Below are 94,813 nucleotides of genomic sequence, written 5' to 3'. Positions count from 1 at the left end.
TTGTAGGAGCCAGCTTGCTGGCGAATGGCGTAGGTGAGGTTCGCGAGCAAGCTCGCTCCTACAGGGGCATGCGGGGCTCGGTTGTAGGAGCCAGCTTGCTGGCGAATGGCGTAGGTGAGGTTCGCGAGCAAGCTCGCTCCTACAACCAGATTGCGTCCCAGAACGGATAGTCCGCCAACTTCTCCACCAGACCAGCACGCAAGGGATTGGCAACGACGTAGCGGGCCACGGTCCGCACGTCTTCCTCTCTGCGAAGGGCATGGTCATGAAAACCCTTCTGCCACACACGCCCGCTACTTTTCTTCATTGAATTCAAGGCAATCGCCGAGCGGGACTTCAGTCGCCTGACGTGCTGTTCCAGGGTTCCGGACTGCAGCTGGACGAGCCAATGTAGATGGTCAGGCATCAATACCCAGGCGAGGGTTTCCAGCGAGTGTCCATTCCGCATGGCATAAATCTCCCGGGCGACCAGGCAGCCGGAACTCTAATGTGCGAACACGGGCGTTCGCTCATGAGTGACGGTTGTCAGCAGGTAGATTCGGCCGGGCTCGGAGAAGCGGCCTTTGCGCAGGTTCCTTCCTTGATAGCGCATCCATTGCGCTCCCTACGAAGAAAACACGGAGGTTTGCTCAGGGCTTCAAGAGGGGCAAGGGAGCCCGATGTAGGAGCCAGCTTGCTGGCGAAAGGGATGTTCCGATTCGCCAACAAGCTGGCTCCCACAGGTTTACGTCTTCAGTGGTGCTCGCGGGTGGCGCGGAATTTCACGTCCGGCCAGCGCTCTTCCATCAGGCTGAGGTTCACGCGGGTCGGGGCCAGGTAAGTGAGGTGGCCGCCGCCGTCCACGGCAAGGTTTTCGAAGGCCTTGTCCTGGAACTCCTTGAGCTTCTTCTCGTCCTTGCATTCGATCCAGCGTGCCGACCAGACGTTGATCGCCTCGTAGGCACACTCGACCTTGTATTCCTCCTTCAGGCGACTGGCGACCACATCGAACTGCAGCACGCCCACGGCGCCGAGGATGATGTCGTTGTTGCGCTCGGGGAAGAACACCTGGGTGGCACCTTCCTCAGCCAGCTCCTGCAGGCCCTGGCGAAGCTGCTTGGACTTCAGCGGGTCTTTCAGGCGTACGCGGCGGAAGAGTTCCGGGGCGAAGTGCGGGATGCCGGTGAAACCGAGCGCTTCGCCTTCGGTGAAGGTGTCGCCGATCTGGATGGTGCCGTGGTTGTGCAGGCCGATGATGTCGCCGGCAAAAGCCTCCTCCAGTTGCTCGCGCTCGCTGGAGAAGAAGGTCAGGGCGTCGCCGATCTTCACGTCTTTGCCCAGGCGCACGTGGCGCATCTTCATGCCCTTCTCGTACTTGCCCGAGCAGATGCGCATGAAGGCGATACGGTCGCGGTGTTTCGGGTCCATGTTTGCCTGGATCTTGAACACGAAACCGGAGAATTTCTCTTCGGTGGGTTCGACGCTGCGCTCATGGGTGGCACGGGACAGCGGTTTCGGCGCCCAGTCGACGATGCAGTCGAGCACCTGATCGACGCCGAAGTTGCCCAGGGCGGTACCGAAGAACACTGGGGTCATATGACCCTGGAGGAAAGCTTCCTTGTCGAACTCGTGGCAGGCGCCCTGCACCAGTTCCAGCTCCTCGACGAAATTGTCGTAGAGGTCGCCCAGATGGGCGCGGGCCTCGTCGGAGTCGAGCTTGTCGATCACCTTGATCTCGGTGCGCTCGTGGCCATGGCCCGGGGTGTAGACGATGACCTTGTCCTGGGCCAGGTGGTACACGCCCTTGAAGTCCTTGTAGCAACCGATCGGCCAGGTGATCGGCGCGGCCTTGATCTTCAGCACCGCTTCGATCTCGTCCAGCAGCTCGATAGGGTCGCGGATGTCACGGTCCAGCTTGTTGATGAAGCTGACGATGGGCGTGTCGCGCAGGCGGCAGACTTCCATCAGGGCGATGGTGCGCGGCTCAACGCCCTTACCGCCGTCGAGGACCATCAGTGCCGAGTCCACCGCGGTCAGGGTGCGGTAGGTGTCTTCGGAGAAGTCTTCGTGGCCGGGGGTGTCGAGCAGGTTGATCATGTGCTCGCGGTAAGGGAACTGCATCACCGAGGTGGTGATGGAGATGCCGCGCTGCTTTTCCATCTCCATCCAGTCGGAGGTGGCGTGCCGGTCGGATTTACGCGACTTCACGGTACCGGCTACGGCGATGGCCTTGCCCATCAGCAGCAGCTTTTCGGTAATGGTGGTCTTACCGGCGTCGGGGTGGGAGATGATCGCGAACGTGCGGCGTTTCGCGACTTCTGCGGCCTGGATGGTCATTGAGATGGAATCCGTCGACGAGTAGTCGGTCTGTCAAAAAAGGCGGCGATTATACCGGTATTCACGGTCTTCGCGGCGCCCATCGGGCGAGAGGAAAATGCGGGTCTGTGCAGCATTCCATGACGTTTTGTTGAGGATTCGAAACAGTCAACTGGTGATGCGACAAAGGGATGCAAGAAAGCGGCAATTTTTGATTGATCTGCGCTTCCTGTGGTCCTAAAGTTCGCGCCCGAACGTCCATGCTGGCAACGATCCATCCGGCTCAAGTACTGACGACGAGAGGTTTGATGTCGGAAACGACTGAAGATCCTCGGCGACATGCCTTGGGAAGTAGGCGAACCAAAGTGGGGAAACTGATCAGACGTTCAGGCCTGTTGTCCAACGCAACACTGGCCACCCCTAACAACTTTCGTTTGTTTTGCCATATGGAGTCCCTCGCATGTCGATCAAGGTCGAAGACTATTTCTCGCCCGAAACTTTCCAGCGCATGAAGGCATTCGCCGACAAGCAAGAAACCCCGTTCGTGGTGATCGACAAGCAGACCATTTCTGATTCCTACGATCAGTTGGTCAGCTGCTTCCCCTTCGCCAAGGTCTACTACGCGGTGAAGGCCAACCCGGCCACCGAGATTACCGAACTGCTGCGCGACAAGGGTTCCAACTTCGACATCGCCTCCATCTATGAGCTGGACAAGGTGATGAAGACCGGCGTTGGCCCGGAACGCATCAGCTACGGCAACACCATCAAGAAAGCCCGCGACATCCGTTACTTCTATGAGAAGGGTGTGCGCCTGTTTGCCACCGACTCCGAAGCTGACCTGCGCAACATCGCCAAGGCCGCTCCGGGCGCCAAGGTCTATGTCCGTATCCTCACCGAGGGCTCCACCTCGGCCGACTGGCCGCTGTCGCGCAAATTCGGTTGCAACCCGGACATGGCCCTCGACCTGCTGATCCTCGCCAAGCAACTGGGCCTGGTGCCTTACGGCGTGTCCTTCCACGTTGGCTCGCAGCAGCGCGATATCGACGTCTGGGACGCCGCCATCGCCAAGGTCAAGGTGATCTTCGAGCGCCTGAAGGAAGAAGACGGCATCACCCTGCAGATGATCAACATGGGTGGTGGCTTCCCGGCCAACTACATCCAGCGCACCAACAGCCTGGAAACCTACGCCGAGGAAATCATCCGCTTCCTCAAGGAAGACTTCGGCGACGAACTGCCGGAAATCATCCTGGAGCCGGGCCGTTCCCTGATCGCCAACGCCGGCATCCTGGTCAGCGAAGTCGTGCTGGTGGCGCGCAAGTCGCGTACCGCGGTCGAGCGCTGGATCTACACCGACGTGGGCAAGTTCTCCGGCCTGATCGAAACCATGGACGAAGCCATCAAGTTCCCGATCTGGGTCGAGAAGAAAGGCGAGATGGAAGAAGTGGTGATCGCCGGCCCAACCTGCGACAGCGCGGACATCATGTACGAGAACTACAAGTACGGCCTGCCGCTGAACCTGGCCGCCGAAGACCGCCTCTACTGGCTGTCCACCGGTGCCTACACCACCAGTTACAGCGCGGTGGAATTCAACGGCTTCCCGCCGCTGAAGGCCTTCTACCTGTAAGCCATCGAGCGCTTCATACAAGGCCCGCCTTCATGGCGGGCCTTGTCGTTTCTGCGCCCTGGCCGTATGGCTCCGTTCCTCGGGGTAACCCATGGCAGTAAGATAGGCGCCACTTTCAATTGCAAACGAGTATCAGTCGGCTCGTTCCGAGCCTGGAGTGCCTGCCGCCATGACTGCCCAGATTCCCGCCGATATTGCTGCTGTCTCCGACTACGAGGCGTTCGCCCGCGAGCGCATGACGCCTTCGGCCTGGGCCTACCTCAGTGGTGGTGCGGCGGATGAGCTTACCCTGGCCGACAACCAGGCCGCCTTTCAGCGTGTGCGTTTGCTCAATCGCGTGCTGGGCGATCTTCGCGGCGGGCATACAAGACTCCAGCTCTGTGGTCTCGACCTCGACTATCCGATCCTGCTCGCCCCGGTGGCCTACCAGAAGCTGGCTCACGCCGATGGTGAACTGGCCAGTGCGCTCGGCGCCTCGGCCATGGGCGCGGCGCTGGTGGTCAGTACCCAGGCCAGTGTCAGCCTGGAAGACATCGCCCGGGCGGCGCAAACACCGCTCTGGTTCCAGCTCTATATCCAGCCGGACCGCGAGTTCACCCGTGAGCTGGTGTGGCGAGCTGAAACTGTTGGTTATAGAGCCCTGGTGGTGACAGTGGACGCACCGGTGAACGGCATGCGCAACCGCGAGCAGCGAGCCGCGTTCGCGCTTCCCGATGGTGTCGAGGCGGTCAACCTGAGGGGGATGCGCAGTCTGCCACCAAGCGTCGCCCAGCCGGGGTCCAGCCCATTGTTCGGCACCCCGCTGCTGGCCAGCGCGCCGACCTGGAAGGACCTTGAGTGGCTGCAATCGATTACTCGGCTCCCGGTGCTGGTCAAGGGCGTGATGAACCCTCTGGATGCCGTGCGAGCAGTGGAGCATGGCGTGGCCGGCGTGGTGGTATCCAACCACGGCGGTCGCACCCTGGATGGCCTGCCCGCGACCCTCGACGTGCTACCGGCCATCGCGCAGGCGGTGCAGGGAAGGGTGCCGTTGCTGCTGGATGGTGGCGTACGCCGCGGTACGGATGTGTTCAAGGCGCTTGCCCTGGGGGCCACTGCAGTGATGATCGGGCGACCCTACGTTCACGGGCTGGCTACGGCGGGTGCCGCCGGTGTCGCCCATGTGCTTCATCTGCTGCGCACCGAGCTGGAGGTAGCCATGGCACTTACCGGCTGCTCCACGCTGACTGATATCAACGCCTCACTCGTTTGGCGCTGAATCGTCCCTGCGGTACACGACAGCCCTGAAACAGACCGTGATCTTGGCTGATACCGATCAAGGCGTTGGTCGGTTCATGTATCAAGGCTGAAAAGTGACTGATCAGTCGAAATTGCTTTGGCGCAGATTATCGATTCTGATGGATCGAGTTTTTTAGCATTTATTGCTTTCTATAGCGCCATGATTGAGGTTTTTTGCGGTAGATAAGCTTGCTTCGTGATCCCGTTCCAGGTCTCGAGAAATGTAAAGAGTATGTAAAGTCAGCACAAAAAACTTTACTGATAAACGTTCGCAAATAGAATCGCGCCTCAAATTCACTGGGGAGTGATTCTTATGATCAAAAAGAATAACCTGCCGCAACGTGCTCTTCTTGCTTCCGCGATCGGTATCGCCACTGCCTCGACCGCCGGCCTGGCTCTGGCTGCGGAGCAAAACAAGGCCCTCGAACTTGGCACCGTTAACGTCGACGGTAAGGCGGCCAAGAAAACCTACAAGGTCGAGCAATCCTCCTCTGCGAAGTACACCGCCCCTCTGCTGGATACTCCGCAGACCATCACGGTCGTGCCCAAGGAAGTGATCCAGGAGCAGCAGGCTCTTAGCCTGCGCCAGGTGCTGTCCAACGTATCCGGCATCACCTTCAACGCCGGTGAGGGCGGCGGTGGTTCCGGCGACAGCATCAACATTCGCGGCTTCTCCGCGAACAACAACATCCAGATCGATGGCCTGCGTGACAGCGCACAGACCAGCCGTACCGATACTTTCAACATCGAGCAGGTCGAGGTCATCAAAGGCCCGAACTCGGTGTTCGGCGGCGCTGGTACTACCGGCGGCAGCATCAACATCATCAGCAAGCAGCCGATGGACCGCGCCTTTACCACCCTGGGTGGGGGCCTCGGCACCGACAACTACCATCGCCTCACCCTGGACGCCAACCAACCTCTGGAAGGCGTGGGCAGCAACAGCGCCTTCCGCGTGAACCTGATGGCCCATGAAAACGACGTGCCCGGCCGCGACGAGATTGACCGCGAGCGTTGGGGTGTTGCCCCGTCCCTGCGTCTGGGCCTCAACGACGCTACCCGCCTGACCCTGAGTGCCTTCCATCAGACCGATGACAACCTGCCCGACTACGGCGTACCGGCCCTGAATGGCAAGAAGCTCGCTGGCGTCAGCCGCGAGGATTACTTCGGCTGGGATAACCTGGACAAGGATGAAATCGAGCAGAGTGCATTCACCGCGAACTTCGAGCACGATTTCAGCGACAGCCTGCGTCTGCAGAACCTGACCCGCTACAGCCGTATCGACCGCAACACCATCGTCTCCGCCTCCCACGTGAACCTCACCGGTGTGCCGGCGGGCCGGTATCGTCCAGCGGGCCCTCAGGCTTCCGGCCGCGACACCACGACTGAAATGTGGATCAACCAGACCAACCTGCGCGCGAGCTTCGACACCTTCGGCCTTGGCCACGAGCTGGTAACCGGAGCGGAGATCTCCCGCGAGGACTTCGATCTCAAGAGCTACAACCATGGTCTCGGCAACCCCGTCTTCCCGGCCAATGGCTACGATCTGAGCAATCCGCCCGGTCATTGGGTTGGCCCGGTCAACAAGACCACCACCGGTTTCACCGAGAACCAGTTGGACGACAAGGCGCTGTACGTCTTCGACACCATCGCCCTGAGCGAACAGTGGGACTTCAACGTCGGCCTGCGCTACGACTGGTTCAAAGGGCACAGCGACACCTTCTCGGCGACCAACGTGCAGAACGGCAGCTTTACCTCCAAGGACGAAAAGCTCAGCAGCCGTGCAGGCCTGGTCTACAAACCGGTTGAGAATGGCCGCTTCTACGTGGCCTGGGGCAACTCCTTCAACCCCACGGCCGAAGGCATCGCCTCCAACGGTGGCGGCCTGACCGCTGCAACCGAGAACCTCGATCCGGAAAAGAACGAAACCTGGGAACTGGGCACCAAATGGGAACTGCTGCGTGGCCGCCTGGAGGTCGATGGCGCACTGTTCCGCGTCGAGAAGACCAATGCGCGTGAAACCATGCTCGATGGCTCCACCCAACTGGCGGGCAAACAGCGCGTAGAGGGTGTGGAACTGGGGCTGACCGGTCACATCACCGAGCAGTGGGATGTGTTCGCCAACTACACCTTCCAGTCCAGTGAGACCCTCGAGGCCGCCGACACCGCTGCCGGTATCGCTCGAGAAGGCCAGGCTCTGGGCAACACCCCGCCGCGCTCGTTCAACCTGTGGACGACCTACGAGTTGCCGGAAGGCTGGACCCTGGGGTACGGCGCCCGCTACATCAGCGAGCGTAACGTCAGCTCAAGCACGACCGCCAAGCTTGATGCCTACTGGCTGCACAACGCTATGGTCGGCTACAAGGTCAACAAGGAGCTGGACCTGCAGCTGAACGTGAACAACCTGTTCGACAAGGACTATGTAGAGCGCGTGCGCCAGCAGAACGGCACCGACGCGCGTTCCTCTGCCATCGAATATGGCGATGCCCGAGCAGCGATCCTGACCGCTACCTACTCGTTCTGACGGACGAGTCGTGGGCCCTGCCTTGTGCAGGGCCCGTGTCGCTGTAAATAAAAGGTAAAACCTTCTTTTCCTGATTTAATGCATCCCGTTCTCAAATAAAATCGCAGCCCGGTCAGGCATGGGGCCTGCCGCGAACCAGCGATTTGACGCACCGCCAGGTGCGTATCCGAGGGATATCACGTGTTGAAGAAGACCCTGTTCCAGCTGCACTGGCTGTTCGGTATCAGTGCCGGTCTGGTCTTGGCTTTGATGGGCATCACCGGGGCTGCCTACAGCTTCCAGGAAGAAATCCTGCGTTTGCTCAATCCAGAGACCCTGACGGTCGAGGTGCGCGATGGCGGCGTGCTGCCGCCCGCCGAACTGGTGAGCAAGATCGAGGCTGCCGAAGGCAAGAAGGTGTCCGGCCTCTGGGTCGAAACCAACAACGACCATGCCGCCCGTGTATTTTTCGCGCCGCCTCCCGGGGAGCGTCGTGGCCCTTGGCGTTACTTCGATCCCTACACCGGTGAGCTGCTGGGCGAGCCCGCCGGCCAGCAGTTCTTCGGCCTGATGCTGCAACTGCACCGTTTCCTCGCCATGGGCGAGTTCGGCAAGCAGATCACCGCCGCCTGCACCCTGATCCTCATCTTCTTCTGCCTTTCCGGCCTTTACCTCCGCTGGCCGCGCAAGGCTGGCAGCTGGCGTGCCTGGCTGACCCTGGACTGGTCGCGCAAGGGGCGCAGCTTCAACTGGGACCTGCATGCCGTGGCGGGTACCTGGTGCCTGGCGTTCTATCTCCTGGCCGCCCTGACTGGCCTGTTCTGGTCCTACGAGTGGTACCGCGAAGGCCTTAATCGGCTGCTGTCCGATGCCCCCGCTGGCCAGCAAGGCAAACCAGGTGAGCGCCGCGGCGAAGGCCCAGGCCGCCAGGGGGGGCAGGCACCTTCGGGACCGCCGCTGGTGGTCGACTATGACGCCGTATGGAAGAGCATCCGCGAAACAGCTGGCCCGAGCATGAGCGTCTACAACCTGCGCCTGCCGCCGGTGGGCGGCCGGCCGGCCCAGGTGTTTTACCTGCTGGAAGATGCCGCGCACCCGCGCGCCCTCAACCAGATCGCCCTTGATCCGGTCAGCGGCAAAGTGATCCGTAGTGAGCGCTACACCGACAAGAGCTTCAAGGCACAGTTGCTGACCAGCATCTATGCGCTGCACGTGGGTGAATATTTCGGCCTGACGGGGCGCATCCTGGTGATGCTGGCGAGCCTGACCATGCCGCTATTCTTCGTCACCGGCTGGCTGCTCTATCTCGACCGTCGACGCAAGAAGCGTGCAGTCAAGGCGGCCCGTGGCGGCTTGGCCGAGAGCGGTGGCAAGGATTCCTGGCTGATCGGCTTCGCCAGCCAGAGCGGATTCGCCGAGCAATTGGCCTGGCAGAGCGCGGGGCAGCTGCAGGCTGCCGGACTGCCAGTGCGCGTCGAGCCGCTCGCCACCCTGGATGGTGCGACCCTGGCCCAAGCCAGCAATGCACTCTTCGTGGTCAGCACCTTCGGCGACGGCGAAGCGCCTGACAACGCCCGCGGCTTCGAACGCAAGGTGATCGGTCAGGCTTCCCAGCTTGCCGGCCTGCGTTTTGCCGTGCTGGCCCTGGGTGATCGCCAGTACGAACAGTTCTGCGGCTTCGGCCGTCGCCTGCAGGCCTGGCTGAAAGGGCAGGGCGCGAGTCAACTGTTCGAGCCGGTGGAAGTGGACAACGGTGATAGTGGCGCACTGCACCATTGGCAGCAGCAACTGGCCCAGGTATCGGGTGGAAGCGTGCTCTCCCCCTGGAGCGGCCCAGGCTTCGAAAGCTGGACACTGGAAAAACGTGAACACCTGAATCCGGGCAGCCAGGGTGAATCCACCTGGCTTCTACGACTGCGCGCCCCGGCGGGCAGCCAGGTGGACTGGCAGGCCGGCGACCTGGTTGAAATCCTCCCGAGTCAGGCCGAACCGGTCGTCGAGGCCTGGCTTGCCAGGCACCACCTCGACGGCGACGCGCCGGTGGAGCTGGACGGCCTGCGCCAGTCGCTGCGCCAGGCACTGGCCGGTCGCCTGTTGCCGGGCTCGTTCGAGCATCTGGTGGGCCTGCAGCCACAAGCCGTGGTGCAGGCGCTGATCGGCCTTTCCGTTCGCCAGTACTCCATCGCCTCGCTGGCCAGTGACGGTGCACTGGAGCTGATCGTACGCCAGGAGCAGCACGTTGATGGCAGCCTGGGTATCGCTTCCGGGTGGCTGACCCACTACCTGCCGCAAGGCGCCGTCATGCCGCTGCGCCTTCGCCGCAATAGCCGCTTCCATCTGATCGACGAAGACCGCCCGCTGATCTTCATCGGCAACGGCACTGGCCTCGCCGGCCTGCGCAGCCTGCTCAAGGCGGCCATCTCCGCCGGGCGCAATCGCAACTGGCTGCTGTTCGGCGAGCGCAACCAGGCTCACGACTTCTACTGTCGCGAAGAAATCGAAGGCTGGCTGGCCAAGGGTGAGCTGCAACGCCTGGACCTCGCTTTCTCCCGCGACCAGGCCGAGAAAATCTACGTACAGGATCGCCTGCGCGAAGCTGCCGGCGAGCTGCGTGCCTGGATCGACGAAGGTGCGGTGATCTACGTCTGCGGCAGCCTGCAAGGCATGGCTGAAGGCGTTGACCGCGCTCTGCGCGACATCCTCGGTGATGAGGTGCTGCAGCAATTGAATGACGAAGGCCGCTACCGACGCGACGTGTATTGACGGCGCGAAGCGCCGAACCGAGTGATCCCTGCTCCTGGGGAATGTTCGCCCCGCCTTGTGCGGGGCGTTTTTTTGCGGCGGGAGGGGGATCGTTCAAGGGCAGACCTTCGGCCTGCTTGACGACTGAATTCGCTCCTACAGGAAAAATGAAGAACAGTTCGAGGGCACGGACAGCCCCCTCTCCCGCTTGCAGGAGAGGGCGGGGGTGAGGGCAACGTCAGGCCTGCTCGGTGCCAATCCTTTTCGCGAATAAATTCGCTCCTACAAGAGCGCCGGCTTTTAGCCATAATCCGCTTCATGAACAGACGAATCCTGCTGAACTGCGACATGGGGGAAAGCTTCGGTGCCTGGCGCATGGGTGACGACGAGCTCGCCATGCCGCTGGTGGACCAGGCGAACCTGGCCTGCGGTTTCCATGCCGCCGATCCCCTGACCATGCAACGCACCGTCGAGCTGGCGCTGCGTCACAACGTGCGCATCGGCGCCCATCCGGCCTACCCGGACCTTGCCGGTTTCGGGCGGCGCCACATGGCTTGTACGCCGGAGGAAGTGCGCGCCCAGGTGCTTTACCAGATCGGTGCACTGGAAGCGTTCTGCCGAACGGTCGGTACCCAGGTGGCCTACGTGAAGCCGCACGGCGCGCTGTACAACGACCTGGTGCGTGATGACGCTCTGTTTGAAGCGGTCCTCGATGCCTGCGCCAGCTATCGCAAGGGGCTGCCGCTGATGGTGCTGGCGCTGGCCGACAACAGCCGCGAGCTGCAACTGGCCGATGCCGCCGATGTGCCGCTGATGTTCGAGGCCTTCGCCGACCGTGCCTATCTCTCCGATGGCCAACTGGCGCCCCGGCGCATGGCCGGAGCCGTGCACCACGATGCCGAACGCATCCTCGACCAGGCATTGGCCATCGCCGTTGGCGAGCCCTTCCCGGACATCGATGGCAAACCCCTGCGGCTGGTGGCGGACAGCCTCTGCGTGCATGGTGACAACCCCGAATCCCTGGCCGTGTTGCGCCGTTTGCGAGGCAAGCTGGACGCCCTATGATCCGCCTCGAGCCCGCTGGCGCTGAAGCATTGCTGTTGGTGCTGGCTGACGAACCGGATGCCTGGCTACCGCAGCGCATCGCTACGCTGGCCGGCGTCCTGCGGCGCGAGCTGGGGCACCTGCTTCTCGACCTGGTGCCTGGCTGGACCACCCTGCTGTTGCACTATGACCTGACCCGTACCGACCACCTCGCCCTGGCCGAACGTATCGAGCCGCTGCTGGAAGCCTGGCTGACCGCGCCGGCCGTGGCTGAAACCGGCCAGTTGCATGAAATCCCCATCTGGTACTGCGGTGAGGACCTGGCCTGGGTGGCCGAGTCCTGTGGCCTCTCGATCGGCGAACTGGTGGATATCCACAGCGGTGCCGAGTACCGGGTCGGTGCCATCGGTTTCTCGCCTGGCTTCGCTTACCTCGGTGGCCTCGATCCGCGTCTGGCCCTGCCGCGTCGCAGCAGCCCACGCATACGCGTACCGGCCGGCAGCCTGGCTATCGCCGAGCGGCAGACGGCGATTTATCCCCAGGCATCCCCGGGCGGTTGGCATCTACTGGGACTGTGTCCCTGGACGCTCTTCGATGCGCACCGCGAGCCGCCTTGCCCGCTTGCCCTGGGGGACCGCGTGCGATTTTTCGCCATCGACGAGGCCCGCTATCGCGCCGAAGGCGGAGGCGATTCATGAGTGGCTTGCGCGTGATCAAGCCCGGCCCCCTGAGCCTGTTGCAAGACGCCGGCCGTCATGGCTGGCAGCATCTTGGCGTTTCTCCGGCCGGTCCCATGGACCCGCTGGCAGCAGCTTGGGCCAATCGTCTGTTGGGCAACGCACGCAGTTGCGCGGTTGTGGAAATCTCCCTGGGGGGCCTGGAGCTGGAGGCAGAGGAGGCGCTCTGGGTCGCGCTGGCGGGTGCCGATATGCCGCTGAGCGTAGATGGCGAACCTCGCCTCAACTGGTCGCGCTTTCGTCTTGAACCTGGCCAGCGCCTGCAGATCGGCTTCGCCCGCAGTGGCCAGCGCAGCTACCTGGCGCTGGTAGGCGGCATTCGCGCCGAGCCGGTACTGGGCAGCGTCGCGTGCCAGATGCGAGAAGGCCTGGGCGGGTTGGATGGCGAGGGCGTTCGTCTTGCAAGGGGGGATCTGCTTGCCGGTAGCCGAGGCGAATTTCCCCGCGGCGCCAGCGTGCCCTGGCCGTGGCAGCCGGACTACATGTCAGCACAGCTGCTGCGGGTGATGATTGGCGGCGATGCTGTCAGCTTCGATGAGCAGCAGGTGCAAGCCTTCTTCGAAGGGGCCTGGCTGCTCAGCCCGCAATCCGACCGCATGGGCGCGCGCCTGGAAGGCAAGGCCATGGTCGCGCCGCAACGGCAGTGGTCCCAGGGCGTGGTCATCGGCGCTGTCCAGGTGCCGCCGGATGGCCGGCCGATCATTCTCACCGCGGACCGGCAGACCATGGGGGGATACCCGGTGCTCGGCTGGGTCCACCCCCTGGACCTCGGGCTCCTGGCCCAGTGTCCGGCCAACCAGGTGCTGCGTTTCACGGCCGTCAGCCTGGCAGATACCCAGGATGAGTTGCGGGAGTTCTATCGGTTCTTTGGACGTTAGGTCCATTGCACTGTGTGGGGGGGAATGAATTCGCCCCCACAGAGAAGCAGCCCGTTCGCGCGGCAGGTCATTTCGGCAGGTGGTTCAACGGTAGCGGCGAGGGCGCCTTCACGGTCTGTATGGCGAAATTGCTGCGGATATCGCTGACGCCGGGCAGCCTCAGCAGGGTGCCTGTGAGGAACTGCTCGTAGGCGCGCAGGTCTGGCACGACTACTTGCAGCAGGAAGTCCGATTCGCCCGATACCAGGTGCACCGAGATCACTTCGGGCAGGCTGATCACCGCTTCGCGGAAGGCGTCGGCCTGTTCCTGGCCGTGGCGTTCCACCTTGATCCCCACGAATACCGTCAAACCCAGCCCCACTTCGTCGCGGTCGAGGTTGGCGTGGTATCCGCGAATCACCCCAGCCTCTTCCAGCAATCGCACCCGGCGCAGGCACGGTGAGGCGGACAGGCCAATCTCGTCTGCCAGTTGCACGTTGGACAGGCGGCCGTCGCGCTGCAGCGCGGCGAGGATGCGGTGGTCAAGAGCATCAAGTTTAAGTTTTGGCATAATCGCTCGTAGTATGGTTCTTGATTGGCAGGAAATTTCATGAATCATGGCTTTTGCAGTCAAATACGCAAGCACCTGCCCTGGCGTTCGGCCCTAGAATTTTTCCTCCATACCTCGACCTGGAGCGAAGAAATGACTGCTTTCCTGATAGCCCTGGCAGTGGTCTACCTGTTGCCCGGTCCCGACATGATCCTCCTGCTGCAAACCGGCGCCCGCCAGGGCCGCGCCATGGCCCTGGCCACCGCACTTGGGCTGGCGCTGGCGCGCAGTTGCCATGTGGCGCTCGCCGGCCTCGGGCTGGCGGTGCTGTTCCGCTCCGCGCCCTGGACTTTCGACCTCGTGCGCCTGGCTGGTGCTGCCTACCTGCTCTGGCTGGGGGTAAAGCTGTTCCAGGCGGAGACTTCGGCATTGGTGGTGGAAGGCGCGCGTCAGTCCTCGCGGGCGTATGGGCAGGCGCTGCGGCGAGGTCTGTTGACCAATCTGCTCAATCCCAAGGCGCTGGTTTTCTGTTCCGTGCTGTTGCCGCAGTTTGTCAGCCCGGCTGATGGACCATTGGGGCTGCAGTTCGCGCTACTCGGCGTGGTGCTGGTGGCGGCGGGACTGGTTTTCGATTCGGCCTATGCGCTGGCCGGGGAAGGACTGGGCCGCTGGCTGGGGCGCCGCCCGCTGGTACAGCGGGTGCAGCAGTGGCTGTTCGGTGGAGTGCTGGTGGGGTTTGGGGTGAGGTTGGCGGTGCTGCGGGATCTGTAGGGGCGAATTCAATCGCCCCTACAAGGGTTTCCTGATCAACCCCTTAACCGTTGATGCTCTCCGCGTTGTGGCAGGCCACCTGGCGAGCGTCGAGCAGGCGCAGCTCCGGTACTTCCACCTTGCAGCGCTCGGTCGCGTAAGGGCAGCGCTTGTGGAAGGCGCAGCCGGACGGCGGGTTTAGCGGGTTGGGCAGTTCGCCGGCGATCTTGATCTTCGGCTTGCTCGGGTCCGGATGAATCGCCGGTGTGGCCGAGAGCAGGGCCTTGGTGTAAGGGTGCAGCGGACGCTCGTAGATCAGATCGCTGGGGCCCATTTCCGCCGGGCGGCCGAGGTACATCACCAGCACATCGTTGGCGACGTGGCGCACCACCGCGAGGTTGTGGGAGATGAACACGTAGCCGGTGTTGTAGCGTTCCTGCAGGTCCATGAAGAGGTTGAGTACCTGGGCCTGGATCGACACGTCGAGCGCCGAGGTGGGCTCGTCCGCCACAAGCACCTTGGGATTGAGCATCATGGCCCGGGCCAGTGCGATGCGCTGGCGCTGGCCGCCGGAGAACATGTGCGGGTAGCGCTGGTAATGCTCAGGGCGCAAGCCCACCTGCTGCATCATCGCCTGCACCTGCTCGCGGCGTTCCACGCGGGACAGGCCGGAGTTGATGACCAGCGGTTCTGCCAGCTGATCGCCGATCTTCTGCCGCGGGTTGAGCGACGCGTAGGGATTCTGGAAGACCATCTGCACATCGCGGCGCAGTTGTTTGCGTTCGTCCTTGCTGGCCCCCGCCACTTCACGGCCGGCGATCTGCAGCGAGCCGGAGGAGGGTTCTTCGATCAAGGTCAGGGCACGGGCCAGGGTTGATTTGCCGCAGCCGGATTCGCCGACCACGGCCAGCGTACGGCCGGCCTGCAGTTCGAAGGACACACCGTTGAGGGCGCGCACCAGGGCATGGGGCTTGAACAGGCCCCGCGAGACTTCGTAGTGGCGGGTCAGTTCGCGGGCGGTCAATACGGCACTCATCGCGCCACCTCGATCAGGTTAAGGGGGTAGAAGCAGCGCACGGCACCATGGGCGTGCGGGTCCAGGCTCGGACGCTGGGCCACGCAGTTGGGCTGGCTGTAAGGGCAGCGCGGCGACAGCAGGCAGCCGTGTGGCCGGTCATAGCGTCCGGGGACGATGCCAGGCAGCGTCGACAGGCGGTGGGCGCCCAGGCTGTGCTCGGGAATCGCCTTGAGCAGGGCTTCGGTATAGGGGTGGGTGGGCTCGTCGAACAGGCGCGGCACCTCGCCGATTTCCACGGCCTGACCGGCGTACATCACGCAGACGCGGTCAGCGGTTTCGGCCACCACCGCCAGGTCATGGGTGATCAGCACCAGGGCCATGCCCTGGTCACGTTGCAGGTCCAGCAGCAGGTCCATGATCTGCGCCTGGATGGTCACGTCGAGTGCCGTCGTGGGTTCGTCGGCGATCAGCAGCTTGGGCTCGGCAGCGATGGCCATGGCAATGGCCACGCGCTGACTCATGCCGCCGGAAAGCTGGTGCGGGTAAGCATCGAGGCGGCTGGCGGCGCCGGGGATTTCCACCCGTTCCAGCAACTCCAGGGCGCGCTGGCGAGCAGCCTTGCCCTTCAGCCCGAGGTGCTGGCGCAGCACTTCCTCGATCTGGAAGCCTACGGTGTAGCTGGGATTGAGGGCGGTCATCGGGTCCTGGAAGACCATCGCCAGGTCCTTGCCGACGATATGGCGACGCTGCCGACCCTTGAGCTTGAGCATGTCGTGACCGTCGAAGCGCAGGCTGTCGGCGGTGATACGACCGGGGGCATCGATCAGCCCCATCAGGGCCATCATGGTGACCGACTTACCCGAGCCGGACTCGCCGACGATGGCCAGCACCTCGCCCTTGTTCACCGAGATGTCGAGGCCATCCACCACCGGGACGGCGTTGGCGTCGCCGAAGCGCACGCTGAGGTTCTTGATTTCAAGGAGGCTCATACGGCGGTCTCCAGGCAATGCGCAACGCTTGAACGCGACGTTGTAGGAGCGAGCTTGCTCGCGAAGGGGGGCTGCAGGTTCGCCAGCAAGCTGGCGCCTACGAGAAGCCGGCGCGGAACGGAGATTCTCATGGCGGGCTCCTCAGACTGCATTCTTGAGTTTCGGGTCCAGCGCATCGCGCAGGCCGTCGCCCATCAGGTTGATCGCCAGCACGCTGAGCAGGATGGTCAGGCCAGGCAGCGAAACCACCCACCAGGCGCGTTCGATGTAGTCGCGCGCGGAGGCCAGCATGGTGCCCCACTCGGGAGTGGGCGGCTGCACGCCAAGGCCGAGGAAGCCCAGGGCGGCGGCGTCGAGGATGGCCGAGGAGAAGCTCAGGGTGGCCTGGACGATCAGCGGCGCCATGCAGTTGGGCAGCACGGTGACGAACATCAGGCGCAGCAGGCCGGCACCGGCCAGACGCGACGCGGTGACGTAGTCGCGGTTCAGCTCGCCCATCACCGAGGCGCGGGTCAGGCGCACATAGGAGGGCAGGGAGACGATGGCGATGGCGATCACGGTGTTGATCAGGCCTGGGCCGAGGATGGCGACGATGGCCACGGCCAGCAGCAGCGACGGCAGGGCCAGCATGATGTCCATCACGCGCATGATCGATGGACCCAGCAGGCGCGGGAAGAAGCCTGCGAGCAGGCCGAACAGGATGCCCGGGATCAGTGACATCACCACCGAGGCCAGGCCGATCAGCAGGGACAGACGGGCCCCAAAGATCAGGCGCGAGAGCAGGTCGCGGCCGAGTTCGTCGGTGCCGAGCAGGAACTGCGCCTGTCCGCCTTCCAGCCAGACCGGTGGGGTCAGCAGGAAGTCGCGGAACTGCTCGCTCGGGTCATGGGGTGCGACCCAGGGGGCGAACAGGGCGCAGAAGACGATCAGGATCATGAAGGCGAGGCCGCCGACGGCGCCCTTGTTGTGGGCGAAGGCCTTCCAGAACTCCTTCAGCGGGGAAGGGTAGAGGATGCTCGGGTCGACCTGGGGTTGCATTGTGGTCACGTCAGGTCTCCTTAACGCTGATGACGGATGCGTGGATTAACCAGGCCGTAGAGGATGTCCACGACAAAGTTCACCACGATCACCAGGCAGGCGATCAGCAGGATGCCGTTCTGCACCACCGGGTAGTCGCGGGCACCGATGGCTTCGATCAGCCATTTACCAATGCCGGGCCAGGAGAAGATGGTTTCAGTCAGCACCGCACCCGCAAGCAGGGTGCCTACCTGCAGGCCGAAAACGGTGAGTACCGGGATCAGCGCGTTGCGCAGGCCGTGGACGAAGACCACGCGAGCCGGCGACAGGCCTTTGGCACGAGCGGTACGCACGTAGTCCTCGCGCAGCACTTCGAGCATCGCCGAACGGGTCATGCGGGCGATCACCGCCAGGGGGATGGTGCCCAGTACGATGGCGGGCAGGATCAGGTGGCGCAGGGCGTCGACGAAGGCACCTTCCTCTTCGGAATACAGGGTGTCGATGAGCATGAAGCCGGTTCTCGGCTCGATGTCGTAGAGCAGGTCGATGCGCCCTGATACTGGCGTCCAGCCCAGCCACACGGAGAAGAACATGATCAGCAGCAGGCCCCACCAGAAGATCGGCATCGAGTAGCCCGCCAGGGAAATGCCCATCACCCCGTGGTCGAATAGCGAGCCTCGCTTCAAGGCGGCGATCACGCCTGCAAGCACGCCGAGGGTGCCGGAGAAGATCAGCGCAGCGATGGCCAGTTCCAGGGTAGCGGGGAACAGCGTGAGGAACTCGTTCCAGACGCCTTCGCGAGTACGCAGCGATTCACCCAGGTCGCCCTGCGCCAGCTTGCCGATGTAGTCCAGGTACTGTTCCGGCAACGGTTTGTTGAGACCGAGGCGTTCCATGGCCTGGGCGTGCATTTCCGGGTCGACCCGACGTTCACCCATCATCACTTCCACCGGGTCGCCGGGAATCAGGCGGATCAGGGCGAAGGTGAGCAAGGTGACGCCGAAGAAGGTGGGGATCAGAAGTCCCAGTCGGCGTGCAATGAAACTCAGCATTTGGGCGAATCACTCCTCATCTTTGTAATGCTGGTCAGCGTCCTGACCATTCCCTGCAGTTTAGGCCGCATAGGTAAAGGCGCCGGTCCGATGGGAACGGGAAGGCGGCGCTTTGCGTTTGTGGTGGCAGGTGAGATTGGCCTCGGCCGGTCTACTCGCCGACTTGAGGTTGCGAAGGAGGCCGGTTCCCCGGCCTCGATCACTCAGCGTCCGTTGGAAACGCCATAGAAGCTGTTGCGTCCGAAGGGGCTGATCAGGAAGTCCTTCACGCTGGCGCGCATCGGTTGATAGACCGTGGAGTGCGCGATGGGGGTGATCGGTACCTGTTGCTGCAGGACGTGCTGGGCCTGCTTGTAGAGTTCGGTACGTTTCTCGACGTCGGCGGTGGCCTTGGCCGCTTTTACCAGCTTGTCGTAGCGGGCGTCGCACCATTTGGAGAAGTTGTTGCCGTCCACCGAGTCGCAGCCATAGAGCGTGCCCAGCCAGTTGTCCGGGTCACCGTTGTCGCCGGTCCAGCCGATCAGCATGGCGTCGTGCTCGCCGGCATGGGCGCGCTTGATGTACTCGCCCCATTCGTAGCTGACGATGCGCGCCTTGATGCCGATCTTCGCCCAGTCGGCCTGGAGCATTTCGGCCATCAGCTTGGCGTTGGGGTTGTACGGACGCTGAACCGGCATCGCCCAGAGGGTGATCTCGGTGCCTTCGGCAACGCCGGCGGCTTTCAGCAGTTCCTTGGCCTTTTCCGGGTTGAAGTCGCGGTCCTTGATGGATTCGTCATAGGACCACTGGGTCGGCGGCATGCCGTTCACGGCCAGTTGCCCAGCGCCCTGGTAGACGGCGTCGATGATGGCTTTCTTGTTCACCGCCATGTCCAGCGCCTGGCGCACTTCGAGTTTGTCGAAGGGCGCGCGGGTGACGTTGTAGGCGATGTAGCCGAGATTGAAACCGGGCTCGCTCGGCACCTGCAGGTTTGGGTCCTTCTTCAGGGCCTCGATATCAGCAGGACGCGGGTTGAGGGTGACCTGGCATTCGCCGGCCTTGAGCTTCTGGGCACGCACCGAGGCATCGGTATTGATGGCGAAGATCAGGTTGTCGATCTTCACGTCTTGCGGTTTCCAGTAGTCCTTGTTGCCGGTGAAGCGGATCTGCGCGTCTTTCTGGTAGCGCTTGAGCACGAAGGGGCCGGTGCCGATGGGCTTCTGGTTGATGTCGGCGGCCTTGCCGGCCTTGAGCAACTGGTCGGCATATTCGGCGGACTGGATCGCGGCGAAGTTCATCGCCAGGTTCTGGATGAAGGCAGCGTCCACGTCGTTCAGGGTGAAGGCCACGGTCATGTCGTCGACCTTCTCCACCTTGGCGATGTTCTTGTCCAGACCCATGTCGGTGAAGTAGGGGAACTCGGTGGGGTACGCCTTGCGGAACGGGTGGTCCTTGTCGAGCATGCGCTGGAAGGTGAAGAGCACGTCGTCGGCGTTGAACTCGCGGGTCGGCTTGAAGTAGTCGGTGGTGTGGAACTTCACGCCGGGGCGCAAGTGGAAGACGTAGCGCTTGCCGTCTTCACTGATGTCCCAACTGCTGGCCAGGGTCGGTTCGACCTTGGTGCTGCCGCGCTGGAACTGGGCCAGGCGGTTGAAGATGGTTTCCGAGGTCGCATCGAAGTCGGTGCCGGTGGTGTATTGGCCCGGATCGAAGCCGGCGGGGCTGCCTTCGGAGCAGAAGACCAGGTTGCTGGCGGCGTGGGTGAAGCCGGAGCCGAGGAGCAGACCGGCGGCGATCATGGTCTTGAACTTGGTTTTCTGACGCATGCGAACCTCGTTGTTGTTGTTCTGAGGGCGGCGTTTCAGGTGGTCGAAGCCTGTGGTGTCCGTTGCACCTGACCCTGCGGCTTCGTGGGCCGCAGGCTGCCCGTCATTCGCGAGCCGAGGGGCCGGATGCCGGCGTACCCGGGCGGGCGATGGCGGCGAATGGGAAAGGGATGCTTGCGCCTCCGCCGGCCGAGGCCGAACTTAAGTGATGCTGAAATTAAGGTCAACTTAAATTCAGTGCTGCTTACTTCCGGGAACTGGCCGGTCAGGGCGTGGGATGGTCGTCGAAAAGACCCATGGTGGTGACGGTCAGAACCTCGGCGACTTCGTCGCCGGAATTGGCGAGGAAATGCGGCTTGGCGGCATCGAAATGGACCGAATCGCCTGGGCCGAGCGGGTAGTTGCGACCTTCGATGGTGTACACGATCTGTCCGGTCAGCACATAGGCGAACTCGGAGCCTTCGTGGGAAATGAGTTCGGACTGGTAACCCACCGGCATGCTCATCTTCACTGCATTGATGAGGTTGCCGGGGAAGTTGCTGGACAGGCGCTCGTAGGCCAGCGGCTGGCCGCCGATGGTGTAGCGCACGCGCTGACCGTGGTGGGAATCGGGCTGGTGCTGGACGGGCTGGTCGAACAGGGCGTTGAGTGGAATCCCCAGCGATCTGGCGATGTTCGCCAGGGAGGAGATCGACACACCGGTGAGGTTGCGTTCCGCCTGGGACAGGAAACTGGCCGTGAGACCCGACTCGGCGGCGACTTGGTTCAGGGTCTTGTTGGCGGCGCGGCGATAGCGGCGCAACCGTTCGCCGATCTGTTCTACGGTCATTGGCGTGGCTCTTGTTCTGAAGGGCGCCAGTATAACGGGCGGCGCATTGTAGAAAAGGCTTGTCGCCTTATTGAAATTAAGTGGGACTGAAAATTGGCGTTGACGATAATTTAAGTGGAACTTAAATTCGGCGCACTGCAACACGACTCGGGAGAACAACATGACAGTAGGTGTAGGCGGCAAGACTTCGGAACAGGCACTGGCTGGCCTGTCGAGCATGGTCGCGGGAATGGGCCCGATCGGCCTCGGCGAGTACCAGGCACGCATTGCCAAGGCCCAGGGCCTGATGCGTGACCAGGGCATCGCGGCCATCTACCTGAATGCCGGCAGCAACCTGCGCTACTTCACCGGGGTTAAGTGGAGCCCGAGCGAACGCATGGTCGGCGCCGTGCTCCCTGCCAATGGCCAACTGGCCTATATCGCCCCAGCGTTCGAGGAGGGCACCATTCGCGATTTTCGCGAGGTGGACGGTGTTATCCACACCTGGCAGGAACACGAGAGCCCCTATCGCCTGCTGCTGGAGATGCTGGTCGGCATGGGCATCGCTGCCGACGCCAAGGTTGGTCTGTGTCCGTCGCTGGCCTTCTTCATGTACGACGGTATCCGCCGCCTCGACTCGGGCTTCGATTTCATCGATGCAGCCTGTGTGATCAACCCCTGCCGCTTCCACAAATCCGCGACCGAGCTGGCGCTGATGCAGCGCGCCAAGGACATGACCCTGGAAGTGCACAAAGCTGCCGCGAGCATCCTGCGCGAGGGCATCAGCACCACCGAAGTTGCCGAGTTCATCCACCAGGCGCACCGCAAGGTGGGCGCGCCGGGTTCGACGTTCTGCATCGTGCTGTTCGGTGAGGCCAGCGCGTTTCCACACGGCGTGAAGCATGCGCAGGTACTCAAGGACGGCGACATGGTGCTGATCGACACCGGTTGCCAGCTCCATGGCTATCAATCGGATATCACTCGCAGCTACGTGTTCGGGACACCGAGCGAACGCCAGCGCGCCCTGTGGAACACCGAGAAGGCCGCACAGCAGGCCGCCTTCGACGCCGCACGTCTGGGTGAGCCCTGCGCGGTGGTGGACGCTGCGGCCCGCCGCAGCCTGGAGGCTGCCGGTCTGGGCCCGGACTACCAACTGCCCGGCCTGCCCCATCGCACTGGTCACGGTATCGGAATGGATATCCATGAAGGTCCCTACCTGGTACGCGGCGACACGACGCTGCTGGCCGAGGGCATGTGCTTCTCCAACGAGCCGATGATCTGCGTGCCGGGCGAGTTCGGTATTCGCCTGGAGGACCACTTCTACATGACCGCGTCCGGGCCACGCTGGTTTACCCAGCCGAGCCATTCCATCGACGATCCGTTCGGGTTGGAGGCCTGAGGGCAGGTCTTCGACCTGCTTTCGCGACTGAGGTCGCTCCCACGGGGACAGTGCAAGGCTGAGCGCCGGCACGGACGCCCTCCTCGCCCTCTGGGAGAGGGCTGGGGTGAGGGAGGTCGAGGTCCGCTCTGACTCTGAAGGGCAGGCCTGTGGTCTGCTTGGCGAATGAATTCGCCTCTACAGGGAAACGGTCTACGGGTTCACCTTAACCCGCGCGAAATTGTTCGATCCCATCGGGTTCAGCTGGAACCCCTCCACGCCTTTGCGCACAGCAGCGAACTGCTTGGGATGCGCGAGGGGAATCCACGGCGCCTGTTCGTGGAAGATCGCCAGGGCCTGGCGATAGAGCTCTGCGCGCCGGGTCGGATCGGTGATGGCGCGGGCCTCGCGGATCAGGCCGTCGAATTCCTGGTTGCACCAGCCGGCCTGGTTCTCACCGGACTTCGCCGCTGCGCAGGACAGGTTCGGCGTGAGGAAGTTGTCCGGGTCGCCGTTGTCGCCAGCCCAGCCCATGAACACCAGGTCGTGTTCACCGTTCTTGGCGCGCTTGATCAGCTCGCCCCATTCATACACACGAATCTCCGCCTTGATGCCGATCGCGGCCAGATCGGCTTGGAGCATCTGTGCGCCAATGCCGGGATTGGGGTTGGTCGGGCCACCGCCGGGGCGGGTCCAGATGGCGAGTTTGAAGCCATCCTTGTGACCGGCCTCAGCCATTAGCTGCCGCGCCTTCGCCGGGTCGTGGGGCCACGGCACGATCTTGTCGTTGAAGCCCAGCAGGGTGGCCGGGTACGGCGCAACGGAGAGGCTCGCGTTGCCCTCGCCGAACTGTGCGCGCAAGTAAGCACGAGTGTCGAAGGCCAGGTTGATGGCCTGGCGCACACGGACGTCATCCAGCGGGGGATGGCGGGTGTTGATGCCGACGTAGGCAGTGAGCAGGGAGTCCAGCTCAAGCACTTGCAGCTCCGGCTCCTGGCGCAGGCCGGCGATGTCCGTGGGGCGTGGGTAGACCGCTATATGACAGGCGTCGGCCTTGAGCTGCTGTACGCGTACATTGGGATCGGGGGTGATGGCGAACAGCAGTTTCTCCACCGCTGGCTTGCCTGCCCAGTACGTCGGGTTGGCATGGAAACGGATCTGCGCATCCTTTCGGTAGCGCTCGAAGACGAAGGGGCCAGTCCCTACCGGCTCGCGGTTGAGCTGGTCCGTCTTGCCGGCTTTCAGCAACTGGTCGGCGTATTCGGCGGAATAGATGGAGGTGAAGCCCATGGCCAGGTCGGCCAGGAAGGGCGCCTCGGGGTGTTTCAGGGTGAAGCGTACGCGGTGCTCGCCGAGTTTCTCGATGCGCTCGATCAACTGGGCGAAGGCCATGGATTCGGCATAGGGGAATCCGCGCGGGGACAGCTTGTGCCAGGGATGCCTGGGGTCCAGTTGGCGCTGGAAGCTCCAGAGCACGTCGTCGGCGTTGAACTCGCGGCTGGGGGTGAACCAGGGCGTGCTGTGGAAGGTGACTCCCTTGCGCAGCTCGAACTCGTAGGCCAGGCCGTCCGGGCTGATGCTCCAGCTTTCCGCCAGGCCCGGTTGCAGCCGGGTGCTGCCGGGAGCGAACTGCACCAGGCGGTCGAAGACGGTTTCGGCGGAGGCATCGGCCGTGGTGGCGGCGGTGTACTGGACGATATCGAAGCCCTCGGGGCTGGCTTCGGTGCAGACCACCAGGGACTGGCTGGCCATTGAATAGAGGGGAAGGCACAGAGCGAGGGACAACAGGCTTCGGCGCATCGGACTTCCTTGATGGGGTAAACGAAACGGAGCCCGAACAGGCGGTGTGAAAATTGCTGCGCTTGGTGATGCTGCGTTGAAGACCGCCTCAAAATGCTCATTTACAACTCGTAAACTGTGCTTTTTCGGCGGTCTTCGCTTTGCCTGACCTTCGCTCGCGACGTTTTCACATAGCCTGTGAAGGCCCCGTTTGCCGGCTTACTTGCCGACGCTCACGCCATAGAAGGAGTTGAGCGCGAACGGGCTGATCTTGAAGTCCTGCACGTTCTTGCGCATCGGTTGGTAGACCGTGGAGTGGGCGATCGGGGTGATCGGCACGTTGTCCTTGAGGATGTGCTGGGCCTGCTTGTACATCTCGGTACGCTTGGCCTGATCCGGAGTGGCCTTGGCTTGCTTGATCAGCTTGTCGTAGCTGGCGTCGCACCACTTGGAGAAGTTGTTGCCGTCGACAGCGTCGCAACCGTAGAGGGTACCCAGCCAGTTGTCCGGGTCACCGTTGTCGCCGCTCCAGCCGATCAGCATGGCGTCGTGCTCGCCGCCCTTGGCGCGCTTGATGTACTCGCCCCATTCGTAGGTGACGATCTTGGCCTTGATGCCTACCTTGGCCCAGTCGGACTGAAGCATTTCGGCCATCAGCTTGGCGTTAGGGTTGTACGGACGCTGAACCGGCATGGCCCAGAGGGTGATTTCGGTGCCTTCGGCAACGCCGGCGGCTTTCAGCAGTTCCTTGGCCTTCTCCGGGTTGTAGCCGGCGTCCTTGATGGACTCGTCGTAGGACCACTGGGTCGGCGGCATGCCGTTCACGGCCAGTTGGCCAGCGCCCTGGTAGACGGCGTCGATGATGGCTTTCTTGTTTACTGCCATGTCCAGCGCCTGGCGCACTTCAAGCTTGTCGAACGGCTTGTGGGTGACGTTGTAGGCGATGTAGCCGAGGTTGAAGCCCGGCTGCGACGGCATGTTCAGGTTGGCGTCTTTCTTCAGCGAATCCAGGTCGGCCGGACGCGGGAAGAGGGTGACCTGGCATTCGCCAGCCTTGAGCTTCTGCATGCGCACCGAGGCGTCGGTGTTGATGGCGAAGATCAGGTTGTCGATCTTCACCTCGCCCGGCAGCCAGTAGTCCTTGTTGCCCTTGAAGCGAATCTGCGCGTCTTTCTGGTAACGGCTGAACACGAACGGGCCGGTGCCGATGGGCTTCTGGTTGATGTCGGCGGCCTTGCCGGCCTTCAACAACTGGTCGGCGTATTCGGCGGACTGGATGGAGGCGAAGCTCATGGCCAGGTTCTGGATAAAGGCTGCATCCACGCCATTGAGGGTGAACTTGACGGTGTTGTCGTCGACCTTCTCCACCTTGGCGATGTTGGCGTCCATGCCCATGTCGGTGAAGTAGGGGAATTCGGTGGGGTACGCCTTGCGGAACGGGTGGTCCTTGTCGAGCATGCGCTGGAAGGTGAAGAGCACGTCGTCGGCGTTGAATTCGCGGGTCGGCTTGAAGTAGTCGGTGGTGTGGAACTTCACGCCCTTGCGCAGGTGGAAGGTGTAGCTGAGGCCATCGGGGGATACGTCCCACTTCTCGGCCAGGCCCGGGATAACCGCGGTACCGCCACGCTCGAACTGGGTCAGGCGGTTGAATACGGTTTCAGCGGCGGCGTCGAAGTCGGTGCCGGTGGTGTATTGGCCCGGGTCGAAACCGGCGGGGCTGCCTTCGGAGCAGAACACCAGGTTGCTTGCAGCACTGGCGAAAGGTGCGCTGGCGATCAGCCCAGCGGCGACAAGTGCCTGGATGACGGCGTTTTTACGCATGTTGACCTCATGTTTATTCTGTTTGTCATCTTGAGGGGCCCTTTGTGAGGGCCTTGCGAGAAGCTATGCAGGGCATATGCCCGACGCAATAGCTGGACCGGAAAGAGTGTAGTAGGTGGAATAAAGCTGTAAGGCCTTGTCGCAATTCTGCAAATCCAGGCCGCGGGCGAGGGGAGGGCGCTGCCCCGCAAACGGCAGCGCCCAGCGCCTGATCAGGGCATCTGCACTTCGATGGTGCCGTCTGCACTGACGCTGACGCGGCTGGTGCCGGCTTCGATCTCGGGGGCGGCGGCGCCATCGGCGTAACCCTTGGCAGCCATGGCACGCATCATGATCGGCTGTGGCGGCTGGAAGCCGGCGCTGTTCAGGCTCAGGTTGACCAGCTTGTAGCCCTTGCCGCCGAGGGCGTCGGTAGCCAGTTGTGCGCGGGCTTTAAAGGCGTCCACGGCCTGTTTGATCAGATCGTCTTCGTGGGTCTTGCGGGTCTTCTCGGCGATGCTGAAGTTCATCCCCGCCATCTTCAGGTCACCCAGCATATCGGCGCTGAGCTGGGACAGGGTGGCGAAGTCGGCACTCTCCAGGCGAAGTTCCGCGCGCTCGCGCCAGGCGGTGATCTTCTGGCCTTTCTCGTCGTACACCGGGTAGCTGTTGCGGCTGCCCAGGCTGACGGTCACGCCCTTGGCCTTGCGGGCCTTTTCCACGGCGGCGTTGAGGGTGCGGGTGATCTCGTCGGCGAGCTTGGCCGGGTCGGTGTTCTGCGACTCGCTATAAAGAGTGACGTGCATCAGGTCATGGGCCACTTCCTGGCTGACCTCGGCACGTACGGCTACCTGGTTGTAGTGCACATCGTCGGCCGCCTGGGCCGAGAGGCTGCCAAGGCTGGCGGCGCAAAGGGCAAGGGCGGCGGCGAGGCGAGTGAACTTGGGCATGACGACTCCTTGTGGGACAGGTTTCCGCGCGGGTTGCGCGGTGTTTCTCCGTATTGGACGAGGGTAAACGGCCATTCGGGTTAACGGCGACGCAAATTGACCAGAAATCGGGACGGTTGTTCCAGCCAATGCTGGCTTTCTGATTGTGGGGGAGTTCATTCGCCAGGCAGGCCGCAGGTCTGCCCTGGGAAGTCGAGGGGGCAGCTGCGCCTTCCTTGGCGAATGGGTTCGCTCCTACAGAAGTTCCATTGCCGCCCCGGCGTGGACTCACTGCGGCGAGTTGCCGCACAGAGGCGGGCCGAGGTGTGCCTTGGTTATACTCCGGCGATTCCTGGGAGTGCACATGCTAGAACCCGTACAACTTCTGTCTGCCAGCCGCCAGAACCTACTGCGGCTGACCCTGATTCGCATCCTCGTCCTGGCCGCCCAGGCCGGTTCGGTAGGACTTGCCTACAAGGCCCAGCTGCTGCAATTGCCCTGGATCGCTCTGAGCCTGACTCTCGGGGTCTCGCTGGTACTTTGCGTCGGCACGGCCTTGCGTCTGCGCGGCCCCTGGCCGGTGACGGAGCTGGAGTACTCCGTCCAACTCGGCTTCGACCTGGTTATCCACAGTGTGCTGCTGTACTTCTCGGGGGGCTCCACCAACCCCTTCGTTTCCTATTACCTGGTGCCGCTGACCATCGCCGCGGCGACCCTGCCCTGGCTCTACACCCTGACCCTCTCCGGTCTCGCGTTGGCGGCGTACACCCTGCTGCTGGTGTTGTTCCATCCGTTGGAGATGCCTACTGGCCAGCGTGAGTCCCTGCTGATTTACGGCATGTGGCTGAGCTTTGCCCTGGCGGCGGCGCTGATCACCTTCTTCGTCGCCCGCATGGCCGACGAACTGCGTCGACAGGACCAGTTGCAGGCGGTGCGCCGTGAAGAAAGCATGCGCGACCAGCAGTTGCTGGCCGTGGCCACCCAGGCCGCTGGCGCTGCCCACGAGCTGGGCACCCCGCTGGCGACCATGAGCGTGCTACTCAAGGAGCTGCGCCAGGAGCATGGCGACAAGCCCAGCCTGCAGGACGACCTGGCCCTGTTGCAGGAGCAGGTGATGCTATGCAAGGACACCTTGCAGCACTTGGTGCGTGCTGCCGAAGCTGATCGTCGCCAGGCGGTGGTGGAACAGTCGGTGATCGAGTGGCTGGAAGTCACCCTCAACCGCTGGCACCTGATGCGTCCGGAAGCCACCTACCGCTACCAGTGCATGGGACTTGGCGTGGCGCCCCGGTTGAAACCGCCGGCAGACCTGTCCCAGGCATTGCTGAACCTGCTAAACAACGCCGCCGATGCCTGCCCGGAAAAGCTCGACATTCGCGTCAACTGGGACCACCAGTGGATGGTACTGACCATCCGCGACCATGGCGCCGGCGTCCCCCTGGCTATTGCCGAGCAACTGGGGCGGCCATTCTTTACCACCAAGGGCAAGGGTTTCGGTCTTGGTCTGTTCCTGAGCCAGGCCAGCGTTACCCGTGCCGGCGGTACGGTTAAACTTTATAACCATGAAGAAGGCGGCACCCTGACTGAGTTGCGCCTGCCGCGCAGTTACGGCGTCGCCTGAGTGCCTTGACGAAGAGGAAGCGAGATGACTGACGAACCCCTGATCGAAGGCGAAGAACAACCCCATCTGCTGCTGGTGGACGATGATGCCACCTTCACCCGCGTGATGGCCCGGGCCATGGCCCGCCGCGGGCTGCGCGTAACGGTCGCGGGCTCCGCCGAAGAAGGCCTGCTGCTGGCCAAGGACGACCTGCCCGACTACGCCGTGCTGGACCTGAAGATGGACGGCGATTCCGGCCTGGTGCTGCTGCCCAAGCTGCTCGAGCTGGATGCGGAGATGCGCGTGGTGATCCTCACCGGCTATTCGAGCATCGCCACCGCTGTGGAAGCCATCAAGCGCGGTGCCACCAACTACCTGTGCAAGCCTGCCGACGCCGACGACGTTCTGACCGCGCTGCTCTCCGAGCATGCCGACCTGGACAGCCTGGTGCCGGAAAACCCGATGTCGGTGGACCGCCTGCAGTGGGAGCACATCCAGCGTGTGCTGGCCGAGCATGATGGCAACATCTCCGCCACCGCCCGTGCCTTGGGCATGCACCGCCGGACCTTGCAGCGCAAGCTGCAGAAGCGTCCCGTGCGCCGCTGACCCTTCATTGCTCGCTCTTTGTGGGGGTGAGTGAATTCGCCCCCACAAGGTAATTTCCTTTCCGCCCTTGGTATCCTTAGCCGCCTAACTATTCCCTCCGCCAAGGTTCGCCATGCTCGCCGTCGTTCAGCAGACCCTCAGCATCACCGCTCCGGTGTTCTCCATGCTGTTCCTGGGCGTGGGTCTCAAGCGCCTCGGCTGGATCGACGATTCCTTCGTCAACACTGCATCGTCACTGGTGTTCAAGGGCACGATGCCGACGCTGCTGTTCCTCGGGATCGTCCAGGCGGACCTGCGCACGGCGTTGCAGCCGGCGCTCATCGCCTATTTCGTTGCGGCGACCATCGTCTGTTTCCTGATCGGCTGGGGCTGGGCGATCCTGCGCTGCCCGGCAGAGGATCGCGGCATCTACACGCAGGGCGCCTTCCGCGGCAACAACGGCATCATCGGCCTGGCCCTGGCCACCAGCATGTACGGCGACTACGGCCTGTCGGTGGGTAGCATCCTCGGCGCGGTAGTGATCCTCAGCTACAACACGCTCTCTTCGATCGTACTGGCGATCTACAGTCCGAATGCCAAGAGCGACCCGCTGAGCCTTGCCAGAAGCATCATCAGCAACCCTCTGATCATCGGTGTGCTGGCAGCCGTTCCGGTCGCCTACTGGCAATTGCCGCTGCCGAAATGGCTGATGACGTCGGGCGAGTACTTCGCACAGATGACCCTGCCGCTGGCGCTGATCTGCATCGGCGGCACCCTGTCGCTGGCTTCCCTGCGTTCCAGCGGCAAGATCGCGGTCAGCGCCAGTCTGATGAAGATGGTCTGGCTGCCGATCCTGGCGACCTGCGGCGCCTGGCTGTGCGGGTTCCGCGAGGCGGACCTGGCGATCCTGTTCCTCTACTTCGCCAGCCCGACCGCTGCGGCAAGCTTCGTCATGGCCCGCGCGGTGAACGCAAACCACGAACTGGCAGCGGCCATCATCGTGATGACTACCCTGGCGGCAGTGGTAACCACCAATATCGGGCTGTTCGTGTTGCAGTGGACGGGCTGGATCTGAGAGCCAGTTTGGAGGTGGTCCGGATGAAAACCTCGAAGCGGGCGAGGGGGGATCAAGCCTTCTGGTAGTCGTCGATGACTTCCTGGGCAGCGCGGAAGGCGTCGATAGCGGCGGGAACGCCGGCGTAGACGGCGCAGTGCAGCAGCGCTTCGCGAATTTCCTCGACCGTGCAGCCATTGTTCAGTGCGCCCCGCACGTGGCCTTTCAGTTCTTGCGGGCACTTCAGTGCGGTGAGGGCAGCAAGGGTAATCAGGCTGCGGGTCTTGCGCGGCAGCCCTTCGCGGTTCCATACGCCGCCCCAGGCATGCTCATTGACGAAGTCCTGCAGCGGTTGGGTGAACTCGGTGGCATTGCCCAGGGCGCGGTCGACGAAGGCGTCGCCCATGACTTCCCGGCGCACCTGCAGGCCGGATTTGCGTTCTTCGCTCATTGTGATTCTCCAGTCAGTCGAGGGATTCCACGCGCACGGGTGCCACGCCGGCCCGCAGCATGCCCAGCCGTTCGGCAGCCTCGCGCGACAGGTCGATGATCCGGCCACGGACATGTGGGCCGCGATCGTTGATGCGAACCACCACCGTGCGGTCGTTGTTCAGGTTGGTCACCTTGACCCGGCTACCGAAAGGCAAGGTGCGGTGAGCGGCAGTGAGGGCGTGTTGGTCGAAGCGCTCGCCGCTTGCAGTGCGCTTGCCATGGTGCCGGGAACCGTAATAGGACGCCTTGCCTTCGGCGCGATAGCCATGGCCGCTTTCTCCATTGCCACTACCGAAAGGGCTCGTGCTGCAGCCAGCAAGCACAAGAGCGAACGTGGGAACCCAGAGCAGGGATCGAAACATCGTGCATGCCTCGGACAAGAAAACGCCGGGCATGCCCGGCGTCCTCAAAGGGTGTTTCAACCTTCGAGCTTCTTCTTGAGCAAATCGTTCACCTGGCCAGGGTTGGCCTTGCCCTTGGACGCCTTCATGGCCTGGCCGACGAAGAAGCCGAACATCTTCGCGCGCTTGGCTTCGTCGCTGGCGCGGTACTGTTCGACCTGAGCAGCGTTGGCGGCCAACACTTCGTCCAGCATGGATTCGATGGCGCCGCTGTCGGTGACCTGCTTCAGGCCTTTCTTCTCGATGATCTCGTCGGCGGAACCTTCGCCTGCGGCCATGGCTTCGAAGACCATCTTGGCGATCTTGCCGGAGATGGTGTTGTCCTTGATGCGCAGGATCATGCCGCCCAACTGCTCGGCGGAAACCGGCGACTGCTCGATCTCCAGGCCTTCCTTGTTGAGCAGGCTGGCCAGTTCGACCATTACCCAGTTCGCGGCGAGCTTGGCGTCACCGCAGGCCTTGAATACGGCCTCGAAGTAATCGGCCATTTCACGGCTTGCGGAGAGCACACTGGCGTCGTAGGCAGACAGGCCGAACTCGCTCTGGAAACGCTCGCGCTTCTGATTCGGGAGCTCCGGCAGCTGGCTGCGGACTTCATCGAGGAAGCTCTGCTCGATCATCACCGGCAGCAGGTCGGGGCAGGGGAAGTAACGGTAGTCGTTCGCTTCTTCCTTGCCGCGCATGGAGCGGGTTTCGTCCTTGTTCGGGTCGTACAGGCGAGTTTCCTGTATCACCTTGCCACCATCCTCGATCAGCTCGATCTGACGCTGGATCTCGTGGTTGATGGCCTTTTCGATGAAGCGGAACGAGTTGACGTTCTTGATCTCGGCGCGAGTGCCGAACGCAGCCTGGCCTTTCGGGCGAACCGACACGTTGCAGTCGCAGCGCAGGGAGCCTTCGGCCATGTTGCCGTCACAGATGCCCAGGTAGCGAACCAGGGCGTGGATGGCCTTGACGTAGGCCACCGCTTCCTTGGCACTGCGGATATCCGGCTCGGAAACGATTTCCAGCAGCGGCGTGCCGGCACGGTTCAGGTCGATGCCGCTCATGCCGTGGAAGTCTTCATGCAGGCTCTTGCCGGCGTCTTCTTCCAGGTGCGCGCGGGTAATACCGATGCGCTTGACGGTGCCGTCTTCCAGCGTGATGTCGAGGAAGCCCTTGCCGACAATCGGCAGGTCCATCTGGCTGGTCTGGTAGCCCTTGGGCAGATCCGGATAGAAGTAGTTCTTGCGGGCGAAGACGTTCTTCTCGGCGATTTCGGCGTCGATGGCCAGGCCGAACTTGCAGGCCATGCGAACCGCTTCCGCGTTCAGCACCGGCAGGGTGCCGGGCATGCCGAGGTCAACCAGGCTGGCCTGGGTGTTTGGCTCGGCGCCGAAGGTGGTGGCGCTGCCGGAGAAAATCTTCGATTGGGTGCTGAGCTGGGCATGAATTTCCAGCCCGATGACGGTTTCCCATTGCATTTGTGGTGTTCCTCAATCCTGCTGTGCCTGAGCAGTCCCTCTCCCGCCCCTTCGGGCCACCCTCTCCCTGGAGGGAGAGGGGAAAAGGACGCATGGCGTTGCCATGGCTTAGAAGCCGGCCGGAGCGCGTTTGTGCCAGTCAGTCGCTTGCTGGTACTGGTGGGCGACGTTGAGCAGGCGGCTTTCCTGGAAGTAGGGCGCCAGCAGCTGCACGCCGACCGGCAGGCCATCGATGAAGCCGGCAGGCATGGAGAGTCCCGGCACGCCCGCCAGGTTGGCGGTGATGGTGTAGATATCTTCCAGGTACTGTGCGACCGGGTCGTTGTTTTTCTCGCCGAGTTTCCAGGCCGGGTTCGGCGTAGTCGGGCCGAGGATCACGTCGACCTCATTGAAGGCGCTGATGAAGTCATTCTTGATCAGGCGGCGGATCTTCTGTGCCTTCAGGTAGTAGGCGTCGTAGTAGCCGGCCGACAGGGCGTAGGTGCCGACCATGATGCGACGCTTCACTTCGGCGCCAAAGCCTTCGGCGCGGGAGCGCTTGTACAGGTCTTCCAGGTTCTGCGGGTTCTCGCAGCGATAGCCGAAGCGCACGCCGTCGAAACGCGACAGGTTGGAGGAGGCTTCCGCCGGGGCGATCACGTAGTAGGCCGGGATGGCGTGCTGCATGTTCGGCAGGCTGATTTCCTTGACGGTGGCACCGAGCTTCTTCAGCTCTTCGACCACGGCCATCACCGCGTCGGCGATGCGACTGTCGAGGCCGGCACCGAAATACTCCTTCGGCAGGCCGATGCGCAGGCCGGCCAGCGGCTGGTTCAGGCCCGCCAGGTAGTCATCCACCGGCTGGTCGACGCTGGTGGAGTCCTTCGGATCGAAGCCGGCGATGGCGCCCAGCATCAGCGCGCAGTCCTCGGCGGTACGGGCCAGCGGTCCGCCCTGATCGAGGCTGGAGGCGTAGGCGATCATGCCCCAGCGGGAAACCCGGCCGTAGGTGGGCTTGATGCCGGTGAGGTTGGTGAAGGCGGCCGGCTGGCGAATCGAACCGCCAGTGTCGGTGCCGGTGGCAGCGGGCACCAGGCGCGCGGCGACAGCCGCGGCGGAGCCACCAGAGGAGCCGCCGGGAACGCGGTCCAGCGCCCAGGGGTTCTTCACCGCGCCGTAGTGGCTGGATTCGTTGGAGGAGCCCATGGCGAACTCGTCCATGTTCAGCTTGCCGAGGCTGACCGCGCCGGCGGCCTTGAGGCGGGCGACCACGGTGGCGTCGTAGGGAGCCTTGAAGCCGCTGAGAATCTTCGAGGCGCAGCTGGTCAGCACGCCTTCGGTGCAAAACAGGTCCTTGTGGGCGATCGGCGCGCCGAGCAGGGCGCCTTGCTCACCGGCGGAGCGCCGTGCGTCGGCTGCCTTCGCCTGTTCGATGGCCGGTTCGTCGGTGATGCTGATGAAGCTGTTCAATTGCGGATCGAGCTGGTGGATGCGCGCGAGCAGGCCGCGGGTCAGCTCTTCAGCGGAGAATTCCTTGGCGGCAAGGCCGCGGGCGATCTCGGCGAGGGTCAGTTGATGCATGGGAAACCCTTTCCTTATTCGATGACTTTGGGCACGAGGTACAGACCGTTCTCGACGGCCGGCGCAATGGCTTGGTAGGCATCGCGACGATTTTCCTCGGTGACGCTATCGGCGCGCAGGCGCTGGGTGGCGTCGAGGGGGTGGGCCATGGGTTCGATACCGTCGGTATCAACCGCTTGCATGGCGTCGATCAGGCCGAGGATGTTGTTCAGGGTCTCGGTGGTACGCGGGATATCGGCCTCGTTCAGGCCCAGTCGGGCGAGATGGGCGATTTTTTCCACGTCGGAGCGTTCAAGCGCCATCGGGGGTCTCCAACTAGAAGCGGCCTGCGTGGGCAGTCGACCGTGCGGGAATCGAGCGGGGAACGGTGCTGCGAACGGGCGGTCAAAGGCCGCGATGATGGGCCTTGCTGGCCCGGAAAAACAGGCAATTTAACATATCGGCGCCTTGCCCAAAATCCCTGTCATTGTTAGAGTTTGCCGCACTTTTTTACCCACGCGTTGCCTAGGGTCCCTCTCCCATGTTCAAGAAACTGCGTGGCATGTTTTCCAGTGATCTGTCGATCGACCTGGGCACTGCCAATACCCTTATTTACGTGCGTGAGCGCGGTATCGTCCTCAACGAGCCCTCCGTGGTCGCCATCCGTAACCACGGCAACCAGAAGAGCGTGGTAGCCGTAGGTACCGACGCCAAGCGCATGCTGGGCCGTACTCCTGGCAACATTTCCGCCATCCGTCCGATGAAGGACGGTGTGATCGCCGACTTCAGCGTCTGCGAAAAGATGCTGCAGTACTTCATCAACAAGGTTCACGAGAACAGCTTCCTGCAGCCGAGCCCGCGCGTCCTGATCTGCGTGCCGTGCAAGTCCACCCAGGTGGAACGCCGCGCCATCCGTGAATCCGCCCTGGGCGCAGGCGCCCGCGAAGTCTTCCTGATCGAAGAGCCCATGGCCGCCGCCATCGGTGCTGGCCTGCCGGTTGAAGAAGCCCGCGGCTCCATGGTCGTGGACATCGGTGGTGGTACTACTGAAATCGCCCTGATCTCCCTGAATGGCGTGGTTTACGCCGAATCGGTACGTGTGGGCGGCGACCGCTTCGATGAATCCATCGTCACCTATGTGCGCCGCAACTACGGCAGCCTGATCGGCGAATCCACCGCCGAGCGCATCAAGCAGGAAATCGGCACCGCCTTCCCGGGTGGCGAGACCCGCGAGATCGACGTTCGTGGCCGTAACCTGGCCGAAGGCGTACCGCGCAGCTTCACTCTGAACTCCAACGAAGTGCTGGAAGCCCTGCAGGAGTCCCTGGCGACCATCGTCCAGGCAGTGAAGAGCGCCCTGGAACAATCTCCGCCGGAACTCGCTTCCGACATCGCCGAGCGCGGCCTCGTACTGACCGGTGGTGGCGCGCTGCTGCGTGATCTGGACAAACTGCTTGCCCAGGAAACCGGCCTGCCGGTGATCGTCGCTGAAGACCCGCTGACCTGCGTCGCCCGTGGTGGCGGCCGTGCCCTGGAGATGATGGATCGCCACGCGATGGACCTGCTCTCCACCGAATAAGGTTGGAGAGCGCTTAGCCATAGGAGCGGGCCATCAAGCCGCTATTCACCAAGGGACCTTCGCTCGGCGTACGCCTTCTGGTGTTCGCCGTGCTCTCGGCTGCGCTGATGGTGGTCGATGCCCGTTTCGACACCCTCAAGCCCATGCGCAGCCAGATGGGGCTGGTCCTCACGCCTTTCTATTGGTTGGCTGACCTGCCGGTGCGTGCCTGGGATGGCGTCAGCGACCAGTTCACCAGTCGCAGCACGCTGATTGCCGAGAACGAGAAACTCAAGGCCGAAGCCCTGTTGATGCAGCGTCGCCTACAGAAACTGGCGACCCTCACCGAACAGAACGTGCGCCTGCGCGAGTTGCTCAACTCCTCCGCCCTGGTGGACGAAAAGGTTCTGGTCGGTGAGTTGATCGGCGTAGACCCCAATCCCTTCACCCACCGCATCCTGATCGACAAGGGCGAGAAGGACGGTGTTTTCCTCGGCCAGCCGGTGCTCGATGCCCGCGGGCTGATGGGGCAGGTGGTCGAGGTGATGCCGTATACCGCTCGCGTACTGCTGCTGACCGATATCACCCACAGCATTCCGGTACAGGTGAACCGCAACGGCCTGCGCGCCATCGCCAGCGGCACCGGAAACCCCGAACGTCTCGAGCTGCGCCATGTGGCGGACACGGCCGATATCAAGGAGGGTGACCTGTTGGTGAGCTCCGGTCTCGGGCAGCGCTTCCCGGCCGGCTATCCGGTAGCCACGGTCAAGGAAGTCATCCATGACTCCGGCCAGCCTTTCGCTATCGTTCGTGCCGTCCCGACTGCCGCACTGAACCGCAGTCGCTACATGCTGCTGGTGTTCACCGATACCCGCAGCCCTGAGGAGCGCGCCAACGCGGCCGCCAAGGCCCAGGAGGCCGCCGACCGCGAAGCCGCGGGGCAACCTGCCCAGGGCGGCACGCCTGCCCCGGCCGCTCCGGCAGCCCAGGCACCAGCGGTCACCAGCCCCCCCGCAGCGCCTGCCGCTCCCGCCGCTACGCCCTCGCCAGCAGTGCCGAACCAGCCGCCTGCCGCGCAGAACGCCCAGGAGAGTCACTGATGGTCGGCCAGCGCTCCAACAACGGCTGGGTCATCTGGGTCAGCCTGATCCTGGCCCTGGTGCTCAGCGTCGGTCCTATCCCCAGCTTCATGGAGATCGGCCGCCCGCTCTGGCTGGCGCTCTTCCTCACTTACTGGACCCTCGCCCTGCCGCACCGCGTGGGCATGACCACAGCCTGGCTGCTGGGGCTGGCGGAGGACGTGCTCTACGGCACGCTGCTTGGGCAGAACGCCCTTATCCTCGCGCTGATCACTTTCCTGGTGCTGACGCTGCACCAGCGCTTGCGCATGTTCCCCATGTGGCAGCAGTGCCTCGTGCTGCTCGTTGTCTTCGGTCTGGCCCAGCTGGTGCAGCTGTGGCTCAATGCCCTCACCGGTAATCGTCCCCCGACCCTGGTCTTCCTGCTGCCCGCACTGGTCAGCGCGTTGCTCTGGCCCTGGGTATATGCCGCCCTGCGCGGTACGAGTCGCCGCCTCAACGTCAACTGATCGGCTTGCGGCCATGTCGCAAGCCTCTGTCCTCGACAGGGAGAAGTCCGCATGGCCACGCTGTATCTGGCTTCGGGGTCGCCGCGCCGGCGTGAATTGCTGGCGCAGATCGGCGTTCCCCATATCACCCTGATCGCCTCCATCGACGAAACCGCACAGCCTGACGAGGCTGCTTCGGCCTATGTCGAGCGCCTGGCCCGCGAGAAAGCGCTGGCCGGTCTCGCCAGCCTGTCCGTGCCGGGCGACGCCTGCGTGTTGGGAGCGGACACCGCCGTTGTGCTGGATGGCCACATCCTCGGCAAACCGGTGGATCGAGACGACGCCCTGGCGACTCTCGAGCTGCTATCCGGCCGCGAGCACGAGGTGCTCACCGCTATCGCCCTGGCCGATGCGAACCGCTGCGAAGCGCGCGTTGTTGCGAGCCGGGTGCGCTTCCGTCCCATCGCGCGCGCCGAGCTGGAAACCTATTGGGCCAGCGGTGAACCCGCCGACAAGGCCGGCAGCTACGCTATTCAGGGGCTGGGTGCGGTATTCGTCAGTCGCGTTGAAGGCAGTTATTCAGCGGTAGTGGGATTGCCGCTGCTGGAAACGGCAGAGTTGCTAGCCGATTTCGGCATTCCTTGTTGGCAGCACCTGGGATAGGTCAACGGCATGAGCGAAGAGATTCTGATCAACATCACCCCAATGGAGTCGCGTGTGGCGGTGGTGGAGAACGGCGTGTTGCAGGAGGTGCATGTCGAGCGCACCCTGCGCAGGGGCATCGTCGGCAACATCTACAAGGGCAAGGTAGTGCGGGTACTGCCGGGTATGCAGGCGGCATTCGTCGACATCGGCCTGGACCGTGCCGCCTTCATCCATGCATCGGAGATCAGCAACCGCGAAGGCAGTGCGGTGGAAAGCATCAGTGCCCTGGTCCACGAAGGCCAGAGTCTGGTGGTACAGGTCACCAAGGACCCCATCGGCAGCAAGGGCGCGCGCCTGACCACCCAGCTGTCGATTCCTTCGCGTTACCTCGTGTACATGCCGCGCACCAGCCATGTGGGCATTTCCCTGAAGATCGAAGACGAGGCTGAGCGTGAGCGCCTCAAGCAGGTGGTGGCCGATTGCGTCGCCGCCGAGGGCATCGAGGAGGCGGGCGGCTTCATACTGCGTACCGCTGCCGATGGAGCTCGTGCCGACGAGATTCTTGCGGACATCCGCTACCTTCGCCGCCTGTGGGAGCAGATTTCCTCGCAGATGCAGACCGCTTCGTCACCGTCGGTCATTTACGAAGACCTGAGCCTTGCCTTGCGGACCCTGCGCGACCTGGTCAATCCGCGCATCGAGAAGATCCGCATCGATTCACGCGAAACCTTCCAGAAGATCACCCAGTTCGTCGATGAACTGATGCCGGAAATCTCCGACCGCCTGGAGCACTACCCCGGCGAGCGGCCGATCTTTGACCTCTACGGAGTCGAGGACGAAATCCAGAAGGCCCTTGAGCGCAAAGTCCTGCTGAAGTCCGGCGGTTACCTGATCATCGACCCGACGGAGGCGATGACTACCATCGACGTGAACACCGGCGCGTTCGTCGGCCACCGCACCCTCGAAGAGACCATCTTCAAGACCAACCTCGAGGCTGCCACCGCCATCGCCCGCCAGCTGCGTCTGCGCAACCTGGGCGGAATCATCATCATTGACTTCATCGACATGGAAGATGAAGAACACCAGCGCCAGGTACTGCGCACTCTGGAAAAACAGCTGGAACGCGATCACGCCAAGACCAACATCATTGGCATCACCGAGCTCGGCCTGGTGCAGATGACCCGCAAGCGTACCCGCGAGAGCCTGATCCAGGTGCTCTGCGAGCCGTGCGTCAGTTGCCAGGGACGCGGCCTGTTGAAGACTGCGGAAACCATCTGCTACGAAATCTTCCGCGAGATCCTGCGCGAAGCCCGGGCCTACCAGGCGGAAGGTTACCTGGTGCTGGCGAACCAGAAGGTCGTGGATCGCCTGCTGGACGAAGAATCGGGCAACGTCGCCGATCTGGAGGCCTTCATCGGGCGTCCGATCAAGTTCCAGGTGGAAACGATGTATTCCCAGGAACAGTACGACGTGGTCCTGCTTTGAGGCGCTGAGTGGACGCCTTCGCCCGCTGGTTGATGCGCCTGCTGCGCTGGTCGCTGGCGCTTTGCGCGCTTTTCCTGGTGCTTGCCGCGCTCTATGTCAGCCTGGGGCGCGAACTCGTGCCCCTGGTGGCCGAGTACCGCGCCGAGGCGGAGGCCAAGGCATCCGCGGCGTTGGGCCAGAGCGTATCGCTAGGTGCCCTGGAAGGCCGTTGGCATGGGCTTTCACCGCTTCTGGTCGCGCACGATGTGCTGCTGGGGGAGGGCGACAATGCCCTGCGCCTGGATCAGATCCGTCTGGTGCCTGACGTACTGGGCAGCCTGTTGGCGCGGCAGCCACGGATCGCGCGCCTGGAACTGGACGGCGTGCAGCTTGGCTTGCATCAGGACGAGGCCGGCAAATGGCAACTTGAGGGGATCGCTTCCAATTCCGACAAACCCCTGCCGGGGCCGCGTCAGTTTCGCGACCTGATGAAGCAGGTCGGCCACGTTTCGGTGCTGAACAGCCAGCTCACCCTGGAGCCCTACGGGCACGAACCCTTAAGCCTCACCGATGTAAGCCTCAGCCTGAAGGCAAGCGGCAGTCGTCAACGCCTCGATGGCCACCTGACGCTACCGGATGGGCTGCCTATGGCCCTTCGCTTGCGCACCCGCCTCAACGCTGAGGTGTGGCTGCAGAGCGAGGCCGAACTCTATCTCAGCCTTCCGCAAACGGACTGGGCGCGCTGGCTGCCCGCCAGCCTCATGCACGAGTGGCGCTTGAAGCGGCTACAAGCCGGGGGCGAGATGTGGGGCGAGTGGGCCAAGGGCGGCTTGCAGCGCGCCGCCCTGCGTTTGCACGCGCCGGAGATTCGCGGCGCCTATGCCGAACGCAAGGCGGTTACCCTCGCGAATCTTGGGTTGAATGTCTTTTTTACCCGCACTGATGAAGGCTTTCAGATCCTGCTCGACTCCGTTGCCGCGAACATTGGCAAGGAGCGTTGGGGCGAGGCCCATCTGCGTATCGATCACAAGGCAGGCGAGCAACCGGAATGGTCGCTGGCTGCCGACCGTCTCGATGTGGGGCCCCTTCTACCTGTGGTGGATGCTCTGGTACCCCTGCCCGATGCCGCGGCAGCTGCTGTGGCGGGCCTCAAGCCACGAGGTGCCCTGCGCAACCTCAGCCTGCATTACCGCCCCAGGCAGGAGGGTGCCAAGCGCCTGGAGTTCAGCAGCAACCTGGACGCCGTCGGCATCAACGCCTACCACGGTGCGCCGGGGGCCGAAAACGTCAGCGGCAGCGTTACCGGTGATCTCAACCAGGGCGAATTGCGACTCGATTCGAACGACTTCGCGCTGCACCTCGATCACCTCTTCCCCAAGGCCTGGCGTTATCGAGAGGCCAATGCTCGGCTGACCTGGAAACTGGACGAAACCGCCGTCACCCTGGCCAGTCCGTACATGCGGCTGGAAGGTGAGGAGGGCAGCATCGCTGGAGACATGCTGATCCGGCTCATGCGCGATCCCGACGCCGAGGACTACATGGACTTGCGCGTCGGACTGCACGATGGCGATGCCAGTTACACCGAGAAGTACCTGCCAACCTTGTCTCCGGGGATGAGTCCGGCCCTGGCCAAATGGCTCAAGGAGGCGATCAAGGGCGGGGCAGTGGATGAGGGCTTCTTCCAGTACCAGGGTTCCCTGGCCCATGAGGCCGATCCGACGGCGCGCTCCCTCAGTCTGTTTTTCAAGGTGCATGATGCCGAGCTCGCCTATCAGCCTGGCTGGCCGGTACTGCGCGAGGCTCGTGGCGACGTGTTCATCGAGGATACCGGCGTGCGCATCAAGGTACCGGCCGGGCGCATTCTAGACTCGCGGGTGAGCGATGCCGAAGCCGAGGTGCCCCATGTCGAGCCCGGTCAAGTGCCGCGCCTGCAGCTGGATGCCAGGCTGGACAGCAGCTTCACCGATGGACTGAAAATCCTCCAGGAAGCCCCGATGGGGACGGCGACCATCTTCGCCGGCTGGCAGGGGCAGGGCACCCTCGATGGCAATCTGAAGCTGGACATTCCATTGGAGAAAGGTCATCCGCCCCACGTGGTGGTGGACCTCACTACCCACGATGCTCAATTGAAGATTCCCCGTCCGGAGCTGTCCCTCAGCCGGCTCAAGGGTGGATTCCGCTACGACACCGAGACGGGGTTGAGCGCTCAGGATATTCGTGGCCAGGCGTTCGGTCGTGAAGTCCGCGCCAGTGCCAAGGCCGAGGGGAGCAACGGCAAGGCCCGCTCGCGAATCCTCGCGACCAGCAGCATTGCCCTGAATGACCTCACCAAATGGCTCGGCGTCACTCAGTCGTTGCCGGCTTCGGGCACTCTGCCCTACAGCCTGAACCTGAGCCTGGATGGACCTAACAGCCAGCTACGCATCGATTCCAACCTCAAGGGACTGGCAATCGACCTGCCTGCACCTTTCGGCAAGTCCGTCGACGACAGTCGGGACGCCAGTTGGCGCATGACCCTGGAAGGCGATGAGCGGAGCTACTGGTTGGACTACGCAGGGCTCGCCAGCCTTGCCGTGGCTGCGCCGGCAGGCAATCTGGACGATGGGCGTGGCGAGTTGGTGCTGGGAGGCGGCGCCGCGACCGCGCCGGGCACCAAGGGCTTGCGCATCCGTGGACGGCTCGAGGAACTGGACACGGCACCCTGGATGGCGCTGGCCAAGCAATACACGCCGAAGGACGGTGCCGAGAAGGCCCGTATGCTGCGCAGCGCCAACCTGGAAATTGGCCAGTTCAAGGGTCTTGGCACGAGTATCGAGAACCTCAAGGTAAACCTCGATCGCTCCAGTACCGGCTGGAATCTAGGGTTGGACAGCGCCCTCATGCAGGGAACGGTAGTGATGGCGGATGCCAGGGATGTACCCATTGCCATCCGCATGAAGCAAGTTCGGCTTCCAAAACCTCCCGAGAACGATGCCGAGGCCGATGCCAGGCCCGACCCCTTGGCGGGCATCGATCCCCACCAGGTCCCGGCGATGGATGTGCGTATCGGCCAGGTGGTGCTGGGGGATTCTCCACTTGGCGCCTGGTCGTTCAAGGTGCGCCCCAATTCCACGGGCGTGGCATTCAGCGAGCTGGATCTCGATCTCAAGGGTCTGAAGGTCTCCGGGGTGGCAGGCTGGGAGGGCACGGCCGAAGGCAGTGCGTCCTGGTACAAGGGGCGGCTGGAAGGCAAGAACCTGGCTGATGTGCTCAAGGCCTGGAACTTCGCACCGTCGGCCACCAGCGAGCGCTTCCGCCTGGACGCCGATGGCCGCTGGCCGGGATCTCCCGCTTGGGTCAGCCTGAAGCGATTCTCCGGTTCCCTGGACGCGAGCCTGCGCAATGGCCAGTTCGTCGAAGTGGAAGGTGGCGCCCAGGCATTGCGGGTGTTTGGCCTGCTCAACTTCAACTCCATCGGCCGTCGCTTGCGCCTGGACTTCTCCGACCTGCTGGGCAAGGGCCTGGCCTATGACCGGGTAAAGGGATTACTGGTGGGAAGTGAAGGGCGCTTCGTCACTCGCAAGCCGATCACCCTTGAAGGACCGTCCAGCGGGCTGGAGCTGGACGGCACCATGGACCTGGCCGCCGATCGCATCGATGCCAAGTTGCTGGTGACCCTGCCGGTGACGAACAACCTGCCACTGGCGGCGCTGATAGTCGGTGCACCTGCCATCGGCGGTGCACTCTTCGTCGTGGATAAGTTGCTGGGTGACAAAGTGGCGCGCTTCGCCAGCGTGCAATACAAGGTTGAAGGCTCCTGGAAGAACCCCAAGATCACCTTTGAAAAGCCATTTGAAAAGTCTCGTTGAGGCGAGCTTTCGTGGCTTGGGTTAGCATGCATCCCATGCCTTGTGCGGAGATTCCGATGTCCCTTGCTGTAATTCAGATGGTCAGCCAGGACGATGTCCTGGCCAACCTCACCAGTGCCCGGCGCCTGCTGGAGCAGGCTGCTGAAGGTGGCGCCCGCCTGGCCGTGCTGCCAGAGAACTTCGCCGCCATCGGCCGTCGTGACCTCGCCGATCTGGGGCGCGCTGAAGCGGAAGGGCAGGGCCCGATCCTGCCGTGGCTGCGCCAGGCGGCTCGTGATCTCAAGTTGTGGATCGTGGCCGGTACGTTGCCCTTGCCACCCGACGGACGGCCAGCGGACAAGGCCAACGCCTGTTCCCTGCTGATCGACGAACAGGGCGAGCGGGTCGCGCGGTACGACAAGATCCATCTGTTCGATGTGGATGTAGCCGACAATCGCGGCCGCTATCGTGAGTCCGACGACTATGCGCACGGGGCTCAAGTGGTGGTGGCTGATACCCCTGTTGGCCGCCTGGGCCTGACCGTCTGCTATGACTTGCGTTTCCCCGAGCTCTATGGCGCCCTTCGTGAGGCCGGGGCCGAGTTGATCAGCGCACCCGCCGCCTTTACTGCCGTCACAGGCGCTGCTCATTGGCAGGTGCTGGTCCGCGCTCGCGCCATCGAAACCCAGTGCTACCTACTGGCAGCCGGGCAGGGCGGCGTGCATCCCGGACCACGTGAGACCTTCGGTCATTCGGCCATCGTCGATCCCTGGGGCCGGGTACTGGCCGAGAAAGCCACTGGCGAGGCTGTGCTAATCGCGGAGCGCGACGCTGAGGAGCAGGCGGGGATCAGGCAGCGCATGCCCGTGAGCACCCACAGAAGATTCATTACGCCGGCCACACCTGGGCCGGCGCGTACGGAGAAGTTATGAGCGACCTCTTGTTATCCGTCAGCGAGCATCTGCTGGCGCCTGGCGACCTCAGCATCGAGCAGTTGCCGGAGATCCTCGGTGAACTTGCCGGCCCCGGCATCGATGCCGCTGATCTCTACTTCCAGGGGCAGATTTCCGAGTCCTGGGTGCTTGAAGACGGCATCGTCAAGGAAGGCAGTTTCCATCTTGATCAAGGCGTTGGCGTGCGCGCTCAGTCCGGTGAGAAGACCGGCTTCGCCTACAGCAATGCCATCACCGCCGATGCTTTGCGTCAGGCCGCGCGTGCCGCGCGCTCGATTTCCCGCGCCGGCCAGGCGGGCCGGGTTCAGGCCTTCGCCAGCCCTCAGATCACCCGGCTCTACGATTCCAGCAGCCCGCTCGATGTGATCAGCCGTGCCGAGAAAGTTGAGCTGCTGAAGCAGGTGGACGTCGCCACCCGCGCGCTGGACCCGCGAATCAAGCAGGTCACCGTGAGCATGGCCGGCGTCTGGGAACGTATCCTGATCGCCGCCAGTGACGGCAGCCTGGGCGCAGATATCCGCCCGCTGGTGCGTTTCAACGTCAGTGTCATCGTTGAGCAGAATGGTCGTCGCGAGCGCGGTGGCCACGGCGGTGGCGGGCGTACCGACTACCGTTACTTCCTGCAGGAAGATCGTGCCATGGGCTATGCGCGTGAGGCGCTACGTCAGGCACTGGTCAACCTGGAAGCCATTCCGGCGCCGGCGGGCACCCTGCCGGTGGTGATGGGCGCAGGCTGGTCCGGTGTTCTGTTGCACGAAGCCGTGGGCCATGGTCTTGAAGGCGATTTCAATCGCAAGGGCAGCTCGGCCTATAGCGGTCGTATCGGCGAGAAGGTCGCCTCCAGCCTTTGCACCATTGTTGACGACGGCACCCTGGCTTATCGCCGCGGATCCCTCAGCGTCGACGACGAAGGCACTCCGACCCAGTGCACCACGCTGATCGAGAACGGCGTGCTCAAGGGTTACATGCAGGACAAGCTCAACGCCCGCCTGATGAAGGTGGCGCGTACCGGCAACGGCCGCCGTGAGTCCTATGCGCACCTGCCGATGCCGCGCATGACCAACACTTACATGCTGGCCGGCAAGAGCGATCCTCAGGAGATTATCGAATCGGTGGAACGCGGCATCTACTGCGCGAACCTGGGAGGAGGTCAGGTGGATATCACCAGTGGCAAGTTCGTCTTCTCCACCAGCGAGGCCTACCTGATCGAGAACGGCAAGATCACTGCACCGGTGAAAGGCGCCACCCTGATCGGTAATGGTCCGGAGGCGATGAGCCGGGTGTCCATGGTCGGCAATGACCTGGCACTGGACAGCGGCGTGGGTACCTGCGGCAAGGACGGGCAATCGGTGCCCGTTGGCGTAGGTCAACCGACGTTGAAGATCGATGCGATTACGGTCGGTGGGACGGGGGCCTGATGGCGGCCCCCAAGAGGATCAGCGCAATCCGCGCTTGGCTTCGTCCAGGTCGCGGATGTACTTGAACACCTTGCGCGCTGCGGCCGGTGGCTTGTTGTGGGCCGCTTCGTGCTGGGCATGACGGATCAGGCCGCGCAGGTGCTGGCGGTCGGTTTCCGGGTAGTCGGCGACGAAGCTTTCCAGGGCGGCATCGCCACCCTCGATCAGGCGGTCGCGCCAGCGCTCCAGCGCGTGGAAGCGTTCGTTGTACTCACGGGTGGAGCTGTCGAGCTGGTCGATCAGGCTGACGATGGCCTCGATGTCCTGCTCGCGCATGAGCTTGCCGATGTACTGGATGTGCCGTTTGCGGGCGACATGCGCCTTATGCTTCGGCGCTTCCGCCAGGGCCTTTTGCAGCGCGTCGGTCAGCGGCAGCTTGGCCAGCACGTCGGCCTTGAAGGTAGTCAGGCGCTCGCCGAGTTCCTGCAGGGCATGCAGTTCGCGTTTGACCTGGGTTTTGCTCTTCTCTCCGGAGAAGTCGTCGTCGAAAAATTCAGACATGGGGGTGGTCCAATGGGAAACGCCGCCATGATAACCAGTCGGGGCCGCGTTGTCCGGCCCGGCTGGCGCCGCTGGAGTGCGGTAAATGCGGTGAGGCGCCGGGTTGCGCCTGCCGCGTCGAACAATATTTGAACTGGAGTGGCTATGAGTGAAGTAGAAGTGGTCGGCCCGGAGGCATTGCCGGAACTGCAGGCGCGGGTCGAACGCATCCTCGCCGAGGCCCGGCGCCAGGGCGCCAGCGGCTGCGAGGTGGCTGTTTCAGTAGAGCAGGGACTGTCCACCACCGTTCGCCAGGGCGAGGTGGAGACGGTCGAGTTCAACCGTGACCAGGGATTCGGAATCACCCTGTACGTGGGCCAGCGCAAGGGCTCGGCCAGCACCTCGGCCAGTGGTGAGGACGCGATTCGCGAAACGGTCGCCGCTGCGCTCGCCATCGCCAAGCATGCTTCCGAAGACGATTGTGCCGGCCTGGCCGACGCGGCGCTGATGGCCCGCGACCTGCCGGAACTCGATCTCTACCATCCCTGGTCGATCACCCCGGAGCAGGCGGTGGAGCAGGCGCTGATCTGTGAGACTGCGGCGTTCGAGACCGACAAGCGCGTGAGCAAGGCAGACGGCACCACCCTCAATACCCACCAGGGTTGCCGGGTTTACGGCAACAGCCATGGTTTCGTCGGCGGCTATGCGAGCACCCGCCACAGCCTGAGTTGCGTGATGATTGCCGAGCAGCAGGGGCAAATGCAGCGCGACTACTGGTATGACGTCAGCCGTATTGGCAGTCAGCTTGCCGATCCAGCCAGCATCGGCCGTCGCGCCGCCGAACGCACCGCAGCCCGTCTTGGCGCCCGGCCGGTGCCCACCTGCGAGGTGCCAGTACTGTTCGCCGCTGAGCTTGCAACCGGCTTGTTCAGCAGCTTCCTCGGCGCCATTTCCGGCGGCAATCTCTATCGCAAATCGTCGTTCCTCGAGGGCGCGCTGGGTCAACGGTTGTTCCCCGAGTGGCTGTCCATCGACGAGCGTCCGCATATTCCGCGTGCGATGGCCAGTGCGGCGTTCGACAACGATGGTCTGGCGACCTATGCCAAGCCCTTCGTCGAGAAGGGCGAGCTGGTGTCCTACATCCTTGGCACCTATTCCGGACGCAAGCTGGGGCTGCCGAGCACTGCCAACGCAGGTGGTGTCCACAACCTCTTCGTCAGCCATGGCCAGGAAGACCTCGCAGCCCTGATGCGCCGCATGGGTCGCGGCCTGCTGGTGACCGAGCTGATGGGACAGGGGCTGAACATGGTGACCGGTGACTACTCCCGTGGTGCGGCCGGTTACTGGGTAGAGAACGGCGAAATCCAGTTCCCGGTGCAGGAAGTGACCATTGCCGGCAATCTCAAGGATATGTTCCGTCAGATCCTTGCCGTGGGCAGCGATCTGGAACTGCGCGGCAATATCCGGACAGGCTCTGTCCTTATTGAGCGAATGACCGTAGCCGGCAGTTGATCCAGCCGCTCCATCCCCCTAGAGACGCGCCTGCCAGGGCGCGTTTTCGTTTGCGGCCGCACCGCAGTCCGTCAGGGCGGCTTGCATCCCTCTGCATTCAAGTGGTCATGATTGACCAACTCGATGCCCGCGTCGCCATGACTCCGCGCCACTTCCACGGTAGCCGGCTCCGGCCTGGCGCCTATTCCGGTGCGTATGTGGCAGGTGCTCAATGGCCGGGCGCAGCAGATTCAGGCCAATATCGAGCATCTGCGGAACCTGCAGCCGGCGCTCCAGCAACTGGCCCAAGGCGGGACCGCCGTGGGGACTGGTATCAATGCTCACCCGCGTTTCGCCGAGACGTTCTGCCGTGAACTGAGCGAGTTGACCGGTCAGCCGTTCACTCCGGGCCGAAATTTCTTCGCACTGATCGGTTCGCAGGACGCGGCAGTAACGCTGTCCGGGGCCCTGAAGACCACTGCCGTATCGCTGATGAAGATCGCCAACGACCTGCGCTGCATCTCCGGTTCCCTGGCGGGCCTTGCCGAGATTGAGCTCGAGGCGCTCCCGCCCGGCTCTTCGATCATGCCTGGCAAGGCCAACCCGGTAACTCCCGAAGCGATCGAAATGGTTACCGCAGAGGTGATCGGCAAGGACGCCGCGATCGCAATTGCCGGGCAGTCCGGCAACTACGAGCTGGACGTGATGCTACCGGTAATTGCACACAACCTGCTCGGCGCGATTGGCGATGTCGGTCTGCCCGACTCCCAGGGCGAAGCGGCGCTGCGCCATAGCCGCACTACTACACGAGTCTGCTCGAATTCATCAGTGAATACGGCGCCTCCCCTCGCACCGACCGGTTGCCCGGCGTTGGAAGTAATGCGCCTGCGATGCCGGGCCACTTCTCCACTTGAGCGTGGCCAGGACGGGGCATCTGCTGGTGGAAAGTTCGGCCAACCAGGACAGTCCCTTGATGCAGGGAAACACACCGATCCTGGGGCTGGACGTCCAGGAGCATGCCCATTACCTGCGCTACCAGAATCACAGGCCTGACTACATCGGCGCCGTCTACAACGTCGTTGATTGGGCTGAGTTTGGTCAGCGCTACCGGCAGGCCCTGATCTGAACCACTTGGTGGACGAAGGGCGCGCCTTCGTTAGCATCTATGAACTTCAACAAGGTCCAGCATGCAGATTTTTCTGATTTCCGGCTGCCGTTCAGTCCGTCTGTTCATTAGCGCGCTGGTGGTGCTGGCTGGCCTCTCGATCCTGTTGATGCAGGCGTCGATTGCCTTGCGTCTGTTGCTGGAGGCGCATCTCTGGCAGGCGCTGCGCGCCGGTTCGCTTTGTGCGCTGGGAACGGCACTGGGGGCACTGCTGGTGCTTTTCCTGCGCAGTATCTCCGGATGGCTTTCCGATAGTCTGATGGGCTTTGGGGCTGGGGTCATGCTCGCCGCCACCGTGTTTTCCCTGCTGATGCCTGGGCTGGCAGCCGCAGGGGAACTGGGGTTCTTGAAGTGGGCGGCGGGTGCACTGATGAGCTTCGGTCTGCTACTGGGCGCGGCCTGTTCGGTCTTGGCAAGGTGCTGCCGCAGCCGCGGTTGGAGTTAGATGGTCAGGGCAAGCGGGTGATCATCACGCCGCGCGTGCTGCTTTTCGTTATCGCGATCGTGCTACACAACATTCCAGAAGGAATGGCCGTCGGAGTCGCAGCAGGGGCGGGGCTGGCGGGTGCCGATAGCCTGGCCCTGGGAAATGCACTGCAAGATATTCCGGAAGGACTGATTATTTCCCTTTTACTCGCCGGTTGCGTATGTCGCGAGGCCGCGCGCTACTGATCGGCGCTGCGTCTGGCCTGGTGGAGCCGCTATTCGCAGTGCTCTGTGCCTGGTTGGTCCAGGTTTCGGTGCTGTCATTGCCCTGGGGATTGGCCCTTGCCGCAGGCGCGATGCTCTTCGCCGTAGTCCAGGAGATCATCCCCGAGTCTCACCGAAAAGGGCATGAGACAGCTGCCAGCCTGGGTCTGGCTGCGGGCTTCTGCCTGATGATGGTGCTGGATACTGCGCTGGCCTAACGGCGGTAGGTGAATCGTGCCTTGCTTCTTGTTGGTGGGAGCCTGAGCGGGGGCAGGGAGGGAATTACTCGCCTTCGTCGAACTTGTTGTTGATCAGCTCGATCAGGGCATTGAGGGCGTCGTCATCTTGCTCGCCTTCGGTATGCAGGTGGATGGGGGTGCCTTTACCTGCGGCGAGCATCATTACCGCCATGATGCTTTTCCCGTCCACCAGGCTTTCCGATGTGCGACCCACGCGAATCTGGCAGGGATAACGACCGGCCACGCCGACGAACTTAGCCGCTGCCCGGGCGTGCAGGCCAAGCTTGTTGATGATTGTGATCTCGCAGGCGGGCATCGCGTTTCCAATCCTTCTAACTGAGGTCGCGGTGGCGAACCTGGACATTCTTCAAGCTGGGTTTCAGTGCCGCCCCCAGGCGATTGGCAATGTACACCGAGCGGTGGTGCCCACCGGTGCAGCCAATGGCAATAGTGACATAGGCCCTGTTACTGGCGGCAAAGCGCGGTAGCCATTTACTCAGATAGCTGTGGATATCCTGATACATCTCCTCCACATCCGGTTGGCCTGCGAGATATTCTTCGACCACCGAATCAAGCCCCGAATGGTCGCGCAACTCCGGCTTCCAGTAGGGGTTGGGCAGGCAGCGCACATCGAACACCAGGTCGGCATCCACAGGCATGCCACGCTTGAAGCCGAATGACTCGATCAGGAAGGCCGTACCGGGCTCGGGTTGATTGAGTAGGCGTAGCTTGATGCTGTCACGCAGCTGGTAAAGATTGAGATGCGTGGTGTCGATCTTCAGGTCGGCGAGATCGGCGATGGGCGCCAACAGCAGTTCTTCGTCCCGGATGGCTTCGGCCAGGGAGCGATTGTCATTGGTCAGTGGATGGCGCCGGCGTGTTTCGGAGAAGCGTTTGAGAAGAGTGTCGTGTTCGGCGTCGAGGTAAAGCACGTCGCATTTGATGTGACGATTGCGAGCCTCGACGAGCAGCTCGGGGAAACGTTGCAACTGACTGGGCAGGTTGCGCGCGTCGATGGATACAGCCACCTGGGGTTGCAGCAGTTCGGTGTGCAACAGTGCCCGTTCGGCCAGCTCGGGAAGCAGGGCGGCAGGAAGGTTGTCGATACAGTAGTAACCGTGGTCCTCGAGAACATCGAGGGCGGTGCTCTTGCCCGACCCGGAGCGGCCGCTGACGATGATCAGGCGCATGATGAAGCCCTAGCGTCCGCTCTGCACGTCCACCACTACCTGGTAGAGGCTGGTGCTGTCGGGAGCCTGGCGCAGACGCTCGCGCACATCGCTGCGGTCAAGCATGCTGGCTATCTGTCGGAGCAATTCAAGGTGCTCATCGGTGGCAGCTTCCGGGACCAGCAGGACAAACAGCAGGTCAACCGGAGCACCGTCGATGGCGTCGAAATCAACTGGCGCGTCAAGGCGCAGCACGGCGCTTATGGGCGCGATGCAGCCGATGAGGCGACAGTGGGGAATGGCGATGCCGTTGCCGAAACCGGTGGAACCGAGCTTCTCCCGGGCTACCAGGCTTTCGAAAATATCCTGGTTATCGAGGTCGGGGAGGTCACGGGAAACCAGCTTGGCAATCTGTTCCAGTACACGCTTTTTGCTGCCGCCCGGCACGTTCACCAGGGAACGGCCGGGGGTCAGGATTTGCTCGAGTCGAATCATAGGAGGGGGAAGAGTGTCAGCGGGCCGTAGCGCCCTGCTGGCGATTCAACTGCTTTTCCTTGTGTTTGATCAGTTGGCGGTCAAGTTTGTCGGTGAGCAGATCGATGGCGGCGTACATGTCTTCATGTTCCGCATTGGCCACGACCTCCCCGCCGGCGATGTGCAAGGTGGCTTCGATCTTTTGTTTCAGTTTCTCGACCTCCATGATGACTTGCACATTGGTGATCTTGTCGAAGTGGCGCTCGAGCCGGCCAAGTTTCTCGCCGACATAATCGCGCAGGGCGTCGGTCACATCCAGTTGATGTCCACTGATGTTGACTTGCATACCGCTTTCTCCTTATTGCCCGTGTATAAGAGACAGGCTAACGGGCCTGCCACCGGAACACTTTGGCGTGGGTCAATTTCCGCGTCACATCAGTCGCTTCCGCTCGCTGGAAGGCGCTATCCCAAGGGATTCGCGATACTTGGCTACTGTGCGACGGGCCACTTGAATGCCCTGTGCCTCCAGTAAACCAGCGATCTTGCTGTCGCTCAACGGCTTTTTCGGATTTTCCGCTGCGACCAGTTTCTTGATGATTGCGCGGATCGCGGTAGACGAACATTCACCGCCTTCCGAGGTGCTTACGTGGCTGGAGAAAAAGTACTTCAGCTCGTAGATTCCGCGGGGAGTGTGCATGTATTTCTGGGTAGTCACGCGCGAGATTGTGGACTCGTGCATACCTACGGCTTCGGCGATGTCATGCAGGACCAGGGGTTTCATCGCCTCTTCGCCATACTCCAGGAAGCCGCGCTGGTGCTCGACGATCTGGGTGGCGACCTTCATCAGAGTCTCGTTTCGGCTCTGCAGGCTCTTGATGAACCAGCGAGCCTCCTGAAGCTGATTGCGCATGAAGGTGTTGTCGGCGCTGGAATCGGCGCGACGAACGAAACCCGCGTAGTGCGGATTGACCCGCAGGCGCGGTACGGCTTCCTGGTTTAGCTCAACCAGCCAGCGTTCGTTGTGCTTGCGGACGATCACGTCGGGTACGACGTACTCGGGTTCGCTGGCTTCGATCTGCGAGCCGGGACGTGGATTCAGGGCCTGAATCAGTTCGATGATCTGGCGCAGTTCGTCTTCCTTGACCTTCATGCGCCGCATCAACTGGCTGTAGTCACGGCTGCCGAGCAGGTCTAGGAAGTCACCAGCCAGACGTTGGGCCTCGGTCAGCCACGGGGTGCCCGGAGGCAGCTGGCGAAGTTGCAGGATCAGGCATTCGCGCAGGTCGCGGGCACCGATGCCTGCGGGCTCGAACTGTTGGATGCGATGAAGGACGACTTCGACTTCGTCCAGCTCGATACCGAGCTCGGGGTCGAAGGCCTCGACTATCTCTGCCAGCGTCTCTTCGAGGTAACCGTCGTTATTGATGCAGTCGATGAGGGTGACACCAATCAGGCGGTCGGTGTCTGACATGGGGGCCAGGTTCAGCTGCCAGAGCAGGTGGCTCTGCAGGCTTTCACCGACCGAGGTGCGCGAGGTGAAATCCCACTCGTCGTCATCGTTGCTCGGCAGGCTGCTGGCGCTGGTCTGGTAGACATCTTCCCAGGCCGTATCGACAGGGAGTTCGCTGGGAATGCGTTCGTGCCATTCGCCATCTTCCATGGCTTCGGCATTGGTTTCGACGCTGGACTCCTGGAAGCTGGCTTCCTGGCTACTCGTGTTAGGCAGTTGGTCGCCTTCGGCCATCGGGTCGGAGGTGTCGAAATCGTCGCCATCCTCCTGCCGCTCAAGCATGGGATTGGACTCCAGTGCTTCCTGGATCTCCTGCTGGAGGTCCAGGGTGGAGAGTTGGAGTAGGCGGATGGCCTGTTGCAGCTGAGGGGTCATCGTCAGCTGCTGGCCCATCTTAAGGACTAGCGATGGTTTCATGGCAGAGGGCTTAGCACCTTGATTCGCCGGCGCTCACGCGCCATCCACAACAGGGCGCCGAAGCGCCACCAGGAAGCAAATTATATGCCTGACCTTGAAGGATTTTCCTAGCTCGCGCAACCCATCTTGTAGGAGATGTCGCGGGAGGCTACAGGCGGAACTCGTGGCCCAGATAGACTTCCTTCACCAGCTGGTTGGCCAGGATGGCTTCCGCACTACCCTCGGCAATCAGTTGTCCGTCACTGACAATGTAGGCGGTCTCGCAGATGTCCAGCGTTTCACGGACGTTGTGGTCGGTGATGAGCACACCGATTCCCTTGGCCTTGAGATGATGGATGATCTGCTTGATATCGCCCACGGAAATCGGGTCCACGCCGGCGAACGGTTCGTCCAGCAGGATGAATTTCGGGGAGGTAGCCAGCGCCCGGGCGATTTCCACCCGACGGCGCTCACCGCCTGACAGGCTCATGCCGAGACTGTCGCGAATGTGGCTGATGTGGAACTCCTGCAGCAGGCTTTCCAGCTCCTTGCGGCGCGTGGCGCGGTCGAGGTCCTTGCGGGTCTCGAGGATCGCCATGATGTTGTCCGCCACGCTGAGCTTGCGGAAGATCGAGGCTTCCTGCGGCAGGTAGCCGATGCCCGCACGGGCGCGGCCATGCATGGGCTGATGGGTGACGTCCTGCTGGTCGATCAGGACGCGGCCCTGGTCGGCCTGGACCAAGCCGACAATCATGTAGAAGCAGGTGGTCTTGCCGGCACCGTTGGGGCCGAGAAGGCCAACGATTTGTCCGCTGTCGATCGACAGGCTGACATCGCGGACCACCTGGCGGCTCTTGTAGCTCTTGGCCAGATGCTGGGCTTTGAGAGTCGCCATTACTGTGCTTTCTGCTCTTTCTTCTTCGGCTGGATGACCATGTCGATTCGCGGACGCGGAGTGGTCACGTTATTGCCGGTAGCGCGGCCTGCGTTGACGATCTGGCGCTGGGTGTCATAGACGATCTTCTCGCCTTCGAAGGTGTTGCCTTCCTGAACCACCTTGGCCTGGTCGAGCAGAATGATGCGCTCGTTGGCCGCGAAGTACTGGATGGTCAGGCCATAGGCCTTGACTATTTCCTTGTCCACCGCAGGCTTCTGTTCGTAGTAAGCGGGCTTGCCGACCGAGGTGAAGACCTCGACATCGCCATTCGCGTCCTGGGTAATGGTGACGGTATCGCCGGTGATCTTCAGGGTTCCCTGGGTGATCACGACGTTGCCGCGGTAGACCGCGACGCCCTGCTTGTCATCGAGCTCGGCGCTGTCGGCCTGGACGCGAATCGGTTGATCGCGGTCCGTGGGCAAGGCCCAGGCGGCAGCACTTCCGAGTGCGGTACCCAGGCTGAGCAACAGGGGGAGGGTTTTAACGAACCTCATGCTGGCCTCTTACGTTGGACTGCAGGATCATCCTGCTGTCATTCAAGTACGCTTTCATTCCTTGTGCCGTGGTCACCCCATTGGCCGCGTCGATTCTAACGGCTTGCTGGGTCTGCGCATATTCCTCGTCAGGGAACACGGTCAGGCGGCTAGTGGTCAGGATGGTCGGGCGCCCCTTGCCGTCGGTGCGCGCCACCCGGACCTTGTCGATCAGTTCGACCTGCTTGCCTTCAGGGCCGACTTCGCCTCGCTCGCTTTGTACGTGCCAGGGGTATGCGGTGCCGCGATGCAGGAGCAGGTCCGGATTGGTCAGCAGTGTGACATCAGTGGCCTTTATATGTTCGAGGTGGGTCGCGGTCATTTCGTAGTGGAGCTTGCCATCTTCCTGGAACTGGGTGCTCTTGCCATTTTCCACGTAGAAATCGATGGCGTTGTCGTTGCCTGTGGCTGCTGTCCGGTCCATGAAGCTTTCGGGACGGATATTCCAGTACCCCAGAGCGATGAGTAGCGCCGCGATCGGGGTCAGGATCAGCGCAAGGCGGATGTTCTTTGGCATGAAAAACCTCAGAGATAAGCAGCTTGCGCCGCTTCCAGGCTGCCCTGGGCGCGCAGTATGAGTTCGCAGAACTCACGGGCTGCGCCTTCGCCGCCACGTGCCTGGGTGATGCCATGGGCATGCTGGCGGACGAAAGCATCGGCGTTGGCCACGGCCATGCCCAGGCCGACACGGCGAATCACCGGTAGGTCGGGAAGGTCGTCACCGAGGTAGGCGACCTGATCATAATTCAACCCCAGTTCCGCGAGCAGGCCGTCGAGGACAGCCAGTTTGTCTTCGCGCCCCTGGAACAGATGCTGTATGCCGAGGTTCTGTGCGCGACGCTCGACAACCTCCGACTGGCGGCCGCTGATGATGGCAGTGCGCACGCCAGCATTCATCAGCATCTTGATGCCTTGGCCGTCGAGGGTGTTGAAGGTCTTGAATTCTCCGCCGCCGGGTAGGAAGTAGAGGCGGCCGTCGGTCAGCACGCCGTCCACGTCGAACACGGCCAGGCGAACGGCCTTGGCACGAGTGAGGAGTTCATTGCTCATCAGATCACTCCGGCGCGGGTCATGTCATGGATATGCAGGGCGCCGATGGGGCGGTCGTCTTCATCGACCACAACCAGCACGTTGATCTTGTGGTCGTCCATGATCTTCAGCGCTTCGGCTGCAAGCATGTCGGGGCGTACGGTCTTGCCGTGCACCGTCATGACGTCGTCGATGCTGGCCTGGCGCACATCGACACCTTTGTCCAAAGTGCGGCGCAGGTCGCCGTCGGTGAAGATGCCGGCGAGGTGGCCGTCACTTTCCACCACCGCGGTCATGCCCAGGCCCTTGCGTGTCATTTCCAGCAGGGCTTCGCGCAGCGGCGTACCGCGGGCGACGCTGGGCAGGCTTTCGCCGCTGTGCATGATGTTCTCCACCTTGAGCAGGAGGCGACGGCCAAGCGCGCCGCCCGGATGAGAGAAGGCGAAGTCTTCGGCGGTGAAACCACGGGCTTCCAACAGGGCGATGGCCAGAGCGTCACCCAGGACCAGCGCCGCAGTGGTGGACGATGTGGGAGCCAGGTTCAGTGGGCAGGCTTCCTGGCCTACTCGAGCATCCAGATTCGCAGCTGCGGCTTTGGCCAGGGGCGAGTCCGGATTGCCAGTGAGGCTGATCAGGGTGATTCCCAGGCGCTTGATCAGCGGCAGCAGCGTGACGATTTCGGCAGTCGAGCCGGAATTGGAGAGCGCCAGGACCACGTCTTCACGGGTGATCATGCCCATGTCGCCATGGCTGGCCTCGGCCGGGTGAACAAAGAAGGATGGGGTGCCGGTGCTGGCCAGGGTGGCAGCAATCTTGTTCCCGACATGTCCGGACTTGCCCATACCCACCACCACTACGCGTCCCTTGCAATCCAGGATGAGTTCGCAGGCGCGAACGAAATCTGCGTCGATGCGTGGCATAAGGGCGTCGATCGCCTCGCGTTCGAGCTGGATAGTGCGTTGTGCGGACTTGATGAGATCGCTGGATTGGCTCATGGGCATGCAGTGGCCGGGGGAAAAGGCGCCGATTATAGCGATAAAGGTGATTTAGCTCACGCGTCAATGGCGTCGAAGCTGTCGCAAAGCTGAACAGACGCTAGCGTGGCCTTGGGAGGCGCAAGGCCGCGGTGATATAGTTCGCGCCCTGTTCGGCCCGTTCTGAGCGGAGTGTCCTTGCGTTGGGGCGCGTCGTCTTCCAGGGAGGCTGTATCGCAAGGAGTCTAGATGAGTGCCGAAAACACCTACGCCGTCGAGTTGAAGGGGGTTACCTTCAATCGTGGCGCGCGCAGCATTTTCCAAGACGTCGATATTCGTATCCCGCGCGGCAAGGTTACCGGCATCATGGGGCCTTCCGGCTGCGGCAAGACCACGCTACTGCGCCTGATTGCTGCCCAGCTCAAGCCCGCGAGTGGCGAAGTCTGGGTCAACGGTCAGAATCTGCCCAAGCTCTCACGCGCCGACCTGTTCGACATGCGCAAGCAGTTTGGCGTGCTGTTCCAGAGCGGTGCGTTGTTCACCGATCTGGATGTCTTCGAGAACGTCGCGTTTCCTTTGCGGGTGCACACCAAGCTGCCTGAGGAAATGATTCGTGACATTGTCTTGCTGAAACTTCAGGCAGTGGGCCTGCGCGGCGCCATCGAACTGATGCCGGACGAGTTGTCTGGCGGCATGAAGCGGCGCGTGGCGCTGGCGCGCGCAATTGCGCTCGATCCTCAGATCCTGATGTATGACGAACCGTTCGTCGGTCAGGACCCCATTGCCATGGGGGTTCTGGTGCGCTTGATTCGCCTGCTTAACGATGCACTCGGTATCACCAGCATCGTGGTTTCCCACGATCTGGCGGAAACCGCCAGCATTGCTGACTACATCTATGTGGTGGGTGATGCGCAGGTGCTGGGGCAGGGAACTCCGGACGAGCTGATGAATTCCGATAACCCGCGTATCCGCCAGTTCATGAAAGGCATTCCGGATGGACCGGTGCCCTTCCATTTCCCGGCACCTGATTACCGCAAAGACTTGCTGGGGGGGCGCTGATGCGCAAGAAGTCCTTGCTCGAGCGCGTTCGCCTGCTCGGGCGTTCCGGTCTGGACGTGCTGGAAGCGCTTGGGCGCTCCACACTGTTCCTGTTGCATGCCCTGTTCGGCCGCACTGGCGTTGGCAATGGCTTTCAGTTGCTGGTCAAGCAGCTCTATGCCGTCGGCGTGATGTCGCTGGCGATCATCGTCGTTTCCGGCGTTTTCATCGGCATGGTGTTGGCCCTGCAGGGATACAACATCCTGGTCGACTACGGTTCAGAGCAGGCAGTCGGCCAGATGGTGGCGCTGACGCTGCTGCGTGAGCTTGGTCCAGTAGTGACCGGCCTGCTCTTCGCTGGTCGGGCTGGCTCCGCGCTGACCGCCGAGATCGGCAACATGAAATCCACCGAGCAGCTCTCAAGCCTGGAAATGATCGGCGTCGACCCGCTCAAGTACATCATCGCCCCCCGGCTCTGGGCCGGCTTTATCTCGATGCCGCTGCTGGCGATGATCTTCAGCGTCGTGGGCATCTGGGGTGGCGCCATGGTGGCCGTGGACTGGCTGGGCGTCTATGAGGGCTCTTTCTGGGCCAATATGCAGAACAGTGTGCAATTCACCGAGGATGTGCTGAACGGCGTGATCAAGAGCGTCGTATTCGCCTTCGTGGTGACCTGGATCGCCGTGTTCCAAGGGTATGACTGCGAGCCGACCTCGGAAGGGATCAGCCGCGCTACGACTAAAACCGTGGTCTATGCCTCGCTCGCCGTGCTGGGGCTGGACTTCATCCTGACCGCCTTGATGTTTGGAGATTTCTGATGCAAATCCGCACCTTGGAGATTGGTGTCGGCCTGTTCCTCCTGGCCGGTCTGTTGGCCTTGCTGCTTCTGGCTTTGCGGGTCAGCGGCCTGTCCTACGGCGTCAGCGATGACACCTATAAGCTTTACGCGCATTTCGACAATATTGCCGGTTTGACTGTCAGAGCAAAGGTAACCATGGCCGGTGTCACCATCGGCAAGGTTACAGCGATCGATCTGGATCGCGACAGCTACACCGGCCGCGTCACGATGGAAGTCGAAAAGCGTGTGGACAACCTGCCTGCGGACTCCACCGCGTCCATCCTCACGGCCGGCCTGCTGGGTGAAAAGTACATTGGCATCAGCGTCGGCGGCGACGAGGAACTGCTCAAGGATGGCGGAACCATCCGTGACACCCAGTCGGCCCTGGTGTTGGAAGACCTGATCGGCAAGTTCCTGCTGAACTCGGTCAACAAAGAGAGCAAATGAGGATGCGAAACATGATCAATGCCCTGCGTAACGGCCTGCTGGTCCTGCTGGCGGCCCTGCCTCTGCTGGCCACCGCTGCGCCGAGCGCGCGCGATGTGGTGCAGCAAACCACCGACCAACTGCTGGCCGACCTGAGGGCCAATAAAGAGCAATATCGCAGCGACCCGAACGCGTTCTACGAGGCCCTGAACGGCATTCTTGGTCCAGTGGTGGATGCCGATGGCATCTCCCGCAGCATCATGACCGTGAAGTACTCGCGCAAGGCTACTCCTGAGCAGATGACGCGCTTCCAGGATAATTTCAAACGCAGCCTGATCCAGTTCTACGGCAATGCCCTGCTGGAGTACGACAACCAGGAAATTCGTGTACTGCCGGCCAAGCAGGAAGATCCTGAGCGCACCAGCGTCGGCATGGAGGTCAAAGACAGCAAAGGCACCGTCTACCCGGTTTCCTACACCATGGTGAACGTCAATGGGCAGTGGATGCTGCGCAACGTGATCATCAACGGCATCAACATCGGCAAGCTGTTCCGCGACCAGTTCGCCGACACCATGCAGCGCAATGGTAACGACCTCGACAAGACCATCAATGGTTGGGCCGAAGTGGTTGCCAAGGCCAAACAGTCTGAAGAAGCCAAGCAGGCGGGCGGTCAATGAGCGAGGCCCGTATCGAACAGGCAGCTCCGGGCGAGTTGCGCCTGGTTGGCGTGCTCGATTACAGCACCGGACCGCAACTGCGCGAAGACGGGAGGCGGCTGATCCAGACGAGCAGCGCCGCCTCCGTGCTGCTGGACTGCTCCGCGGTAGAGAAGACCAGCAGTGTCGGCCTCGCGCTGCTGCTGGCTTTCATGCGCGATTCCAGCGCTTCCGGTAAGTCGTTAACGGTACGTGGAGTGCCAGAAGACATGCGGCAGATTGCCGACGTCTCCGGATTGACCGAGCTACTGCCGCTGGAGGCTTGATTCGATCAAACCGCCCTCCGTCTGGCCCCGCGCGCGCGGGGTTCGCAGGCAGAGGGCTTTTTTGTATCATGGCCGACCCGCGCGCGTTGGGCGCCGATTGAGGTTGAGCATGCAGGCCGTAGAAGTGAAAAGCCTCCTGGAGGCGAAACTGCCAGGTACCCAGGTGGAAGTTGAAGGGGAAGGCTGCAACTTCCAGTTGAACCTGATCAGCGACGAGCTGGCCGGCCTGAGCCCGGTGAAGCGTCAGCAACAGGTATACGCCCACCTGAACGCCTGGATCGCTGATGGCAGCATCCACGCTGTCACCATGAAATTCTTCAGCCAGGCCGATTGGGCCGAGCGTTCCTGAGCCCAGCTTTCGAGAGAGCAATGGACAAACTGATTATTACCGGCGGTCAACGCCTCGATGGCGAGATCCGCATTTCCGGCGCCAAGAACTCTGCGTTGCCGATCCTGGCCGCTACCTTGCTGGCTGATACCCCAGTCACCGTAGCTAACCTTCCGCACCTGCACGACATCACCACCATGATCGAACTTTTCGGTCGCATGGGCGTGCAGCCAGTGATCGACGAGAAGCTGGCCGTTGAAGTCGACGCCAGCAGTATCAAGACCCTGGTCGCGCCCTACGAGCTGGTCAAGACCATGCGCGCTTCCATCCTGGTGCTTGGTCCGATGGTGGCTCGCTTTGGTGAAGCCGAAGTAGCGCTTCCCGGTGGCTGTGCCATTGGTTCGCGTCCGGTTGACCTTCACATCCGCGGCCTCGAGGCCATGGGCGCGAAGATCGACGTCGAGGGTGGTTACATCAAGGCCAAGGCTCCGGCCGGCGGCCTGCGTGGCGCCAACTTCTTCTTCGATACGGTCAGTGTGACCGGTACCGAGAACATCATGATGGCTGCAGCGCTGGCCAACGGCCGTACCGTTCTGCAGAACGCTGCCCGCGAGCCGGAAGTGGTTGACCTGGCCAACTGCCTGATCGCCATGGGCGCGCAGATCCAGGGTGCGGGTACCGACACCATCACCATCGACGGCGTGAAACGCCTTGGCGGTGCGCGCTACAACGTGATGCCCGACCGTATCGAAACCGGTACCTACCTGGTGGCAGCTGCCGCAACTGGTGGCCGCGTCAAGCTCAAGGACACTGATCCGACCATCCTCGAAGCCGTGCTCCAGAAGCTGGAAGAGGCCGGTGCACACATCAACACCGGCAACAACTGGATCGAGCTGGACATGAAGGGCAATCGCCCGAAAGCGGTCAACGTGCGCACTGCGCCGTACCCGGCGTTCCCCACCGACATGCAGGCCCAGTTCATCTCCATGAACGCCGTTGCCGAAGGCACCGGTGCGGTGATCGAGACCGTATTTGAAAACCGCTTCATGCACGTCTACGAAATGAATCGCATGGGCGCTCAGATCCTGGTGGAAGGCAACACCGCCATCGTTACCGGCGTGCCGAAGCTCAAGGGCGCACCGGTCATGGCGACCGACCTGCGCGCTTCCGCCAGCCTGGTGATTGCCGGTCTGGTGGCAGAGGGCGATACCCTGATCGACCGCATCTACCACATCGACCGTGGTTACGAGTGCATCGAAGAAAAACTGCAGTTGCTCGGCGCCAAGATTCGCCGCGTGCCGGGTTAGGTCGAAATGCGGGCCGGCCCTGAAAGGGTCGGTCCGTGATGACCGCGCAACAGGCCCGTCAAGGGCCGTAGCCAAGGAAATCCAGTTTCATGCTCACCATCGCGCTGTCCAAGGGCCGAATTCTCGACGACACCCTGCCGCTACTTGCCGAGGCCGGCATCGTACCGACCGAGAATCCGGACAAGAGCCGCAAGCTGATCATCCCTACTACCCAGGAGGATGTACGCCTGCTCATCGTGCGTGCCACTGACGTGCCGACCTATGTCGAGCATGGCGCGGCCGATCTCGGCGTTGCTGGCAAGGACGTGTTGATGGAGTACGGCGGCCAGGGCCTGTACGAGCCGCTGGACCTCAGGATCGCCTGCTGCAAGCTGATGACCGCTGGCGCGATCGGTGCGCCTGAGCCAAAGGGGCGCCTTCGCGTAGCCACCAAATTCGTCAACGTCGCCAAACGCTACTACGCCGAACAGGGCCGCCAGGTCGATGTGATCAAGCTCTATGGCTCGATGGAGCTGGCGCCCCTGGTGGGCCTGGCTGACAAGATCATCGACGTCGTCGACACCGGCAATACCCTGCGCGCCAACGGCCTGGAACCCCAGGAGTTGATCGCCACCATCAGCTCGCGACTGATCGTCAACAAGGCATCGATGAAGATGCAGCACGCGCGCATCCAGGCACTGATCGAAGTGCTGCGCAGCGCGGTCGAGTCTCGACACCCCAGCTGACACCTGAGTGCGGCCCTGCGCCGCACGCGCCTATCCGTGTCATAGCCAATATTCTCGGGTGCCCGCACGGTGGGCTTGCTACTCTAGCGGCGCCCGAGCAATTGCCATTCAAGAGGCCCGCTATGACCGCTCCAATCGCCATCCGCCGACTCAATGCCGCTGATCAGGATTTCGCGCGACACCTGGATCATCTGCTGAGCTGGGAAAGCGTATCCGACGAAGCGGTCAACCAGCGTGTCCTCGACATCATCCAGGCCGTGCGTGAGCGTGGCGACGCTGCTGTAGTCGAGTTCACCCAGCGCTTCGACGGTGTGCAGGCGACCACCATGGCGGAACTGATCCTTCCGCGCGAGCGCTTGGAGCTGGCCCTGACCCGTATTACCGCCGAGCAGCGCAAGGCGCTGGAAACCGCTGCCGCTCGTGTGCGTAGCTATCACGAGAAGCAGAAACAGGACTCCTGGACCTACACCGAAGCCGACGGCACGGTACTGGGCCAGCAGGTAACTCCGCTGGATCGCGCAGGTCTTTATGTGCCCGGCGGCAAGGCGTCGTATCCGTCGTCCGTGTTGATGAATGCGATTCCCGCCAAGGTCGCTGGAGTTGCCGAGGTGGTGATGGTCGTGCCGACGCCTCGCGGCGAAATCAACGAGATCGTCCTTGCGGCTGCCTGTGTGGCTGGAGTGGACCGTGTCTTCACCATCGGCGGCGCCCAGGCGGTGGCCGCACTGGCCTATGGCACCGAGAGCGTGCCCCAGGTGGACAAGATCGTCGGTCCGGGCAACATCTATGTCGCCACGGCCAAGCGCCACGTCTTCGGACAGGTAGGTATCGATATGATTGCTGGTCCGTCGGAAATTCTCGTGGTCTGCGATGGCGGCACCGATCCCGACTGGATCGCCATGGACCTTTTCTCGCAGGCCGAGCACGACGAAGACGCCCAGGCCATCCTGGTCAGCCCCGATGCCGCCTTCCTCGACAAGGTTGCCGCCAGCATCGACAAACTGCTCCCGACCATGGAGCGTGCCGAGATCATTCGCACCTCCCTGGAGAACCGCGGCGCACTGATCCTGGTGGCCGATGAGGCCCAGGCGTGCCAAGTGGCCAACCGCATCGCTCCCGAGCACCTGGAGCTGTCCGTTGCCGATCCGCAGTCCTGGCTCCCGCATATCCGCCACGCCGGCGCCATCTTCATGGGGCGTTATACCGCCGAAGCCTTGGGCGACTACTGCGCTGGTCCGAACCACGTTCTGCCGACCTCCGGCACTGCGCGCTTCTCCTCACCGCTGGGTGTGTACGACTTCCAGAAGCGTTCCTCGATCATTTTCTGCTCGGCCGACGGCGCGTCCGAACTGGGCAAGACCGCGTCCATCCTGGCCCGGGGCGAGTCTCTGACAGCCCACGCGCGCAGCGCCGAATTCCGCATCAAGGGGGAGTGAGCATGAGCAAATTCTGGAGTCCCTTCGTCAAGGGCCTGGTGCCCTACGTTCCTGGCGAGCAGCCCAAGCTGGCGAAGCTGGTCAAGCTGAACACCAACGAGAATCCTTACGGTCCGTCGCCCAAAGCGGTGGCGGCCATGCAGGCTGAGGTGGGTGACAACCTGCGCCTGTATCCAGACCCGAACAGTGACCGCCTGAAGCAGGCGGTGGCCGACTACTACGGTGTGCAGACGAACCAGGTGTTCGTCGGCAACGGCTCGGACGAGGTCCTGGCACACGCTTTCCACGGCCTGTTCCAGCACGGCAAGCCGCTGCTGTTCCCGGATGTGAGCTACAGCTTCTACCCGGTCTACTGTGGGCTGTATGGCATCCCCTTCGAGGCGCTGCCGCTGGACGAACAGTTTCAGATTCGCGTCGAAGACTATGCGCGCCCCAATGGCGGCATCGTCTTCCCCAACCCCAATGCACCCACTGGCTGCCTGCTGGCGCTGGAGGCTATCGAACGTCTGCTCAGGGCCAACCCGGACACCGTAGTGCTGGTGGACGAGGCCTACATCGACTTCGGTGGCGAGACGGCTATCAGCATGGTGGACCGCTATCCGAACCTGCTGGTGACCCAGACCCTGTCCAAGTCCCGGTCTCTGGCGGGGCTGCGGGTTGGCCTGGCTGTCGGCCATCCGGACCTGATCGAGGCGCTGGAGCGGATCAAGAACAGCTTCAACTCCTACCCGCTGGATCGCATGGCAATCGCTGGTGCCGCGGTTGCGTTCGAAGACAAGGCGTACTTCGAGGCAACCTGCCGCAAGGTGATCGACAGCCGCGAATCGCTAGTGGCTGATCTGGGAAAGCTGGGCTTCGAGGTGCTGCCCTCGGCGGCCAACTTCGTATTCGCGCGCCATCCCCAGAAGGATGCCGCCAGCATTGCCGCTGGATTGCGCGAACAGGGCGTGATCGTTCGCCACTTCAAGCAGGAGCGAATTGCCCAGTTCCTGCGCATCACCATTGGCACGCCCGAGCAGAACCAGGCGTTGCTGGATGCCTTGCGCAATCTCTGATTTTCGCGGGTGAGTAAAAGAAAAGCCGAGCGCGGGTCACCGCCTCGGCTTTTTTCTTGGGCGCTCATTCGTGGTGCGGTGCGCCAAGGAAGGTCAGCGAACTGAACAGTCCGTGCTGTTTCACGTCGGGATCGTTCGGAGTATCCAGGGTGACTTGGGCGGCGATGATGTTCAGCCCGGAATTGCGTACCGGCACCTTGGCGCGACCGTCGGCGTCGGTTGTGGCGCTTACGGTATCGGGTTCGCCCCGGTAGTCGCCGATCAGTTCGACACCGGACGCCGGCTTGCCGTCCAGTAGCACCCTTACCGGCAGCGAATTACCCGGTCCAACCGCCAGCGGATCGGCTTCCGGCACTATCGCCAGGCGTATGCGCTTGAGCTCCGGGAGCTGCGTTCCTGATTGATAAAACGCCAGGTTGTACTTCCAGGTATGGATGGACGCAACAGCCCCGGGAACTTGCCGCTGCCCCTGGTTTATCCACTGCTTGTCGGCGGTCTGCGACCAAGGACCGTTGTCCAGGGCTACCGCCAGGATTGCTGGCGCTTTCAAGGGTTTGAGCCGTGCATGGTCCACCAGGCGCTCGACCGACACCGGGATCATCCGCCCCTGTGCGTCAAAGGCCCAGGCACCGCTGACTTTATCCGCCTTGAAGGCGTCGTCTTCGGCGCCGTGTCCGTAGATCACTTCGATGTTGCCGCGCCGTTGTTCGGTCCACAGTCCGTGGGCATGAACGTGACCTGCGAAGGCAGCTGCAAGGATGGGGGTGAGGAAGAAGCGTTTGTCCAGGCGCATGGAGATTTCCTATCAGAGGTCGAGGGTGAGACTGAAGTTGAGGTTGCGGGGCTCGCCGGGCATGACCCAAGCGCTGTTGTACGAGCGCTCGTAGTACTTGCGGTCGAAGAGGTTGTTGAGGTTCAGGCCGACTGTTGCTCGTTCGCTCGCCTTGTAATGGGCGAGCAGGTCGAGGGTGGCGTAGGCAGGGAGCTCGAGCGGGCTGCCGGCCTGGCCGGAGCGATTGCCGACATAGTTGAGGGCGGCTCCGATATCCGAGCCGTACAGACGACCGCCCTGGAACTCATAGACAGCCAGCAGGCTGCCACTGTGCTCGGGCACGCCGAGCAGGCGACTGCCTTCGGGCAGCACGTTGTCCTTGGTGATCTCGGCGTCGATGTAGGCATAGGCGCCGATCAGCCGTACCGTGTCGGTCAGCTGTCCACTGACCTGCAGGTCCAGGCCCTGGCTGCGAGCGCGGCCGGCTGCGATGTTTTCGCCGGGATTGTTTGGGGCGGCCGTGAGTACGTTTTCCTTGTCGATGTGGAAGAGTGCGACCGTTGCACCGATGCGGCCACCCAGCAGGTCGAGCTTTAAGCCAGCCTCCTTGCCGAAACCTTTTTCCGGATCGAAGCCAGTGCCCTGGCTGCCGATTGCGTTGGGTTTGACTGATGTCGCCGCGTTGGCGAACAGGCCTATCTCTGGTGTCAGCTGGTAGAGCAGGCCGCTTCGCAGGGTCAGGCTTTCCTTGTCCTGGCCATTGCTGATTCGCGTCGCGCGGTTCAGTGCCGTCTGTTCGAAATGCTCGAAGCGGGCGCCGATCAAGCCCTTCCAGCCTTGGCCGAAGTCGATCTGGTCCTGCAGGTTCAATGCGCGGCTTTCCACCTGTTCGAAGAAGTCGTTTGGATTGACGATTGGCGGCTTCGGCCTGCCGTACACCGGGTTATAGATGTCCAGGCCGTAATCCAGTGATGTCAGGCTTTGTGGGTACTTCTGGCTGTTGCGGTAGTTCTCGTACTCAATGCCAGCCAGGCTCTGGTGCAGCCAATTGCCCGTCTCGAAGAGGCCATGCAGTTCCAGTTGAGTGATGCTGTCGTTCCACTCGAAATCCCGCTGGCGATAGAAACGGGTCACCTGGGTGCCGATCAGTCGTGAGGTCTCTGAGGAGTCACCCTGCAAGTGTCCCTGGGCGTAATGATTGGCCAGGCGCAGTTTCCAGCTGTCATTGAGGTGATGCTCCAGGCTGGCCTGGATCATCTGGTTGCGATTGCGGACTTCACCGTCGTTGGGTTCGCCGAGGAAGGTGGAGCGTTTGACCGTTCCCAGCTCTCCGTTCACGGCCGGGATACCGCGATCGAACACCGATTCGTGCTGGACGAACTCCGTCTCCAGCAGCAGGCGGGTATCGGGGGTCAGTTGCCAGCTCAGGGAGGGGCTGATCGCCAGGCGTTGGTTGCCGGCATGGTTGCGAAAGCTGCCGTTGTCCTCAGTTGCCAGATTGATGCGCGACAGCAGCATGTCTTCATCATCGAGCGGCGCGTTGACATCCAGGCTGACGCGATAGCGGTCCCAACTCCCGGCACTGGCCTTGAAGCGCGAGAAGCGTTCGGCCTGGGGCTTCTTGGTCACTATATTCACAGTGCCACCCGGATCGCCGCGCCCATACAGGCTGGCGGCGGGTCCCTTGAGCACTTCGATGCGCTCGATGACGGAGGTGTCTGGCGAGCTGTAGCTGCCGCGGTTTATTGCGAAACCGTTCTTGTACAACTCGCCCGTGGTGAAGCCGCGGATGCTGTAGGAGAGTAAGGTCAGGCCGCCGAAGTTGTTCTGCCGCGATACGCCCCCGGCGAAATCCAAGGCTCGATCGAGGCGGGAAATGTCCAGGTCCTCCAGCACTTGAGCCGGAATCACGCTTATCGCCTGGGGGATGTCGCGGATATCGGTATCGGTGCGGGTAGCACTGGCCGAACGGGTTGCGCGGTAGCCGCGTACCGGGCCATCCGCGTTTTCCTGGCGGTGCTCGTTGATCTGAATGTCGTCCAGTAGAAGGGGGTGGGTCGCTTCGGCGGCAGTGGCTTCGCCCAGCAGGCTGAGAAGCAACCCGGTGACAGGCGCGAGGTGGTGGGAGCGCATCGGAAGTCTCGCAGAAGATGTAATAACATAACATTTTGCAAGGCGAGAATCGTTCTTGTCCAGCGTCGGATGATTCCTGCTTTGGCCCAGAAATCGAAAACGGCGCCCTCAGGCGCCGTGTTTGTCGATCAGCTGCCGCCGTTGCTACTGGGCGGCGGCCGCACACCGACTTCTGCGGTCAATTCCAGTTCCTGGCCGTTGCGCATCACCTGAATGCTTACCTTTTCACCGGGGCGAGTACGCGCCACCTGGTTCATCGAGCGGCGGCCGTCACCAGCCGGTTCGCCGTCGATGCTGAGAATGATGTCACCGGGTTGCAGGGTGGCGCGTTGGGCTGGGCTGTCGCGGTAGATGCCGGCGACTACGATGCCGGGGCGACCTTCCAGGCCGAAGGATTCCGCGAGCTCCGGGGTCAGGGGTTGTACTTCGATGCCTAGCCAGCCGCGAATCACCGAGCCGTGCTCGACGATCGCCTTCATGACTTCCAGCGCCAGTTTGACCGGAATGGCGAAGCCGATGCCCTGGGAGCCACCTGACTTGGAGAAAATCGCGGTGTTGATGCCGATCAGGTTGCCGTTGGCGTCCACCAGCGCGCCGCCGGAGTTACCGGGGTTGATCGCGGCGTCGGTCTGGATGAAGTCTTCATAGGTGTTCAGGCCCAACTGGTTCCGGCCGGTGGCACTGATGATGCCCATGGTCACGGTCTGGCCGACTCCGAAAGGGTTACCGATCGCCAGGGCAACGTCGCCGATGCGGATATTGTCCGAGCGGCCGAGGGTGATCGGCGGGAGATCCTTGAGGTCGATCTTCAGCACCGCGAGGTCGGTTTCGGGGTCGCTTCCCACCAGGCGTGCCAGGGTTTCGCGCCCGTCTTTCAGGGCTACCACGATCTGGTCGGCACCTGCAGTCACGTGGTTGTTGGTCAGCAGGTAGCCTTCCGGGCTCATGATCACCGCCGAACCCAGGCTGGACTCCATGCGTCGCTGGCGCGGCAGGTTGTCACCGAAGAACCGGCGGAACTGCGGATCTTCGAACAGCGGATGCGCCGGCTTGCTCACCATCTTGGTGGTGTAGAGGTTGGCAACCGCAGGCGATGCACTGGTGACCGCATCGGCATAAGAGTCGGGGCCCTGGCGGGTGAAATTGAACTTGGGGGCCTCCTGCAGATGCACTTCCTGGCGGGGCAGGCCGACCCATTCCGGGTATTGCTGGATGATCAGCAGTGCCGCGAGCACGCCGACAATCAGGGGCCAGCTGAAAAATCGCAGGGCCTTGAGCATCGAGGGAGAATCCTGAGGGTTGCGGGGGGCAGGGGTGCCCCTTAAGGTGGCGCCATTATACGAGGGCGCTTGTTAAAAACGAGCCGTCCGCAACAGCTTGTGAGGAATGCCATGGCGATTGCCCTGAACACCCTGGTAGAAGAAGCGGACCGTTACCTCAACGCCGCGCGCATCCAGGATTACTGCCCCAACGGCCTGCAGGTCGAGGGGCGTCCGCAGGTCAGCCGGATCGTCACCGGCGTCACCGCCAGCCAAGCGTTGTTGGACGCCGCAGTGGAGGCTGAGGCGGACGTAGTACTGGTGCACCACGGCTACTTCTGGAAAGGCGAGAACCCCTGTGTGGTGGGCATGAAGCAGCGTCGCCTGAAGACCCTGCTAGCCAATGACGTCAGCCTGCTCGCCTATCACTTGCCGCTGGATCTGCATCCGGATGTGGGTAACAACGTGCAGCTCGCGCGCCAACTGGACATCATCGTCGAAGGCCCACTGGAGCCGGATAATCCGCGGACTGTCGGGTTGATCGGCTCCCTGGCCGAGCCCATGACCGCCACCGACTTCGCCCGTCGCGTACGCGAGGTGCTCGGGCGTGAACCCCTGGTGGTGGAGGGCGATCGCATGATCAGCCGGATCGGCTGGTGCACCGGCGGTGGACAGGGCTATATCGATCAGGCGATTGCTGCGGGTGTCGATGCCTATCTCACTGGCGAAGTCTCCGAACAGACAGTGCATAGCGCGCGGGAGAATGGTGTCAGTTTCATCGCCGCCGGCCACCATGCCACTGAGCGGTATGGCGTGCAGGCGCTAGGCGACTACCTGGCCAAGCGCTTCGCCATCGAGCACTTGTTCATCGACTGCGCCAATCCTGCCTGAGTTCGTATGGCAAAGAAAAAACGGCCGGCTCAGTAAACCGGCCGTTTTTCATCGGGAGCCGTGACGTTGGCTCTCCACCGCCTTGCCCAGTTCCCACACCGCCATGGCGTAGTGCGTGCTGTGGTTATAGCGGGTGATCACGTAGAAGTTTGGTAGGCCATACCAGTACTGGTAGGTGTTGCCCATGTCCAGGCGCAGCAGGCTGGCGCTTTGGTGATTGCCCAGCGAACTTTGCGGCCGGAGCCCGGCTGCAGTCAGGACACTGACCGGATATTGGGTCTTGAAGCCGTCTTCCAGCGAGCGCGCCTGGCCGATGGCGCGCACGGCGACGGCGTCGCCGGTGATCCAGCCATGCTGCTTGAAGTAGTTGGCCACGCTGCCGATAGCATCGCGGGGGTTCCACAAGTCTCGTTGTCCGTTGCCATCGAAGTCCACGGCATATTTGGTGAAGGACGTCGGCATGAACTGTCCATAGCCCATCGCGCCGGCATAGGAGCCGCGCAGCGACAGTGGGTCGTCACCTTCCTTGCGCGCCTGCAGAAGAAACTGCTCAAGTTCGCCACTGAAGAACTCGGCGCGGCGAGGGTAAGAGAAGGAAAGGGTGGCCAGCGCGTCGATGATCCGAGTCTTGCCCATTACGCGTCCCCAACGGGTCTCCACACCGATGATGCCGACAATGATTTCCGGCGGTACGCCGTACGTTTGGAAGGCGCGCTGCAGATCAGCTTCGTGCTGGTCCCAGAACAACACGCCGTTGCGCACGTTGCCCGGTGTGATGAATTTCTTTCGGTAGCGTAGCCAGGCGCCGTTGGGGCCACTGGGCGGTGTGTAGGTGGGCGCCTGGCGGTCCATCAGGCGGATCACCCAATCAAGTTCGCGGGTTTGGGAGAACAGGTCTTGCAGGTGCTGGCGATTGAAGTCGTGCTGGCTGACCATGCGATCGATGAAGCGCCGGGCACCGACGTTGCCCGCGAAGTCGCCGCGCAGCGGCGTGATCGGTTGCACCGAGCCGAATGTCGGATGGGCACTGGGAGTTATGAGCGTCGGTTGCTTTGGCTTCTGGACCGGCTTTGGGACGGAAGTTGGTTTGCTGCTGCACGCGGAGATCAGGACGAGCAAAGGCAGGGCGAAAGCGACGCGGCGCATAGAAAGTCTTCCGGGACAGGAAAATGTGCCGGCTATGCTATCGCGCCGCTGCGCAGGCACAAGTCGCGAGTTGAGTTTGCCCTGCCGGCCCTGTCGTACCCTCTAGAAGTCCGAGGAAGGTGCGAGCCGCCGAGCTGCTGCACCCTCCGAGGCTGCGTCGTGGCTCAGGTGAAATGGTCCTGGCAACGTCTATGTCACTGAATTCGTACGGCTATATAAGTATATTTTTTTGGTATAAGCCGTCCTCCAGTTAGAGTCTTCTGCTGTGATAGAGTGCCCGCTCGTCCACGGCCCGCCGGCCGTCGTATCAGAAAGACCTTCGTGAGTAGCCATGCTCGATAAACTGACGCACCTGAAACAGCTGGAGGCGGAGAGCATCCACATCATTCGTGAAGTGGCCGCCGAATTCGACAACCCGGTGATGCTCTACTCCATCGGTAAAGACTCCGCCGTCATGCTGCACCTGGCGCGCAAGGCGTTCTTCCCTGGCAAGCTGCCGTTCCCGGTCATGCATGTCGACACTCGCTGGAAGTTCCAGGAGATGTACCAGTTTCGCGACAAGATGGTCGCCGAAATGGGCCTGGACCTGATCACTCATGTGAACCCGGAAGGCGTCGCCCAGGGCATCAACCCCTTCACCCATGGCAGCGCGAAGCACACTGACGTGATGAAGACCGAGGGCCTCAAGCAGGCACTCGACAAGTACGGCTTCGATGCGGCCTTCGGCGGCGCCCGTCGCGACGAGGAGAAGTCCCGCGCCAAGGAGCGTGTGTACTCCTTCCGCGACAGCAAGCATCGCTGGGACCCGAAGAACCAGCGCCCGGAACTGTGGAACGTCTACAACGGCAAGGTGAAGAAGGGCGAGTCGATCCGCGTCTTCCCGCTGTCCAACTGGACCGAGCTGGACATCTGGCAGTACATCTATCTGGAACAGATCCCGATCGTCCCGCTGTACTTCGCCGCCGAGCGTGAAGTCATCGAGAAGAACGGCACGCTGATCATGATCGACGACGAGCGCATCCTCGAGCATCTCTCCGACGAAGAGAAAGCACGCATCGAGAAGCGTATGGTGCGTTTCCGCACCTTGGGCTGCTACCCGCTCACCGGTGCGGTGGAATCCACTGCTACGACTCTGCCGGAAATCATCCAGGAAATGCTCCTGACCCGTACTTCCGAACGCCAGGGGCGGGTCATCGACCACGACGCCGCCGGCTCGATGGAAGAGAAGAAACGTCAGGGCTATTTCTAAGGATTCCGCACCATGAGCCACCAATCCGATCTGATCAGCGAGGACATCCTCGCTTACCTGGCCCAGCACGAACGCAAGGAACTGCTGCGCTTCCTAACTTGCGGCAACGTCGACGACGGCAAGAGCACCCTGATTGGGCGTCTGCTGCACGACTCCAAGATGATCTACGAAGACCATCTGGAAGCCATTACCCGCGACTCCAAGAAAGTCGGCACCACCGGTGACGATGTCGACCTGGCACTGCTGGTTGACGGCCTGCAGGCCGAGCGCGAACAAGGCATCACCATCGACGTGGCGTACCGCTACTTCAGCACCGCCAAGCGCAAGTTCATCATCGCCGACACGCCCGGCCATGAGCAGTACACCCGTAACATGGCCACTGGCGCGTCCACCTGCGACCTGGCCATCATCCTGGTTGATGCCCGCTACGGCGTGCAGACCCAGACCCGCCGGCACAGCTACATCGCGTCCTTGCTGGGTATCAAGCACATCGTCGTCGCCATCAACAAGATGGACCTGAAAGACTTCGACCAGGGTGTGTTCGAGAGCATCAAGGCCGACTACCTGCAGTTTGCCGAACGCATCAAGCTCAACCCCACTTCGATCCACTTCGTGCCGATGTCGGCGCTGAAGGGCGACAACGTGGTGAACAAGAGCGAGCGCTCGCCCTGGTACACCGGGCAGTCGCTGATGGAAATCCTTGAAACCGTGGAAATCGCCGGCGACCGAAACGTCTCCGATATGCGCTTCCCGGTGCAGTACGTGAACCGTCCGAACCTGAACTTCCGCGGCTTCGCCGGCACCCTCGCCAGCGGCATCGTGCGCAAGGGGGACGACGTGGTAGCCCTGCCGTCCGGCAAGGGTAGCCGGGTCAAGTCCATCGTCACCTACGAAGGTGAACTGGAGCAGGCAGGTCCCGGCCAGGCGGTTACCCTGACCCTGGAAGACGAGATCGACGTCTCCCGCGGCGACATGCTGGTACATGCCGACAACCGTCCCGTGGTGACCGACAGCTTCGACGCCATGCTGGTATGGATGGCCGAGGAGCCCATGCTTCCGGGCAAGAAATACGACATCAAGCGCGCAACCAGCTATGTGCCGGGCTCCATCCCGAGCATCGTGCACAAGGTGGACGTCAATACCCTTGAAGAAGCCCCAGCCAGCAGCCTGCAGTTGAACGAGATCGCCAAGGTCAAGGTCAGCCTGGATGCCTCCGTTGCTCTCGATGGCTACGAGCAGAACCGCACGACTGGTGCTTTCATCGTTATCGACCGCCTGACCAATGGCACCGTCGGCGCCGGCATGATCATTGCCGACCCGCAGGCGGGCCGTAACGTCGTTGGCCACCATGGCAAGCTGGCCCACGTTTCTCGCGAAGAGCGGTCCGCTCGGTTCGGCCAGCAACCGGCAACCGTGCTGTTCAGTGGCCTGTCCGGCGCTGGCAAGAGCACACTGGCCTATGCCGTGGAACGCAAGCTGTTCGACATGGGGCGTGCCGTCTACGTGCTTGATGGTCAGAACCTGCGCCACGACCTGAACAAGGGACTGCCGCAAGATCGAGCTGGGCGCACTGAGAACTGGCGTCGAGCCGCTCACGTCGCGCGTCAGTTCAACGAAGCCGGCCTGGTTACCCTGGCTGCTTTCGTGGCGCCGGATGCCGAAGGGCGCGAGCAGGCCAAGGCGCTGATCGGTGCCGACCGCCTGATCACCGTCTACGTGCAGGCATCGCCACTGGCATGCCGCGAGCGTGATCCACAAGGCCTCTACGCTGCTGGCCAGGACAATATCCCGGGTGAGTCCTTCCCCTACGATGTTCCTCTGAATGCCGATCTGGTGATCGATACTCAGTCCGTCAATGTGGAAGAAGGTGTGAAGCTGGTGCTTGAGGTGCTCCGCGAACGCGGTGCGATCTAACGCCTAGCCCAATAAAAAGCCCCGCAAATGCGGGGCTTTTTATTGCCTTCCGATTAGACCGGCCGTTGGGCCAGCCTGCTGGAAATCAGTACTTGCCTTTAAGGCCGAAAGTCTCGTCCAGGGTGCCGGGGGCGTCCGGTGCCTTGGGTGCATAGTCTTTCGGTGCTTCGTTACTCTTGGGCGGGGTCAGGCGCTCGCGTGGGCTGGCAGCCTCGTCAGCGTGCAGCGCAGCCAGCAGACGCTGGCGGGTCAGTTCGTCCAGAGCCAGGCGGCTGGCGCCTTCGGACAGATGCTCCTGTACTTCCTGGTAGCTCTGGGTGAGCTTTTTCACCAGGCTGGCGGTGGTGTTGAAGTGAGTGACCACCTCGCTCTGATAGGTATCGAAGCGTTCCTGCAGATCATCCAGCTGACGCTGCGTCCGGCTTGGAGCCGCATTTGGCACCAGACGGGCGATCAGGAAACCGATGCCGATACCGGCGAGCAGGGCGAAGGCTGGTAACAACCAGACGGTGAGCGACTGTTCCACGAGTCCTTCCTCTATAAACGGCTTTGCTTTACGTTAACGGCTCGAATCCGCGCTGTATACCGCGACACAAGCCCTGTTGTGCTAATCCAAGACGAGTCGACCCGTCACGAGGTCACGGAGTTTCCCTTGTTGATCCGCGAAAACCCTCTTCTGCTCGATGGCCCATGCGGTCAACTCGAGGCGCTGCATCTTGATTTGCCTGAGGCCAAGGGCCTGGCGCTGATCTGTCATCCCAACCCGGTGCAAGGCGGCACCATGCTCAACAAAGTGGTTTCTACCCTGCAGCGCACTGCCCGTGACGCAGGCTACAGCACCTTGCGATTCAACTATCGTGGCGTGGGTGCCAGCGCTGGCAGTCATGACATGGGAACAGGCGAAGTGGACGATGCCGAAGCTGCGGCCCACTGGTTCCGTGCGCAACGTCCGGAGCTGACGCTGACCCTGTTCGGCTTCTCCTTCGGGGGCTTCGTTGCGGCCAGTCTGGCTGGTCGTCTGGAACGTCAGGGCATCACGGTTCCGCGTCTGTTCATGGTGGCTCCGGCCGTAATGCGCCTGACTGCGGACAACCCGTTGCCCGAGAGGGGTGAACTGGCCGTCATCCAGCCGGACGCCGACGAGGTCGTCCCACCCCAGGCGGTCTACGACTGGTCCGCCGGCCTTGCGCGTCCCCATGAGCTGCTGAAAGTGGCAGAATGCGGGCACTTCTTCCACGGCAAGCTGACCGATCTCAAGGACCTGGTCCTGCCGCGTCTCTGATTCTGAACGTAGTCCGACAAGCGAACTCCATGAGCACTCGAATCCTTACCGGCATTACCACCACCGGCACGCCGCACCTGGGCAACTACGCGGGCGCAATCCGCCCGGCCATCGTCGCCAGCCGCGCCAGCGACGTCGACTCCTTCTACTTCCTGGCCGACTACCACGCACTGATCAAGTGCGACGACCCGGCCCGTATCCAGCGCTCGCGGCTTGAAATCGCCGCCACCTGGCTGGCCTGTGGCCTGGATACCGACAAGGCGACCTTCTATCGCCAGTCCGACATTCCCGAAATTCCCGAACTCACCTGGCTGCTTACCTGCGTCAGTGCCAAGGGGCTGTTGAACCGCGCGCACGCCTACAAGGCTTCCGTGGACAAGAACCTGGAGAACGGTGAAGACCCGGACGCAGGTGTCACCATGGGCCTGTACAGCTACCCGGTGCTGATGGCTGCGGACATCCTGATGTTCAACGCGCACAAGGTGCCGGTAGGGCGCGACCAGATCCAGCACGTGGAGATGGCCCGCGACATCGGTCAGCGCTTCAACCACCTGTTCGGCGCTGGCCGTGAGTTTTTCACGCTGCCCGAGGCGGTGATCGAGGAAGAAGTGGCGACCCTGCCCGGTCTCGATGGCCGCAAGATGTCGAAGAGCTACGACAACACCATTCCGCTGTTCGGCAGTGCCAAGCAACTGAAGGACGCCATTGCCCGTATCGTCACCGACTCCCGCGCGCCGGGTGAACCGAAGGATCCGGACAACGCCCACCTGTTCACCCTCTACCAGGCCTTCGCCACTCCAGTGCAGCTGGCCGAGTTCCGCGCCGACCTGCTGGCGGGCCTCGCTTGGGGTGAAGCCAAGCAGCGCCTGTTCCAATTGCTGGACAACGAACTGGGTGAGGCTCGCGAGCGCTATCACGCACTGATCGAGCGTCCATCCGATCTGGAAGACATTCTCCTAGCTGGCGCCGCCAAGGCTCGCAAGATCGCTACGCCTTTCCTCAACGAGCTGCGTGAGGCGGTCGGCCTGCGTTCCTTCCGCACCAACGTGCAGGCCGGCGGCGACACCAAGAAGAAGGCCGCCAAGAGCGCCCGTTTCGTCAGCTTCCGCGATGAAGATGGCAGCTTCCGCTTCCGCCTGCTGGACGCCGATGGCGAGCAGTTGCTGCTCTCGCGATCTTTTGCCGACGGCAAAGCAGCTGGCCAGGCCAGCAAGCGCCTGCAGTCGGGCGATGAGCTGGATCTGCGTGTGGAAGAAGACGCGTTCGGCATCTGGCTGGACGATGAGCAAGTGGCCTCCAGCCCGGCGTTCGCCGATGCTGCGGCCCGAGATGCGGCGATCCAGCGCCTCTACTCGGCTCTCGCCCCCCAGGAATAACTGTCTTTCCAGCGGCCGGTTCAGCCGGCCAATTGCCAATCGACGGGGCAGGCTCTAAAGTACCTGCCCCGTTTTTCGTTGCCTTGCTATCGATCATGACCCCCCTCGAGCGCTACCAGTCCGATCTCAAGCGGCCGGATTTTTTCCACGATGCCGCGCAGGAAACCGCCGTTCGCCATTTGCAGCGGCTGTATGACGACCTGATCGCCGATGAACGCAGCAAGCCCGGATTGCTGGGCAGTCTGTTCGGCAAGAAGCGCCAAGGTCCGGTGAAGGGCCTGTACTTCTGGGGTGGCGTGGGTCGCGGCAAGACCTACCTGGTGGATACCTTCTACGAGGCACTGCCGTTCAAGCAGAAGATGCGTACCCACTTCCACCGCTTCATGAAGCGCGTCCACGAGGAGATGAAAACCCTCAAGGGCGAGAAGAACCCGCTGACCATCATCGGCAAGCGATTTGCCGACGAGGCCCGGGTAATCTGCTTCGACGAATTCTTCGTCTCCGATATTACCGACGCCATGATCCTGGCCACGCTCCTCGAGGAGCTGTTCAAGAATGGTGTCAGTCTGGTGGCGACTTCCAACATCGTTCCCGACGGCCTCTACAAGGATGGCCTGCAGCGTGCGCGCTTCCTGCCGGCGATTGCTCTGCTCAAGGAGCACACCGACATCGTCAACGTCGACAGCGGCGTGGACTACCGCCTGCGCGCCTTGGAGCAGGCCGAGCTGTTCCACTTCCCGCTGGACGCTGAAGCCGAAGCCAGCCTGAGTCGCAGCTTCAAGAGCCTCTTGCCGGACTGCACCATGGCGCAGGAAAACGAAGCCCTGATGATCGAAAACCGCGAGATCCGAGCCGTCCGCGTCTGCGAAGACGTTGCCTGGTTCGAGTTCCGCGAACTCTGCGACGGTCCGCGCAGCCAGAACGACTACATTGAGCTTGGCAAGATCTTCCACGCGGTGATCCTCGCCAACGTCGAGCAGATGGGCGTGGCCAAGGACGACATGGCGCGCCGCTTCATCAACCTGGTGGACGAGTTCTACGATCGCAACGTGAAACTGATCATTTCCGCCGAGGTGGAGCTGAAGGATCTCTATTCCGGTGGCCGATTGAATTTCGAGTTCCAGCGTACGTTGAGCCGGCTGCTGGAGATGCAATCGCACGAGTTCCTTTCGCGGCCTCACAAACCCTGAGATGCGTACGAAAAAAGGCTGCCTGAAGGCAGCCTTTTTCATTTCCGCTGGTGTGTCAGTTCTGCGCCAGCTTCTGTTCCTGCTGTTTCAGCAACCTCTGTGCATGAGCCACTTCCAGGGCTTCCATGGCGTTGATCGGCTTGATCGCCACCGCCTTTTTCAGGTGCTCCAGGACCCTGGCTTCCTCGTCCTCGCCGTATACGTACTCCAGGGCGTTGGCGTATTCGTAGTGGCCTATGGGCAAATCGTCGATGGCCTTGAAGGAGCGGGCGAAGTACTGCTCCATCTTGTCCGAGCTGACTCCGTAGGTCATCTTGCCCACCAGCTTGCCCACCTTGCGAATGACACCGGCTTCGTAGCCACCGTAGAGGGCCAGGGCGAAGGGTTGCCCAGGCTGCGTCTTCAACAGGGCATCCAGTTCATCGGGGATTTGGCTGGTATACCCGCGCTTGAGCACCACCGGTACCGGCAGCTCTTCGCCCAACCGGGCCTTGGCATAGGCGCGACCGAACTGTGCGACCACATCGGCCTTGACCAGGTCGCCGGCTTCATCGGTGTAGCGGATCACTTCCTCCAGCAGGCGATGCTTCTCCTCCTGGTCCGGTACGAGAAACATGGCGTAGACCACCTGGGCGAACATTGCCGGCACCTGGCCACCAACACCCAGGGCGAGTCCCTGCTTCTTGGCCTGGGCAAAGTCACCACGGAACATCAGGCGCCAGACATCCTGGAGCTTCGCTGCGTAGGCTTCGGCTTCCTCGGGCTTGCCGGTGAAGCCGGTATTTCCAGTCACGGTCAGTTCGAGGGCCTTGGGGTACTGGCTGGCCATGGTCACGACCCAGTCGGCATCCGGATAGGGGTAGTTGGGACCGAATCCGCGAGTCAGGCGCGGCCAGGCTTCGCGCAGCTTGTCGCCGGAGTAGTCATAGGCGGCCTTGTCGTAGGGGAAGGGTTTCCAGTTTTCATCCGCCACAGCGGTGAGGCTGCAGGCGGCCAGCAGTGCAAGCAGGTAGCGGCGCATGGCGATGGACCTTTTCTTGTTGTTTTCCTCCCGCGCGATGACAGGCGCGGGGTCTGGGCAACCCGTTCGGGCATGGGCCGATCATAGGGCGATGAGGCATGGGGCCAACCCATCCTTGGGATGGCAGTGCCAGGAGGTGGCGGAATCGCTGGCTAGCGCCAGCGGGACTGCTGCAGCGGCAGGTGCATGAGCTGAGCGTGAGCGAACTCCGCTTCACTCACCTTTCTGCTGGTACTGGTGCCGGTATTGGTTCGGAGAGAGCTGGGTGTGCTGGCGGAACAGGCGGGCGAAGAAGCTGGCGTCGTCGTAGCCCACCTCGTAACTGATGGTCTTGATGCTCTTGCGCGTACCCGAAAGAAGCCCCTTTGCTGTTTCGATGCGTAACCTTTGAAGGTAATGCAGGGGCTTGTCGCCAGTGGCTGCCTGGAAGCGCCGCATGAAGTTGCGAATGCTCATACCGTGGTCGCGGGCCACGTCCTCGAAGCGGAATTTGTCGGCGAAGTGGTCTTCCAGCCATTGCTGGATCTGCAGGATGGTCATGTCGTGGTGCAGCTTCTGTCCGCCGAAGCCGATGCGGCCCGGGGTATAGCTGCGTTGGACTTCATAGAGAATGTCACGGGCCACCGCCTGAGCGATGCCGGCGCCACAGAAGCGTTCGATCAGGTAGATATAGAGATCGCAGGCCGAGGTGACGCCGCCGGCGCAGTAGAGGTTGTCGGCGTCGGAAAGATGCTTGTCCTGGTTCAGCAATACCCTGGGGAAGCGTTCGGCGAACTCACCAAAGAAGCGCCAGTAAGTAGTGGCTTCCTTTCCATCCAGAAGCCCCGCTTGGGCCATCCAGAACACACCGGTGGCCTCGCCACAGATGGCGCTGCCGGCGGCGTGACGCGCGCGCAGCCATTCGCAGACTTGCGGATAACGAGATAGCAGGGCATCGAAGTCGCCCCAGAAGGCAGGGATGATGATGATCTCTGCGTCGTCCAGCGGCCCGTCGACTGGGACTTTCACGTCGCTGAAGCTGTCGACTGGCAGGCCATCAGGGCTGACCAGGCGGGTCCGGAAAGCAGGTGTGAGGCCTTTACCCTGGAGCTTGCCGAAGCGCAAGCTGGCCATGTGGAAGAAGTCCTTGGCCTGCATGAGGGTGGAGGCGAAGACGCCATCGATGGCCAGGATGCTGACCTGTCGAAGGTTGGGGGACTGCGTAATACTCATGGTGTTGTTCTTATTAGGGGAAAGCGGTCATTCTGCGGCTGGATCGTCTTATTTTTTGTCCTAAGTGTCCAGTGTGGCGGGGGAGGGGACTGGCCTAGAGTCGGTTGCCTCTGACCCCATACGACACGCAGTGTCATTCCAAGGTGATGCCATGATCCCAAGAACCCTGTTCAGCTCCGATCACGAACTATTCCGCGACAGTGTGCGCAAGTTCCTCGAGCAGGAGGCAGTGCCTTACCACCACCAGTGGGAAAAGGACGGCCACATCGATCGCACCCTATGGAACAAGGCGGGTGAGGCCGGAATGCTTTGCTCGCATATCCCGGAAGAGTACGGCGGGATGGGCGCCGACTTTCTCTACAGTGCGGTGGTGATCGAAGAGATCGGCCGCCTGGGTCTGACTGGTATCGGCTTCTCCCTGCATTCCGACATCGTTGCACCGTACATCCTTCATTACGGTTCCGAGGCGCAGAAGCTGAAGTATCTACCCAGACTGGTCAGTGGTGAGCTGGTGACGGCCATTGCCATGACTGAGCCCGGTGCCGGTTCTGACCTCCAGGGCGTGAAAACCACTGCGGTACTGGACGGCGACGATTACGTCATCAACGGCTCCAAGACATTCATTACCAACGGCTTCCTCGCTGATCTGGTGATCGTGGTCGCCAAGACCGACCCGAAGGCGGGGGCGAAAGGCACCAGCCTATTCCTGGTCGAGGCGGGAACCCCCGGCTTTGCCAAGGGCAAGCGGCTGGAAAAGGTCGGCATGAAGGCTCAGGACACATCCGAGCTGTTCTTCCAGGATGTTCGGGTTCCAAAGGAAAACCTGCTAGGACAGGCCGGCATGGGATTCGCCTATCTGATGCAGGAGCTTCCTCAGGAGCGCCTGACCGTCGGCATCGGTGCCCTGGCGTCGGCCGAAGCGGCGCTTAACTGGACCCTGGACTACACACGTGAGCGCAAGGCGTTCGGTAAATCTGTCGCCGAGTTCCAGAACACCCGTTTCAAGCTGGCGGAGATGGCAACGGAGATCCAGATCGGCCGCGTTTTCGTTGATCGCTGCCTGGAGCTGCACCTGCAAGGCAAGCTGGATGTGCCGACGGCGGCGATGCTCAAGTACTGGGGTACTGACCTCCAGTGCAAGGTGCTGGACGAATGCGTGCAGCTGCACGGTGGATACGGTTTCATGTGGGAATACGCGGTAGCTCGGGCCTGGGCGGATGCGCGGGTGCAGCGGATTTATGCCGGTACCAACGAGATCATGAAGGAGATCATCGCCCGTTCCCTGGTTTGACCTACCTCTGCAAAAGCAAGAAGCCCGGCGATTGCCGGGCTTTCTTGTTCTCAGGGAGCCGGGTTCGGTTGGTCCTTGTGGATGGCGGCAATGCCTTCCAGAACGCCTTCGGAAAGTCTCAGCTCGGTACTGCGCAGGTTTGTCTCCAATTGCTCAAGGGAAGTGGCGCCAATGATGTTGCTGGTCACGAAAGGTTGGGCAGTGACAAAGGCAAGCGCCATCTGCGCTGGATCCAGACCGTGTTCCCTAGCGAGTTGCACGTAACGCGAGCAGGCTGCCTGAGACTGCGGGTTGGTGTAGCGGGTGAAGCGACTGAACAGGGTTATCCGGGCGTTCGCAGGGCGAGCACCGTTCTCGTACTTGCCGGAAAGCATGCCGAATGCCATGGGGGATTAGGCGAGGAGGCCGCATTGCTCGCGCATCGCCACTTCCGCCAGGCCCACTTCGAAGCTGCGGTTGAGCAGGTTGTAGGGGTTCTGGATGGAAGCGACGCGTGGCAGGCCGAGCTGATCGGCGAGCTGGAGGAACTTCATGGTGCCCCAGGGCGTTTCGTTGGACAGGCCGATGTGGCGGATCTTGCCCGCCTTGACCTGTTCGCCGAGCACCTCGAGGGTTTCCTGAAGGGGGGTGAACGCTTCGTCCTTGTGTTGGTAGCCGAGCTGGCCGAAGAAGTTGGTGCTGCGCTCAGGCCAGTGCAGTTGGTAGAGGTCGATCCAATCGGTCTGCAGGCGTTTGAGGCTGGCATCCAGGGCGGCGGTGATGTGCTCTCGGTTGTGCTTGAGGTTGCCGCCGCGAATATGACTGATGCCATTTCCCGGGCCAGCCACTTTGCTCGCCAGGACCCAGTCTGCGCGGTCACGATGCTTGGCGAACCAGTTGCCGATGATGGTTTCGGTGGCGCTATAGGTTTCCGCGCGAGGCGGTACCGGGTACATCTCCGCCGTGTCCATGAAATTAATGCCGTAGCCTTTGGCGCGCTCGATCTGGGCGAAGGCTTCTGACTCGGTGTTCTGCTCGCCCCAGGTCATGGTGCCCAGGCAAAGGCTGCTGACTTTGAGATCAGTGCGGCCAAGTTGGCGGTATTCCATCGCTGCCTCCTGCGTTTTTGTAAAGGATGCATGAAATCAGGTTGAATTTTTTCCTGCAATCGGCATAATTCCGCGGCTTTCTTTGCGGGGATGCCTAGCCTGCGAAGAAGGAAGGCGGGGATGCCTAGCCTGCCGAACAACCCTTGCCGTAGCGGACGCGCTGACCCGAGCCCCCGATAGCGTCTGTTTCCGGCTGTCTCTGACCTTGTCAGGGCGAGCACTATTCAGTAAGATCCGCCGTCTAATTTTCAGGGCGGCCCCTGAGGCTATAGCGAATGAAGACTTTTACTGCAAAACCGGAAACTGTTAAGCGCGACTGGTACGTCGTCGACGCTGCAGGTCAGACCCTGGGTCGTCTGGCCACCGAAATTGCCAGCCGTCTGCGTGGCAAGCACAAGCCCGAATACACCCCTCACGTTGATACCGGCGACTACATCGTCGTGATCAATGCCGAGCAGGTTCGTGTTACCGGTGCCAAGACCACCGACAAGATGTACTACTCGCACTCCGGTTTCCCGGGTGGCATCAAGGAAATCAACTTCGAGAAGCTGATTGCCAAGGCCCCCGAGCGCGTGATCGAGACCGCGGTCAAAGGCATGCTGCCGAAAAACCCGCTGGGCCGCGACATGTATCGCAAGCTGAAGGTGTACAAGGGTGCTGTTCACCCGCACACCGCTCAGCAGCCCCAAGAACTGAAGATTTAACGGGATAAGTTCATTATGTCGGCGACTCAAAATTACGGCACCGGCCGTCGTAAGACTGCTACCGCACGCGTCTTCCTGCGTCCGGGTACTGGCAAGATCTCCATCAACAACCGCAGCCTGGATACTTTCTTCGGCCGCGAAACCGCTCGCATGGTCGTGCGTCAGCCGCTGGAGCTGACCGAGACTGTTGAGAAATTCGATATCTATGTCACCGTCGTTGGCGGTGGTGTAAGCGGTCAGGCCGGTGCTATCCGCCACGGCATTACTCGCGCCCTGATCGAATACGACGAGACCCTGCGCAGCCCGCTGCGTAAGGCCGGCTACGTGACTCGCGATGCTCGCGAAGTTGAGCGTAAGAAAGTCGGTCTGCGCAAAGCGCGTAAGCGTCCGCAGTACTCCAAGCGTTAATTCGACGCTTGCGAAAAGCGCCCAGTTTCTTCGGAACTGGGCGTTTTTTTATGCGTGAAGAATTTGTCCGTGCGACAGCTTGTCGCACATGCGGATCCCCCGCCAATCAAGGCTTTCGGGCTATTTGTATCCGGCTATTACCTTGTCAGGAAAGGGGGTTTTCTTTACCATTTGGCGAATTTTTTGCGCGGCTCGATTTTTTACTTAGTAGAGGCCTGAACAACAGGCCACAAAAGCTGATGGGAGACGACTGAATGAGCAATGACGGCGTGAATGCAGGCCGGCGTCGCTTCCTCGTAGCGGCCACGTCCGTGGTTGGTGCGGCGGGAGCGGTGGGGGCTGCGGTCCCGTTCGTGGGGTCATGGCTGCCCAGTGCCAAGGCCAAGGCCGCGGGTGCACCGGTCAAGGTGAATATAAGCAAGGTCGAGGCAGGCCAGCAGATCATTGCCGAATGGCGCGGTCAGCCGGTGTTCATCGTGCGTCGTACTGAAGAGATCCTGGCGAACCTGCCAAAGATCCACGACCGCATAGCAGACCCAGAATCCAAAGCGTCGGTTCAGCCGACCTATGTGGATCCGGTAAACCGTTCGATCAAGCCGGAAATCCTGGTACTGGTCGGCATCTGCACCCACCTTGGCTGCTCGCCGTCCTTCCGTCCGGAAGTTGCCCCGGCTGACCTGGGTGCTGAGTGGGTAGGCGGCTACTTCTGTCCCTGCCACGGCTCCCGTTACGATCTCGCCGGTCGTGTCTACAAGGCGCAGCCCGCGCCTCTGAACCTGCCGGTGCCGCCGTACTCGTACGAGTCGGATGACGTCATCGTCGTCGGTGTGGACCAGGAGAAGGCCTGATGAGCAAATTCATGGAATGGGTCGATGCGCGCTTCCCCGCGACCAAGATGTGGGAAGACCATCTGAGCAAGTACTACGCCCCGAAGAACTTCAACTTCTTCTATTTCTTCGGTTCGCTGGCACTGCTGGTACTGGTAAACCAGATCCTCACCGGTATCTGGCTGACCATGAGCTTCACTCCGTCCGCCGAAGAAGCCTTTGCGTCCGTTGAGTACATCATGCGCGACGTGGAGTACGGCTGGATCATCCGATACCTGCACTCCACGGGTGCATCGGCGTTCTTCATCGTTGTCTACCTGCACATGTTCCGCGGTCTGCTCTACGGCTCCTACCAGAAGCCGCGTGAGCTGGTGTGGATCTTCGGCATGCTGATCTACCTCGCCCTGATGGCCGAGGCCTTCATGGGCTACCTGCTGCCCTGGGGCCAGATGTCCTATTGGGGTGCTCAGGTGATCATCTCGCTGTTCGGTGCCATCCCTGTCGTGGGCGACGACCTGACCCAGTGGATTCGTGGTGACTACCTGATTTCGGGCATCACCCTGAATCGCTTCTTCGCCCTGCACGTGATCGCTCTGCCGATCGTCTTGCTCGGCCTGGTCGTGCTGCACATCCTGGCGCTGCACGAAGTGGGTTCGAACAACCCGGACGGCGTGGATATCAAGAAGAAGAAGGACGAGAACGGCATTCCGCTGGACGGCATTGCGTTCCACCCCTACTACTCGGTGAAAGATATCGTCGGCGTGGTGGTGTTCCTCTTCGTGTTCTGCTTCGTGGTGTTCTTCTTCCCGGAGATGGGGGGTTACTTCCTCGAGAAGCCGAACTTCGAACAGGCCAACCCGTTCAAGACTCCTGAGCACATTGCACCGGTTTGGTACTTCACTCCGTTCTACGCGATTCTGCGTGCGGTACCGGACAAGCTTCTCGGTGTTATCGCCATGGGTGCTGCGATCGCCGTGCTGTTCGTTCTGCCGTGGCTGGATCGCAGCCCGGTGAAGTCCATGCGTTACAAAGGCTGGCTGAGCAAGATCTGGCTGCTGGTGTTCTGCATCTCCTTCATCATCCTCGGCGTGCTGGGCGTTCTGGCGCCGACTCCGGGCCGTACTCTGCTGTCGCAGGTGTGCACCATCCTGTACTTCGCGTACTTCATCCTGATGCCGTTCTACACAAGGATGGAAAAAACCAAACCGGTACCGGAAAGGGTGACAGGCTGATGAAAAAGCTATTTGCTGCATTTGTTTTCGCTGCGCTGCCGGCTCTGTCTTTCGCCGCCGGTGGCCATGACGTGCATCTGGACAAGGTCGACATCGACCTGACCGACAAGGCTGCAATGCAGGACGGCGCGCGTACTTTCGCGAACTACTGCATGGGCTGTCACAGCGCCAAGTTCCAGCGCTATGAGCGCGTGGGCAAGGATCTGGGCATTCCGGAAGACCTCATGCTGCAGAACCTGGTCCTCACTGGCGCCAAGATTGGCGACCACATGAAGATTGGTATGCAGCCGCAAGACGCCAAGACCTGGTTCGGTGCTGCTCCGCCTGACCTGACCTTGGTTGCACGCGTACGCGGCACTGACTGGCTGTACAGCTACCTGCGTTCCTTCTATGAGGATCCTGCGCGTCCGTGGGGCGTGAACAACAAGGTCTTCCCGAACGTCGGCATGCCGAACGTCCTGGTCGGCCTGCAGGGCCGTCAGGTCATTGGTTGCAAGCAGGTTCAAGTGGTTGAGGGCGGCAATAAGCAGTTCGATCCGCTGACCGGCGCTCCGCTGACCCACGAAGCCTGTGATCAGCTGACCGTAATGCCGAAGACCGGCAAACTGACCGAGGCTGAGTTCGACGAGAAGGTCCAGAATCTGGTTACCTTCCTCGCCTACTCCGCCAACCCGGTCAAGCTGGAAAGCCAGCGCATCGGTACCTACGTGCTGCTGTACCTGGCGTTCTTCTTCGTGTTCGCCTACCTGCTCAAGCGCGAGTACTGGAAGGACGTGCACTGATACACTGCTGCACCGTTGCAAGAAGCGCGCGCCCTTATTGGGCGCGCGCTTTTTCTGCCCCTGAAATTTTCCAATGTGAGGAGGACGCAATGGCCGTCACCAACAGGCTGGCCTGTTACTCCGACCCCGCCGACCACTACTCCCATCGCGTGCGTATCGTGCTCGCTGAGAAGGGCGTCGCCGCCGAGATCATCAATGTCGAGCCAGGCCGCTGCCCGCCCAAGCTGGCTGAGGTCAATCCGTACGGCAGCGTTCCGACCTTGGTCGATCGTGACCTGGCACTTTATGAGTCCACTGTCGTGATGGAGTACCTGGAGGAGCGTTATCCCCATCCTCCTCTGCTGCCGGTCTATCCCGTAGCGCGTGCCAACACCCGTCTGCTCATTCATCGAGTGCAGCGCGATTGGTGTTCGCTGGTAGATCGCATCCTCGATCCGCGTAACAAAGACGCCGACAAGGCTGTTGCGCGCAAGGAATTGCGTGAGAGTCTGACTGGTGTTTCGCCACTGTTTGCGGACAAGCCGTATTTTCTAAGCGAAGATTTCAGCCTGGTGGATTGCTGCCTGCTGCCGATTCTCTGGCGCCTTCCCCTGATGGGCATCGAGTTGCCGCGGCCGGCCAAGCCTCTTCTGGACTACATGGAGCGCGCGTTTGCCCGTGACTCCTTCCAGGCCAGCCTGTCCGCCGCCGAGCGCGAAATGCGCTGAGGAGACCAAGATGAATTCCAGTCGCCCCTACCTCGTCCGTGCCCTCTACGAATGGATCGTCGACAACGATTGCACGCCCCATTTGCTGGTCAATGCCGAGCACCCAGGCGTAATCGTGCCGTCGGGCTACGCCAATGATGGACAGATCGTGCTCAACGTCTCGCCGAGCGCGGTGCGCCATCTGCACATGGATAACGATGCAGTGAGCTTTGAAGGGCGCTTCGGTGGTGTTGCCCACAGCCTCTATGTTCCTTCCGCTGCGGTCATGGCCATCTATGCGCGGGAAAATGGCCAGGGCATGGTCTTCGACCTGGAGCCGCCATTGCCAGGAGATGATCCTGAACCGGAGGGTGACGGTCCGTCCGGCGGCGAGCCTCCGGGTGTGGGAGGTGAGCCCTCGCGCCCCAGCGGTCGGCCCAGTCTGAAAGTGGTCAAGTAACAAAAAAAGGCGATCTTCGGATCGCCTTTTTCATGTTTGCCGCAAGGTCAGTTGGTGTATTCGAAGAGTCGGACGATCTTCTGCACGCCGGAAACACTCTGCACGATGCTGGTGGCCAACTGGGCTTCCTGGCGAGTAACCAGGCCCAGCAGATAGACGATGCCGTTCTCGGTTATGACCTTGATCTGCGAGCTGGGGACCTTGCTGTCGGCCAGCAGTTGGGTGGTGATCTTGGTGGTGATGGTGCTGTCGTTCATGCGCGCCAGGGTCGAGGAGGGCGGCAGCACCTGCAATTCGTTGTGTACGCGGCGCACGCCTTGTGCGGACTGAGCTGCCTGGCCGGCCAGGTCCTTGAGATCGGCGCGCGGCGTCTGGCCAGCAAGCAGTACGACGCCGTTGTAGCTGGAGACGACGATGTGCGAGTTGGTTTTCAGGTCAGGACTGGCCGCTTCGACCTTGGCGCGCACCTTCGACGGCATGGACTGGTCATCGATGGTCTTGCCGATGGTGCGGCCGCCGCAGCCGGAGAGCGCGAGGCAGAGGGCAAGGCCGGCGAGTATCAGTGGCGAACGGATCATTCTTCACTCCCAAACAGTTGACGGTCGATCAGGTCGCAGAGGCAGTGGATGGACAGCAGGTGCACTTCCTGGATACGGGCGGTGATCTTGGAAGGCACACGAATTTCCACATCCTCCGGCAGCAGCAAGGAGGCCATTCCGCCGCCGTCGCGGCCGGTCAGGGCAACGACCACCATTTCGCGGTCGTGAGCGGCCTGGATAGCCTGGATCACATTGGCGGAGTTGCCGCTGGTCGAGATGGCTAGCAGCACGTCACCAGGTTGGCCCAGGGCGCGGATCTGCTTGGAAAAGACTTCGTTGTAGCTGTAGTCGTTGGCGATGGAGGTAATGGTCGAGCTGTCCGTCGTCAAGGCAATTGCGGGCAGGCTCGGGCGCTCTCGTTCGAAGCGATTGAGCAGTTCCGAGGAGAAGTGCTGGGCGTCGCCGGCCGAGCCGCCGTTGCCGCAGGACAGTATCTTGCCCTCATTGAGCAGCGCGTGGACCATCACCATGCTGCCGTGCTCGATGTGCGGGGCCAGCAGTTCCATGGCCTGCAGCTTGGTGTCGATGCTGGCCTGGAAGAGTTGGCGAATACGGGGTTGCATGTCCATCGGGTTAGACCTTCAGTGGGGCGACCGATCAGGTGTCGAAGGCATTCTTCAGCCAGGTCAGTCGCGGGGGCGAATCACCGTCCATTGCGTCGACGGCAATCACATCAAATCGACAAGGGTATTTTGCCCAGCGGGATTCCTGTTGGAGGAACTGCTGGGCGGCGTATGCCAGTTTTTCGCGCTTGCGGGCATCGACGCTCTCGAGGGCGCCGCCCCAGCCGGCATGACGCCGGTAGCGGACTTCGGCGAATACTACTGTATCGCCGTCGAGCATGACCAGATCGAGCTCACCGCGTCGGCATAGCCAGTTCTGGGACAGCAAGCGCAGTCCGTTGGCTTCAAGGTGGTTGCGGGCAAGGGTCTCCGCCGCTTGCCCGCGAGCACGCCGGTCAGTCAAGAGTCGCTGTCTTTCAGGGGCTGCACCTGCCCGTCGCGGAACTCGGCCCAGGGAAGCTGGCGCTCGACGCGACGGGCGGGGTTGAGGCTTAGGCGGCCGGAAAGGCCATCCACCTGGGTTTCCGGCAGGGCCTTCAGCTGTGCCAGGCGCGGAGCCAGGCGATAGGCATCGGCACCCATTGCATAGAGGCGGCCCAGGCTGCCACCGGCCTGGGGCCATTGGCTGCCTACCTGCTGGCGGAGCGGGTCGTCGCCGTTCAGTAGCCAGGGTGTTTCGCAGAAACGAATGCCGTTGAGATCCTGGTACTGGGCCGGGTCATTGCTCGCCGAATAGAGGTGGGAGGTGGCGTAGACGGGCACGTCGCCTGCGTACTGGAAGGCCAGCGTCGGCTTGATCTGCTGGGCTTGCTGCGGCGTTGCGGCGAGGAATATGAAGTCGACGTCCTGGCGGCGCGCCGGTTGGGCAGCTACCGGAACACCCAGGGTGCCCTGCAAGCGCTTGGCACGCGCTTCACTCTGGCGGAGTTGGAACAGGTCGGCGATCTGTTGGGCCAGGGCTACTGGCTGGTCAACGTGTTCTGCAGCGATCAGGCGGCCACCTTCGGCTTGCCAGCTCTGCTGGAACGCGCGCAGTACGCGATCGCCCCACTCGCTGCGGGGGACCAGCGCAACGGCACTGCGCATGCCATCGGCCCAGGCGCGGCGGGCTACTTCGCGGGCTTCGTCTTCGGCTGCAAGGCCGAATTGGAATAGCTGGGCAGGGGCTTCCTGGCCGGAGTCGCTGTAGTTCAGGGCGAGAGTGGTGATCGGGAGTTGCTCGCGCGTGCTGAGCTGTTTGACGAGCGGCTTCTCAAGCGGACCCACGACAAGCTGCACGCCATCAGCTTGAGCCTGGCGGTAGAAGTCGTCGATGGAAGTCAACTTGGAGCTGTCGTAGATTTCGATGGTCGGTTGCGGCTGTCCGGCTTGCTTGGCCTGGTAGTGGGCTGCTAGGAATCCATCCCGCAGGGCGCGAGAGACTGAAGCCAGCTGGCCTTCCTGAGGTAGCAGCAAGGCGATCTTGGTCAGTGGCTGACCGGCAATTTCTTTCAGCTTGGTCAGGGCTTGGGGCAATTGTTTGGCGGCCGGATGGTCTGGATTCTGTGCGCGCCAGTTGTCGATGGCGGCTTGTTGCTGTTCCAGCGTCGAGGAGGTCTTGGTCAGGCGCACCAGTTCAAGCCAGCCGGCCAGATCCTTGTCGCCCCCACCTTGCAGTTGATCGAGTGGGAGGCTGGAGACCAGCGCCCAGATGGCTTCGTGGTTGCTGCTGGCGGCTTCGCCGCTCAGTAGTGGGGCGATGAATACGCGCTCGCGAGCGGCTGCGAGGGGTTGGTCGTCGGCTTCCAGGGCGCGGGCGCGAATCAGTTGGGTGCGCACCTGCTGGTCAACGGGAAGTTCGGCGAGGTGCTCGAGGCTCGGGTGGCTTAGGGCCTTCAGGGCGCTCTTGGGCTGGTTGCGGGCCATTGCCAGTTCGGCGGCCAGGGTGCTGGCGAAGATCTGCTGCGCTGGCTTCATGCTGTCCAGCGGGATCTGTTCCAGGATACGAGCCGAGCGGCCGATGTCCTGCTGCTTGTAGGCGAGGTCGGCAGCAGATAGGCGGAGCAGCACGGCCTCTTCTGGCTTGGCTTCGCTGGCTTGCTGCAACAGTTGCTCGATGCTGGCCTGGGGCGTGCGGGGCAGTTCGCCAAGGCTGGACGAGGGCGAACTGGCGCAGGCAGCCAGCAGGCCAGCGAGGCAGAGGGCGGAGAGCGGACGCAGGCAAGCGATCATTTATCGGTCCCGATACTCGTTAAAGAAAGGTGCGATTGTACCCAAGCCCCGGTTGAGGCGCGATGTCGGGCCGGTGAATCGGGATACAATGCGCGCTTTCAGTCTTTTCCGAGGTGCCTTGTGACTCTTTCTCCCGCTAGCGGCAGTGCGGTCGGCACGCTTTATGTGGTCGCAACGCCCATCGGCAACCTCGACGACATCACTGCTCGGGCCCTGCGGGTGCTTAAGGAGGTGAGCCTGGTCGCTGCCGAGGATACGCGTCACTCGGTTCGTCTATTGCAGCACTTCGGCATAGAAACGCCGCTGGCGGCCTGCCATGAGCACAACGAGCGCGACCAGGGCGGGCGCTTCCTGGCGCGTCTGCAGGCCGGGGATGATGTGGCGCTGATTTCCGACGCGGGTACTCCGCTGATTTCCGACCCGGGGTTCCATTTGGTGCGTCAAGCCCGTGCGGCAGGCATTCCTGTTGTGCCCGTGCCGGGCGCCTGTGCGCTCATCGCGGCGCTGTCGTCCGCTGGCCTGCCTTCGGATCGATTCATCTTCGAGGGTTTTCTGCCTGCCAAGGCGACTGCTCGTCGTGGGCGGCTGGAGGCCTTAAAGGAGGAGCCGCGAACGCTCATCTTCTATGAAGCGCCTCATCGTCTCCTGGAGTCCCTGGAGGACATGCGTGGCGTATTCGGTGGCGACCGTCCTGCAGTGCTGGCAAGGGAGCTGACCAAGACCTTCGAGACCTTGAAGGGGGCGCCATTGGAAGAATTGTGCGGCTGGGTGGCGGCGGACTCGAACCAGCAGCGGGGTGAGTGCGTGGTCTTGGTCGGCGGCTGGCAGGCGCCGGAGGGCGAGGGTGCATTGAGCGCGGAAGCATTGCGAGTGCTGGATCTGCTTCTGGCCGAATTGCCGGTCAAGCGGGCTGCCGCCTTGGCTGCGGAGATCACGGGTGTGCGCAAGAACCTGTTGTATCAAGCCGCGTTGGAGCGCCAGGCCGATTCCTGAGCTTGTTCTTGAGGGCGCCTGCCGTTAACCTTGTCGGCGGAGAGTCGATCGGACAGTCGCTGTCTCATTTCGTTCTACGATTTTGAGAGGGAGGAAAGTCCGGGCTCCATAGGGCGGAGTGCCAGGTAACGCCTGGGAGGCGCAAGCCTACGGAAAGTGCCGCAGAAAATAACCGCCTAAGCGCGCAAGCGCCGGTAAGGGTGAAAAGGTGCGGTAAGAGCGCACCGCACGACTGGTAACAGTTCGTGGCTAGGCAAACCCCACTCGGAGCAAGACCAAATAGGAATCCATGGCGTGGCCCGCGTCGGATTCGGGTAGGTTGCTAAAGGCTGTCAGTGATGGCAGCCGTAGATGAATGACTGTCCTCGACAGAACCCGGCTTACAGATCGACTCTCTGCTTTTCCTTCTCTTCGCGTTAGCTCTTCCGCGTTCTTTGTCCCTCCTTCGAAATACCGAAAAGATCTTACTCTTAACAAATTACTTTAAGTTCGAAGTTCAGTGTCTTGTAAGTGCTGGATTTTGCTCCCCCCTTGCCCCGCTGAAACCGTCCCAATACCTTCCGAAACCTCGCTAAATTGCCGTCCTGTAAGGAGTTTTCCGCTTTTGCGTGCCTTGACGGTGGGGCTGGCGCATTTCTATAGTGTGCGGAAGTGGAGCGAAGTGGGTAGAAGTGGGATTTACTGGCAAGGAAAGCCAATCAAAAGGGGAAGCGCAGCCTTGTTTCGCGGAGCTAACGCCATCAGTCTCGACGCCAAAGGGCGACTCGCGATGCCAAGTCGGTATCGGGACGAGCTCGTTTCGCGTTGTGGTGGGCAGCTCATCGTCACTATCGACGCCGTCGATCCCTGTTTGACTGTCTACCCCCTGCCTGAATGGGAGCTCATCGAGGCCAAGCTGAGAGAGCTACCTTCTCTGCGCGAAGAAACTCGCCGCCTGCAACGCCTGCTGATCGGTAATGCCGTTGACCTGGAGCTGGATAGCGCTGGGCGCTTTCTGGTTCCTCCGCGCCTGCGCGAGCATGCCGGATTGGATAAGCGAGCCATGCTGGTCGGCCAACTGAACAAGTTTCAACTGTGGGATGAGGATGCCTGGACTGCGATTTCCGAGGCTGACCTCATGGCAATCAAACAACCCGGCGGTTTGCCGGATGAACTACGTGACCTGATCCTGTGAGCGCAACCAGCAGCTTCCGCCATATCACCGTACTGCTTGAAGAAGCAGTGGAAGGCCTCGCCCTGCGCGCAGATGGCTGCTACTTGGATGGCACATTCGGGCGTGGCGGGCACAGTCGGCTCATTCTGGAGCGGCTTGGGCCCGGAGGTCGCTTGCTGGGGTTCGATAAAGACCCGCAAGCGATTGCGACTGGGCAAGCTCTGGCGGCCGATGACGGCCGCTTTGTCATTGTGCAAAGGAGCTTTGCCGAGCTTGGCGACGAAGTGCGCGCGCGTGCACTCGGCGGGCAGGTGGACGGCGTTCTGCTCGACCTTGGTGTGTCGTCCCCGCAGCTTGATGACCCGGAGCGTGGTTTCAGCTTCCTGAACGACGGCCCGCTGGATATGCGCATGAACCCTGATCGTGGCCAAAGCGCTGCGCAGTGGATTGCCAGTGCCAGCGAGGACGAAATCGCCCGTGTATTCAAGGACTATGGCGAAGAGCGCTTCGCCAAGCGCATGGCTCGTGCCGTCGTGCAGCGCCGTGCTGAGAAACCTTTCGAGCGGACTGCCGACTTGGCGGCAGTGCTGACGGTTGCCAATCCCGCGTGGGAGAAGGGCAAGAACCCTGCGACCCGCGCATTCCAGGGTATTCGCATTCACGTCAACAATGAGTTGGGCGACCTGGAGCAGGGACTGGATGCCGCGCTCGAGGCGCTCGCTGTCGGTGGTCGGCTGGTGGTGATCAGCTTCCATTCTCTGGAAGACCGTATCGTCAAGCAGTTCATGCGCAGGCACGCCAAGGGCGAGGCCGACAAGCTTCCCCGCGACTTGCCTGTCCGTTTGGCTACCTTCGAGCCGCGCCTGAAACTGCTCGGCAAGCCGCAGTACGCTTCCGACGAAGAGCTCAAGGCTAATCCGCGCTCGCGCAGCGCTGTCATGCGTGTGGCGGAGAAGCTGCGATGAGCCGCCTCTACGCCAAACCCCTTCCCGGCGGCAGCCTGTTGATGCTGTTGCTGTTCGTCGGTGTGTTGCTGTCCGCCATCGCGGTGTCCTACAGCGCCCATTGGAATCGCAAGCTGCTCAACGAGCTCTACGCGGAGCTCAGTGTGCGCGATAAGGCTCAGGCCGAGTGGGGGCGGCTGGTCCTCGAGCAGAGCACCTGGACTGCGCATAACCGCATCGAGTCCCTGGCCAGCGAACAACTGAGAATGCGCATCCCCGATCCAGCGGAAGTTCGGATGGTGGCGCAATGATGAAGCTTGAAGGCGCACTCTACCCCTGGCGTTTCCGGGTAGTACTGAGCCTGCTCGCCATCATGGTCGGTGCCATTTCCTGGCGCATCGTCGACCTGCACGTGATCGACCGTGACTTCCTCAAGGCTCATGGTGACGCGCGCAGCGTTCGCCACATTCCGATTCCCGCCCATCGCGGTCTGATCACTGACCGTAACGGTGAGCCGTTGGCCGTGAGTACGCCGGTCACTACGCTCTGGACCAATCCCAAAGACCTCATGGCGCTGCGCGATGAATGGCCGCGCATCGCCCAGGCCCTCGGGCAGGATCCGAAATCCTTCGCCCAGCGAATCGAGCA

At 62.1% G+C, this 94,813-nt stretch carries 88 protein-coding genes, 1 other RNA gene and 5 pseudogenes (1 of these 94 cut by a window edge); 54 read left to right on the top strand and 40 right to left on the bottom strand.

Annotated elements, in window-relative coordinates:
• Nucleotides 1–139: 139 nt before the first annotated feature.
• Both E8E75_RS17155 and E8E75_RS17150 read right to left on the bottom strand, forming a co-directional pair.
• Nucleotides 140–592 (bottom strand): annotated as a pseudogene (locus tag E8E75_RS17155) (transposase).
• Between the two features lie 140 nt (nt 593–732).
• Complete coding sequence (locus tag E8E75_RS17150; RefSeq protein ID WP_120652941.1) at nt 733–2,316, bottom strand: peptide chain release factor 3; 1,584 nt, start codon at nt 2,314–2,316, stop codon at nt 733–735.
• A 439-nt stretch (nt 2,317–2,755) separates the two neighbouring features.
• Here E8E75_RS17150 and E8E75_RS17145 point away from each other — a divergent pair, with 439 nt between their 5' ends.
• From E8E75_RS17145 to E8E75_RS17115, 7 genes are all read left to right on the top strand, one after another.
• The gene (locus E8E75_RS17145) at nt 2,756–3,919 is read left to right on the top strand and encodes a type III PLP-dependent enzyme (protein ID WP_120652940.1); all 1,164 of its coding nucleotides are present in this window, start codon (nt 2,756–2,758) and stop codon (nt 3,917–3,919) included.
• 169 nt (nt 3,920–4,088) lie between these two features.
• Nucleotides 4,089–5,177, top strand: a complete 1,089-nt coding sequence (locus E8E75_RS17140; protein WP_153922214.1) for an alpha-hydroxy acid oxidase — start codon at nt 4,089–4,091, stop codon at nt 5,175–5,177.
• Between the two features lie 333 nt (nt 5,178–5,510).
• A complete protein-coding gene (locus tag E8E75_RS17135) occupies nt 5,511–7,718 on the top strand; it encodes a TonB-dependent siderophore receptor (protein ID WP_153922217.1) in 2,208 nt (735 codons plus the stop codon).
• A gap of 183 nt (nt 7,719–7,901) precedes the next feature.
• Nucleotides 7,902–10,460, top strand: a complete 2,559-nt coding sequence (locus tag E8E75_RS17130; RefSeq protein ID WP_153922424.1) for a sulfite reductase flavoprotein subunit alpha — start codon at nt 7,902–7,904, stop codon at nt 10,458–10,460.
• 297 nt (nt 10,461–10,757) lie between these two features.
• Nucleotides 10,758–11,504, top strand: a complete 747-nt coding sequence (locus E8E75_RS17125) for a 5-oxoprolinase subunit PxpA (RefSeq protein WP_153922220.1) — start codon at nt 10,758–10,760, stop codon at nt 11,502–11,504.
• Nucleotides 11,501–12,181: an allophanate hydrolase subunit 1 gene (locus tag E8E75_RS17120; protein ID WP_120652935.1), complete on the top strand. Its 681-nt coding sequence runs from the start codon at nt 11,501–11,503 to the stop codon at nt 12,179–12,181. Before E8E75_RS17125 ends, E8E75_RS17120 begins: the two co-directional genes overlap by 4 nt.
• Nucleotides 12,178–13,098, top strand: a complete 921-nt coding sequence (locus tag E8E75_RS17115) for a biotin-dependent carboxyltransferase family protein (protein WP_120652934.1) — start codon at nt 12,178–12,180, stop codon at nt 13,096–13,098. The genes E8E75_RS17120 and E8E75_RS17115 overlap by 4 nt, the downstream gene beginning before the upstream one ends.
• A 67-nt stretch (nt 13,099–13,165) precedes the next feature.
• Here E8E75_RS17115 and E8E75_RS17110 read toward each other — a convergent pair whose 3' ends face one another.
• Complete coding sequence (locus E8E75_RS17110) at nt 13,166–13,648, bottom strand: Lrp/AsnC family transcriptional regulator (RefSeq protein ID WP_120652933.1); 483 nt, start codon at nt 13,646–13,648, stop codon at nt 13,166–13,168.
• 132 nt (nt 13,649–13,780) lie between these two features.
• Here E8E75_RS17110 and E8E75_RS17105 point away from each other — a divergent pair, with 132 nt between their 5' ends.
• Nucleotides 13,781–14,398 carry a LysE family translocator gene (locus E8E75_RS17105; protein WP_120655274.1) on the top strand — a complete coding sequence of 206 codons (618 nt, stop codon included), beginning with the start codon at nt 13,781–13,783 and terminating at the stop codon, nt 14,396–14,398.
• A gap of 43 nt (nt 14,399–14,441) precedes the next feature.
• Here E8E75_RS17105 and E8E75_RS17100 read toward each other — a convergent pair whose 3' ends face one another.
• The 6 genes from E8E75_RS17100 to E8E75_RS17075 all read right to left on the bottom strand — a co-directional run bounded on the left by E8E75_RS17100 (nt 14,442) and on the right by E8E75_RS17075 (nt 21,087).
• Nucleotides 14,442–15,413 carry a peptide ABC transporter ATP-binding protein gene (locus E8E75_RS17100; protein WP_120652932.1) on the bottom strand — a complete coding sequence of 324 codons (972 nt, stop codon included), beginning with the start codon at nt 15,411–15,413 and terminating at the stop codon, nt 14,442–14,444.
• The gene (locus E8E75_RS17095) at nt 15,410–16,384 is read right to left on the bottom strand and encodes an ABC transporter ATP-binding protein (RefSeq protein WP_120652931.1); all 975 of its coding nucleotides are present in this window, start codon (nt 16,382–16,384) and stop codon (nt 15,410–15,412) included. Before E8E75_RS17095 ends, E8E75_RS17100 begins: the two co-directional genes overlap by 4 nt.
• A gap of 141 nt (nt 16,385–16,525) precedes the next feature.
• Nucleotides 16,526–17,422: an ABC transporter permease subunit gene (locus E8E75_RS17090; protein ID WP_120652930.1), complete on the bottom strand. Its 897-nt coding sequence runs from the start codon at nt 17,420–17,422 to the stop codon at nt 16,526–16,528.
• A 20-nt stretch (nt 17,423–17,442) separates the two neighbouring features.
• Nucleotides 17,443–18,453, bottom strand: coding sequence for an ABC transporter permease subunit (locus E8E75_RS17085; protein ID WP_120652929.1), 1,011 nt, complete (start codon nt 18,451–18,453; stop codon nt 17,443–17,445).
• A 203-nt stretch (nt 18,454–18,656) separates the two neighbouring features.
• Nucleotides 18,657–20,231: an ABC transporter substrate-binding protein gene (locus tag E8E75_RS17080; RefSeq protein ID WP_280359456.1), complete on the bottom strand. Its 1,575-nt coding sequence runs from the start codon at nt 20,229–20,231 to the stop codon at nt 18,657–18,659.
• 292 nt (nt 20,232–20,523) lie between these two features.
• Nucleotides 20,524–21,087: a cupin domain-containing protein gene (locus tag E8E75_RS17075; RefSeq protein WP_120652927.1), complete on the bottom strand. Its 564-nt coding sequence runs from the start codon at nt 21,085–21,087 to the stop codon at nt 20,524–20,526.
• Between the two features lie 160 nt (nt 21,088–21,247).
• On the opposite strand from E8E75_RS17075, the gene E8E75_RS17070 reads away from it, so the two are divergent.
• Entirely contained in the window at nt 21,248–22,465 is a 1,218-nt protein-coding gene (locus tag E8E75_RS17070; RefSeq protein WP_153922223.1) for a Xaa-Pro peptidase family protein, read from the top strand.
• Between the two features lie 192 nt (nt 22,466–22,657).
• Here E8E75_RS17070 and E8E75_RS17065 read toward each other — a convergent pair whose 3' ends face one another.
• The 3 genes from E8E75_RS17065 to E8E75_RS17055 form a co-directional block, all read right to left on the bottom strand.
• Complete coding sequence (locus E8E75_RS17065; RefSeq protein WP_120652925.1) at nt 22,658–24,244, bottom strand: ABC transporter substrate-binding protein; 1,587 nt, start codon at nt 24,242–24,244, stop codon at nt 22,658–22,660.
• 198 nt (nt 24,245–24,442) lie between these two features.
• Nucleotides 24,443–26,044, bottom strand: a complete 1,602-nt coding sequence (locus E8E75_RS17060) for an ABC transporter substrate-binding protein (protein ID WP_120652924.1) — start codon at nt 26,042–26,044, stop codon at nt 24,443–24,445.
• Nucleotides 26,045–26,256: 212 nt separating this feature from the next.
• A complete protein-coding gene (locus E8E75_RS17055; protein WP_120652923.1) occupies nt 26,257–26,973 on the bottom strand; it encodes an SIMPL domain-containing protein in 717 nt (238 codons plus the stop codon).
• Nucleotides 26,974–27,316: 343 nt separating this feature from the next.
• Here E8E75_RS17055 and E8E75_RS17050 point away from each other — a divergent pair, with 343 nt between their 5' ends.
• The 3 genes from E8E75_RS17050 (at nt 27,317) to E8E75_RS17040 (ending at nt 30,212) form a co-directional block, all read left to right on the top strand.
• Entirely contained in the window at nt 27,317–28,573 is a 1,257-nt protein-coding gene (locus E8E75_RS17050; RefSeq protein WP_120652922.1) for an ATP-binding protein, read from the top strand.
• 24 nt (nt 28,574–28,597) lie between these two features.
• Nucleotides 28,598–29,158, top strand: coding sequence for a response regulator transcription factor (locus E8E75_RS17045; RefSeq protein ID WP_120652921.1), 561 nt, complete (start codon nt 28,598–28,600; stop codon nt 29,156–29,158).
• A 112-nt stretch (nt 29,159–29,270) separates the two neighbouring features.
• Entirely contained in the window at nt 29,271–30,212 is a 942-nt protein-coding gene (locus E8E75_RS17040; protein ID WP_153922226.1) for an AEC family transporter, read from the top strand.
• A gap of 52 nt (nt 30,213–30,264) precedes the next feature.
• On the opposite strand, the gene E8E75_RS17035 is transcribed toward E8E75_RS17040, so the two are convergent.
• The 5 genes from E8E75_RS17035 to gatC all read right to left on the bottom strand — a co-directional run bounded on the left by E8E75_RS17035 (nt 30,265) and on the right by gatC (nt 34,409).
• Entirely contained in the window at nt 30,265–30,642 is a 378-nt protein-coding gene (locus tag E8E75_RS17035) for a carboxymuconolactone decarboxylase family protein (RefSeq protein ID WP_120652919.1), read from the bottom strand.
• Between the two features lie 13 nt (nt 30,643–30,655).
• Complete coding sequence (locus tag E8E75_RS17030) at nt 30,656–31,045, bottom strand: septal ring lytic transglycosylase RlpA family protein (protein WP_120655273.1); 390 nt, start codon at nt 31,043–31,045, stop codon at nt 30,656–30,658.
• Nucleotides 31,046–31,101: 56 nt separating this feature from the next.
• Complete coding sequence (gene gatB / locus E8E75_RS17025; RefSeq protein ID WP_120652918.1) at nt 31,102–32,547, bottom strand: Asp-tRNA(Asn)/Glu-tRNA(Gln) amidotransferase subunit GatB; 1,446 nt, start codon at nt 32,545–32,547, stop codon at nt 31,102–31,104.
• A gap of 108 nt (nt 32,548–32,655) precedes the next feature.
• Nucleotides 32,656–34,107 carry an Asp-tRNA(Asn)/Glu-tRNA(Gln) amidotransferase subunit GatA gene (gene gatA / locus E8E75_RS17020; protein ID WP_120652917.1) on the bottom strand — a complete coding sequence of 484 codons (1,452 nt, stop codon included), beginning with the start codon at nt 34,105–34,107 and terminating at the stop codon, nt 32,656–32,658.
• Nucleotides 34,108–34,121: 14 nt separating this feature from the next.
• A complete protein-coding gene (gene gatC, locus E8E75_RS17015) occupies nt 34,122–34,409 on the bottom strand; it encodes an Asp-tRNA(Asn)/Glu-tRNA(Gln) amidotransferase subunit GatC (protein ID WP_120652916.1) in 288 nt (95 codons plus the stop codon).
• A gap of 218 nt (nt 34,410–34,627) precedes the next feature.
• Between gatC and mreB the strand changes: the two genes are divergently transcribed.
• The 8 genes from mreB to tldD are packed head-to-tail and all read left to right on the top strand — an operon-like array spanning nt 34,628 to nt 45,518.
• The gene (mreB, locus tag E8E75_RS17010) at nt 34,628–35,665 is read left to right on the top strand and encodes a rod shape-determining protein MreB (protein WP_069082281.1); all 1,038 of its coding nucleotides are present in this window, start codon (nt 34,628–34,630) and stop codon (nt 35,663–35,665) included.
• Nucleotides 35,666–35,697: 32 nt separating this feature from the next.
• Nucleotides 35,698–36,744, top strand: coding sequence for a rod shape-determining protein MreC (gene mreC / locus E8E75_RS17005; protein ID WP_280359455.1), 1,047 nt, complete (start codon nt 35,698–35,700; stop codon nt 36,742–36,744).
• Nucleotides 36,744–37,232 (top strand): rod shape-determining protein MreD, encoded by a 489-nt coding sequence (gene mreD / locus E8E75_RS17000; RefSeq protein WP_120652914.1) that lies wholly within the window; start codon nt 36,744–36,746, stop codon nt 37,230–37,232. The genes mreC and mreD overlap by 1 nt, the downstream gene beginning before the upstream one ends.
• Nucleotides 37,233–37,283: 51 nt before the next feature.
• Nucleotides 37,284–37,874 (top strand): Maf family protein, encoded by a 591-nt coding sequence (locus E8E75_RS16995; protein ID WP_120652913.1) that lies wholly within the window; start codon nt 37,284–37,286, stop codon nt 37,872–37,874.
• A gap of 9 nt (nt 37,875–37,883) precedes the next feature.
• Nucleotides 37,884–39,341 carry a ribonuclease G gene (gene rng, locus E8E75_RS16990; protein WP_120652912.1) on the top strand — a complete coding sequence of 486 codons (1,458 nt, stop codon included), beginning with the start codon at nt 37,884–37,886 and terminating at the stop codon, nt 39,339–39,341.
• 32 nt (nt 39,342–39,373) lie between these two features.
• Nucleotides 39,374–43,168, top strand: coding sequence for a YhdP family protein (locus E8E75_RS16985; RefSeq protein ID WP_153922426.1), 3,795 nt, complete (start codon nt 39,374–39,376; stop codon nt 43,166–43,168).
• A 56-nt stretch (nt 43,169–43,224) separates the two neighbouring features.
• On the top strand, nt 43,225–44,079 hold the full coding sequence (locus tag E8E75_RS16980) for a carbon-nitrogen hydrolase family protein (RefSeq protein WP_153922231.1): 855 nt from the start codon (nt 43,225–43,227) through the stop codon (nt 44,077–44,079).
• Nucleotides 44,076–45,518: a metalloprotease TldD gene (gene tldD / locus E8E75_RS16975; RefSeq protein WP_120652910.1), complete on the top strand. Its 1,443-nt coding sequence runs from the start codon at nt 44,076–44,078 to the stop codon at nt 45,516–45,518. Before E8E75_RS16980 ends, tldD begins: the two co-directional genes overlap by 4 nt.
• Nucleotides 45,519–45,536: 18 nt before the next feature.
• Here the strand turns inward: tldD and yjgA are convergent, their stop codons facing one another.
• A complete protein-coding gene (yjgA, locus tag E8E75_RS16970; RefSeq protein WP_153922234.1) occupies nt 45,537–46,058 on the bottom strand; it encodes a ribosome biogenesis factor YjgA in 522 nt (173 codons plus the stop codon).
• 144 nt (nt 46,059–46,202) lie between these two features.
• On the opposite strand from yjgA, the gene pmbA reads away from it, so the two are divergent.
• The 4 genes and pseudogenes from pmbA (at nt 46,203) to E8E75_RS16950 (ending at nt 49,601) form a co-directional block, all read left to right on the top strand.
• On the top strand, nt 46,203–47,549 hold the full coding sequence (gene pmbA, locus E8E75_RS16965; RefSeq protein WP_120652908.1) for a metalloprotease PmbA: 1,347 nt from the start codon (nt 46,203–46,205) through the stop codon (nt 47,547–47,549).
• Between the two features lie 183 nt (nt 47,550–47,732).
• A pseudogene (locus tag E8E75_RS16960) lies at nt 47,733–48,272 on the top strand (lyase family protein); the annotation flags it as partial.
• Between the two features lie 190 nt (nt 48,273–48,462).
• Nucleotides 48,463–48,654: pseudogene (locus tag E8E75_RS16955) on the top strand (Fe-Mn family superoxide dismutase); the annotation flags it as partial.
• 148 nt (nt 48,655–48,802) lie between these two features.
• Nucleotides 48,803–49,601, top strand: a pseudogene (locus E8E75_RS16950) (ZIP family metal transporter).
• Nucleotides 49,602–49,665: 64 nt separating this feature from the next.
• Here E8E75_RS16950 and E8E75_RS16945 read toward each other — a convergent pair.
• The 10 genes from E8E75_RS16945 to E8E75_RS16900 all read right to left on the bottom strand — a co-directional run bounded on the left by E8E75_RS16945 (nt 49,666) and on the right by E8E75_RS16900 (nt 56,671).
• On the bottom strand, nt 49,666–49,938 hold the full coding sequence (locus E8E75_RS16945) for an HPr family phosphocarrier protein (protein ID WP_120652907.1): 273 nt from the start codon (nt 49,936–49,938) through the stop codon (nt 49,666–49,668).
• Between the two features lie 16 nt (nt 49,939–49,954).
• Entirely contained in the window at nt 49,955–50,812 is an 858-nt protein-coding gene (rapZ, locus tag E8E75_RS16940) for an RNase adapter RapZ (RefSeq protein ID WP_120652906.1), read from the bottom strand.
• Nucleotides 50,813–50,821: 9 nt separating this feature from the next.
• Nucleotides 50,822–51,286 (bottom strand): PTS IIA-like nitrogen regulatory protein PtsN, encoded by a 465-nt coding sequence (gene ptsN, locus E8E75_RS16935; protein WP_120652905.1) that lies wholly within the window; start codon nt 51,284–51,286, stop codon nt 50,822–50,824.
• Between the two features lie 16 nt (nt 51,287–51,302).
• Nucleotides 51,303–51,611 carry a ribosome-associated translation inhibitor RaiA gene (raiA, locus tag E8E75_RS16930; RefSeq protein ID WP_028628496.1) on the bottom strand — a complete coding sequence of 103 codons (309 nt, stop codon included), beginning with the start codon at nt 51,609–51,611 and terminating at the stop codon, nt 51,303–51,305.
• Nucleotides 51,612–51,695: 84 nt separating this feature from the next.
• Nucleotides 51,696–53,192 carry an RNA polymerase factor sigma-54 gene (locus tag E8E75_RS16925; RefSeq protein WP_120652904.1) on the bottom strand — a complete coding sequence of 499 codons (1,497 nt, stop codon included), beginning with the start codon at nt 53,190–53,192 and terminating at the stop codon, nt 51,696–51,698.
• A gap of 148 nt (nt 53,193–53,340) precedes the next feature.
• On the bottom strand, nt 53,341–54,066 hold the full coding sequence (lptB, locus tag E8E75_RS16920; protein WP_120652903.1) for an LPS export ABC transporter ATP-binding protein: 726 nt from the start codon (nt 54,064–54,066) through the stop codon (nt 53,341–53,343).
• A complete protein-coding gene (gene lptA, locus E8E75_RS16915; RefSeq protein ID WP_120652902.1) occupies nt 54,066–54,602 on the bottom strand; it encodes a lipopolysaccharide transport periplasmic protein LptA in 537 nt (178 codons plus the stop codon). The genes lptB and lptA overlap by 1 nt, the downstream gene beginning before the upstream one ends.
• Nucleotides 54,589–55,158: an LPS export ABC transporter periplasmic protein LptC gene (gene lptC, locus E8E75_RS16910; RefSeq protein ID WP_120652901.1), complete on the bottom strand. Its 570-nt coding sequence runs from the start codon at nt 55,156–55,158 to the stop codon at nt 54,589–54,591. Before lptC ends, lptA begins: the two co-directional genes overlap by 14 nt.
• A gap of 8 nt (nt 55,159–55,166) precedes the next feature.
• The gene (locus tag E8E75_RS16905) at nt 55,167–55,691 is read right to left on the bottom strand and encodes an HAD family hydrolase (protein WP_120652900.1); all 525 of its coding nucleotides are present in this window, start codon (nt 55,689–55,691) and stop codon (nt 55,167–55,169) included.
• Nucleotides 55,691–56,671, bottom strand: coding sequence for a KpsF/GutQ family sugar-phosphate isomerase (locus tag E8E75_RS16900; protein WP_174235584.1), 981 nt, complete (start codon nt 56,669–56,671; stop codon nt 55,691–55,693). The genes E8E75_RS16905 and E8E75_RS16900 overlap by 1 nt, the downstream gene beginning before the upstream one ends.
• Nucleotides 56,672–56,893: 222 nt before the next feature.
• On the opposite strand from E8E75_RS16900, the gene E8E75_RS16895 reads away from it, so the two are divergent.
• From E8E75_RS16895 to hisC, 10 genes are all read left to right on the top strand, one after another.
• Entirely contained in the window at nt 56,894–57,703 is an 810-nt protein-coding gene (locus E8E75_RS16895; protein ID WP_120652898.1) for an ABC transporter ATP-binding protein, read from the top strand.
• Nucleotides 57,703–58,500, top strand: a complete 798-nt coding sequence (gene mlaE, locus E8E75_RS16890; protein ID WP_120652897.1) for a lipid asymmetry maintenance ABC transporter permease subunit MlaE — start codon at nt 57,703–57,705, stop codon at nt 58,498–58,500. The genes E8E75_RS16895 and mlaE overlap by 1 nt, the downstream gene beginning before the upstream one ends.
• Nucleotides 58,500–58,967 carry an outer membrane lipid asymmetry maintenance protein MlaD gene (gene mlaD, locus E8E75_RS16885; RefSeq protein WP_120652896.1) on the top strand — a complete coding sequence of 156 codons (468 nt, stop codon included), beginning with the start codon at nt 58,500–58,502 and terminating at the stop codon, nt 58,965–58,967. The genes mlaE and mlaD overlap by 1 nt, the downstream gene beginning before the upstream one ends.
• A gap of 11 nt (nt 58,968–58,978) precedes the next feature.
• Nucleotides 58,979–59,623 (top strand): ABC transporter substrate-binding protein, encoded by a 645-nt coding sequence (locus E8E75_RS16880; RefSeq protein ID WP_120655271.1) that lies wholly within the window; start codon nt 58,979–58,981, stop codon nt 59,621–59,623.
• Nucleotides 59,620–59,928 carry an STAS domain-containing protein gene (locus E8E75_RS16875; protein WP_153922236.1) on the top strand — a complete coding sequence of 103 codons (309 nt, stop codon included), beginning with the start codon at nt 59,620–59,622 and terminating at the stop codon, nt 59,926–59,928. The genes E8E75_RS16880 and E8E75_RS16875 overlap by 4 nt, the downstream gene beginning before the upstream one ends.
• 109 nt (nt 59,929–60,037) lie before the next feature.
• The gene (locus E8E75_RS16870) at nt 60,038–60,277 is read left to right on the top strand and encodes a BolA family protein (protein ID WP_120652894.1); all 240 of its coding nucleotides are present in this window, start codon (nt 60,038–60,040) and stop codon (nt 60,275–60,277) included.
• Nucleotides 60,278–60,297: 20 nt separating this feature from the next.
• A complete protein-coding gene (murA, locus tag E8E75_RS16865; RefSeq protein WP_028628484.1) occupies nt 60,298–61,563 on the top strand; it encodes a UDP-N-acetylglucosamine 1-carboxyvinyltransferase in 1,266 nt (421 codons plus the stop codon).
• Nucleotides 61,564–61,652: 89 nt separating this feature from the next.
• A complete protein-coding gene (gene hisG, locus E8E75_RS16860; protein WP_120652893.1) occupies nt 61,653–62,288 on the top strand; it encodes an ATP phosphoribosyltransferase in 636 nt (211 codons plus the stop codon).
• A gap of 122 nt (nt 62,289–62,410) precedes the next feature.
• A complete protein-coding gene (gene hisD, locus E8E75_RS16855; protein WP_120652892.1) occupies nt 62,411–63,724 on the top strand; it encodes a histidinol dehydrogenase in 1,314 nt (437 codons plus the stop codon).
• Nucleotides 63,725–63,726: 2 nt separating this feature from the next.
• Nucleotides 63,727–64,779: a histidinol-phosphate transaminase gene (gene hisC / locus E8E75_RS16850; protein ID WP_153922239.1), complete on the top strand. Its 1,053-nt coding sequence runs from the start codon at nt 63,727–63,729 to the stop codon at nt 64,777–64,779.
• Between the two features lie 64 nt (nt 64,780–64,843).
• On the opposite strand, the gene E8E75_RS16845 is transcribed toward hisC, so the two are convergent.
• The 3 genes from E8E75_RS16845 to algW form a co-directional block, all read right to left on the bottom strand.
• Nucleotides 64,844–65,572, bottom strand: coding sequence for a DUF4198 domain-containing protein (locus E8E75_RS16845; RefSeq protein ID WP_153922242.1), 729 nt, complete (start codon nt 65,570–65,572; stop codon nt 64,844–64,846).
• Between the two features lie 12 nt (nt 65,573–65,584).
• The gene (locus E8E75_RS16840; RefSeq protein WP_153922245.1) at nt 65,585–67,684 is read right to left on the bottom strand and encodes a TonB-dependent siderophore receptor; all 2,100 of its coding nucleotides are present in this window, start codon (nt 67,682–67,684) and stop codon (nt 65,585–65,587) included.
• A 128-nt stretch (nt 67,685–67,812) separates the two neighbouring features.
• Nucleotides 67,813–68,964, bottom strand: a complete 1,152-nt coding sequence (gene algW / locus E8E75_RS16835; RefSeq protein ID WP_120652888.1) for a Do family serine endopeptidase AlgW — start codon at nt 68,962–68,964, stop codon at nt 67,813–67,815.
• 111 nt (nt 68,965–69,075) lie between these two features.
• Between algW and E8E75_RS16830 the strand changes: the two genes are divergently transcribed.
• Nucleotides 69,076–69,834: a Nif3-like dinuclear metal center hexameric protein gene (locus E8E75_RS16830; RefSeq protein WP_120652887.1), complete on the top strand. Its 759-nt coding sequence runs from the start codon at nt 69,076–69,078 to the stop codon at nt 69,832–69,834.
• 48 nt (nt 69,835–69,882) lie between these two features.
• On the opposite strand, the gene mltB is transcribed toward E8E75_RS16830, so the two are convergent.
• Entirely contained in the window at nt 69,883–70,980 is a 1,098-nt protein-coding gene (mltB, locus tag E8E75_RS16825) for a lytic murein transglycosylase B (protein ID WP_153922247.1), read from the bottom strand.
• Nucleotides 70,981–71,311: 331 nt separating this feature from the next.
• On the opposite strand from mltB, the gene cysD reads away from it, so the two are divergent.
• Nucleotides 71,312–72,229 carry a sulfate adenylyltransferase subunit CysD gene (cysD, locus tag E8E75_RS16820; RefSeq protein ID WP_120652885.1) on the top strand — a complete coding sequence of 306 codons (918 nt, stop codon included), beginning with the start codon at nt 71,312–71,314 and terminating at the stop codon, nt 72,227–72,229.
• Between the two features lie 12 nt (nt 72,230–72,241).
• Entirely contained in the window at nt 72,242–74,143 is a 1,902-nt protein-coding gene (cysN, locus tag E8E75_RS16815) for a sulfate adenylyltransferase subunit CysN (protein WP_120652884.1), read from the top strand.
• 85 nt (nt 74,144–74,228) lie between these two features.
• Here the strand turns inward: cysN and E8E75_RS16810 are convergent, their stop codons facing one another.
• Complete coding sequence (locus E8E75_RS16810; protein ID WP_028628476.1) at nt 74,229–74,669, bottom strand: DUF1043 family protein; 441 nt, start codon at nt 74,667–74,669, stop codon at nt 74,229–74,231.
• Between the two features lie 126 nt (nt 74,670–74,795).
• Between E8E75_RS16810 and E8E75_RS16805 the strand changes: the two genes are divergently transcribed.
• The 3 genes from E8E75_RS16805 (at nt 74,796) to zapE (ending at nt 77,991) form a co-directional block, all read left to right on the top strand.
• On the top strand, nt 74,796–75,425 hold the full coding sequence (locus E8E75_RS16805; RefSeq protein WP_153922249.1) for an alpha/beta fold hydrolase: 630 nt from the start codon (nt 74,796–74,798) through the stop codon (nt 75,423–75,425).
• Nucleotides 75,426–75,454: 29 nt separating this feature from the next.
• Nucleotides 75,455–76,801, top strand: coding sequence for a tryptophan--tRNA ligase (locus E8E75_RS16800; RefSeq protein ID WP_120652883.1), 1,347 nt, complete (start codon nt 75,455–75,457; stop codon nt 76,799–76,801).
• A 95-nt stretch (nt 76,802–76,896) separates the two neighbouring features.
• Nucleotides 76,897–77,991, top strand: a complete 1,095-nt coding sequence (gene zapE, locus E8E75_RS16795) for a cell division protein ZapE (RefSeq protein WP_120652882.1) — start codon at nt 76,897–76,899, stop codon at nt 77,989–77,991.
• Between the two features lie 55 nt (nt 77,992–78,046).
• Here zapE and E8E75_RS16790 read toward each other — a convergent pair whose 3' ends face one another.
• Nucleotides 78,047–79,012, bottom strand: a complete 966-nt coding sequence (locus E8E75_RS16790; RefSeq protein WP_153922252.1) for a hypothetical protein — start codon at nt 79,010–79,012, stop codon at nt 78,047–78,049.
• A gap of 213 nt (nt 79,013–79,225) precedes the next feature.
• Nucleotides 79,226–80,125, bottom strand: coding sequence for a GlxA family transcriptional regulator (locus E8E75_RS16785; RefSeq protein ID WP_162945902.1), 900 nt, complete (start codon nt 80,123–80,125; stop codon nt 79,226–79,228).
• A gap of 250 nt (nt 80,126–80,375) precedes the next feature.
• Here E8E75_RS16785 and E8E75_RS16780 point away from each other — a divergent pair, with 250 nt between their 5' ends.
• Entirely contained in the window at nt 80,376–81,515 is a 1,140-nt protein-coding gene (locus E8E75_RS16780) for an acyl-CoA dehydrogenase family protein (RefSeq protein ID WP_153922256.1), read from the top strand.
• Nucleotides 81,516–81,565: 50 nt separating this feature from the next.
• Here the strand turns inward: E8E75_RS16780 and E8E75_RS16775 are convergent.
• A pseudogene (locus tag E8E75_RS16775) lies at nt 81,566–82,603 on the bottom strand (NADP(H)-dependent aldo-keto reductase).
• Nucleotides 82,604–82,878: 275 nt separating this feature from the next.
• Here E8E75_RS16775 and rplM point away from each other — a divergent pair.
• The 7 genes from rplM to E8E75_RS16740 all read left to right on the top strand — a co-directional run bounded on the left by rplM (nt 82,879) and on the right by E8E75_RS16740 (nt 87,702).
• Nucleotides 82,879–83,307, top strand: coding sequence for a 50S ribosomal protein L13 (gene rplM, locus E8E75_RS16770; protein ID WP_016490991.1), 429 nt, complete (start codon nt 82,879–82,881; stop codon nt 83,305–83,307).
• Between the two features lie 15 nt (nt 83,308–83,322).
• Complete coding sequence (rpsI, locus tag E8E75_RS16765; protein WP_003448478.1) at nt 83,323–83,715, top strand: 30S ribosomal protein S9; 393 nt, start codon at nt 83,323–83,325, stop codon at nt 83,713–83,715.
• Nucleotides 83,716–83,969: 254 nt separating this feature from the next.
• On the top strand, nt 83,970–84,563 hold the full coding sequence (gene petA, locus E8E75_RS16760; protein ID WP_120652877.1) for a ubiquinol-cytochrome c reductase iron-sulfur subunit: 594 nt from the start codon (nt 83,970–83,972) through the stop codon (nt 84,561–84,563).
• The gene (locus E8E75_RS16755; RefSeq protein WP_120652876.1) at nt 84,563–85,774 is read left to right on the top strand and encodes a cytochrome bc complex cytochrome b subunit; all 1,212 of its coding nucleotides are present in this window, start codon (nt 84,563–84,565) and stop codon (nt 85,772–85,774) included. The genes petA and E8E75_RS16755 overlap by 1 nt, the downstream gene beginning before the upstream one ends.
• A complete protein-coding gene (locus tag E8E75_RS16750) occupies nt 85,774–86,556 on the top strand; it encodes a cytochrome c1 (RefSeq protein WP_120652875.1) in 783 nt (260 codons plus the stop codon). Before E8E75_RS16755 ends, E8E75_RS16750 begins: the two co-directional genes overlap by 1 nt.
• A gap of 89 nt (nt 86,557–86,645) precedes the next feature.
• Nucleotides 86,646–87,263 carry a glutathione S-transferase N-terminal domain-containing protein gene (locus E8E75_RS16745; RefSeq protein WP_120652874.1) on the top strand — a complete coding sequence of 206 codons (618 nt, stop codon included), beginning with the start codon at nt 86,646–86,648 and terminating at the stop codon, nt 87,261–87,263.
• 10 nt (nt 87,264–87,273) lie between these two features.
• Nucleotides 87,274–87,702, top strand: coding sequence for a ClpXP protease specificity-enhancing factor (locus E8E75_RS16740; RefSeq protein WP_120652873.1), 429 nt, complete (start codon nt 87,274–87,276; stop codon nt 87,700–87,702).
• A gap of 47 nt (nt 87,703–87,749) precedes the next feature.
• Here E8E75_RS16740 and E8E75_RS16735 read toward each other — a convergent pair whose 3' ends face one another.
• Genes E8E75_RS16735 through E8E75_RS16720 form a run of 4 tightly spaced genes read right to left on the bottom strand, consistent with a single transcriptional unit; the run spans nt 87,750 to nt 91,075 of the window.
• On the bottom strand, nt 87,750–88,280 hold the full coding sequence (locus E8E75_RS16735; RefSeq protein WP_120652872.1) for a BON domain-containing protein: 531 nt from the start codon (nt 88,278–88,280) through the stop codon (nt 87,750–87,752).
• Nucleotides 88,277–88,870, bottom strand: coding sequence for a phosphoheptose isomerase (locus E8E75_RS16730; RefSeq protein WP_069082327.1), 594 nt, complete (start codon nt 88,868–88,870; stop codon nt 88,277–88,279). Before E8E75_RS16730 ends, E8E75_RS16735 begins: the two co-directional genes overlap by 4 nt.
• 28 nt (nt 88,871–88,898) lie before the next feature.
• Nucleotides 88,899–89,267 carry a YraN family protein gene (locus tag E8E75_RS16725; RefSeq protein WP_120652871.1) on the bottom strand — a complete coding sequence of 123 codons (369 nt, stop codon included), beginning with the start codon at nt 89,265–89,267 and terminating at the stop codon, nt 88,899–88,901.
• The gene (locus E8E75_RS16720) at nt 89,264–91,075 is read right to left on the bottom strand and encodes a penicillin-binding protein activator (protein ID WP_153922259.1); all 1,812 of its coding nucleotides are present in this window, start codon (nt 91,073–91,075) and stop codon (nt 89,264–89,266) included. The genes E8E75_RS16725 and E8E75_RS16720 overlap by 4 nt, the downstream gene beginning before the upstream one ends.
• A gap of 120 nt (nt 91,076–91,195) precedes the next feature.
• Here E8E75_RS16720 and rsmI point away from each other — a divergent pair, with 120 nt between their 5' ends.
• The 6 genes from rsmI to E8E75_RS16690 form a co-directional block, all read left to right on the top strand.
• Nucleotides 91,196–92,068 carry a 16S rRNA (cytidine(1402)-2'-O)-methyltransferase gene (gene rsmI / locus E8E75_RS16715; RefSeq protein WP_280359452.1) on the top strand — a complete coding sequence of 291 codons (873 nt, stop codon included), beginning with the start codon at nt 91,196–91,198 and terminating at the stop codon, nt 92,066–92,068.
• Nucleotides 92,069–92,108: 40 nt separating this feature from the next.
• An RNA gene (gene rnpB, locus E8E75_RS16710) (RNase P RNA component class A) lies at nt 92,109–92,467 on the top strand.
• A gap of 319 nt (nt 92,468–92,786) precedes the next feature.
• A complete protein-coding gene (gene mraZ / locus E8E75_RS16705) occupies nt 92,787–93,242 on the top strand; it encodes a division/cell wall cluster transcriptional repressor MraZ (RefSeq protein WP_120655269.1) in 456 nt (151 codons plus the stop codon).
• Entirely contained in the window at nt 93,239–94,186 is a 948-nt protein-coding gene (gene rsmH, locus E8E75_RS16700; RefSeq protein ID WP_120652868.1) for a 16S rRNA (cytosine(1402)-N(4))-methyltransferase RsmH, read from the top strand. The genes mraZ and rsmH overlap by 4 nt, the downstream gene beginning before the upstream one ends.
• Complete coding sequence (gene ftsL / locus E8E75_RS16695; RefSeq protein WP_120652867.1) at nt 94,183–94,476, top strand: cell division protein FtsL; 294 nt, start codon at nt 94,183–94,185, stop codon at nt 94,474–94,476. Before rsmH ends, ftsL begins: the two co-directional genes overlap by 4 nt.
• Nucleotides 94,476–94,813, top strand: the 5' portion of a protein-coding gene (locus E8E75_RS16690; protein WP_120652866.1) for a penicillin-binding transpeptidase domain-containing protein. The gene runs 1,393 nt beyond the window's last position; the window shows 338 of its 1,731 coding nt (coding positions 1–338); the start codon lies at nt 94,476–94,478; the stop codon falls past the right edge of the window. Before ftsL ends, E8E75_RS16690 begins: the two co-directional genes overlap by 1 nt.

Source organism: Pseudomonas sp. BN606, from assembly GCF_029873115.1.
Taxonomy (GTDB): Bacteria; Pseudomonadota; Gammaproteobacteria; order Pseudomonadales; family Pseudomonadaceae; genus Metapseudomonas.
This window is presented reverse-complemented; position numbering and strand designations above follow the sequence as displayed.

Excerpts from the sequence above, each read along its gene's own strand:
- E8E75_RS17140 (WP_153922214.1), top strand. The coding sequence starts at position 4,089 with ATGACTGCCCAGATTCCCGCCGATATTGCTGCTGTCTCCGACTACGAG.
- E8E75_RS17035 (WP_120652919.1), bottom strand. The coding sequence starts at position 30,642 with ATGAGCGAAGAACGCAAATCCGGCCTGCAGGTGCGCCGGGAAGTCATG.
- algW (WP_120652888.1), bottom strand. The coding sequence starts at position 68,964 with ATGCTCAAGGCCCTGCGATTTTTCAGCTGGCCCCTGATTGTCGGCGTG.
- E8E75_RS17125 (WP_153922220.1), top strand. The coding sequence starts at position 10,758 with ATGAACAGACGAATCCTGCTGAACTGCGACATGGGGGAAAGCTTCGGT.
- E8E75_RS16845 (WP_153922242.1), bottom strand. The coding sequence starts at position 65,572 with ATGCGCCTGGACAAACGCTTCTTCCTCACCCCCATCCTTGCAGCTGCC.
- E8E75_RS16945 (WP_120652907.1), bottom strand. The coding sequence starts at position 49,938 with ATGCCCGCCTGCGAGATCACAATCATCAACAAGCTTGGCCTGCACGCC.
- gatA (WP_120652917.1), bottom strand. The coding sequence starts at position 34,107 with ATGCATCAACTGACCCTCGCCGAGATCGCCCGCGGCCTTGCCGCCAAG.
- E8E75_RS17080 (WP_280359456.1), bottom strand. The coding sequence starts at position 20,231 with ATGATCGCCGCCGGTCTGCTCCTCGGCTCCGGCTTCACCCACGCCGCC.
- lptB (WP_120652903.1), bottom strand. The coding sequence starts at position 54,066 with ATGGCGACTCTCAAAGCCCAGCATCTGGCCAAGAGCTACAAGAGCCGC.
- E8E75_RS16905 (WP_120652900.1), bottom strand. The coding sequence starts at position 55,691 with ATGAGCAATGAACTCCTCACTCGTGCCAAGGCCGTTCGCCTGGCCGTG.
- E8E75_RS17030 (WP_120655273.1), bottom strand. The coding sequence starts at position 31,045 with ATGTTTCGATCCCTGCTCTGGGTTCCCACGTTCGCTCTTGTGCTTGCT.
- gatB (WP_120652918.1), bottom strand. The coding sequence starts at position 32,547 with ATGCAATGGGAAACCGTCATCGGGCTGGAAATTCATGCCCAGCTCAGC.
- hisD (WP_120652892.1), top strand. The coding sequence starts at position 62,411 with ATGACCGCTCCAATCGCCATCCGCCGACTCAATGCCGCTGATCAGGAT.
- E8E75_RS16870 (WP_120652894.1), top strand. The coding sequence starts at position 60,038 with ATGCAGGCCGTAGAAGTGAAAAGCCTCCTGGAGGCGAAACTGCCAGGT.
- mreD (WP_120652914.1), top strand. The coding sequence starts at position 36,744 with ATGGTCGGCCAGCGCTCCAACAACGGCTGGGTCATCTGGGTCAGCCTG.
- rapZ (WP_120652906.1), bottom strand. The coding sequence starts at position 50,812 with ATGCGCCTGATCATCGTCAGCGGCCGCTCCGGGTCGGGCAAGAGCACC.
- E8E75_RS17065 (WP_120652925.1), bottom strand. The coding sequence starts at position 24,244 with ATGCGCCGAAGCCTGTTGTCCCTCGCTCTGTGCCTTCCCCTCTATTCA.
- mlaE (WP_120652897.1), top strand. The coding sequence starts at position 57,703 with ATGCGCAAGAAGTCCTTGCTCGAGCGCGTTCGCCTGCTCGGGCGTTCC.
- rng (WP_120652912.1), top strand. The coding sequence starts at position 37,884 with ATGAGCGAAGAGATTCTGATCAACATCACCCCAATGGAGTCGCGTGTG.
- E8E75_RS17105 (WP_120655274.1), top strand. The coding sequence starts at position 13,781 with ATGACTGCTTTCCTGATAGCCCTGGCAGTGGTCTACCTGTTGCCCGGT.
- hisG (WP_120652893.1), top strand. The coding sequence starts at position 61,653 with ATGCTCACCATCGCGCTGTCCAAGGGCCGAATTCTCGACGACACCCTG.
- E8E75_RS17055 (WP_120652923.1), bottom strand. The coding sequence starts at position 26,973 with ATGCCCAAGTTCACTCGCCTCGCCGCCGCCCTTGCCCTTTGCGCCGCC.
- ptsN (WP_120652905.1), bottom strand. The coding sequence starts at position 51,286 with ATGATTCGACTCGAGCAAATCCTGACCCCCGGCCGTTCCCTGGTGAAC.
- E8E75_RS17095 (WP_120652931.1), bottom strand. The coding sequence starts at position 16,384 with ATGAGCCTCCTTGAAATCAAGAACCTCAGCGTGCGCTTCGGCGACGCC.
- E8E75_RS17045 (WP_120652921.1), top strand. The coding sequence starts at position 28,598 with ATGACTGACGAACCCCTGATCGAAGGCGAAGAACAACCCCATCTGCTG.
- E8E75_RS17085 (WP_120652929.1), bottom strand. The coding sequence starts at position 18,453 with ATGCTGAGTTTCATTGCACGCCGACTGGGACTTCTGATCCCCACCTTC.
- E8E75_RS16790 (WP_153922252.1), bottom strand. The coding sequence starts at position 79,012 with ATGCGCCGCTACCTGCTTGCACTGCTGGCCGCCTGCAGCCTCACCGCT.
- E8E75_RS16980 (WP_153922231.1), top strand. The coding sequence starts at position 43,225 with ATGTCCCTTGCTGTAATTCAGATGGTCAGCCAGGACGATGTCCTGGCC.
- E8E75_RS17110 (WP_120652933.1), bottom strand. The coding sequence starts at position 13,648 with ATGCCAAAACTTAAACTTGATGCTCTTGACCACCGCATCCTCGCCGCG.
- E8E75_RS17100 (WP_120652932.1), bottom strand. The coding sequence starts at position 15,413 with ATGAGTGCCGTATTGACCGCCCGCGAACTGACCCGCCACTACGAAGTC.
- E8E75_RS16730 (WP_069082327.1), bottom strand. The coding sequence starts at position 88,870 with ATGGACATGCAACCCCGTATTCGCCAACTCTTCCAGGCCAGCATCGAC.
- zapE (WP_120652882.1), top strand. The coding sequence starts at position 76,897 with ATGACCCCCCTCGAGCGCTACCAGTCCGATCTCAAGCGGCCGGATTTT.
- E8E75_RS17075 (WP_120652927.1), bottom strand. The coding sequence starts at position 21,087 with ATGACCGTAGAACAGATCGGCGAACGGTTGCGCCGCTATCGCCGCGCC.
- E8E75_RS16780 (WP_153922256.1), top strand. The coding sequence starts at position 80,376 with ATGATCCCAAGAACCCTGTTCAGCTCCGATCACGAACTATTCCGCGAC.
- tldD (WP_120652910.1), top strand. The coding sequence starts at position 44,076 with ATGAGCGACCTCTTGTTATCCGTCAGCGAGCATCTGCTGGCGCCTGGC.
- E8E75_RS17090 (WP_120652930.1), bottom strand. The coding sequence starts at position 17,422 with ATGCAACCCCAGGTCGACCCGAGCATCCTCTACCCTTCCCCGCTGAAG.
- E8E75_RS16745 (WP_120652874.1), top strand. The coding sequence starts at position 86,646 with ATGGCCGTCACCAACAGGCTGGCCTGTTACTCCGACCCCGCCGACCAC.
- E8E75_RS16750 (WP_120652875.1), top strand. The coding sequence starts at position 85,774 with ATGAAAAAGCTATTTGCTGCATTTGTTTTCGCTGCGCTGCCGGCTCTG.
- yjgA (WP_153922234.1), bottom strand. The coding sequence starts at position 46,058 with ATGTCTGAATTTTTCGACGACGACTTCTCCGGAGAGAAGAGCAAAACC.
- E8E75_RS17060 (WP_120652924.1), bottom strand. The coding sequence starts at position 26,044 with ATGCGTAAAAACGCCGTCATCCAGGCACTTGTCGCCGCTGGGCTGATC.
- E8E75_RS16840 (WP_153922245.1), bottom strand. The coding sequence starts at position 67,684 with ATGCGCTCCCACCACCTCGCGCCTGTCACCGGGTTGCTTCTCAGCCTG.
- mlaD (WP_120652896.1), top strand. The coding sequence starts at position 58,500 with ATGCAAATCCGCACCTTGGAGATTGGTGTCGGCCTGTTCCTCCTGGCC.
- E8E75_RS16985 (WP_153922426.1), top strand. The coding sequence starts at position 39,374 with ATGCGCCTGCTGCGCTGGTCGCTGGCGCTTTGCGCGCTTTTCCTGGTG.
- lptA (WP_120652902.1), bottom strand. The coding sequence starts at position 54,602 with ATGAGGTTCGTTAAAACCCTCCCCCTGTTGCTCAGCCTGGGTACCGCA.
- lptC (WP_120652901.1), bottom strand. The coding sequence starts at position 55,158 with ATGCCAAAGAACATCCGCCTTGCGCTGATCCTGACCCCGATCGCGGCG.
- E8E75_RS16830 (WP_120652887.1), top strand. The coding sequence starts at position 69,076 with ATGGCGATTGCCCTGAACACCCTGGTAGAAGAAGCGGACCGTTACCTC.
- E8E75_RS16720 (WP_153922259.1), bottom strand. The coding sequence starts at position 91,075 with ATGATCGCTTGCCTGCGTCCGCTCTCCGCCCTCTGCCTCGCTGGCCTG.
- E8E75_RS16785 (WP_162945902.1), bottom strand. The coding sequence starts at position 80,125 with ATGGCCAGCTTGCGCTTCGGCAAGCTCCAGGGTAAAGGCCTCACACCT.
- E8E75_RS17070 (WP_153922223.1), top strand. The coding sequence starts at position 21,248 with ATGACAGTAGGTGTAGGCGGCAAGACTTCGGAACAGGCACTGGCTGGC.
- E8E75_RS16755 (WP_120652876.1), top strand. The coding sequence starts at position 84,563 with ATGAGCAAATTCATGGAATGGGTCGATGCGCGCTTCCCCGCGACCAAG.
- cysN (WP_120652884.1), top strand. The coding sequence starts at position 72,242 with ATGAGCCACCAATCCGATCTGATCAGCGAGGACATCCTCGCTTACCTG.
- cysD (WP_120652885.1), top strand. The coding sequence starts at position 71,312 with ATGCTCGATAAACTGACGCACCTGAAACAGCTGGAGGCGGAGAGCATC.
- hisC (WP_153922239.1), top strand. The coding sequence starts at position 63,727 with ATGAGCAAATTCTGGAGTCCCTTCGTCAAGGGCCTGGTGCCCTACGTT.
- E8E75_RS16735 (WP_120652872.1), bottom strand. The coding sequence starts at position 88,280 with ATGATCCGTTCGCCACTGATACTCGCCGGCCTTGCCCTCTGCCTCGCG.
- mreB (WP_069082281.1), top strand. The coding sequence starts at position 34,628 with ATGTTCAAGAAACTGCGTGGCATGTTTTCCAGTGATCTGTCGATCGAC.
- E8E75_RS17115 (WP_120652934.1), top strand. The coding sequence starts at position 12,178 with ATGAGTGGCTTGCGCGTGATCAAGCCCGGCCCCCTGAGCCTGTTGCAA.
- E8E75_RS16880 (WP_120655271.1), top strand. The coding sequence starts at position 58,979 with ATGATCAATGCCCTGCGTAACGGCCTGCTGGTCCTGCTGGCGGCCCTG.
- ftsL (WP_120652867.1), top strand. The coding sequence starts at position 94,183 with ATGAGCCGCCTCTACGCCAAACCCCTTCCCGGCGGCAGCCTGTTGATG.
- E8E75_RS16925 (WP_120652904.1), bottom strand. The coding sequence starts at position 53,192 with ATGAAACCATCGCTAGTCCTTAAGATGGGCCAGCAGCTGACGATGACC.
- E8E75_RS17050 (WP_120652922.1), top strand. The coding sequence starts at position 27,317 with ATGCTAGAACCCGTACAACTTCTGTCTGCCAGCCGCCAGAACCTACTG.
- E8E75_RS16900 (WP_174235584.1), bottom strand. The coding sequence starts at position 56,671 with ATGCCCATGAGCCAATCCAGCGATCTCATCAAGTCCGCACAACGCACT.
- E8E75_RS16875 (WP_153922236.1), top strand. The coding sequence starts at position 59,620 with ATGAGCGAGGCCCGTATCGAACAGGCAGCTCCGGGCGAGTTGCGCCTG.
- E8E75_RS17145 (WP_120652940.1), top strand. The coding sequence starts at position 2,756 with ATGTCGATCAAGGTCGAAGACTATTTCTCGCCCGAAACTTTCCAGCGC.
- rplM (WP_016490991.1), top strand. The coding sequence starts at position 82,879 with ATGAAGACTTTTACTGCAAAACCGGAAACTGTTAAGCGCGACTGGTAC.
- E8E75_RS17040 (WP_153922226.1), top strand. The coding sequence starts at position 29,271 with ATGCTCGCCGTCGTTCAGCAGACCCTCAGCATCACCGCTCCGGTGTTC.
- rpsI (WP_003448478.1), top strand. The coding sequence starts at position 83,323 with ATGTCGGCGACTCAAAATTACGGCACCGGCCGTCGTAAGACTGCTACC.
- gatC (WP_120652916.1), bottom strand. The coding sequence starts at position 34,409 with ATGGCGCTTGAACGCTCCGACGTGGAAAAAATCGCCCATCTCGCCCGA.
- pmbA (WP_120652908.1), top strand. The coding sequence starts at position 46,203 with ATGAGTGAAGTAGAAGTGGTCGGCCCGGAGGCATTGCCGGAACTGCAG.
- E8E75_RS17135 (WP_153922217.1), top strand. The coding sequence starts at position 5,511 with ATGATCAAAAAGAATAACCTGCCGCAACGTGCTCTTCTTGCTTCCGCG.
- mltB (WP_153922247.1), bottom strand. The coding sequence starts at position 70,980 with ATGCGCCGCGTCGCTTTCGCCCTGCCTTTGCTCGTCCTGATCTCCGCG.
- E8E75_RS16800 (WP_120652883.1), top strand. The coding sequence starts at position 75,455 with ATGAGCACTCGAATCCTTACCGGCATTACCACCACCGGCACGCCGCAC.
- E8E75_RS17120 (WP_120652935.1), top strand. The coding sequence starts at position 11,501 with ATGATCCGCCTCGAGCCCGCTGGCGCTGAAGCATTGCTGTTGGTGCTG.
- E8E75_RS16995 (WP_120652913.1), top strand. The coding sequence starts at position 37,284 with ATGGCCACGCTGTATCTGGCTTCGGGGTCGCCGCGCCGGCGTGAATTG.
- petA (WP_120652877.1), top strand. The coding sequence starts at position 83,970 with ATGAGCAATGACGGCGTGAATGCAGGCCGGCGTCGCTTCCTCGTAGCG.
- murA (WP_028628484.1), top strand. The coding sequence starts at position 60,298 with ATGGACAAACTGATTATTACCGGCGGTCAACGCCTCGATGGCGAGATC.
- E8E75_RS16895 (WP_120652898.1), top strand. The coding sequence starts at position 56,894 with ATGAGTGCCGAAAACACCTACGCCGTCGAGTTGAAGGGGGTTACCTTC.
- E8E75_RS17150 (WP_120652941.1), bottom strand. The coding sequence starts at position 2,316 with ATGACCATCCAGGCCGCAGAAGTCGCGAAACGCCGCACGTTCGCGATC.
- E8E75_RS16740 (WP_120652873.1), top strand. The coding sequence starts at position 87,274 with ATGAATTCCAGTCGCCCCTACCTCGTCCGTGCCCTCTACGAATGGATC.
- raiA (WP_028628496.1), bottom strand. The coding sequence starts at position 51,611 with ATGCAAGTCAACATCAGTGGACATCAACTGGATGTGACCGACGCCCTG.